This window comes from Streptomyces sp. MK7, assembly GCF_032658145.1.
GTDB lineage: Bacteria > Actinomycetota > Actinomycetes > Streptomycetales > Streptomycetaceae > Streptomyces > Streptomyces spiralis.
On sequence record NZ_JAVACL010000008.1, the window covers coordinates 1 to 115,343 of the forward strand.

At 70.7% G+C, this 115,343-nt stretch carries 87 protein-coding genes, 4 pseudogenes and 1 riboswitch; of the genes and pseudogenes, 60 read left to right on the top strand and 31 right to left on the bottom strand.

What is annotated here, in order from left to right; genetic code table 11:
• Nucleotides 1-507: 507 nt before the first annotated feature.
• Nucleotides 508-1,965 carry a cytosine permease gene (locus R2S09_RS12450; protein WP_316740951.1) on the bottom strand — a complete coding sequence of 486 codons (1,458 nt, stop codon included), beginning with the start codon at nt 1,963-1,965 and terminating at the stop codon, nt 508-510.
• 220 nt (nt 1,966-2,185) lie between these two features.
• Between R2S09_RS12450 and ftsY the strand changes: the two genes are divergently transcribed.
• Nucleotides 2,186-3,397 (top strand): signal recognition particle-docking protein FtsY, encoded by a 1,212-nt coding sequence (gene ftsY / locus R2S09_RS12455; RefSeq protein WP_306190355.1) that lies wholly within the window; start codon nt 2,186-2,188, stop codon nt 3,395-3,397.
• Nucleotides 3,398-3,497: 100 nt separating this feature from the next.
• Here ftsY and R2S09_RS12460 read toward each other — a convergent pair whose 3' ends face one another.
• Complete coding sequence (locus R2S09_RS12460) at nt 3,498-4,169, bottom strand: bifunctional DNA primase/polymerase (RefSeq protein ID WP_306190354.1); 672 nt, start codon at nt 4,167-4,169, stop codon at nt 3,498-3,500.
• 447 nt (nt 4,170-4,616) lie between these two features.
• On the opposite strand from R2S09_RS12460, the gene R2S09_RS12465 reads away from it, so the two are divergent.
• The 6 genes from R2S09_RS12465 to ftsH all read left to right on the top strand — a co-directional run bounded on the left by R2S09_RS12465 (nt 4,617) and on the right by ftsH (nt 14,434).
• On the top strand, nt 4,617-6,098 hold the full coding sequence (locus R2S09_RS12465) for a hypothetical protein (protein ID WP_306190353.1): 1,482 nt from the start codon (nt 4,617-4,619) through the stop codon (nt 6,096-6,098).
• A gap of 354 nt (nt 6,099-6,452) precedes the next feature.
• Nucleotides 6,453-7,805, top strand: a complete 1,353-nt coding sequence (locus R2S09_RS12470; RefSeq protein WP_316740956.1) for an ammonium transporter — start codon at nt 6,453-6,455, stop codon at nt 7,803-7,805.
• Complete coding sequence (locus tag R2S09_RS12475) at nt 7,802-8,140, top strand: P-II family nitrogen regulator (protein ID WP_030168294.1); 339 nt, start codon at nt 7,802-7,804, stop codon at nt 8,138-8,140. Before R2S09_RS12470 ends, R2S09_RS12475 begins: the two co-directional genes overlap by 4 nt.
• Nucleotides 8,141-8,185: 45 nt before the next feature.
• Nucleotides 8,186-10,651, top strand: a complete 2,466-nt coding sequence (locus R2S09_RS12480; RefSeq protein WP_306190351.1) for a [protein-PII] uridylyltransferase — start codon at nt 8,186-8,188, stop codon at nt 10,649-10,651.
• A 130-nt stretch (nt 10,652-10,781) separates the two neighbouring features.
• Entirely contained in the window at nt 10,782-12,332 is a 1,551-nt protein-coding gene (ffh, locus tag R2S09_RS12485) for a signal recognition particle protein (RefSeq protein WP_306190350.1), read from the top strand.
• Nucleotides 12,333-12,457: 125 nt separating this feature from the next.
• The gene (ftsH, locus tag R2S09_RS12490; protein ID WP_316740959.1) at nt 12,458-14,434 is read left to right on the top strand and encodes an ATP-dependent zinc metalloprotease FtsH; all 1,977 of its coding nucleotides are present in this window, start codon (nt 12,458-12,460) and stop codon (nt 14,432-14,434) included.
• A gap of 7 nt (nt 14,435-14,441) precedes the next feature.
• Here the strand turns inward: ftsH and R2S09_RS12495 are convergent, their stop codons facing one another.
• The gene (locus tag R2S09_RS12495; RefSeq protein WP_316740960.1) at nt 14,442-15,287 is read right to left on the bottom strand and encodes a methyltransferase domain-containing protein; all 846 of its coding nucleotides are present in this window, start codon (nt 15,285-15,287) and stop codon (nt 14,442-14,444) included.
• 530 nt (nt 15,288-15,817) lie between these two features.
• Here R2S09_RS12495 and R2S09_RS12500 point away from each other — a divergent pair.
• The 17 genes from R2S09_RS12500 (at nt 15,818) to R2S09_RS12580 (ending at nt 29,212) form a co-directional block, all read left to right on the top strand.
• A complete protein-coding gene (locus R2S09_RS12500; RefSeq protein ID WP_030168278.1) occupies nt 15,818-16,420 on the top strand; it encodes a hypothetical protein in 603 nt (200 codons plus the stop codon).
• Between the two features lie 267 nt (nt 16,421-16,687).
• A complete protein-coding gene (rpsP, locus tag R2S09_RS12505) occupies nt 16,688-17,107 on the top strand; it encodes a 30S ribosomal protein S16 (protein WP_306190346.1) in 420 nt (139 codons plus the stop codon).
• 5 nt (nt 17,108-17,112) lie between these two features.
• Nucleotides 17,113-17,352, top strand: a complete 240-nt coding sequence (locus tag R2S09_RS12510) for an RNA-binding protein (protein WP_003973401.1) — start codon at nt 17,113-17,115, stop codon at nt 17,350-17,352.
• A 79-nt stretch (nt 17,353-17,431) separates the two neighbouring features.
• Complete coding sequence (gene rimM / locus R2S09_RS12515; RefSeq protein ID WP_316740963.1) at nt 17,432-18,055, top strand: ribosome maturation factor RimM; 624 nt, start codon at nt 17,432-17,434, stop codon at nt 18,053-18,055.
• Nucleotides 18,055-18,888, top strand: a complete 834-nt coding sequence (gene trmD, locus R2S09_RS12520) for a tRNA (guanosine(37)-N1)-methyltransferase TrmD (protein ID WP_306190344.1) — start codon at nt 18,055-18,057, stop codon at nt 18,886-18,888. Before rimM ends, trmD begins: the two co-directional genes overlap by 1 nt.
• Nucleotides 18,889-19,026: 138 nt before the next feature.
• Nucleotides 19,027-19,377, top strand: coding sequence for a 50S ribosomal protein L19 (gene rplS / locus R2S09_RS12525; protein WP_030168262.1), 351 nt, complete (start codon nt 19,027-19,029; stop codon nt 19,375-19,377).
• Nucleotides 19,378-19,451: 74 nt separating this feature from the next.
• Nucleotides 19,452-20,183, top strand: a complete 732-nt coding sequence (gene lepB / locus R2S09_RS12530) for a signal peptidase I (protein WP_316740966.1) — start codon at nt 19,452-19,454, stop codon at nt 20,181-20,183.
• On the top strand, nt 20,176-21,267 hold the full coding sequence (lepB, locus tag R2S09_RS12535) for a signal peptidase I (RefSeq protein ID WP_306190342.1): 1,092 nt from the start codon (nt 20,176-20,178) through the stop codon (nt 21,265-21,267). The genes lepB (R2S09_RS12530) and lepB (R2S09_RS12535) overlap by 8 nt, the downstream gene beginning before the upstream one ends.
• Complete coding sequence (gene lepB / locus R2S09_RS12540) at nt 21,155-22,171, top strand: signal peptidase I (protein WP_316740968.1); 1,017 nt, start codon at nt 21,155-21,157, stop codon at nt 22,169-22,171. The genes lepB (R2S09_RS12535) and lepB (R2S09_RS12540) overlap by 113 nt, the downstream gene beginning before the upstream one ends.
• A gap of 168 nt (nt 22,172-22,339) precedes the next feature.
• The gene (gene lepB / locus R2S09_RS12545; RefSeq protein WP_316740970.1) at nt 22,340-23,110 is read left to right on the top strand and encodes a signal peptidase I; all 771 of its coding nucleotides are present in this window, start codon (nt 22,340-22,342) and stop codon (nt 23,108-23,110) included.
• Complete coding sequence (locus R2S09_RS12550) at nt 23,100-23,612, top strand: NUDIX hydrolase (RefSeq protein WP_306190339.1); 513 nt, start codon at nt 23,100-23,102, stop codon at nt 23,610-23,612. Before lepB (R2S09_RS12545) ends, R2S09_RS12550 begins: the two co-directional genes overlap by 11 nt.
• 56 nt (nt 23,613-23,668) lie before the next feature.
• Nucleotides 23,669-23,977 (top strand): DUF2469 domain-containing protein, encoded by a 309-nt coding sequence (locus R2S09_RS12555; RefSeq protein WP_018544766.1) that lies wholly within the window; start codon nt 23,669-23,671, stop codon nt 23,975-23,977.
• 110 nt (nt 23,978-24,087) lie between these two features.
• Entirely contained in the window at nt 24,088-24,483 is a 396-nt protein-coding gene (locus R2S09_RS12560) for a YraN family protein (protein WP_306190337.1), read from the top strand.
• On the top strand, nt 24,483-26,105 hold the full coding sequence (locus R2S09_RS12565; protein WP_306190335.1) for a YifB family Mg chelatase-like AAA ATPase: 1,623 nt from the start codon (nt 24,483-24,485) through the stop codon (nt 26,103-26,105). The genes R2S09_RS12560 and R2S09_RS12565 overlap by 1 nt, the downstream gene beginning before the upstream one ends.
• Entirely contained in the window at nt 26,102-27,400 is a 1,299-nt protein-coding gene (gene dprA / locus R2S09_RS12570) for a DNA-processing protein DprA (protein WP_372337765.1), read from the top strand. Before R2S09_RS12565 ends, dprA begins: the two co-directional genes overlap by 4 nt.
• A 268-nt stretch (nt 27,401-27,668) precedes the next feature.
• Nucleotides 27,669-28,511 carry an RNA polymerase sigma factor WhiG gene (whiG, locus tag R2S09_RS12575; protein WP_189900581.1) on the top strand — a complete coding sequence of 281 codons (843 nt, stop codon included), beginning with the start codon at nt 27,669-27,671 and terminating at the stop codon, nt 28,509-28,511.
• A 143-nt stretch (nt 28,512-28,654) separates the two neighbouring features.
• The gene (locus tag R2S09_RS12580; RefSeq protein ID WP_306190364.1) at nt 28,655-29,212 is read left to right on the top strand and encodes a TetR/AcrR family transcriptional regulator; all 558 of its coding nucleotides are present in this window, start codon (nt 28,655-28,657) and stop codon (nt 29,210-29,212) included.
• A 365-nt stretch (nt 29,213-29,577) separates the two neighbouring features.
• On the opposite strand, the pseudogene R2S09_RS12585 reads toward R2S09_RS12580, so the two are convergent.
• A pseudogene (locus R2S09_RS12585) lies at nt 29,578-30,087 on the bottom strand (murein hydrolase activator EnvC family protein); the annotation flags it as partial.
• Between the two features lie 291 nt (nt 30,088-30,378).
• Here R2S09_RS12585 and rpsB point away from each other — a divergent pair.
• From rpsB to R2S09_RS12610, 5 genes are all read left to right on the top strand, one after another.
• A complete protein-coding gene (rpsB, locus tag R2S09_RS12590; protein ID WP_316740975.1) occupies nt 30,379-31,320 on the top strand; it encodes a 30S ribosomal protein S2 in 942 nt (313 codons plus the stop codon).
• A gap of 179 nt (nt 31,321-31,499) precedes the next feature.
• On the top strand, nt 31,500-32,336 hold the full coding sequence (tsf, locus tag R2S09_RS12595) for a translation elongation factor Ts (protein WP_306190332.1): 837 nt from the start codon (nt 31,500-31,502) through the stop codon (nt 32,334-32,336).
• A 208-nt stretch (nt 32,337-32,544) separates the two neighbouring features.
• Complete coding sequence (gene pyrH, locus R2S09_RS12600; RefSeq protein ID WP_306190330.1) at nt 32,545-33,303, top strand: UMP kinase; 759 nt, start codon at nt 32,545-32,547, stop codon at nt 33,301-33,303.
• 144 nt (nt 33,304-33,447) lie between these two features.
• Nucleotides 33,448-34,005 carry a ribosome recycling factor gene (gene frr, locus R2S09_RS12605; RefSeq protein WP_030168208.1) on the top strand — a complete coding sequence of 186 codons (558 nt, stop codon included), beginning with the start codon at nt 33,448-33,450 and terminating at the stop codon, nt 34,003-34,005.
• Nucleotides 34,005-35,303 carry a phosphatidate cytidylyltransferase gene (locus R2S09_RS12610; protein WP_372337764.1) on the top strand — a complete coding sequence of 433 codons (1,299 nt, stop codon included), beginning with the start codon at nt 34,005-34,007 and terminating at the stop codon, nt 35,301-35,303. Before frr ends, R2S09_RS12610 begins: the two co-directional genes overlap by 1 nt.
• Before the next feature lie 261 nt (nt 35,304-35,564).
• Here the strand turns inward: R2S09_RS12610 and R2S09_RS12615 are convergent, their stop codons facing one another.
• Entirely contained in the window at nt 35,565-38,408 is a 2,844-nt protein-coding gene (locus R2S09_RS12615) for an N-acetylmuramoyl-L-alanine amidase (protein ID WP_316741100.1), read from the bottom strand.
• Nucleotides 38,409-38,967: 559 nt separating this feature from the next.
• Nucleotides 38,968-39,702: a DUF6928 family protein gene (locus R2S09_RS12620; protein WP_306190328.1), complete on the bottom strand. Its 735-nt coding sequence runs from the start codon at nt 39,700-39,702 to the stop codon at nt 38,968-38,970.
• Nucleotides 39,703-39,932: 230 nt separating this feature from the next.
• Here R2S09_RS12620 and rlmN point away from each other — a divergent pair, with 230 nt between their 5' ends.
• The 4 genes from rlmN (at nt 39,933) to R2S09_RS12640 (ending at nt 45,063) form a co-directional block, all read left to right on the top strand.
• Nucleotides 39,933-41,039, top strand: coding sequence for a 23S rRNA (adenine(2503)-C(2))-methyltransferase RlmN (rlmN, locus tag R2S09_RS12625; protein ID WP_316740980.1), 1,107 nt, complete (start codon nt 39,933-39,935; stop codon nt 41,037-41,039).
• Between the two features lie 76 nt (nt 41,040-41,115).
• Nucleotides 41,116-41,221, top strand: a riboswitch (TPP riboswitch).
• 81 nt (nt 41,222-41,302) lie between these two features.
• Nucleotides 41,303-42,385, top strand: coding sequence for a thiamine ABC transporter substrate-binding protein (locus R2S09_RS12630; protein ID WP_316740981.1), 1,083 nt, complete (start codon nt 41,303-41,305; stop codon nt 42,383-42,385).
• Nucleotides 42,386-42,441: 56 nt separating this feature from the next.
• Nucleotides 42,442-44,043 (top strand): iron ABC transporter permease, encoded by a 1,602-nt coding sequence (locus R2S09_RS12635; protein WP_316740983.1) that lies wholly within the window; start codon nt 42,442-42,444, stop codon nt 44,041-44,043.
• The gene (locus R2S09_RS12640) at nt 44,044-45,063 is read left to right on the top strand and encodes an ABC transporter ATP-binding protein (protein ID WP_306190323.1); all 1,020 of its coding nucleotides are present in this window, start codon (nt 44,044-44,046) and stop codon (nt 45,061-45,063) included.
• Nucleotides 45,064-45,170: 107 nt separating this feature from the next.
• Here the strand turns inward: R2S09_RS12640 and R2S09_RS12645 are convergent, their stop codons facing one another.
• From R2S09_RS12645 to R2S09_RS12670, 6 genes are all read right to left on the bottom strand, one after another.
• The gene (locus tag R2S09_RS12645; RefSeq protein WP_316741102.1) at nt 45,171-45,884 is read right to left on the bottom strand and encodes an LAETG motif-containing sortase-dependent surface protein; all 714 of its coding nucleotides are present in this window, start codon (nt 45,882-45,884) and stop codon (nt 45,171-45,173) included.
• 227 nt (nt 45,885-46,111) lie between these two features.
• On the bottom strand, nt 46,112-46,519 hold the full coding sequence (locus R2S09_RS12650; protein ID WP_316740985.1) for a VOC family protein: 408 nt from the start codon (nt 46,517-46,519) through the stop codon (nt 46,112-46,114).
• A gap of 150 nt (nt 46,520-46,669) precedes the next feature.
• Nucleotides 46,670-47,995, bottom strand: coding sequence for a hypothetical protein (locus R2S09_RS12655; protein ID WP_316740986.1), 1,326 nt, complete (start codon nt 47,993-47,995; stop codon nt 46,670-46,672).
• On the bottom strand, nt 47,977-48,720 hold the full coding sequence (locus tag R2S09_RS12660; RefSeq protein ID WP_306190320.1) for an ABC transporter ATP-binding protein: 744 nt from the start codon (nt 48,718-48,720) through the stop codon (nt 47,977-47,979). The genes R2S09_RS12655 and R2S09_RS12660 overlap by 19 nt, the downstream gene beginning before the upstream one ends.
• A gap of 414 nt (nt 48,721-49,134) precedes the next feature.
• Nucleotides 49,135-50,499 carry an aspartate aminotransferase family protein gene (locus R2S09_RS12665; protein ID WP_372337763.1) on the bottom strand — a complete coding sequence of 455 codons (1,365 nt, stop codon included), beginning with the start codon at nt 50,497-50,499 and terminating at the stop codon, nt 49,135-49,137.
• Between the two features lie 19 nt (nt 50,500-50,518).
• Nucleotides 50,519-51,043, bottom strand: a complete 525-nt coding sequence (locus R2S09_RS12670; protein ID WP_306190319.1) for an Lrp/AsnC family transcriptional regulator — start codon at nt 51,041-51,043, stop codon at nt 50,519-50,521.
• 171 nt (nt 51,044-51,214) lie between these two features.
• Between R2S09_RS12670 and R2S09_RS12675 the strand changes: the two genes are divergently transcribed.
• Nucleotides 51,215-52,654: a gamma-aminobutyraldehyde dehydrogenase gene (locus tag R2S09_RS12675; protein ID WP_316740988.1), complete on the top strand. Its 1,440-nt coding sequence runs from the start codon at nt 51,215-51,217 to the stop codon at nt 52,652-52,654.
• A gap of 460 nt (nt 52,655-53,114) precedes the next feature.
• Entirely contained in the window at nt 53,115-53,651 is a 537-nt protein-coding gene (locus tag R2S09_RS12680) for a hypothetical protein (protein ID WP_316740990.1), read from the top strand.
• On the opposite strand, the gene R2S09_RS12685 is transcribed toward R2S09_RS12680, so the two are convergent.
• The 3 genes from R2S09_RS12685 to R2S09_RS12695 form a co-directional block, all read right to left on the bottom strand.
• On the bottom strand, nt 53,641-54,810 hold the full coding sequence (locus tag R2S09_RS12685) for a serine hydrolase domain-containing protein (protein ID WP_316740992.1): 1,170 nt from the start codon (nt 54,808-54,810) through the stop codon (nt 53,641-53,643). The genes R2S09_RS12680 and R2S09_RS12685 overlap by 11 nt on opposite strands.
• A gap of 408 nt (nt 54,811-55,218) precedes the next feature.
• Nucleotides 55,219-55,902 (bottom strand): glycerophosphodiester phosphodiesterase, encoded by a 684-nt coding sequence (locus R2S09_RS12690; RefSeq protein ID WP_306190315.1) that lies wholly within the window; start codon nt 55,900-55,902, stop codon nt 55,219-55,221.
• 29 nt (nt 55,903-55,931) lie between these two features.
• Nucleotides 55,932-57,065, bottom strand: coding sequence for an adenosine deaminase (locus tag R2S09_RS12695; RefSeq protein WP_372337762.1), 1,134 nt, complete (start codon nt 57,063-57,065; stop codon nt 55,932-55,934).
• Between the two features lie 139 nt (nt 57,066-57,204).
• On the opposite strand from R2S09_RS12695, the gene R2S09_RS12700 reads away from it, so the two are divergent.
• Nucleotides 57,205-57,948, top strand: a complete 744-nt coding sequence (locus tag R2S09_RS12700) for a DUF4190 domain-containing protein (RefSeq protein WP_316740995.1) — start codon at nt 57,205-57,207, stop codon at nt 57,946-57,948.
• A 161-nt stretch (nt 57,949-58,109) separates the two neighbouring features.
• Complete coding sequence (locus R2S09_RS12705) at nt 58,110-58,568, top strand: DUF4190 domain-containing protein (protein WP_306190312.1); 459 nt, start codon at nt 58,110-58,112, stop codon at nt 58,566-58,568.
• 266 nt (nt 58,569-58,834) lie between these two features.
• Here the strand turns inward: R2S09_RS12705 and R2S09_RS12710 are convergent, their stop codons facing one another.
• Nucleotides 58,835-59,398, bottom strand: coding sequence for an NADAR family protein (locus tag R2S09_RS12710; RefSeq protein WP_306190311.1), 564 nt, complete (start codon nt 59,396-59,398; stop codon nt 58,835-58,837).
• 211 nt (nt 59,399-59,609) lie between these two features.
• On the opposite strand from R2S09_RS12710, the gene R2S09_RS12715 reads away from it, so the two are divergent.
• The 8 genes from R2S09_RS12715 (at nt 59,610) to R2S09_RS12750 (ending at nt 69,457) form a co-directional block, all read left to right on the top strand.
• A complete protein-coding gene (locus tag R2S09_RS12715) occupies nt 59,610-61,145 on the top strand; it encodes a gamma-aminobutyraldehyde dehydrogenase (protein WP_316740997.1) in 1,536 nt (511 codons plus the stop codon).
• A gap of 50 nt (nt 61,146-61,195) precedes the next feature.
• Nucleotides 61,196-62,443 (top strand): spermidine/putrescine ABC transporter substrate-binding protein, encoded by a 1,248-nt coding sequence (locus R2S09_RS12720; protein ID WP_316740998.1) that lies wholly within the window; start codon nt 61,196-61,198, stop codon nt 62,441-62,443.
• The gene (locus R2S09_RS12725; protein ID WP_316741000.1) at nt 62,440-63,621 is read left to right on the top strand and encodes an ABC transporter ATP-binding protein; all 1,182 of its coding nucleotides are present in this window, start codon (nt 62,440-62,442) and stop codon (nt 63,619-63,621) included. The genes R2S09_RS12720 and R2S09_RS12725 overlap by 4 nt, the downstream gene beginning before the upstream one ends.
• A gap of 2 nt (nt 63,622-63,623) precedes the next feature.
• On the top strand, nt 63,624-64,553 hold the full coding sequence (locus R2S09_RS12730) for an ABC transporter permease (RefSeq protein ID WP_306190307.1): 930 nt from the start codon (nt 63,624-63,626) through the stop codon (nt 64,551-64,553).
• Nucleotides 64,553-65,353, top strand: coding sequence for an ABC transporter permease (locus tag R2S09_RS12735; RefSeq protein ID WP_306190306.1), 801 nt, complete (start codon nt 64,553-64,555; stop codon nt 65,351-65,353). Before R2S09_RS12730 ends, R2S09_RS12735 begins: the two co-directional genes overlap by 1 nt.
• A gap of 29 nt (nt 65,354-65,382) precedes the next feature.
• On the top strand, nt 65,383-66,810 hold the full coding sequence (locus tag R2S09_RS12740; protein WP_316741001.1) for an FAD-dependent oxidoreductase: 1,428 nt from the start codon (nt 65,383-65,385) through the stop codon (nt 66,808-66,810).
• Between the two features lie 231 nt (nt 66,811-67,041).
• Nucleotides 67,042-67,491, top strand: a complete 450-nt coding sequence (locus tag R2S09_RS12745) for a hypothetical protein (protein WP_306190304.1) — start codon at nt 67,042-67,044, stop codon at nt 67,489-67,491.
• Between the two features lie 136 nt (nt 67,492-67,627).
• A complete protein-coding gene (locus tag R2S09_RS12750; protein WP_316741002.1) occupies nt 67,628-69,457 on the top strand; it encodes a glycoside hydrolase family 18 protein in 1,830 nt (609 codons plus the stop codon).
• On the opposite strand, the gene R2S09_RS12755 is transcribed toward R2S09_RS12750, so the two are convergent.
• Nucleotides 69,396-70,145, bottom strand: coding sequence for a phosphatase PAP2 family protein (locus R2S09_RS12755; RefSeq protein WP_399143945.1), 750 nt, complete (start codon nt 70,143-70,145; stop codon nt 69,396-69,398). The two genes, R2S09_RS12750 and R2S09_RS12755, sit on opposite strands and share 62 nt — an antisense overlap.
• Nucleotides 70,146-70,599: 454 nt before the next feature.
• Entirely contained in the window at nt 70,600-71,934 is a 1,335-nt protein-coding gene (gabT, locus tag R2S09_RS12760) for a 4-aminobutyrate--2-oxoglutarate transaminase (protein ID WP_316741003.1), read from the bottom strand.
• 335 nt (nt 71,935-72,269) lie between these two features.
• On the opposite strand from gabT, the gene R2S09_RS12765 reads away from it, so the two are divergent.
• The 3 genes from R2S09_RS12765 (at nt 72,270) to R2S09_RS12775 (ending at nt 78,075) form a co-directional block, all read left to right on the top strand.
• Nucleotides 72,270-74,693 (top strand): ATP/GTP-binding protein, encoded by a 2,424-nt coding sequence (locus R2S09_RS12765; protein WP_316741004.1) that lies wholly within the window; start codon nt 72,270-72,272, stop codon nt 74,691-74,693.
• A 128-nt stretch (nt 74,694-74,821) separates the two neighbouring features.
• Nucleotides 74,822-76,492: a PucR family transcriptional regulator gene (locus R2S09_RS12770; protein WP_306190300.1), complete on the top strand. Its 1,671-nt coding sequence runs from the start codon at nt 74,822-74,824 to the stop codon at nt 76,490-76,492.
• 137 nt (nt 76,493-76,629) lie between these two features.
• The gene (locus R2S09_RS12775) at nt 76,630-78,075 is read left to right on the top strand and encodes an aldehyde dehydrogenase family protein (RefSeq protein WP_316741006.1); all 1,446 of its coding nucleotides are present in this window, start codon (nt 76,630-76,632) and stop codon (nt 78,073-78,075) included.
• 414 nt (nt 78,076-78,489) lie between these two features.
• Here R2S09_RS12775 and R2S09_RS12780 read toward each other — a convergent pair whose 3' ends face one another.
• Nucleotides 78,490-78,879: a hypothetical protein gene (locus R2S09_RS12780; protein ID WP_316741007.1), complete on the bottom strand. Its 390-nt coding sequence runs from the start codon at nt 78,877-78,879 to the stop codon at nt 78,490-78,492.
• A 1,212-nt stretch (nt 78,880-80,091) separates the two neighbouring features.
• Between R2S09_RS12780 and R2S09_RS12785 the strand changes: the two genes are divergently transcribed.
• The 3 genes from R2S09_RS12785 to R2S09_RS12795 all read left to right on the top strand — a co-directional run bounded on the left by R2S09_RS12785 (nt 80,092) and on the right by R2S09_RS12795 (nt 91,046).
• Entirely contained in the window at nt 80,092-83,412 is a 3,321-nt protein-coding gene (locus R2S09_RS12785; RefSeq protein WP_316741106.1) for a LamG domain-containing protein, read from the top strand.
• A gap of 121 nt (nt 83,413-83,533) precedes the next feature.
• Nucleotides 83,534-90,589 (top strand): RHS repeat-associated core domain-containing protein, encoded by a 7,056-nt coding sequence (locus R2S09_RS12790; RefSeq protein ID WP_316741008.1) that lies wholly within the window; start codon nt 83,534-83,536, stop codon nt 90,587-90,589.
• Nucleotides 90,590-90,605: 16 nt separating this feature from the next.
• Nucleotides 90,606-91,046 (top strand): hypothetical protein, encoded by a 441-nt coding sequence (locus tag R2S09_RS12795; protein ID WP_316741009.1) that lies wholly within the window; start codon nt 90,606-90,608, stop codon nt 91,044-91,046.
• Between the two features lie 79 nt (nt 91,047-91,125).
• Here the strand turns inward: R2S09_RS12795 and R2S09_RS12800 are convergent, their stop codons facing one another.
• The 7 genes from R2S09_RS12800 to R2S09_RS12830 form a co-directional block, all read right to left on the bottom strand.
• Nucleotides 91,126-92,433, bottom strand: coding sequence for a site-specific integrase (locus R2S09_RS12800; protein WP_316741010.1), 1,308 nt, complete (start codon nt 92,431-92,433; stop codon nt 91,126-91,128).
• Nucleotides 92,433-92,636 (bottom strand): helix-turn-helix domain-containing protein, encoded by a 204-nt coding sequence (locus tag R2S09_RS12805; protein WP_316741011.1) that lies wholly within the window; start codon nt 92,634-92,636, stop codon nt 92,433-92,435. Before R2S09_RS12805 ends, R2S09_RS12800 begins: the two co-directional genes overlap by 1 nt.
• Nucleotides 92,636-94,081, bottom strand: coding sequence for a replication initiator (locus R2S09_RS12810; protein WP_316741012.1), 1,446 nt, complete (start codon nt 94,079-94,081; stop codon nt 92,636-92,638). The genes R2S09_RS12805 and R2S09_RS12810 overlap by 1 nt, the downstream gene beginning before the upstream one ends.
• Before the next feature lie 151 nt (nt 94,082-94,232).
• A complete protein-coding gene (locus tag R2S09_RS12815) occupies nt 94,233-95,000 on the bottom strand; it encodes a DUF2637 domain-containing protein (RefSeq protein ID WP_316741014.1) in 768 nt (255 codons plus the stop codon).
• Nucleotides 95,001-95,039: 39 nt separating this feature from the next.
• On the bottom strand, nt 95,040-96,458 hold the full coding sequence (locus tag R2S09_RS12820) for an FtsK/SpoIIIE domain-containing protein (RefSeq protein ID WP_316741015.1): 1,419 nt from the start codon (nt 96,456-96,458) through the stop codon (nt 95,040-95,042).
• 1 nt (nt 96,459) lies between these two features.
• Nucleotides 96,460-96,651, bottom strand: a complete 192-nt coding sequence (locus tag R2S09_RS12825; protein WP_316741016.1) for a hypothetical protein — start codon at nt 96,649-96,651, stop codon at nt 96,460-96,462.
• Entirely contained in the window at nt 96,648-96,863 is a 216-nt protein-coding gene (locus R2S09_RS12830) for a hypothetical protein (protein ID WP_316741018.1), read from the bottom strand. Before R2S09_RS12830 ends, R2S09_RS12825 begins: the two co-directional genes overlap by 4 nt.
• An 8-nt stretch (nt 96,864-96,871) precedes the next feature.
• On the opposite strand from R2S09_RS12830, the gene R2S09_RS12835 reads away from it, so the two are divergent.
• Nucleotides 96,872-97,696 carry a GntR family transcriptional regulator gene (locus R2S09_RS12835; protein WP_316741020.1) on the top strand — a complete coding sequence of 275 codons (825 nt, stop codon included), beginning with the start codon at nt 96,872-96,874 and terminating at the stop codon, nt 97,694-97,696.
• A 514-nt stretch (nt 97,697-98,210) separates the two neighbouring features.
• On the opposite strand, the gene R2S09_RS12840 is transcribed toward R2S09_RS12835, so the two are convergent.
• Nucleotides 98,211-99,608: a tol-pal system YbgF family protein gene (locus R2S09_RS12840; protein WP_399143946.1), complete on the bottom strand. Its 1,398-nt coding sequence runs from the start codon at nt 99,606-99,608 to the stop codon at nt 98,211-98,213.
• On the opposite strand from R2S09_RS12840, the gene R2S09_RS12845 reads away from it, so the two are divergent.
• Both R2S09_RS12845 and R2S09_RS12850 read left to right on the top strand, forming a co-directional pair.
• Nucleotides 99,516-100,610 carry a cupin gene (locus tag R2S09_RS12845; RefSeq protein WP_316741023.1) on the top strand — a complete coding sequence of 365 codons (1,095 nt, stop codon included), beginning with the start codon at nt 99,516-99,518 and terminating at the stop codon, nt 100,608-100,610. The genes R2S09_RS12840 and R2S09_RS12845 overlap by 93 nt on opposite strands.
• A 13-nt stretch (nt 100,611-100,623) precedes the next feature.
• Nucleotides 100,624-101,190 carry a hypothetical protein gene (locus tag R2S09_RS12850; RefSeq protein WP_316741025.1) on the top strand — a complete coding sequence of 189 codons (567 nt, stop codon included), beginning with the start codon at nt 100,624-100,626 and terminating at the stop codon, nt 101,188-101,190.
• A gap of 197 nt (nt 101,191-101,387) precedes the next feature.
• On the opposite strand, the pseudogene R2S09_RS12855 reads toward R2S09_RS12850, so the two are convergent.
• Nucleotides 101,388-102,065, bottom strand: a pseudogene (locus R2S09_RS12855) (HAD family hydrolase).
• Between the two features lie 694 nt (nt 102,066-102,759).
• On the opposite strand from R2S09_RS12855, the gene R2S09_RS12860 reads away from it, so the two are divergent.
• Nucleotides 102,760-103,104 carry a hypothetical protein gene (locus R2S09_RS12860; protein WP_316741027.1) on the top strand — a complete coding sequence of 115 codons (345 nt, stop codon included), beginning with the start codon at nt 102,760-102,762 and terminating at the stop codon, nt 103,102-103,104.
• Nucleotides 103,105-103,726: 622 nt separating this feature from the next.
• On the opposite strand, the gene R2S09_RS12865 is transcribed toward R2S09_RS12860, so the two are convergent.
• Nucleotides 103,727-106,594, bottom strand: coding sequence for a glycoside hydrolase family 3 C-terminal domain-containing protein (locus R2S09_RS12865; RefSeq protein ID WP_316741029.1), 2,868 nt, complete (start codon nt 106,592-106,594; stop codon nt 103,727-103,729).
• A 400-nt stretch (nt 106,595-106,994) separates the two neighbouring features.
• Here R2S09_RS12865 and R2S09_RS12870 point away from each other — a divergent pair, with 400 nt between their 5' ends.
• The 5 genes and pseudogenes from R2S09_RS12870 to R2S09_RS12890 form a co-directional block, all read left to right on the top strand.
• Complete coding sequence (locus R2S09_RS12870) at nt 106,995-108,686, top strand: extracellular solute-binding protein (RefSeq protein WP_306190296.1); 1,692 nt, start codon at nt 106,995-106,997, stop codon at nt 108,684-108,686.
• Nucleotides 108,687-108,713: 27 nt separating this feature from the next.
• A complete protein-coding gene (locus tag R2S09_RS12875) occupies nt 108,714-109,760 on the top strand; it encodes an ABC transporter permease subunit (protein WP_316741030.1) in 1,047 nt (348 codons plus the stop codon).
• Nucleotides 109,757-110,704 (top strand): carbohydrate ABC transporter permease, encoded by a 948-nt coding sequence (locus R2S09_RS12880; protein ID WP_316741031.1) that lies wholly within the window; start codon nt 109,757-109,759, stop codon nt 110,702-110,704. Before R2S09_RS12875 ends, R2S09_RS12880 begins: the two co-directional genes overlap by 4 nt.
• Nucleotides 110,705-110,835: 131 nt before the next feature.
• Nucleotides 110,836-111,437: pseudogene (locus R2S09_RS12885) on the top strand (beta-galactosidase); the annotation flags it as partial.
• A gap of 158 nt (nt 111,438-111,595) precedes the next feature.
• Nucleotides 111,596-111,838: pseudogene (locus R2S09_RS12890) on the top strand (glycoside hydrolase family 95-like protein); the annotation flags it as partial.
• Nucleotides 111,839-112,005: 167 nt separating this feature from the next.
• Here R2S09_RS12890 and R2S09_RS12895 read toward each other — a convergent pair.
• The gene (locus R2S09_RS12895) at nt 112,006-114,108 is read right to left on the bottom strand and encodes a glycoside hydrolase family 31 protein (RefSeq protein ID WP_316741032.1); all 2,103 of its coding nucleotides are present in this window, start codon (nt 114,106-114,108) and stop codon (nt 112,006-112,008) included.
• Nucleotides 114,109-114,302: 194 nt separating this feature from the next.
• On the bottom strand, nt 114,303-115,316 hold the full coding sequence (locus R2S09_RS12900) for a LacI family DNA-binding transcriptional regulator (RefSeq protein WP_316741034.1): 1,014 nt from the start codon (nt 115,314-115,316) through the stop codon (nt 114,303-114,305).
• Nucleotides 115,317-115,343 lie beyond the last annotated feature (27 nt).

The window sequence follows — 115,343 nt, forward strand, 5'->3', positions numbered from 1 at the left end:
GTAACCCCCGCGCGGGCAGCCCCCACAGTCCCGAGGAGACGGGCCAAGTCCCCGCTGCCCCTCTCCTCGCACCGTCCGCCGCCCCCCGGTCCGGCCACTGCCCGGACCGGGGGGCGGCGGCTTTTGCGTGCGTGCCGTGCCGGCGCCTCTTGGGTCGGGGTGGCTCTCCCACGGCGCGTTGCGCATCGTGCGTTCGGTTCGCGTGCGGTGCGTTGTCGGGTCGCGGGCCGTGGTGGTGCGTCCAGCCCGCCGCACACGGACATACGACCCGCAGGAGTCGGGCTGATGGGAGGAGGGACCGCAGTACGCGGCGGGCTTGTGGACGCACCCCCACGGCCCGCTTCCGTCGGCTCACGGCTTTTCCGTCGTCGGGGTGCTGCGCCGTCCGGTGGGCGGCCGGCCGGGGTGCGCCTCTTGCGGGGGCGCCGGGTGCCACGCGTACGGCCCCCGTGCACCCGAAAGTCCCCCTCGACCTCGATGCGGTGGAGGGGGACCGTGGCCCGAGTGTCAGACGGTGACGGTCTCCGGCTGCTCGACGGGGGTCGCGGTGGCCGCCGTGGGCGGCGTCGGCGCCGTCGGCTTCGGCAGCAGCAGGTACAGCGCGCCGGAGATCACGATGGTGGCGACCCAGCCGAGGCCGTACTCGCCGATGACGTTGTTGTGGGCGAGGGGGCCGGTGAACCAGTCGGACGTGGTGAAGAGCAGGCCCGCGCCGAGGCCGATGGCCCAGGCGGCCACGGCGGCCGGGGAGAAGCCGCCGCGGTACCAGTAGGCGCTGGTGCGGGTGGTGTCGGCCATGGCCGCGCCGTCGTACTCCGTACGCCGCAGCATGTCCGCGCCGAAGACGCCGACCCAGGCGGAGAAGGCGACCGCGAGCAGCGACAGGAAGGCGATGAAGGAGCCCATGAAGCTGGTCGCCACCAGCATCAGCACCCCGCCGAAGGCCAGCGAGATCACGGCGTTGACCGAGACCGCCCAGTGGCGCGGCACCTTGAAGCCGAGGGTCTGCGCGGTGAAGCCGGCCGAGTACATGGACATGGAGTTGATCAGCAGCGTGCCGATCAGCGCGATCAGCAGGTACGGCACCGCGATCCAGGTCGGCAGGATCTCGCCCAGGAAGGAGACCGGGTCGGAGGCCGAGGCCAGGTCCGGCGTGGCGACCGCCATCACCGCGCCCATGAGCACCATGGGCAGGACGACGATGCCGGCGCCGCCGACGGACGTGCCCACGATCGCCTTGGACGAGGCCGTGCGCGGCAGGTAGCGGGTGAAGTCCGGAGCGCTCGGGATCCAGCTGACGCCACCCGCCGCGATCATGCCGATACCGGTGATCACCGCGGCCGTCGAACCGGCGGAGTGGGCGAACACCTTCGACCAGTCGGTGTCCACGACCAGATAGCCCAGGACCAGCACCGAGAAGAGACCGAAGAGGTACGTCGCGTACTTGTTGCACTTCTGCACGGCGTTGATGCCGAGCCCGGAGATCGCGAAGGTCGCGACCACGAACGCCAGCAGCATCACCATGTCCAGCACGCTGTTCGCCTTCAGGCCGAACACGATGTCCAGGATGGTGAGCATGGCGTAGGCGCCGGTCACCGCGTTGATCGTCTCCCAGCCCCAGCGGGCGACCCAGATCAGCGAACCGGGCAGCAGGTTGCCGCGCTGTCCGAAGACCGCGCGGGACAGCGCCATGCCGGGCGCCCCGCCGCGCTTGCCCGCGATGCCGATCAGCCCGACCAGGCCGTACGACACGACGGGCGCGGCCACGGCGACGACGAGCGCCTGCCAGAGATCGAGGTGGTACGCCACGACGAGGCTCGCGCCCATCGTGAGCAGCAGCACGCTGATGTTGGCGCCGACCCACGTGGGAAACAGCTCGCGGGTCCGTGCGGTGCGTTCATGGTCGGGCACCTGTTCGATGCCACGGGTTTCCAGTGCGCCTTCGGTCTCGGCGGTCTTGCTCATGAAGAAGTGGTCCGTGCCTCGTTCGTGGGGGGCGCGAGATGCCGTCGTGGGGGAGTCGAGCGGGCCTCGCGGGGGGACGGTGACGTCGGGACTCTACGCGTACGGACGCGACCGGGACCATCGTACTTTGATCCGACTCATGGCTTTAAGTGGCGTTTGTCTCTCGGCGGAACACACAAACCGGTTTCCGCCGGGGCCCATGGCCGATACTGGACCCGTTATGGAAACCATCATCCTTGCTGTAGTCATCGCCGTGGTGGTGCTCGGCGCGCTCGGCGGGCTCGTCGTCGGCAGCCGGCGGAGGAAGCCGCTGCCGCCGCCACCGCCCAGTCCGCCCGACATCACCGCCCCTCCGGCCGAGCCGCATGTCGGCGAGGAGGCCGAGACGCCGCGCGAGGAGCCGCGGCGGACGATCGAGGAGGTGGATCTTCCGGACGGCGCACCTCCCGTCGCCGTGGAGGAGCCTCCTGTCGTCGAAGAGCTCCCGGTACCCGAGATCGAGGTCCCGGAGCCCGCCGCCGGCCGTCTGATCCGGCTGCGCGCCCGTCTCTCCCGGTCCCAGAACGCCCTGGGCAAGGGCCTGCTCACCCTGCTGTCCCGTGAGCACCTCGACGAGGACACCTGGGAGGAGATCGAGGACACCCTGCTGACCGCCGACGTCGGCGTGCAGCCCACCCAGGAGCTGGTCGAGCGGCTGCGCGAGCGGGTCCGGGTGCTCGGCACCCGCACTCCCGAGGAGCTGCGCGGGCTGCTGCGTGAGGAGCTGCTCACCCTGGTCGGCACCGACATGGACCGCGTCGTGAAGACGGAGCCCGCCACCAGCAAGCCGGGCATCGTGATGGTCGTCGGCGTCAACGGCACCGGCAAGACCACCACCACGGGCAAGCTCGCCCGGGTCCTGGTCGCCGACGGCCGCAGCGTCGTGCTCGGCGCCGCCGACACCTTCCGCGCCGCCGCCGCCGACCAGCTGCAGACCTGGGGCGAGCGGGTCGGCGCCTACACCGTGCGCGGCCCGGAGGGCGGCGACCCCGCCTCCGTCGCCTTCGACGCGGTGAAGGAGGGCAAGGAGATGGGCTCCGACGTGGTGCTCATCGACACCGCCGGCCGCCTGCACACCAAGACCGGCCTCATGGACGAGCTCGGCAAGGTCAAGCGCGTCGTCGAGAAGCACGCCCCGCTGGACGAGGTGCTGCTCGTGCTCGACGCCACCACGGGACAGAACGGCCTGGTGCAGGCCCGGGTCTTCGCCGAGGTCGTCGACATCACCGGCATCGTGCTCACCAAGCTCGACGGCACCGCCAAGGGCGGCATCGTGGTCGCGGTCCAGCGCGAGCTGGGCGTCCCGGTCAAGCTGGTCGGGCTCGGCGAGGGCGCGGACGACCTGGCCCCGTTCGAGCCGGAGGCGTTCGTCGACGCCCTCATCGGCGACTGACCGCCCTCCTCCGTACGGCAGCGCCCGCCCCCTGGTCCAGTGGGGGACGGGCGCTGCCGTCGTACGGGACGCGGTGCCGATGCGGACGACGGGCCCCGGTTCAGTTCTCCCGCGTCCTCGAGCGATGGGCCACGTACGCCAGGGTGCCCAGCAGCAGGCGCGCCTCCGGGGGGCCCGCGGTGTCCAGGGCGGGCGGGCGCAGCCAGCGGACCGGGCCCCGGCCGCCGAGATCGGAGGGCGGGGCCGTGAGGTACGTACCCGGGCCCAGGCCGCGCAGGTCGAGGGAGGCCGGGTCGTCCCAGCCCATGCGGTAGAGCAGACGGGGCAGCTGGGGCGCCGTCCCCGGGGCGACGAAGAAGTGGGCGCGGCCGTCCGGGGTCGCCGTCACCGGGCCGAGGGGGAGGCCCATGCGCTCCATGCGGGCCAGGGCGCGCCGCGCGGTGGGCTCGGCGACCTCGATCGCGTCGAACGCCCGCCCGACCACCAGCATCACCGCGGCGCCCGGCAGCTCGGCCCACGCCCGGGTCACCTCGTCGAGCGTGGCGCCTGCCGGGATCTCGGGGGCGAAGTCCAGCCGGTGGGCCCCCGGTGCCGGGCAGTCGGCGCGGCCACAGGAGCAGGCACCGCCGACGGCCCGCGCGCCCCGCACCACGTCCCAGCCCCACAGTCCCGTGTACTCGGCCACCGCCGTGCACTCCGAAGAGCGGTACGACCGGCCGCGCCGTCGCGCGCCGGAGCGGATCTCGCGAATGCCGCCGATCGTGAAGCCCATGCCCCCTCCAACGGGTCCGCCGCCTCGATGGTTACGACTCGGATGCGGATCGTGACTCTCTGTTCTCGGCCCTCCCCGGCCGCGCCGGCTCCAGGCGGCGTCCGGAAGCGCCTCAGGTGGTGCGCTCGTCAACGCGCGCCCCGGTGTGCACCGCTTCACCGGCCCGCGGTTGTCCTATGTCAAGTGAATCGCGCCAAGGCCACCGAGAGTTCATTCGAAGGGGTGGCGAATGGTGGCGTTTCAGGGATCCCCATGGCTGGAACGGTGATCGTAGGATTACTGTGAGTGTGCGAGTCCTGGGGGCACATGCACTCGTGGGTATGCCGGAGGCAAGTCGGCCCTCCGTTCGACGGGTGAGAACCGGCGGACGGGCGGCGGCGGTCACCGGCATTCTGATAGGGCTTGGCGCACTCGGCGACAAGTGGTCTCAGGAATGGGGGCGACCCAGTGAGCGGCAAAGGCGGTAGCGGGACGAACGCTGCGAGCGACAAGCGCCCGAACGAGCTGCTCGCCTCGTGGTTCGTGCGCAGCGGCTGGTCCAAGGGCGAGCTCGCCCGTCAGGTCAACCGACGGGCCCGCCAGCTGGGTGCCAACCACATCTCCACCGACACCTCGCGCGTACGACGCTGGCTGGACGGGGAGAACCCGCGCGAACCGATCCCCAGGATCCTCTCGGAGCTGTTCTCCGAGCGCTTCGGGTGCGTCGTCTCGATGGAGGACCTGGGGCTGCGCACCACCCGCCAGTCGCCGTCGGCGACCGGCGTGGACCTGCCCTGGACGGGCCCGCAGACGGTGGCCCTGCTCAGCGAGTTCTCGCGCAGCGACCTGATGCTGGCGCGGCGCGGCTTCCTCGGGACCTCGCTGGTGCTGTCGGCGGGCCCGTCCCTCATCGAGCCGCTGCAGCGCTGGCTCGTGCCCTCGCCCCCCGCCCCCCTGGGCGAGCCCGAGCCGTCCGCCGCGAACCGCCGCCCCGGCCGCCTCTCCCGCCCCGAGCTGGAGCTGCTGGAGACCACCACCAAGATGTTCCGGCAGTGGGACGCCCAGTGCGGTGGCGGCCTGCGCCGCAAGGCCGTCGTCGGCCAGCTGCACGAGGTGACGGACCTCCTCCAGGAGCCCCAGCCCGAGGCCACCACCAGGCGCCTGTTCAAGGTCGCCGCCGAGCTGTCCGAACTGGCCGGCTGGATGAGCTACGACGTCGGGTTGCAGCCCACCGCGCAGAAGTACTTCGTGCTCGCCCTGCACGCCGCCAAGGAGGCCGGTGACAAGCCGCTCGGCTCCTACGTCCTGTCCAGCATGAGCCGCCAGATGATCCACCTCGGCCGCCCCGACGACGCCCTGGAACTCATCCATCTCGCCCAGTACGGCAGCCGCGACTGCGCCAGTCCGCGCACCCAGTCCATGCTGTATGCGATGGAGGCCCGCGCTTACGCCAACATGGGCCAGCCCGGCAAGTGCAAGCGCGCGGTGCGGATGGCCGAGGACGCCTTCGCGGACGCCGAGGACTGGGACGAGCCGGACCCCGACTGGATCCGCTTCTTCTCCGAGGCCGAGCTGTACGGCGAGAACTCCCACTCCTTCCGCGACCTCGCCTATGTCGCCGGCCGCAGCCCCACCTACGCCTCGCTGGCCGAGCCCCTGATGGAGAAGGCCGTACGGCTCTTCGCCGAGGACCATGAGCACCAGCGGTCGTACGCGCTGAACCTCATCGGCATGGCCACGGTCCACCTGCTCCAGCGCGAGCCCGAGCAGAGCACCCGGTATGCCGCGCACGCCATGCAGGTGGCCAAGAGGGTCCGCTCCGAGCGCGTGAACACCCGCATCCGCAAGACCGTCGACAACGCCGTACGCGACTACGGCGACCTGGGCGAGGTCATCGACCTCACCGAGCAGCTCGCCGCCGAGCTGCCCGAAACCGCCGAGGCCGTCTGAGACCGCCCCCTGGCCCCGTCCCGGCCCCCGTCAGACCCCGAACCTCGTCACGACACCCTGAACCCCGGCCGCGGCCGGCCCTCCCGAACTGCCCGACTCGGCTCCCCCATGCCAGGTCATCGGAAGGCCGCCGCGGCCGGACTCGTGCCCGCGCGTAGTTCATCCACGCGTAACACGCACGGCGCCTTCGTCACCCCGGCGAAACAACGAGGGGCTTCCACTGAAACCGCGCTGCGCCAATCTCATGGCGCATAACCGGCCCACCTCTCATGGCCCGGACACTGCCCGGACCCGATGCCCGGACCGCTCAAGGCTTCGCCCGCACGGGGCCGTACAACCGACGAGGAGACGCCGATGGCACCAGCCATCATGCTTGCGGCGGACGCACCCAAGCTGTCGTCCGCCAACACAGGCTTCATGCTGATCTGTTCCGCCCTGGTCATGCTGATGACCCCGGGCCTGGCCTTCTTCTACGGAGGCATGGTCCGCGTCAAGAGCACGCTGAACATGCTGATGATGAGCTTCATCAGCCTCGGGATCGTCACCATTCTCTGGGTGCTCTACGGCTTCTCGATGGCCTTCGGCACCGACCACGGCTCGCTCGTCGGCTGGACCTCCGACTTCGTCGGTTTCGGCGGGATCGGCAAGGCGGACCTGTGGCCCGGCTACACCATCCCGGTGTTCGTCTTCGCCGTGTTCCAGCTGATGTTCGCGATCATCACTCCGGCCCTGATCAGCGGCGCCCTGGCCGACCGGGTGAAGTTCACCGCCTGGTCGCTGTTCGTGGTGCTGTGGGTGACGATCGTGTACTTCCCGGTCGCCCACTGGGTCTGGGGCACCGGCGGCTGGGCCTTCGACCTCGGCGTCATCGACTTCGCCGGCGGTACGGCCGTGCACATCAACGCCGGTGCGGCCGCGCTCGGCGTGATCCTCGTCATCGGCAAGCGGGTCGGCTTCAAGAAGGACCCCATGCGCCCGCACAGCCTTCCGCTGGTCATGCTCGGCGCGGGCCTGCTGTGGTTCGGCTGGTTCGGCTTCAACGCCGGCTCCTGGCTCGGCAACGACGACGGCGTCGGCCCGCTGATGTTCGTCAACACCCAGATCGCCACCGCCGCCGCCATGCTGGCCTGGCTCGGCTACGAGAAGGTCCGCCACGGCGCCTGCACCACGCTCGGTGCCGCCTCCGGCGCCGTCGCCGGCCTGGTCGCGATCACCCCGTCCGGCGGTGCCGTCTCCCCGCTCGGCGCGATCGCCGTCGGCGCCATCGCCGGTGTCCTGTGCGCCATGGCGGTCGGCCTGAAGTACCGGTTCGGCTACGACGACTCCCTCGACGTGGTCGGCGTCCACATGGTCGGCGGTGTCGTCGGCTCCCTGCTGATCGGCTTCTTCGCCAGCGGCAAGGGCCAGTCCGACGTCAAGGGCCTGTTCTACGGTGGGGGCCTGGACCAGTTCTGGAAGCAGTGCGCCGGAGTCTTCGCCGTCCTCGCCTACTCCCTGGTCGCCTCCGCCGTGCTGGCCTTCCTGATCGACAAGACCATCGGGATGCGGGTCACCGAGGACGAGGAGATCTCCGGCATCGACCAGGCCCAGCACGCCGAGACCGCATACGACTTCAGCGGCGCGGGCGGCGGAGTCGCCGGCGCCCTGACCGCCGGTGCCGCCCCGCAGAGCATCCAGAGCGCGCAGAGCAAGAAGGTGGACGCATGAAGCTCATCACCGCCGTCGTGAAGCCCCACCGGCTCGACGAGATCAAGGAGGCCCTGCAGGCCTTCGGCGTCCACGGCCTCACGGTCACCGAGGCCAGTGGATACGGCCGGCAGCGTGGTCACACCGAGGTCTACCGCGGCGCGGAGTACACGGTCGACCTGGTGCCCAAGATCCGTATCGAGGTCCTGGCCGAGGACGACGACGCCGAACAGCTCATCGAGGTCGTGGTCAAGGCGGCCCGCACGGGCAAGATCGGTGACGGCAAGGTCTGGTGCCTGCCGGTCGACACGGCCGTCCGGGTGCGGACCGGCGAGCGCGGCCCGGACGCGCTCTGAACGGCACGACAGACGCGCTCTGAGCACGAGAACAGGAGTCGCCGGGTGACGGGTACGGATGTGCGGGACGAAGCGGAGAACTCGGGAACCGGCGGCTACGCGGCGGCCCGGCTGCGCCTCCTCAGCGAGGGGGCGCGGTCCGGGCCGCCGCGCCGTGCCGCCCTCGCCGGACTGACCGACGACTGGCTCGCCGGCCTGTTCGACGCGGTCGCGGCCGAGACGGGCGCCGGACGGCCGCCGCGGGGCGTCTCCCTGGTCGCCGTCGGCGGCTACGGACGCGGCGAGCTCTCCCCGCGCAGCGACCTCGACCTGCTCCTGCTGCACGACGGCGGCGATCGCGGCACGATCGCCGCCCTCGCCGACCGCCTCTGGTATCCGGTGTGGGACCTCGGTCTCGCCCTCGACCACTCGGTCCGCACCCCGGCCGAGGCCCGCAGGACCGCCGGGGACGACCTCAAGGTGCAGCTCGGCCTGCTGGACGCCCGCCACCTCGCGGGCGACGCGACCCTGACCGCCCAGCTGCGGACGACCGTCCTCGCCGACTGGCGCAACCAGGCGGCCAGACGCCTCCCCGAGCTGAGGGAGCTGTGCGCCGAACGTGCCGCACGCCAGGGGGAGCTGCGCTACCTGCTGGAGCCGGACCTGAAGGAGGCGCGCGGCGGCCTCAGGGACGCCACCGCCCTGCGTGCCGTGGCCGCCTCCTGGCTGGCCGACGCCCCGCGCGAAGGCCTCGCCGACGCCCGCCGCCGGCTGCTCGACGTACGGGACGCCCTGCATCTGACCACCGGCCGCGCCACCGACCGGCTCGCCCTCCAGGAACAGGACCAGGTCGCCGCGGCGCTGGACCTGCTCGACGCCGACGCCCTGCTGCGCCAGGTGTACGAGGCGGCGCGCGTCATCTCGTACGCCAGCGACGTCACCTGGCGCGAAGTGGGGCGCGTGCTCAGGTCACGGGCCGTGCGGCCGAGGCTGCGCGCCATGCTGGGCGGCGGGAAACCGGCGGACAGGTCCCCGCTCGCCGAAGGGGTGGTGGAGCAGGACGGCGAGGTGGTGCTCGCCCGTACCGCGCGCCCTGAACGCGACCCCGTGCTCCCCTTGCGCGCCGCGGCCGCCGCCGCGCAGGCCGGCCTGCCGCTCTCCCTGCACGCCGTACGCCGCCTGGCCGCCACCGCACGCCCCCTGCCCACGCCCTGGCCCGCCGAGGCCCGCGAACAGCTGGTCACCCTGCTCGGCTCCGGCCGTCCCACGGTCGACGTCTGGGAGGCGCTGGAGGCCGAGGGCCTGATCAGCCGGCTGCTGCCCGACTGGGAGCGGGTGCGCTGCCGCCCGCAGCGCAACGCCGTCCACGTCTGGACCGTCGACCGCCATCTGATCGAGACGGCCGTGCGCGCCTCCGCGCTCACCCGCCGGGTCGGCCGCCCCGACCTCCTCCTGGTCGCCGCGCTGCTGCACGACATCGGCAAGGGCTGGCCCGGCGACCACTCCGAGACCGGGGAGACCATCGCCCGGGACGTGGCCGGACGGATCGGCTTCGACCGCGCCGACGCGGCCGTCCTCGCCGGCCTCGTACGCCACCACCTGCTGCTCGTCGATACCGCCACCCGGCGGGACCTGGACGACCCCGCCACCGTCCGCGCGGTCGCCGACGCCGTCGGCACCCAGAGCACGCTGGAACTGCTCCACGCCCTGACCGAGGCGGACGCGCTGGCCACCGGCCCGGCCGCCTGGTCGTCCTGGCGGGGATCCCTCGTCGCCGAACTGGTCCGGCGGGTCTCCGCGGTCCTCGCCGGGGACGTACCCGACGACCCCGAGACCGTCGCCGCGCCCACCGCCGAGCACGAGCGGCTCGCCGTGGAGGCCTGGCGCACCGGCGGCCCGGTCCTGGCACTGCGCCCGCAGCCCGAGGCGCCCCTCGGGGAGCCCTCCGGGGAATCCGAACCCCTCGGCGTCGAACTGCTGATCGCCGTCCCCGACCAGCCGGGCGTCCTGCCGTCGGTCGCCGGGCTGCTGGCCGTGCACCGGCTGACGGTCCGCACGGCCGAGCTGCGCGCCCTTGAGCTGCCCGACGGCGTCGACGACGGCAGCGTGCTGCTGCTGAACTGGCGGGTCGCCGCCGAGTACGGCTCGCTGCCGCAGGCCGCCCGGCTCCGCGCCGACCTCGTCCGGGCCCTGGACGGCTCCCTGGACATCGCGGGCCGGCTCGCCGAACGGGACGCCGCCTACCCGCGCCGCCGGGGCGTGGTGGCGCCCCCGCCGCGCGTGACGGTCGCCCCGGCCGCCTCCCGGCACGCCACCGTGATCGAGGTCCGCGCCCAGGACGCGCCGGGACTGCTGTTCCGCATCGGGCGGGCCCTGGAGGACGCGAAGGTACGGGTGCGCAGCGCGCACGTGAGCACGCTGGGCGCGAACGCCGTCGACGCGTTCTACGTCACCGGCCCCGCGGGCGACCCGCTGCCCGAGGAGGAGGCCGCGTCCGTGGCACGGCGGCTGGAGGAGGCGCTGCGGGCGTGACCTCGCGGTCCGCGCCGGGCGGGGTGTGTCCCTGCTCGCTGTCTTCAGCGGGTGGGGACGAATCGCTTGCAGGGCCGGATACCCTGGAGGGCAGCCCTAGACGACTCCTACTCCGAGGACCGACGCCGCTGTGTTCGATACTCTCTCCGACCGCCTCTCAGCGACTTTCAAGAACCTGCGTGGCAAGGGGCGGCTCTCCGAGGCGGACATCGACGCCACGGCGCGCGAAATCCGCATCGCCCTCCTGGAAGCCGACGTGGCGCTGCCCGTCGTCCGTACGTTCATCAAGAACGTCAAGGAGCGCGCCCTCGGGGCCGAGGTCTCCAGGGCGCTGAACCCGGCCCAGCAGGTCCTCAAGATCGTCAACGACGAGCTGGTCACCGTCCTCGGCGGCGAGACCCGCCGCCTGCGCTTCGCCAAGCAGCCGCCGACCGTGATCATGCTGGCCGGTCTGCAGGGTGCCGGTAAGACCACCCTCGCGGGCAAGCTCGGCAAGTGGCTCAAGGAGCAGGGCCACTCCCCGCTGCTGGTCGCCTGTGACCTTCAGCGCCCCAACGCCGTGAACCAGCTCAGCGTCGTCGCCGAGCGCGCCGGCGTCGCCGTCTACGCGCCCGAGCCGGGCAACGGCGTCGGTGACCCGGTCAAGGTCGCCAAGGACTCCATCGACTTCGCGCGGACCAAGGTCCACGACATCGTGATCGTGGACACCGCCGGCCGCCTCGGCATCGACACCGAGATGATGCAGCAGGCCGCGGACATCCGGGACGCGGTCGGCCCCGACGAGATCCTCTTCGTCGTCGACGCGATGATCGGTCAGGACGCCGTGAACACCGCGGAGGCCTTCCGCGACGGCGTCGGCTTCGACGGTGTGGTGCTCTCCAAGCTCGACGGTGACGCCCGCGGTGGTGCGGCCCTGTCGATCCGGCAGATCACCGGCAAGCCGATCATGTTCGCGTCCAACGGTGAGAAGCTCGACGACTTCGACGCCTTCCACCCGGACCGGATGGCCTCCCGCATCCTCGACATGGGTGACCTGCTCACCCTGATCGAGCAGGCGGAGAAGACGTTCAGCCAGGAAGAGGCCGAGAAGATGGCCTCCAAGCTGGCGTCGAAGAAGGGCCAGGACTTCACCCTGGACGACTTCCTGTCCCAGATGGAGCAGGTCAGGAAGATGGGGTCCATCTCCAAGCTCCTCGGCATGCTGCCGGGCATGGGGCAGATCAAGGACCAGATCAACAACATCGACGAGCGCGACGTCGACCGCACCGCCGCGATCATCAAGTCCATGACCCCGGGCGAGCGCCAGGACCCGACGATCATCAACGGCTCCCGTCGCGCCCGTATCGCCAGGGGCTCCGGTGTCGAGGTCAGCGCGGTGAAGAACCTCGTCGAGCGGTTCTTCGAGGCCCGCAAGATGATGTCCCGCATGGCCCAGGGCGGCGGGATGCCCGGCATGCCGGGCATCCCGGGCATGGGCGGCGGCCCCGGCCGACAGAAGAAGCAGCAGAAGAAGGCCAAGGGCAAGCAGCGCTCGGGCAACCCGATGAAGCGCAAGCAGCAGGAGCAGGAGGAGGCCGCGCGCCGCGCCGCCGCGGCCCAGAGCGGCAACGCGCTCGGGCTGCCGCAGCAGGAGGGCCAGAACTTCGAGCTCCCGGACGAGTTCAAGAAGTTCATGGGCTGACGCGCCCGGCCGGAAGCGCGCCCGGCCGTACGGCGCGTCCGGCCGTACGACGTCGAGGGCGTCCCCCACATGGGGGGGGGCCCTCAGCGCATGCCAGGGCCCGGCATCTGCCGTAACGTCCAGATATGAGCAATGCCGCGCCACCACGCAAGGCACCCGACCAGCCGTGGCGCACCGAAGGCACCCCGGAGGAGCCGCCGAGGCGGCCCGGCGGACGGAAGCCGCGCGGCAGATGGTGGGGGCTCCTCGTCACCGCGGTGATCGTCTTCCTGGTGGCCTACGGCGGGCTGAGCTACTACAACACGGGCAACGAGCCGACGATCTCGTACACGGAGTTCAGCCGACAGGTCGACGCCGGCAACGTCAGCACGATCTACTCCAAGGGCGACGCCATCCAGGGGCAGCTGAAGAGCGCCCGCGCCAAGCCCAGCGGCGGCGGCACCTACACCAAGTTCAAGACCCAGCGGCCGGCGTTCGCCGGAGACAACCTCTGGCAGAGCCTGAGCAGGAACCATGTGACGGTGACCGCGCAGCCGGTGGTGCAGGAGCGCGGCTTCGTCTCCAACCTGCTGCTGTCGCTGGCGCCGATCGCGGTCCTGGCGGTGCTGTGGATCTTCTTCGCACGGCGGATCGGAGCGGGGCTGGGCGGAGCCGGCGGCCTGTTCGGCCGCAGGACACCGCCCCGGCCGGTGGAGCTGCGGCCGGGCACCCAGCGCACGACCTTCGCCGACGTGGCCGGAATCGACGAGGTCAAGGGCGAGCTGGACGACGTCGTCGACTTCCTGAAGTATCCGGACGACTACCGCCGCATGGGCGCCAAGATGCCGCGCGGTGTGCTGCTCACGGGCCCGCCCGGCACCGGCAAGACGCTGCTCGCGCGGGCGGTGGCCGGTGAGGCGGGGGTGCCGTTCTTCTCGGCGTCCGCGTCCGAGTTCATCGAGATGATCGTCGGCGTCGGCGCCTCCCGGGTGCGCGAGTTGTTCGCGGAGGCCCGCAAGGTAGCCCCGTCGATCATCTTCATCGACGAGATCGACACCATCGGCCGGATGCGGGGCGGCGGCGCGTCGATGGGCGGCCACGACGAGCGCGAGCAGACGCTGAACCAGATCCTGACCGAGATGGACGGCTTCTCCGGCTCCGAGGGCGTGATCGTGCTGGCCGCGACCAACCGCGCCGACGTCCTGGACCCGGCCCTGACCCGCCCGGGCCGCTTCGACCGGCTGGTCACGGTCGCGCAGCCGGACCGGGGCGGCCGCGAGGCGATCCTGCGGATCCACACCCGGGACATCCCGCTCGCCCCGGACGTCGACCTCGCCCGGGTGGCCCGTACGACCCCGGGCATGACCGGTGCCGAACTGGCCAACCTGGCCAACGAGGCCGCCCTGCTCGCGGTCAAGCGGCGGCAGCGGGCGGTCACCCGGGCCGACTTCTCCGAGGCCCTGGAGAAGGTGCAGCTCGGCGCGGAACGCGCCCTGGTGATGCCCGAGGAGGAGCGCCGGCGCACCGCCTACCACGAGAGCGGGCACGCTTTGCTGGGCATGCTCCAGCCCGGCGCCGACCCGGTCCGCAAGATCACCATCGTGCCGCGCGGAAGGGCGCTCGGGGTGACCCTGTCGACGCCGGAGTCCGACAAGTACGCGTACACCGAGGAGTACCTGCGCGGCCGGATCATCGGCGCGCTCGGCGGCATGGCCGCGGAGCACGTGGTCTACAGGGTGATCACGACCGGCTCGGAGAACGACCTGGAACAGGTCACCAACATCGCGCGCGGGATGGTGGCCCGCTGGGGCATGAGCGAGCACCTGGGCCGCCTGTCGGCCCTGCCCAGCGACGCCCAGCAGGCCTACGGGCTGGCCGCCGCGCCGCAGACCCTCGACACCATCGACACCGAGATGCGGCGCATCGTCGACGAGTGCTACGAGGAGGCGTGCCGCAAGCTGGGCGACCACCGCGGGCAGCTGGACGCGCTGGCCGCGGCCCTGCTGGAGAACGAGACGCTGGAGGAGGCCGACGCCTACCGGGTCGCCGGCATACCGCGCCTGAAGAAGGACCCGGAGCCGGCCGCGGCGGACCCGGGACAGCCCCCTGGGCACACCCCCTGACAGGCGGCTAGGCGGTCCGCGCGATCAGGTAGCGGAACACGTTCGGCATCCACACGGTGCCGTCGGGCCGCTGGTGGGTGTGCAGGGCCTCCGTCAGCTCCTTGCCGACCTGGTTCTCGTCACTCGCCGCGATCGCCGTGTCGAACAGCCCCGTGGAGAGCATGCCGCGGACCGCGCTGTCCAGGCCGGCGTATCCGAAGGGGCAGGCCACCCGGCCGGAGCCGTCCGGGCGCAGACCGGCGCTGCGGGCCACCTCCTCCAAGCCGTCGCGCAGCGCGGCCGGAGGATCGGCCGGGCGGACCACCGCGCGCACCACCGAGGATGTGGCGCACCGCTCGGGCGGTCCCCAGCCCGCCAGCACCACCGGCGCCCCGCGTTCGGCGAGCGGCGCGGCCGCGATGAGCTGCCCGGCGAGAGCGGCCGAGTCGCCCGCGAGGCACCCGATGGGCTCGAAGGCGGTCACCAGGGTGTACGCGGGCGTGACCGTGCCGGAGGTGTCCGTGAGGTCGTCGACCGGTCCGTCGAGGACGCGGGCGTCCGCACGCGCGCGCGTGCCCCATGCCTCCGGCTGCAGCCGCTGCCGTGCGAGAGCGAGCCGTTCGGGTGAGGAGGGGTCGACGCCGGTGACCGCCGCTCCTCTGGAGGCGGCCATGAGCAGGGCGAGCCCGGAGCCGCAGCCGAGGGCGAGCACCCTGCTGCCGCGGCCCACCTCCAGTCGCTCGTGGACGGCCTCGTAGAGCGGCACCAGCATCCGCTCCTGGATCTCGGCCCAGTCACGCGCGCGGGCCCGCAGATCCACCCGGGGCGCCGGCCCGGCGAGTTCCGCATGCTGCCGCACGAGCGTAGGTGTCATGGATAAGCGCCCCAATCCGCCGAGAGGTTGCCGCTGCCCGATTCCGTCGCCCCCGTGCGCCGCACTTCCCGTATGCCAGGTAACTCCCCGCTCCGCACGGCGTCCAGGGGTCGTGAGGCCATGGTTGGTGCCTTCCGGGCACCTGGCGCGAGATTTCACAGTCCGGTAACCCGGGCCTCGCCGCGCCGTACGGTCGCCCCCCGGAGCGGGCCGGTGCGGGACGCCGGGGACGCGCCCGGTAACGTCACGGTCGTCGCGCACGCTGACCCAGGTACAGGCTTCCGCTTCGGAAGCGGCCGAAACGCCTCTTGCACATCGTCCGAGGACATGCGCACCGGTGTGCGAGCCGGTCCTACGCGCGGGTGCGTACGCGGGACTACGCACCACCTTGATACGAGCTGTGAGGCTTCTCCGCAGTTCAGCGCACCCGCCCTCGTCAGGACGCATCAGCGGCAACTGACGGGTACGTGCAAATTATTTGGGATGCCCCGGAATAGGAACACAGTGGGCCCCACGCTCGTTCTCATTACGTGAGCACGACACAGACACCACCTGTTCTCGCCGCGGAACTGGCGCAGGCGTGGGCCGACATTCAGCGGTACCACCCCGAGCTGCCGGATCTCGCCGCGCCGGAGTCCCTGATCGGGGAGTCGTCGTCCGCATGCGGACACGAACTCTCCTTCGAGCGACTGCTCCATGAGGCAGTCCACGGCATCGCCGCCGCGCGCGGAGTGCGCGACACCTCGCGCGCCGGCCGCTACCACAACCGCCGGTTCCTCGCCATCGCCGAGGAGCTGGGCCTGGACCACCCGGAGGAGCCGCACCCGAGCAGCGGCTTCTCGCTGGTCACGCTCAGCCCCGAGGCGAAGCGGCGCTACCGGCCGACGATCGAGCGCCTCCAGCGCGCGCTGAAGGCGCACACGGCCGCCACGTCCGCCGACACCAGCCGCACCTTCCGCGGCCCGGCGGCCCGGCACGGCTCCTCCGGTGGCGGGGTACGGGTCAAGGCGGTCTGTGACTGCGGCCGCAACGTCCGGGTCGTCCCCTCGGTCCTGGCCCAGGCCCCGATCATGTGCGGTGGCTGCGGCAAGCCGTTCAGGATCCCGGAGATCGTGGGCGCCGCGGCGAGCTGAGGTACGGCTGCTCGTGGCAGCCGTACCCCGGAGCCGCGCCTCGAGCACCCGGAACGCCGGGTGCCGGTCAGGTGTGCCCGCGCGTGGCAGGTCCACCCCGTGCCAGAGGCGACCCGCGGCGTATGGCACAATGACTAGCTGTACTCGACAGCCGCACAGGACCCCTCTCTCCTCCGGCTGACGCGTCCATCGGGCACTCGGGTACCGCAACCCCACGCGGCGTCTCCGCCGTGCCCAACCACGTCAAATCCAGGAGAACCCACTCCCGTGGCAGTCAAGATCAAGCTGAAGCGTCTGGGCAAGATCCGTTCGCCTCACTACCGCATCGTCGTCGCCGACTCCCGTACCCGCCGTGACGGCCGGGCCATCGAGGAGATCGGTCTATACCACCCGGTGCAGAACCCCTCGCGCATCGAGGTCAACGCCGAGCGTGTGGCGTACTGGCTCTCCGTCGGCGCCCAGCCCACCGAGCCCGTGCTCGCCATCCTGAAGAAGACCGGCGACTGGCAGAAGTTCAAGGGCGAGCCCGCCCCTGCGCCGCTGCTGCAGCCGCAGGAGAAGGCCACGCGTCCGTCGTTCGAGGCCCTTGGTGGCGAGGACGAGGGCAAGGGTGAGGCGATCACCCAGAAGAAGAAGGCTGAGAAGAAGGACGAGGCGGCCGCCGAGTCCGAGTCGACCGAGGCCTGAGCAGCATGCTCGAAGAGGCGCTTGAGCACCTCGTGAAGGGCATCGTCGACAACCCTGACGATGTGCAGGTCGCCTCGCGCAACCTGCGCCGCGGACGCGTGCTGGAGGTCCGGGTCCACCCCGACGACCTCGGCAAGGTGATCGGTCGCAACGGCCGCACCGCACGCGCCCTGCGCACCGTCGTGGGTGCCATCGGCGGTCGTGGCGTCCGTGTCGACCTCGTCGACGTGGACCACGTCCGCTGACGCATCGCAACCGGCTCGGGCCGGGGAGGGCCACTGGGCCGTCCCCGGCCCGCAGTCGTATGACAGGAGATTTGGACACGTGCAGCTGGTAGTCGCACGGATCGGCCGTGCCCATGGCATCAAGGGCGAGGTCACCGTGGAGGTCCGCACCGACGAGCCGGAACTCCGGCTCGCGCCCGGCGCCGTACTCGCCACCGAGCCCGCCTCCGCGGGACCGCTCACCATCGAGACCGGGCGCGTCCACAGCGGCCGTCTCCTGCTGCGCTTCGAGGGCGTCAGCGACCGCAGCGCCGCCGAAGCCCTCCGCAACACCCTGCTCATCGCCGAGGTGGACCCGGACGAGCTGCCCGAGGAGGAGGACGAGTACTACGACCATCAGCTGATCGACCTCGACGTGGTCACCGAGGACGGGGAGACGGTCGGCCGGATCAGCGAGATCTCGCACCTGCCCTCCCAGGACCTGTTCATCGTCGAGCGTCCGGACGGCACCGAGGTGATGATCCCGTTCGTCGCGGAGATCGTCACCGGGATCGACCTGGAGGAGCAGCGGGCCGTCATCGCACCGCCGCCGGGTCTGATCGACGACCGCGCCGAGATCGCTTCCTCACGGGACGCCGCCTCCTGGCGGGCCTCCGAGGCCGCCAAGGGCTCAGAGGCCCCCCAGACCGCCGAGGACTCCGAGGACTCCGGAGACGAGTCCTGATGCGCCTCGACGTCGTCACGATCTTCCCCGAGTACCTGGAGCCGCTGAACGTCTCCCTCGTCGGCAAGGCACGCGCGCGTGGGCAGTTGAACGTGCACGTGCACGATCTGCGCTCCTGGACGCACGACCGCCACAACACGGTCGACGACACGCCGTACGGCGGCGGTCCCGGCATGGTGATGATGACCGGGCCCTGGGGCGACGCCCTGGACTCCGTCCTCGCCGACGGCTACGAGACCGGCTCCCACGCGCCCGCGCTGATCGTCCCGACCCCCAGCGGACGCCCCTTCACCCAGGAACTCGCCGTCGAGCTCTCCGAACGCCCCTGGCTGATCTTCACCCCGGCCCGCTACGAGGGCATCGACCGCCGGGTCGTGGACGAGTACGCGACCCGCGTGCCCGTCTACGAGGTGTCCATCGGCGACTACGTGCTCGCCGGCGGAGAGGCGGCCGTCCTGGTCGTCACGGAGGCCGTGGCCCGGCTGCTGCCCGGTGTCCTCGGCAACGCCGAGTCCCACCGGGACGACTCCTTCGCCCCCGGCGCCATGGCGAGCCTGCTGGAGGGCCCCGTCTACACCAAGCCGCCCCGGTGGCGCGAGCGCGGCATCCCCGAGGTGCTGCTCAGCGGCCACCACGGGAAGATCGCCCGCTGGCGCCGCGACGAGGCCCTGCGGCGCACCACGGCCAACCGGCCCGACCTGATCGAACGCTGTGACCCCAAAGCCTTCGACAAGAAGGACCGCGAGATGCTGTCCATCCTGGGCTGGACGCCTGACCCCGCGGGCGAGCCGTACGGCCGATTTTGGCGCAGGACCGACGACGTGGAAGAATAGGCCGCTGCTGTGCGCCGTCCGGCGTGCGCCCCTGCCACAGGGGGACACGACGCCCGCCCCGACCGCACGGCTGTCCTTTTCGGAAAACCCCCTAGTTTCCGCTGATGACCTGTGGCATCGGCGAAGAAAGCAGACGAAATGTCTCACCTGCTCGACTCCGTCGACGCCGCGTCGCTGCGCAGCGACGTCCCGGCCTTCCGCCCGGGTGACACCGTCAACGTCCACGTGCGCGTCATCGAGGGCAACCGCTCCCGTGTGCAGCAGTTCAAGGGCGTGGTGATCCGCCGTCAGGGTTCCGGCGTGCGCGAGACCTTCACGGTCCGCAAGGTCTCCTTCTCCGTCGGCGTCGAGCGCACCTTCCCGGTGCACACCCCGATCGTGGAGAAGATCGAGCTCGTCACCAGGGGTGACGTGCGCCGCGCCAAGCTGTACTACCTCCGTGAGCTGCGCGGCAAGGCCGCGAAGATCAAGGAGAAGCGCGAGAGCTGAGCGCTTTTCGCGCACCGGACCGCACCACGGGTCCGGCGCGGGTTCTCAGCGGGGCGGGATAGCATTCCGCCCCGATGGACACCGAAGCACAGCCGACGGAGCGCGACCGCTCCTCCCGCCCCTCCGACACCGGAGCCGACCAGGCTCCCGGTGCGCGGGAGCCGGAGGACCGGTCGCGTTCGTCGTTGGTGGCAGAGATCACCGACTGGCTGCCCGGTGGGCGGATCACCCTGGCCGTACTGATGTGCCTGGTCCTCGTGCTGCTCCTCAACACGTTCGTGCTGCAACCGTTCCAGATCCCGAGCGGATCCATGGAGCGGGGATTGAGGATCGGGGACCGCGTTCTCGTAAACAAGTTGGCGTACCGTTTCGGAGCCGCGCCGCGGCGCGGCGATGTCGTCGTGTTCGACGGCACCGGCTACTTCGGGCACGCCGACTACATCAAACGCGTTGTGGGTGTGGGGGGTGACCATGTGGTCTGCTGTGACAAGGAGGGCAGGATCGAGGTGAACGGCCGGCCGGTCGACGAGTCGACCTTCCTGTACCCCGGCGACCGCCCCTCCACGGTGCCCTTCGACGTCGCCGTGCCCGACGGCACCCTGTTCGTCCTCGGTGACCACCGCAGTGACTCCAGCGACTCCCGCGACCATCTGGGCTCCCCGGGCGGCGGCATGATCCCCGTCGGTGACGTCGTCGGCCGGGCCGACTGGATCGTCTGGCCCTACGGCCACTGGACCCACCTCACCCGCCCCGGTGCCTACGCACGCGTGCCGGCCGCCGACCACGCGGACGGCGGCCATGGGTAACCGCGGCAAACCACGTGGCGCGCCGGTCAGCGCCGCCGACGAGCTGCTGCCCACCGGGGCCCGGCGCGCCGGCGGCTCGGCCGGCGGCCGCACCCGCGCGGAGCGGCGCAAGCTGCAGCGCAAGGTCAAGCGCAAGCGCAGGCGCTCCGCCGTCCGGGAGATCCCTCTCCTCGTCGGCGTCGCCGTGCTCATAGCCCTGGTCCTGAAGACCTTCCTCGTGCAGGCCTTCGTGATTCCGTCGGGCTCCATGGAGCAGACGATCCGCATCGGCGACCGGGTGCTGGTCGACAAGCTCACCCCGTGGTTCGGCTCCAAGCCGCAGCGTGGGGACGTGGTCGTCTTCCACGACCCGGGCGGCTGGCTGGCGGGCGAGCAGACCACGAAGAAGAACGACCCGGTCGGGGTCAAGCAGGTCAAGGAGGGCCTGACCTTCATCGGCCTGCTGCCCTCCGACAACGAGAAGGACCTCATCAAGCGGGTCATCGGCGTCGGCGGTGACCACGTCAAGTGCTGCGACGCGCAGGGGCGGGTCACCGTGAACGGCGTTCCCCTGAACGAGGGGGACTACATCTACCCGGGTGACACACCCTCCGAGCAGCCCTTCGACATCACGGTTCCGCCGGGACGGCTGTGGGTGATGGGCGACCACCGGGGCAACTCCGCCGACTCGCGCGCGCACCGCAACACGCCGTACGGCGGCACGGTCTCGGAGAAATCCGTCGTGGGCCGGGCCATGGTCATCGGCTGGCCGCTCGGCCACTGGAGCACACTGAAGGAACCGAAAACCTTCGCCGCCGTGTCCGACGCGGCGGCCGGGTCGACCGCCGCCGCCCGCCTGTCGCATAGGGTTGCCTTGGACGATCCCAACAGATCGGTTCAGCTCCCGACCCCTGCGGAACTCCCGCTCGTTATGGGAGTGGTGGGCCTGCGCCGGGCATGGCGCGGGCGGCGGCACGGAGTTAGGAGTTGGCGTGGGGGATGTGGCGGTTGGCGCACGGTCCGGCAGCGACGGCGAGGAGCACCGCGGACACCCCGTGGATGCGGCGGCCCGCCCCGCGCACCCCACCGTGGCCTCCGGGAGTGAGAGCGAAGCGGCCGAGGACAGCACGGTGACCGAGCACAACCAGACCGATGAACAAGGGACCGGCGAGACCACCTCGGAGGCGAGGAAACCCCGCTCCTTCTGGAAGGAACTGCCGATCCTGATCGGTATCGCGCTGGTGCTCGCGCTGCTGATCAAGACGTTCCTCGTACAGGCGTTCTCCATCCCCTCGGACTCGATGCAGGACACCCTGCAGCGCGGCGACCGGGTCCTGGTGGACAAGCTGACCCCCTGGTTCGGCTCCGAGCCCGACCGCGGCGAGGTCGTCGTCTTCCACGACCCGGACGACTGGCTGGCCGGTGAGCCGACGGCCAAGCCCAACGCCCTGCAGACGGTGCTCAGCTGGATCGGTCTGATGCCGTCCGCGGAGGAGAAGGACCTGATCAAGCGGGTCATCGGCGTCGGCGGCGACACCATCGAGTGCCACGGCACCGGTCCTGTGATCGTCAACGGCAAGGCGCTGGAGGAGTCGTCGTACGTCTACCCCGGCAACACGCCGTGCAGCCAGGACGACCAGGGCGGCCAGTTCAAGGTGACCGTGCCCGACGGCTACATCTGGGTCATGGGTGACCACCGGCAGAATTCCCGGGACTCGCGCTACAACCAGGCCGACAGGAACCACGGCATGGTCCCGGTCAAGGACGTCGTCGGACGCGCCATCGTGCGGGCCTGGCCGGTCAACCGCTGGGGCACCCTGCCCGTGCCCGACACCTTCGACCAGCCCGGCCTCGGCCAGCAGCAGCCCACGGCCGCGGGCGCTCTGACGGTGGCTCCGGGCGGCGCGGCGCTCAGCGCGGCCGTGCCGCTGGTGGTGTGGCGCCGCAGGCGGACCGCGAAGGCCGAGAGCGGCACCGGCGACAGGACGACAGCCGCCGGGAGCCGCTGAGGGCCCTTCGGCGGAGGCGCTCCGCCCGTACGGACCCCGCCCCGGGCGGAGGTGTTGCGGTGAAGCCGGTCGTGGCGTGCCGCCCCGTGTGAAGCCGCCGTGGAGCTCTTCCCCGCGGGCACGGCAGGGGCTGCCCCGCCTGGGTACCGCCCGGTAGGGTGCGGGTCCATGGGTGGCGAGAGCACGACGCGTACGGCCCCGCGCAGCGGCGGCACAGGCACGAGCCCGGCGGGCGGCAGGACGGGACAGAGGCTGTCCGGGCTGGCCGTGGCACTGGGTCTGGTGCTGTTCCTCGGCGGATTCGCGTGGGCGGCGGTGATCTACCGGCCGTACACCGTCCCCACCAGTTCCATGACGCCGACGATCGCCATGGGCGACCGGGTGCTCGCCCAGCGCGTCGACGGCGACGAGATCCGCCGCGGTGACGTCGTCGTCTTCTACGACAAGAGCTGGGTGTCGAACGCGCCCGTGGTCAAGCGCGTGGTGGCTGTCGGCGGCGACACGGTCTCCTGCTGCACGCAGGGCAAGCTGACCGTCAACGGCAAGCAGATCGACGAGCCGTACCTGAAGGGCGGCGTCGCCGAGGACAAGACCATCCCGACCGTGAAGGTCCCCGAGGGCCGCCTGTTCCTGCTCGGCGACGAACGCCAGGGCTCCCTCGACTCCACCGCCCACCTCGACGACGCGGCCAAGGGCACCGTGGCCCGCGCCGATGTGACGGCCCGCGTCGACGCCGTCGTCTGGCCCATGAAGGGCATGCTTCAGCGCCCCAGCGGCTTCGAGCAGCTGGGCGCCCTCTCCCGGCCGGGACCGCTGCGCACGATCGTCCTGCTGGTCGTCGCCGGCGCCGTCCTGGTCCTCGCCGGTGGCGCCTACGGTCCGATCGCCAAGCGGCTGGGCCGCTCCCGCGCCCGGACGGAGCCGGCCGGTGCTCGCTGAGTCCCAGGGGGTGGACGGCGACGGGCTGCGCAAGGTGGCCCGGGTGGTCCTGCTCGACCCCGCGGACCGCATCCTGCTCCTCCACGGCCACGAGCCGGGCGATCCGGCCGACGACTGGTGGTTCACGCCCGGCGGCGGCCTGGAGGGCGAGGAGAGCCGCGAGGAGGCCGCTTTGCGGGAACTCGCGGAGGAGACCGGCATCACCGAGGTCGAGCTCGGGCCGGTGCTGTGGCGGCGCAGGTGCTCCTTCCCGTTCGCGGGCCGCCGCTGGGACCAGGACGAGTGGTACTACCTGGCCCGTACGACCCAGACGGCGACCGCCGCGACGGCCCTGACGGAACTGGAGCGGCGCAGCGTCGCCGGAGCGCGCTGGTGGACGTGTGAGGAACTGGCCCGGGCACGTGAGACGGTGTATCCGACCAGACTCGCCGAGCTGCTGCGCACACTGCTCGACGAAGGTCCTCCGGCCGGGCCCGTGACTCTGGACACCGAAATCGTCTAGGGGCTCGCGGGACTGGCGCACAATGGGGGGACCGTACGGCTGAAGGGGAACATGCCATGAGCGCCGAGGACCTCGAGAAGTACGAGACCGAGATGGAGCTCAAGCTCTACCGGGAGTACCGCGATGTCGTCGGTCTGTTCAAATACGTGATCGAGACCGAGCGGCGCTTCTACCTCACCAACGACTACGAGATGCAGGTGCACTCGGTCCAGGGTGAGGTGTTTTTCGAGGTGACGATGGCCGATGCCTGGGTGTGGGACATGTACCGGCCGGCCCGGTTCGTCAAGCAGGTACGTGTCCTCACATTCAAGGACGTGAACATTGAGGAGCTGAACAAGAGCGACCTGGAGCTGCCCAGCGGATGAGGGCCGTCAGGCGCGGGTGGGGCGCGGCGAGGAGGACCACCCGTGTGAGTGACGGAGTTGTCCACAACCGGTGAGTAGCCCACCAAGATCCACTCCGCCGGGCCGGTTGCGTGACCGTTGGCGCCGGAGGTGGTGCCGACATGAGCAAGGCACGCAACGGACTCGGCAGGTACGGCGAGGACCTCGCCGCCCGCCGACTCGCCGGAACCGGTATGACGGTCCTGGAGCGCAACTGGCGCTGCGGCAGGACCGGTGAGATCGACATCGTGGCCCGGGACGGGGACGTCCTGGTCGTCTGCGAGGTGAAGACCCGCAGGGCGGGCACCTTCCAGCATCCGATGGCCGCGATCACACCGGAGAAGAGCCGGCGGCTGCGCGCCCTGGCGGAACGCTGGATCGCGGCCCACGGAGGAGCACCCCCGGGCGGCGTCCGCATCGACCTCGTCGGCGTCCTGCTGCCCCGGCGCGGTGCGCCCCGCGTCGAGCACGTACGGGGGGCGGCCTGATGGGATTCGCGCGTACGTGCTCCGTGGCCCTCGTCGGCGTCGAGGGCGTGGTCGTCGAGGTCCAGGCCGACCTCGAGCCGGGTGTCGCCGCCTTCACCCTGGTGGGGCTGCCGGACAAGAGCCTGACCGAGAGCCGGGACCGGGTGCGGGCGGCGGTGGTCAACTCCGGTGCCGAGTGGCCGCAGAAGAAGCTCACCGTCGGACTCAGCCCGGCCTCCGTGCCCAAGGCCGGCAGCGGCTTCGACCTGGCCGTGGCCTGCGCGGTGCTCGGTGCCGCCGAGCGGATCGACCCCCGGGTGCCGGCCGACGTCGTGATGATCGGGGAACTCGGCCTGGACGGCCGGGTGCGGCCCGTGCGGGGCATCCTCCCGGCGGTGCTGGCCGCCGCGGACGCCGGGTACGAACAGGTGGTCGTGCCGGAGTGCGCGGCCGCCGAGGCCTCGCTGGTGCCCGGGATCTCCGTGCTCGGCGTCCGCAGCCTGCGCCAGCTGATCGCCGTACTGACCGACGAGCCCGTGCCCGAGGAGGATCCGGACGAGCAGGGACGGCCCGACCCGCTCCTCGCCGGGCTGCGCGTGCCCGGCACCGGCGCGGCCACCGGCATGCACAGCGTGGGCGCCGCCCAGCACGACCACGGGCACGACCTCTCCGACGTCGTCGGCCAGATCTCCGCGCGCACGGCGGTGGAGGTCGCCGCGGCCGGCGGGCACCACCTGTTCCTGGAGGGACCGCCCGGCGCCGGCAAGACCATGCTCGCCGAGCGACTGCCCGGGATCCTGCCCCCGCTCGGCCGGCAGGAGTCCCTGGAGGTCACGGCGGTCCATTCGGTGGCCGGACTGCTGCCACCGGGCAAACCGCTCATCGACCTCGCCCCCTACTGCGCCCCGCACCACTCCGCGACGATGCAGGCCCTCGTCGGCGGCGGACCCGGCGTCGCCCGACCCGGCGCCGTCTCCCTCGCCCACCGCGGCGTGCTCTTCCTGGACGAGGCCCCGGAGTTCAGCAGCCACGCCCTCGACGCCCTGCGCCAGCCCCTGGAGGCCGGGCACGTGGTGATCGCCCGCAGCGCCGGGGTCGTGCGCTTCCCCGCGAGGTTCCTGATGGTGCTCGCGGCCAACCCGTGCCCCTGCGGCCGGTTCTCGCAGCGTGACAGCCTGTGCGAGTGCCCGCCCTCGGCCATCCGGCGCTACCAGGCCCGGCTCTCCGGACCGCTGCTCGACCGGGTGGACCTGCGGGTCGAGGTCGATCCGGTCACCCGGTCGGAGCTCACCCGCGACGCCCGGGGGGAGTCCACGGCGACCGTGGCCGACCGGGTGCGGGCGGCCCGGGAGCGCGCGACGGCGCGGCTGGCGGGCACGCCCTGGCGGTCCAACAGCGAGGTGCCGGGACGCGAGCTGCGCAGCCGCTGGCACGCGGCGGCCGGCGCGCTGGACGAGGCCGAGCGCAATCTGGAACGCGGTGTGCTCACGGCCCGCGGGCTCGACCGGGTCCTCCGGGTCGCCTGGACGGTGGCGGACCTCGCCGGCCACGACCGCCCGGACGCCTCCGACGTCGCCCTGGCACTGCAACTGCGCACCGGGGTCCCCCGCGGCGTACCCATGACCATCGGGACACCCGCATGAGCCCGCAGCGGAGCCCCGGCGGGAGCGATGAAGGCAGGCGGAACCCCGAGCGTGACGCGGACGGCGGGTGCGGCCCAGATGGCCAGGGTGGTGCTCATGGCGGGCGTGGCCCTGACGGCGCGCGTGACGCGGACGGCAGGCGTGGCGCCGGTGACGGGCCTGAGCTGCTTGCCCGGGTCTTTCTCAGCCGGGTCGTCGAGCCGGGGGACGAGACCGCGGGGCGGTGGGTGAGGGAGCTGGGGGTCGTGGCCGTGGCGCGGCGGTTGCGGGAGGGCGCGCCGCGGCTCGCCGGGGTCTCGGACAAACGGTGGGCCGGCCTGTGCGCACGGGCCGCGCGGGCCGATCCCGAACGGGACCTCGCCGTCGCGCGGGACGCGGGGGTGCGGTTCGTGCGTCCCGGCGACACCGAGTGGCCCGCCCAGCTCGACGACCTGGGCGACGCCCGCCCCACCGGACTGTGGGTGCGCGGCCGGGCCGGCCTGCGGATCTGGGCCCTGCGCTCGGTCGCCTTGGTCGGCGCCCGCGCCTGCACCGAGTACGGCGCCCACATGGCCGCCGGCCTCGCCGCCGGGCTCGCCGAACGCGGCTGGGTGGTGGTGTCCGGGGGCGCCTACGGAGTCGACGGCGCCGCGCACCGCGGCGCACTCGGCAGCGGCGGTGCCACCGTCGCCGTCCTGGCCTGCGGCGTCGACCGGCCCTATCCGCGCGGGCACACCGAGCTGATCAGCAGGATCGCCCAGCAAGGACTCGTGGTCGGGGAACTGCCTCCCGGCGACCACCCCACGCCGAGCAGGTTCATCGTCCGCAACAGAGTCATCGCGGCCCTCACTCGCGGCACCGTCGTGGTGGAGGCCGCCTACCGCAGCGGTTCGCTGGTCACCGCCCGGGCCGCACAACGGCTCGGCCGCCACACCATGGGGGTCCCCGGCCCGGCCACCAGCGCGCTCTCCGCCGGCGTCCACGAACTGCTGCGCGGCGGGGCGACGCTGGTCACCGACGCCGCGGAAGTCGTCGAGCTGATCGGCGACATGGGCGAGCTGGCCCCGGACCGGCGCGGCCCCGTTCTCCCGCGCGACCTGCTGGAACCGGAGGCCCGACAGGTCCTGGCCGCGCTCCCCGGACGCGGCGCGGCGGACGCGGCCGAGATCGCCCGCGGCGCCCGGACGACGCCGGACGACGCGATCGCGAGACTGTACGAACTCCGATCGCTTGGCTACGTCGAACGACATGGCGACGGATGGAAGTTGACACGCCAGGCGATGATCTCCGTCCGGGCAGGCCGGGAGGGGTGCTGACCGAGCGTGTTCGACCGTCCGGGGGAACGCCGACGGCTGCGTAAATTACCGCAGTTGGGCGTTTTGTTGGTTACCCAGGGTGACGCCGCTGACCTGGTGGAGCGCCGTGCGGAACGAATCTGCGCACGCCCCGGGCCCCGTCGTTCGCGCACCGCGACACTCCAGTCACGCTACGCTCACGTGGTTCCGATACAGAAACCCGATCCCCGACCCATACGACAACTCACCCAGGAAGCCGCACCCACGGCAGAACGGCACAAGGCGACGAATGCCCCAGCACACCTCCGGCTCCGACCGGGCGGAGATCCCCCCAGCCGCCCGCGACGGCGGCAGCGTGCGGCCGCCCGCTCCCTCGACGCTCGACGAGCTGTGGCGGTCGTACAAGGCGACGGGGGACGACCGGCTGCGTGAGCAGCTGATCCTGCACTACTCACCCTTGGTGAAGTATGTGGCGGGCCGGGTGAGCGTGGGCCTGCCGCCCAATGTGGAGCAGGCCGACTTCGTGTCCTCCGGGGTCTTCGGGCTGATCGACGCGATCGAGAAGTTCGACATCGACCGGGAGATCAAGTTCGAGACCTATGCGATCACCCGGATCCGGGGCGCCATGATCGACGAACTGCGCGCACTGGACTGGATCCCCCGCTCGGTGCGGCAGAAGGCACGGAACGTCGAGCGGGCGTACGCCACGCTGGAGGCCCGGCTGCGGCGCACCCCGTCGGAGAGCGAGGTGGCCGCCGAGATGGGCATCGCGGTCGACGAACTCCACGCCGTCTTCAGCCAGTTGTCGCTGGCCAACGTGGTGGCGCTGGAGGAGCTGCTGCACGTGGGCGGAGAGGGTGGCGACCGGCTCAGCCTCATGGACACGCTGGAGGACACCGCCGCCGACAACCCGGTGGAGGTGGCCGAGGACCGGGAGCTGCGCCGGTTCCTGGCCCGGGCGATCAACACCCTGCCCGAGCGGGAGAAGACCGTCGTCACGCTGTACTACTACGAGGGCCTCACACTCGCCGAGATCGGCAACGTGCTGGGAGTGACCGAGAGCCGGGTCAGCCAGATCCACACCAAGTCGGTGCTGCAACTGCGCGCCAAGCTGGCGAGCTTCGGCCGCTGACCCCCGGACCTGATCCGCCGCACCTGACCCGCAGGGCATGACCTGCCGGGACCCGGGCCGCCCCGACCCGGGTGGCGCCTCCGTACAGACCCGGGTAGCGCCTCCGTACAGTGGTCGACGTGCCAAGGATTCGAGCGGCCTCCGTGGCCGAGCACCGGTCGATGCAGCGAGCCGCCCTGCTGGACGCGGCGCGGACCCTGCTGTCCGAAGGCGGGACGGAGGCGCTGACCTTCCCCGCCCTGGCCGAGCGGACGGGGCTGGCGCGGTCGTCGGTCTACGAGTACTTCCGGTCGCGGGCCGCCGTGGTCGAGGAGCTGTGCGAGGTCGACTTCCCGGTGTGGGCCGCGGAGGTCTCGGCAGCGATGGCCACGGCCGACGGGCCGGAGGCCAAGGTCGAGGCTTACGTCCGCAAGCAGCTGGAACTCGTCGGGGACCGGCGGCACCGGGCCGTGGTGGCGATCTCGGCGAGCGAGCTGGACGCGGGGGCGCGCGAGAAGATCCGCGCCGCGCACGGCGAACTCGTCGCGATGATCGTCGAGGCGCTGGGGGAGCTGCGCCACGGGCAGCCCCGGCTGGCGGCGATGATGCTGCAAGGGGTGGTGGACGCGGCCGTGCGGAGGATCGAGCTGGGGGCCGCCGAGGAGCCTGCTGTTGTGGCGGAGGTGGCGGTCGGGGTGGCGTTGCGGGGGGTTCGCGGCTGAGGGTCGTCCGTGGCCGGCGGGGGACGACGGCTTGCCGCGCGTGCGGGTGCCGCCGCGCCCACTTGTGCCGCCCGATGCCGCACCTCACCGCGTTGTCGTCGGTCGCCGATGCTCCGCATCGGCTCCCTCCTCCGCCAGGCGACGCTCCCCCACTGGCTGAACGGCGCGGAGGGCACCCCCACCGCCGGCCACCCCTCCCTGATCCGGCCCGATCGACGAGACACCCCCTGGAGCGTCGGCACGCCCAGTACCGGCAGCAGCCTCGGCGGGGCCGGGTTCAGTAGCCGGGGCGGGAGGAGCAGGAGGGGGTTCAGATACGCCTCCCCTCTCAGCAGGCCCCAGTGCAGGCACCCCGTCGCGCAGTGCGAGGCGGCGCCCGGTGCCGTCTGCTCCACCGTGCCGAGCACCTCGCCCGCATCCACTTCGTCGCCCTTTCTCACCGCGGCGCGCACCGGCTCGTAGGTCGTCCGCAGCGGAGGGGTGCCCGTACCCGCCAGCTCGACGGACACCACACCCCGTCCCGCCACCGGGCCCGCGAAGGACACCCGGCCGGCCGCCACCGCCCGTACCGGAGCGCCCGGCGGCGCCGCCAGGTCCACGCCCCGGTGCCCGGGGCCGTACTCCGTCGGCGGCGGCTCCCAGCCGCGCAGCACCGGCGGACGTACCCCCACCGGCCAGAAGCGGCCCACCGTCGGCACCGCTCCGTCCTCCGCCACCGGCCTGGGAGCCCCCACTGCCACCCGCCCAGCAGCCCCCCGCGGAGCCGGAGCACCGCCCCCGCTCGCCCACGCCACCGACGCGAGCAGGGCCACCACCGTCCCCAGCGGCAGCCCGAGCCGCACGACCACCCGTCGTTTCCCGCCCATTGCGCACATGGCCCCACGGTCCCGCACCCCGCCGCACCCCGCCGGCGCCTGTGGACAACCCGGCACTTGTGGACAACTCACCGGTTGTGGGCAGCGGCGTCACCCGGCGCCTTCCGGGTCCCGTACACTTCTGATGGCGATCCGGGTCACCGGGTCGACTTCGCACGCCCCGACACTCTGGCCGGCAACGGCCGGTGTCAGCGCCCCTCGGTCCTTCGTGGCACGGCGCACCGCGGGCGTCAGGCGCGGAAGCCGTCCGGCATCCGCGGCACAACCGAGAAACTCAAGGAGAGTACGGCCATGGCCGTCGTCACGATGCGGGAGCTGCTGGAGAGCGGCGTCCACTTCGGTCACCAGACCCGCCGTTGGAACCCGAAGATGAAGCGCTTCATCTTCACCGAGCGCAACGGCATCTACATCATCGACCTGCTCCAGTCGCTGTCGTACATCGACCGCGCCTACGAGTTCGTCAAGGAGACCGTCGCCCACGGCGGCACGGTCATGTTCGTCGGTACGAAGAAGCAGGCGCAGGAGGCCATCGCCGAGCAGGCCACCCGCGTCGGCATGCCCTACGTCAACCAGCGCTGGCTGGGCGGCATGCTCACCAACTTCTCGACCGTCTACAAGCGCCTGCAGCGCCTGAAGGAACTCGAGCAGATCGACTTCGAGGACGTGGCCGCCTCCGGCCTCACCAAGAAGGAGCTGCTGGTCCTCTCCCGCGAGAAGGCCAAGCTGGAGAAGACCCTCGGCGGTATCCGCGAGATGCAGAAGGTGCCCAGCGCCGTCTGGATCGTGGACACCAAGAAGGAGCACATCGCGGTCGGCGAGGCCCGGAAGCTCAACATCCCGGTCGTGGCCATCCTCGACACCAACTGCGACCCCGACGAGGTCGACTACAAGATCCCGGGCAACGACGACGCGATCCGCTCCGTCACCCTGCTCACCCGCGTGATCGCCGACGCCGTCGCCGAGGGCCTCATCGCCCGCTCCGGCGTGGCCGCCGGTGAGAAGGGCGAGAAGGCCGCGGGCGAGCCGCTCGCCGAATGGGAGCGCGACCTGCTCGAGGGTGAGAAGAAGGCTGAAGAGGCTCCGGCCGCCGAGGCCGAGAAGCCGGCCGAGGCCGCCGCTGCAGAGGCTCCGGCTGCTGAGGCTCCGGCTGCTGAGGCTCCGGCTGCTGAGGCTCCGGCTGCTGAGGCCCCGGCTGCCGAGGCCCCGGCCGCCGAGGGCGAGCAGCAGGCCTGACCCGTCAGCGTCAGCGTTGACGGCGGGAGCGGTGCATGAAGTCCGCTCCCGCCGTTCACCCGTAGGTCAGCGGCGTGTCAGCGGGTCCCGCTCGACGAGCGAGAGGCTCCCTGAGGGGGCCCGGGCCCCGCGGACCCTGATCTTCGATCTTCCAGACTTCGAGAAAGATTCACAGACTCATGGCGAACTACACCGCCGCCGACGTCAAGCAGCTCCGTGAGCTCACCGGCGCCGGCATGATGGACTGCAAGAAGGCGCTGGACGAGGCCGAGGGCAACGTCGAGAAGGCCGTCGAGGCGCTGCGCATCAAGGGCCAGAAGGGCGTCGCCAAGCGCGAGGGCCGCTCCGCCGAGAACGGCGCCGTGGTCTCGATCATCGCCGACGACAACTCCTCGGGTGTCCTCGTCGAGCTGAAGTGCGAGACGGACTTCGTCGCCAAGGGCGACAAGTTCCAGGCCGTCGCCAAGGCCATCGCCGAGCACGTCGCCAAGACCTCCCCGGCCGACCTCGAGGCCCTGCTCGCCTCCGAGATCGAGGCCGGCAAGACGGTCCAGGCGTTCGTGGACGAGGCCAACGCCAACCTGGGCGAGAAGATCGTCCTGGACCGCTTCGCGCAGTTCTCGGACGGCTTCGTCACCGCCTACATGCACCGCACGATGCCCGACCTGCCTCCGCAGATCGGTGTCCTCGTCGAGCTCGACAAGCCGAACGCCGAGGTCGCCAAGGGCGTCGCCCAGCACATCGCCGCCTTCGCGCCGAAGTACCTCTCCAAGGACGAGGTCCCGGCCGACGTCGTCGAGTCCGAGCGTCGCATCGCCGAGGAGACCACCCGCGCCGAGGGCAAGCCCGAGGCCGCGATCGCCAAGATCGTCGAGGGTCGTCTGAACGGCTTCTTCAAGGACGCCACCCTGCTCGGCCAGCCCTACGCGCTGGACAACAAGAAGTCGGTCCAGAAGGTTCTGGACGAGGCCGGTGTCACCCTGAAGCGCTTCACGCGCATCAAGGTCGGCATCTGAGTCCGAAGTCCGTACCGCGACGGACGCCCGGCCCGATAGGGTCGACAGCAGTCGTCCACGTCGCCCGCGGGTGCCAACCACGCACCCGCGCGTGACACACGACAGCAGATCTGACGAGGAGGCCATTGCCGCTGCATGGGATGCGAAACACGCCCCACCGGCAATGGCCTTCTTCGCATGTGCACCACGTAACAGAGGCGGGATCTCCATGACCACCAAGGCCCAGAAGAGCGACGACGGCAAAGTGACCGGCCGGTTTCTGCTGAAGCTGTCCGGAGAGGCATTCTCCGGCGGCGGGGGCCTGGGCGTCGACCCGGACGTGGTGCACGCCATCGCCCGCGAGATCGCGGCCGTCGTACGGGACGGTGCGCAGATCGCGGTCGTGATCGGCGGCGGCAACTTCTTCCGCGGCGCCGAACTCCAGCAGCGCGGCATGGACCGCGCCCGCTCGGACTACATGGGCATGCTCGGCACCGTGATGAACTGCCTCGCCCTCCAGGACTTCCTGGAGAAGGAGGGCATCGACAGCCGGGTCCAGACCGCCATCACCATGGGCCAGGTCGCCGAGCCGTACATCCCGCTGCGCGCCGTGCGCCACCTGGAGAAGGGCCGTGTGGTCATCTTCGGCGCCGGTATGGGCATGCCGTACTTCTCCACCGACACCACCGCCGCCCAGCGCGCCCTGGAGATCGACGCCGAGGCGCTGCTCATGGGCAAGAACGGCGTGGACGGGGTGTACGACTCCGACCCGAAGACCAACCCGGACGCCGTGAAGTTCGACTCCCTCGGCTACGGCGAGGTCATCACGCGCGACCTGAAGGTCGCCGACGCCACGGCGATCACGCTGTGCCGTGACAACAAGCTCCCGATCCTCGTCTTCGAGCTTCTCGCGGAGGGCAATATCGCCCGTGCCGTCAAGGGTGAGAAGATCGGCACACTTGTGGGTGACCACGGCAGCCGGGACTGACCGGCAACACCGACGGACCCTGACCGGGGGATGGACAATGTCCTGCCGGTCGGGAACCGTGCAGGAAGAAGACGCGACGCAGCCGGCCGCCGGCCCCGACAAGGAACCGCAGCCGGTTCCACTCAAGACACGCAGGAGCAAGTGGTGATCGAAGAGACCCTCCTCGAGGCCGAGGAGAAGATGGAGAAGGCCGTCGTGGTCGCCAAGGAGGACTTCGCCGCGATCCGCACCGGCCGTGCGCACCCGGCGATGTTCAACAAGATCGTGGCCGACTACTACGGTGCGCCGACGCCGATCAACCAGCTGGCTTCGTTCTCCGTGCCGGAGCCGCGGATGGCGGTCGTGACCCCGTTCGACAAGAGCGCGCTGCGCAACATCGAGCAGGCGATCCGGGACTCCGACCTGGGCGTCAACCCGAGCAACGACGGCAACATCATCCGGGTGGTGTTCCCCGAGCTCACCGAGGAGCGCCGCCGCGAGTACATCAAGGTCGCCAAGGGCAAGGGCGAGGACGCCAAGGTGTCCATCCGCTCCGTGCGCCGCAAGGCCAAGGACGCCATCGACAAGCTGATCAAGGATGGCGAGGTCGGCGAGGACGAGGGCCGCCGTGCGGAGAAGGAGCTCGACGACACCACCGCGAAGTACGTCGCGCAGGTGGACGAGCTCCTCAAGCACAAGGAGTCGGAGCTGCTCGAGGTCTGATGAACGACTCTTCCTGGGGAGCGCCGCCGCAAGCCGGGTACTGGGGGCCGACGGACCGGTCACCCGCCCAGGGACCCGTCCCGGGGGCCGCCCCGGCGGACCCCGCGTACGGTGCGCAGGGCGCCCAGCAGACTCGCCCCATGCCCATCGTGCCCGAAGTGCCCGCACACGGCGGAAACCAGGAGGACGACCGGGGGGCCGCACGGACGGGCGGCCCCTTGTTCCGCGACGAGACGCCGCGGCCACAGCCGCAGCAGTACGGCACGCCGCAGCACGCACAGCCGTACCCACAGTCCTACGACGCGCAGCCGCACCCGCGGCAGCCTCATGACCCGCAGCCGGGGACCTACGACCCGCAGCCGTACCAGGCGGCCCCGCCCCGGCCCCACGACACGCCGCAGACGCCGCCCGCCCCCGGGACGGCACAGCAGAATCCGGAGCCCATGCCCGACGCCCCGCAGCCGGCGCCCGCCCCGCAGAAGAAGAGCGCGGGCCGTGACCTGGGCGCTGCCATAGGAGTCGGCCTCGGGCTCGGCGTGGTGATCATCGCCTCGCTGTTCATCGTCAAGGCCGTGTTCGTGGGCGTGATCGCGGTCGCGGTCGTGGTCGGCCTGTGGGAGCTCACCAAGCGGCTGGAGGAGCGCAAGGGCATCAGGGCTCCGCTGGTGCCGCTGGCGGTCGGGGGTGCCGCGATGGTGGTCGCCGGATACGTCCGCGACGCCGAGGGCGCCTGGGTGGCGATGGCACTGACCGCGCTGGCGGTCCTGGTCTGGCGGATGACACAGCCGCCGGAGGGCTACCTCAGGGACGTCACCGCGGGTGTCTTCGCGGCGTTCTACGTGCCGTTCCTGGCCACGTTCGTGGCGATGATGCTCACCGCGGACGACGGCCCGTTCCGCGTGCTGACCTTCCTGATCCTCACGGTGGTCAGCGACACGGGCGCGTACGCCGTCGGCTGGCGCTTCGGCAAGCACAAACTCGCACCGCGCATCAGCCCCGGCAAGACCCGTGAGGGCCTGTTCGGCGCGGTCGCCTTCGCGATGGTGGCGGGGGCGCTGTGCACGCAGTTCCTGATCGACGGCGGCGCCTGGTGGCAGGGCCTCGTCCTCGGCCTCGCCGTCGCCGCCAGCGCCACCCTCGGCGACCTCGGCGAGTCCATGATCAAACGCGATCTGGGCATCAAGGACATGGGCACCCTGCTCCCGGGCCACGGCGGCATCATGGACCGCTTGGACTCCCTCCTGCCGACGGCCCCGGTGGTGTGGCTGCTGCTGGTGATCTTCGTCGGCTCCGCCTGAACCGCCTTCACCGAGGCCCCTTCCCGCGCGCGGGAAGGGGCCTCGGCTTGTGCGGGTGGGCCCGGATCGCCACGGAGACTCGTCGCCCGGCGTTCGGAGGTCACGCGGCCCGGCCGCAAGCGCCCTGGAGGCAGGCGGACGAGACCATGCCCGCGTACCTGCGCCTGCGCGAACGCCCGCGGCGCCGCGGCCCTCCCGGAGTGCGGGACGGACGCGGCGCCGCAGGCAGCGGGTGTCGCGGCGCGGTTCGGAACGACCGCGTCAGACGATCATGCTGTACATGTTCCAGCCGGGACCGATCCTGGTCCGCGACGCGAACGGGGCCGTGGCGGTGCCGGTGCCGCGGTAGAACCACAGCACGCCGTCCTTGTCACGGGCGATCAGATCGGGCAGGCCGTCGCGGTTGAGGTCGCTCGGGCCGCGCAGCACGTCGTAGACGTTCCAGCCGGGGCCGATCCTGGTGCGCGCCGCGTACGGCGCGGTGGCGTTGCCGGTGCCCTTGTAGAGCCAGAGCACGCCGCTGGTGTCGCGGGCGACCAGGTCCGCCCTGCCGTCCTTGGTGAGGTCGCCGGTGTCGGCCAGAGCGTTGTACATGTTCCAGCCGGGGCCGATCCTGGTGCGGGTCGCGAAGGGCGCGGCGGTGTTGCCGGTGCCCTTGTAGAGCCAGAGCACGCCGCTGGTGTCGCGGGCGACCAGGTCCGCCCTGCCGTCCCCGGTGAGGTCCCGGGCCCCGGTGATGACCGTGTAGATGTTCCAGCCGGGACCGATCCTGGTGCGCGAGAGGAAGGGGGCGGACGGCTTGCCACTGCCCTTGTAGTACCAGAGCACGCCGGTCCTGTCCCGGGCCACCATGTCACCGGTGCCGTCCGCGCGCAGCGCCGTCAGCGACGTCACCGTGTCGTAGGTGTTCCAGCCGGGACCGACCCGGTAGCGGGTCAGGAACGGCGCGGTGGCGCTGCCGCTGCCCTGGTACTGCCACAGCGTGCCCGACGAGTCCCGGCCGAGGATGTTGTAGCGGTCGGTGCCCGGGTCGGGCGCGGCGCTGTTGACCACGTCGACGTCGGACGTGCGCACCCACGCGATCCGGTGGTTGTAGCGGATCGGGTAGAAGGTGTCGCTCCCCACGACCACCGTGCGGGAACCCGTTCCGGAGCCATCGAAGGTGCCGCTGTTGTAGTACGAGCCGGTCACGGAGGACCCGGCGAGCGTGTACTTCTGTCCGGCGAGGAAGCCGTACTTGGTCAGCGACGCGGTGTTCGAGGCCTGGACCGGCACCCCGGTGCCCGCGTAGGCGGCGTCCTCGGGGTAGGTGCGGCCGTACACCGGGACCGAGCTGAGGCCCGCCTTGGGCGTGATCACGCTCCGGGTGCCGACGGCGGCGGCGAACTGGCCGCCCGGGTTGTAGAACCAGGCCTTCTGACCGCCGTACCAGATGGCGGTCCAGTCCCCGCTCGTCCCGGCGACGACGTACTCCCCGCCGGCGACGACCTTGTCGCCCCAGTTCCAGCCCTCGGTCGCACTCGCACTGCCCAGGTACGGGTCGGTAAGGGGAGCGGAGCCGGTGGACGGCGACGTGTACAGGTAGGTGAAGTTGGCCGGCTGGGGGGTGACCGCCGCGCCGTTGTCGGTGAGCTTGGGCTGGTTGGCCGTGGTGAACGGCGGTACCACACGGATCAGCTGTCCGGCCGTGTAGACGCCGCCGGACCCGCCGGCCCCGGTCGGAGCGCCCAGCAGCTGCATGTAGTGGTTCCAGTCCCAGAAGGGCCCCGGGTCCCAGTGCTGGGACCGGACGTTGGCATCCAGGACGCCCGGCACCTCGTCGTGGCCGATGATGTGCTCACGGTCCAGCGGGATGTCGTACTTGGTCGCCAGGTACTTCACCAGCGCGGCGGAGGACTCGTACTCCGGTTCGGTGTACCAGCTGCCGTCCTTGATCGCGTAGCCCTCGTGCTCGATGCCGATCGAGTGCATGTTCATGCTCTTGTTGCCGGCATGCCACGCCTCGTCCTTGTTCTCGACCATCTGGGTGACCAGGCCGTCGGAGGCGCGGATCAGGTAGTGGGCACTGGCGTAGGTGTTGGAGTTCTGGAAGGACGCCAGCGAACCGTCGTAGGTGCCCTCGGTGTCGTGCAGCAGGATGTACCGGATCTCGTGGCCGGTCGTGGGGCGGCTCGCGACGCCGTAGTTGCCCCAGTCGGTGTTGTCGGTGGCGCTGTTCTGCTTGTACGCGGCGGGGCGGAAGTCGCAGTTCAGTCCGGACGGGCAGTCGGGGGCCGGGGCGGCGGCCGCGGTGGCCGCGGCCAGGTCGAGGTCCGAGGACATCTTCGGCCGCACCGACGGGTCGGCCGGCAGGCTGACGTTCTGGCCGTCCGTGGTGACCCGCTGCTCACCGGTCTTGATCGACTCGTACACGCGCTTGGCGAAGAGCTCCGCGCCCTTGTGGTCCGGGGCCTGGCCGGCGCGGGCGACGGCCGGGTACCAGGCGCCCGGGTCGGCCGACAGCGAGCCGGTGGCGTCCTTCTGGTACCGGGCGAGGAGTGCGGCGCCCGCCCGGATGCTCTGCCCCGTGTCGCTCTGCACCTTCTCCGGCGAGACGTCGATGAGGCCGGCCGCCCTGTCCAGGGTGTGCAGCCGCGGGTCACTGGTGTCGACCGGCTTCTCGTGCAGGCTCTTGAGCGCCCGCTGGGCGTTGAAGTGCTTCTCGATGGCCGGGTCGCCGCTGAGGTTCATGTGGTCGAGCAGGCGCTCGCGCTCGTCGGCGTCGCCGCCGTGGCCGTTCCCGAGGTCCTCGGAGTCGACGTCCGTGAGGCCCATGACGTTGTAGGCGCCGGTGGTGCTGGGCAGCCCGCCGTGGTCCTCCCAGAGCGTCTGCCGGTACGAGACCGCCATGAGCACGCTCTGCGGGACGTGGAATTCCGCGGCGGCGTGCTCGAACTCGCTCTGCAGTCGGGCTCCCGGGACAGCGGCCTGTGCGCCGTTCGAGCCGAGGAGGCCGGGCGCCGCCAGGGCCAGCGTTCCCGCGGTCGTGGCGACGGCCGCGACCGCGGCCGCACCGTAGACGAGCAGTCTTCTCTTCCTGCGGTCTCTGCGATGGCCGGCGTTCAAGTCCCCACCCCTTGTGGTCATGACGTTCAGGTCGGTGCGCAGCCCGGAGCGCGGGCTCACAGCCATGCCCTTCAGCGTTGAAGGAGTGCTTGGCGTCACCAGTGGGATCGGTGGGACGATCACCGAACCGGCTGGTGCGTGGCCGTCCGGGGGCGGCACCTTTCAGCGGAGTGGAAATGCGAAAAACAGGGCGGGAAGCCGCGGGGGACACCGGATGAACGCCCCCCGCAAATGCCTCAGTTCAGAGGTCAGGAGGGCGGCTGCGGTGATGCTGATCACAGTCCAGTCGCGAACGACGGTCGGGTGTGGGTCACTGCGCCGACTCCGGGTCGTCAGGTTCGCGCGGAGCGGGAAGCAGCACCCGATGATGAAGTACGGGGATTGATCTGGAACCGCACTCATCACGGCCGGCCCGCAATAGCCGGCGCAGGTCCCGCGCAACACTCCTGCGGAGCTCCTACGGGCACGGCGACGCGCTGGCTGATGCCCTCGGCTCGCTCCAGCTGCTCGGAGTGCCCGGGAGGCTCAGCAAGTTGCTTCGGGACGAAGAAGCCGGGAGTCAGAGGCCGTCGCGCTCGATCAGCGAGCCATCGGGGCCCAGTGTGTACAAGCGCGGCGGATCCATGGTTTCCACGGCTCTGCGCAACTCCGCCTCCTGCTCTGCTCGGTCAGGCTCGCGCGGGTCCCGCACGTGGAATCCGTGGAGTCGGATGTTGTCTGCGTCGACGTCGTCCGGCTCGGGAAATCCCTCCTGGATGAAGCCGCAGAGCGCTCGCAGTGCGTCTTCGCCCAGCTCCAGGGGGTGAAACGGCAGGGAGTACGGCTCTTCCTCCTCGCCGGGCCACGGGGCGATTTCAGCCGGGCGGTCACCGGCCCAATAGGGCAGTTCGAAGGGGAGCGGTTCGCCGATGTTCTCGATGATGCCGCTGTCCGGCGACAGGCTCAGGGAGCGGACCAGGCGCCCGTCCTCCCACACGGCGAACGCCAGCCAGTCGACGACACTGTGCATGGCGTGCAAGACGAGCCGTCGGCCGGCACTTGCCGCCACGAGGTGCTCCGGAAGCTGCGAAGGGGCGTCGATCATCACCCTCTGATCACCTATGACCTCTGCGCCCGGCCAGCTGGCTGCGTACACCGTTCCTTTCGGCGGGTACACGCCGTCGTAGAGATTCGAGCCCTCGCACTCCTCGATCTCCCCGCCCGGATACAGCCGCCGCACCATGGTGGCCGTCCGATCACGGTCTGCCGCCCCCACGCGTCGCAGCAAGCCCGGCACGTGGCCGTCGGCGTACACCAGCAGTCCTGTCCTGGCTCCCAAAGCCCCTCCCCGGAGCGTTGCCCTTGATGGCGGACGCACCATAGCCGGGCGCACTGACAACGAGGCGCCTCAGCCTGCCTGCCTGGCTGTGCCGTCTCTGGGCCGTCCGAGACCCCCCGGGGGCCGACCAGCGACTACCGCCAGCGACAGGTGCCCCGACCGGCAGCCCCAGGTCACCCGAGTGGATCTGCGACACTGGTACCACCATGCCCAAGCCCGGAGAACTCACTTTCGTCGCCCCGCGCGGAGCCAAGAAGCCGCCGCGGCACCTTGCCGATCTGTCGCCCGCCGAGCGCAAGGAGGCCGTGGCCGCGATCGGTGAGAAGCCGTTTCGTGCCAAGCAGCTCTCGCAGCACTACTTCGCGCGGTACGCGCACGACCCGGAGCAGTGGACCGACATCCCGGCCGGCTCCCGGGCAAAGCTGCGCGAGGAGCTGCTTCCCGAGCTGATGACGGTCGTACGGCATCTGTCGACCGACCAGGGGACCACCCGCAAGACGCTGTGGCGGCTGTTCGACGGCACGCTCGTGGAGTCGGTGCTGATGCGTTACCCGGACCGGGTGACCATGTGCATCAGCTCGCAGGCCGGGTGCGGGATGAACTGCCCGTTCTGTGCCACCGGGCAGGCCGGGCTCGACCGGAACCTGTCGACCGCCGAGATCGTGCATCAGATCGTGGACGGCATGCGGGCTCTGCGGGACGGCGAGGTGCCCGGTGGTCCGGCGCGGCTGTCCAACATCGTCTTCATGGGCATGGGCGAGCCGCTCGCCAACTACAACCGGGTGATCCGTGCCATCCGCGCGCTGACCGACCCCGAGCCGGACGGGCTGGGGCTCTCCCAGCGCGGGATCACCGTCTCCACGGTGGGCCTGGTCCCGGCGATCCACCGGTTCGCCGACGAGGGCCTCAAGTGCCGGCTCGCCATCTCCCTGCACGCCCCCGACGACGAGCTGCGCGACACCCTCGTCCCCGTGAACACGCGGTGGAAGGTGCGGGAGGTGCTGGACGCCGGCTTCGAGTACAGCGCGAAGTCCGGGCGCCGGCTGTCCATCGAGTACGCGCTGATCCGGGACATCAACGACCAGGCCTGGCGCGGCGACCGGCTCGGCCGCCTTCTCAAGGGCAAGCCGGTGCACGTCAATCTGATCCCGCTCAACCCGACCCCCGGCTCGAAGTGGACCGCTTCACGCCCCGAGGACGAGAAGGCGTTCGTCGAGGCGATCGCGGCGCACGGGGTGCCGGTGACCGTCCGGGACACCCGCGGGCAGGAGATCGACGGGGCCTGCGGTCAGCTGGCGGCCACCGAGAGGTAGCCGGACGGTGGCCGGTCGACGCCCGGGTGGTGGCCTGGTGACGCCCGGGCGGTAGTCTGTGGCCGTCCATATCTTCATATTCCGACAGGGGAGCGCCACAGCGCTGAGAGTGCGGCACCGGCCGCAGACCCTCTGAACCTCGCCCAGGTCATTCTGGGTAGGAAGTTCGGTCATCACTCGAGCTGTTGCGCCCTGCCCGGGCATCCTCGCGGGTCCCGGGCGGGGCCGCGTCTCTTCCTGGCCAACCCCCAGGAGGAAATCCAGTGCACAACAAGACGTTCGTCGCCGTGGCGGTCGGACTCGGCCTCGTCACGCTGTCCGCGTGCGGGTCGACCGACGGCAAGGGGACGGCCAAGGCCGCCGACTCCAAGACCGTGACCCTCGTGAGCCACGACTCGTGGGCCGCCTCCAAGAGCGTCGTCGCCGCCTTCGAGAAGACCTCCGGCTACACCGTCAAGGTCCTCAAGGACGGCGACGCCGGCCAGGCCGTCAACAAGGCAGTCCTCACCAAGGACCACCCGCAGGGCGATGTCTTCTTCGGCGTCGACAACACCCTGCTCTCCCGCGCCCTCGACAACGGTCTGTTCCAGCCGTACCAGCCCAAGGGCTCCGACCTGGTGCTGCCCGAGTACCGGGTCGACGAGGCCAAGCACCGGGTCACGCCGATCGACTCCGGCGACATCTGCGTCAACTACGACAAGAAGTACTTCGCCGACCACAAGCTGACCCCGCCGGCCTCCTTCGACGACCTCGTCAAGCCGCAGTACAAGAACCTGCTCGTCACCGAGAACGCCGCCACCTCCTCGCCCGGCCTCGGCTTCCTGCTCGGCAGCGCCGCCACGTACGGTGACGACGGCTGGCAGGGCTACTGGAAGAAGCTCAAGGCCAACGGCGTCAAGGTCGTCGACAGCTGGGAGCAGGCCTACAACCAGGAGTTCTCCGGATCCGCCGGCGGCAAGAAGGCCAAGGGCGACCGGCCGCTCGTCGTCTCCTACGCCTCCTCGCCGCCCGCCGAAGTCGTCTACGCCGACCCGAAGCCGAAGACCGCGCCGACCGGGGTGGCGTACGGCACCTGCTTCCGGCAGATCGAGTACGCGGGACTGCTCGACAACGCCCGCAACACCAAGGGCGGCAAGGCGTTCCTCGACTTCCTGCTCACCAAGCGGTTCCAGGAGGACATGCCGCTGAACATGTTCGTCTACCCGGTGACCAAGGGCGCCCAGGTGCCTTCGGAGTTCACCGAGTACGGCCCCCAGGCCGAGCACCCCGAGACCATGGCGCCCGACAAGATCGCCGCCAACCGTGACCAGTGGGTCAAGTCGTGGACCTCGCTCGTCCTGAAGTAGCCGACGGCACGGACCGTACGGGCAGCCGTAAGGGGAACGCGGCGCGGCTCGGCCTGATGGCCGTGCCCGTCGCGTTCTTCGCGGTGTTCTTCGCCTGTCCCGTCGCCGCGATCGTCCGGCGCGGTCTGAAGGACGACGGGTCCTGGCACGTCGGGCGGATCGTGGACGTGCTCGGACAGTCCGACATCCGGCACGTGCTGTGGTTCACCACCTGGCAGGCGCTCGCCTCCACCGCGCTCACCCTGCTGGTCGCGCTGCCCGGCGCGTATGTCCTCGCCCGCCTCGACTTCCCCGGCCGCCAGGTCCTGCGGGCCGTGGTCACCGTCCCGTTCGTGCTGCCCACCGTCGTCGTCGGCACCGCCTTCCTCGCCCTGGTCGGGCGCGGGGGGCTGCTCGACGAACTGTGGGGCCTGCGGCTGGACACCACGGTCTGGGCGATCCTGCTGGCCCACGTCTTCTTCAACTACGCGGTCGTCGTACGGACGGTGGGCGGGCTGTGGTCCCAGCTCGACCCGCGGCAGGAGGAGGCCGCCCGGATGCTGGGCGCCTCGCCGCTGACGGCCTGGCGCAAGGTCACCCTGCCCGCCCTGGCCCCGGCCCTCGCCGCCGCCGCGCTCATGGTCTTCCTGTTCACCTTCACCTCCTTCGGCGTGGTGCAGATCCTGGGCGGCCCCACCTTCTCCACCCTCGAGGTGGAGATCTACCGGCAGACCTCCGAGATCTTCGACCTGTCCACCGCGGCCGTGCTGACGATCGTCCAGTTCCTGGCGGTGGGCGCGATCCTCGCCGTGCACGCGTGGACCGTACGGCGCCGGGAGACCGCGCTGAAGCTGGTGGACGCCTCCCGCACCGCCCGCCGCCCGCGCGGCGCGGGTCAGTGGACACTGCTGGCCGCCGTCCTCGCCACCATCGCCCTGCTCCTGCTGCTGCCGCTCGCCGTGCTGGTGCAGCGCTCGCTCACCGCGCCCGGCTTCGGCTACTACCGGGCGCTGACCGACTCCGACGGCGGGACCTTCCTGGTCGCGCCGATCCACGCCATCGGCGCCTCCTTCTCCTACGCCGCCGCCGCGACCGCCGTCGCCGTGGTCGTGGGCGGCCTCGCCGCCGCCGCGCTCGCCCGCCGCGACTCCGGCCGGATCGTGCGCGGCTTCGACGCGCTGCTGATGCTGCCGCTCGGGGTGTCCGCCGTGACGGTCGGCTTCGGCTTCCTGATCGCGCTGGACGAGCCGCCGCTCGACCTCAGGCAGTCCTGGATCCTGGTCCCGCTCGCACAGGCCCTGGTCGGCGTGCCGTTCGTGGTGCGGATCATGCTGCCCGTGCTGCGCGCGGTGGACGTACGGCTGCGAGAGGCGGCGGCCGTGCTCGGGGCGTCGCCGTGGCGGGTGTGGCGGGAGGTCGACCTGCCGATGGTGCGGCGGGCGCTGCTGGTCGCCGCCGGGTTCGCCTTCGCCGTGTCACTGGGGGAGTTCGGGGCGACCGTGTTCATCGCCCGGCCCGACAACCCGACCCTGCCGGTCGCCGTGGCCCGGCTGCTGTCACGGCCCGGCGACCTCAACTACGGGCAGGCCATGGCCCTGTCGACGATTCTCATGGTGGTGTGCGCGGTGGCGCTGCTCGTCCTCGAACGGCTGCGCACCGACCGGAGCGGGGAGTTCTAGATGCTGCTGGGCCTTCAGGCCGCGACCGTGCGCTTCGGCGGGCGGGCCGCGCTCGACGCCGTCGATCTCACGGTCGCCGAACACGAGATCGTATGTGTGCTCGGACCCAGCGGCAGCGGCAAGTCGACGCTGCTGCGGGCGGTGGCCGGACTCCAGCCGCTGCACTCCGGGCGGGTACTGCTCGACGGACGGGACCAGACGGGGGTGCCGGCGCACCGGCGCGAGGTCGGCCTGATGTTCCAGGACCACCAGCTCTTCCCGCAGCGGGACGTGGCCGGGAACGTCGGCTTCGGACTGCGGATGCGCGGCGCGACCAGGGGCGAACGGGCGGCCAGGGTGGGGGAGTTGCTCGGTCTGGTCGGGCTGCCGGGGGCCGGCGCCCGAGCCGTGGCCGCGCTCTCCGGCGGTGAGCAGCAGCGGGTGGCCCTCGCCCGCGCTCTCGCGCCCCGGCCCCGGCTGCTGATGCTCGACGAACCCCTCGGCCAGCTCGACCGTTCGCTGCGCGAACGCCTCGTCGTCGAACTGCGGGAGCTGTTCGGGCGGTTGGGCACCACCGTGCTGGCCGTCACCCACGACCAGGGCGAGGCGTTCGCGCTCGCCGACCGGGTGGTGGTGATGCGGGAGGGCCGGATCGCCCAGTCCGGTACGCCCCTTGAGGTGTGGCAGCGGCCGGCGGATGCCTTCGTGGCCCGCTTCCTCGGCTTCGAGAACGTCGTCGAGGCGAGGGTCGAGGGGGAGGCGGCGGTCACCCCGTGGGGCAAGGTACCGGTGCCCGAGGACGCCCCGCAGGGCGCCCGCACCCTCGTCGTACGGCCCGCCGGTGTCCGTCTCGTCCCCACCGACGAGGGCCTGCGCTGCCGGGTCGCCGCCCGCACCTTCAAGGGCACCCACGTCGCCGTCCGCCTCCAGCCGCAGGACGCGCCACGCCTGGAGGCCGCCTGCCCGCTGCGGTCGGCCCCGGATGTCGGGGACGAGGTCGGGGTCGCCTTCGACGCGGCCGAGACGGTCGTACTCGGCTGATCACCGCGCCCCTGGAGAGAGGTCCGCGTCAGGATGAGACGGGAAAGGCCGTGGCCGGCCCCCTCGGACACGGGGACCGGCCACGGCCGACGGCTTGAACGGTGGCGTCAGCGCCCGCCGTTCGCTCCACGGCGGCGCAGGCCGAGGAAGACCGCGCCTCCGCCGACGACGACCAGGGCGGCCGCGATGCCGGCGATCAGACCGGTATTGGAGCTCGCACCGGTCTCGGCGAGGTTGGAGTCACCGACGGCGGGCGAGGGAGCGTTGCTCACGGTGCCCGCGGGAGCGGTGCTGCTCTGCGACTCGGACGGAGCCGGAGTCGCCGTGCCGGGCTTCGACGGCGTCGCCGACGACGCCGATGCCGACGGGGTCGGGGGGGCCGGCTTCGACGGGGTGGCCGGTGCGCTCGGCGTGGCCGGCGTACAGGCCGTGGACGGGGTGGTCAGGTTGGGGCTGATGTCCTCGTCGACCAGTTTGCCTCCGGCCTTGACGTGGATGCGGTAGACGGCGTCCGGCTGCCAGTCCTCGGCGAAGGTGACGGTGTTGCCCTCGGCGGAGCCCTTGACCTCCTGGGGGGTGCCGATCCTCTTCGCGTCGGCGCCGTTGTTCTCGAGGAACACGGAGACGACCGCCGGGGTGCCGGACGCGTCCTTGTCGGTGACGACGATGACGCCCTTGCCGCCGGCGCACGTGGCTTCGGCGGAGAACTCGCTGATGTTGCACGCGAGCGCGTTGCCTGCGGCGCCGAGCGCGAGCGCGGCGGCTGAGGCGGCGACGCCCAGGACGCGCACGGAACGTGCGGTACGGCGGGACAGTGATATGGACAAGATGGCCTTGGCCCTTCACGGATGCGCAATTGCGGGGGGTGAAGGGGGCGTTGGGGCGACCACGGAGGACGCGGCTGCCCCGGCACCCCCAGGAGGCTCAGGTCTATAAGCGTTCCGTCAGAACTGTCAACGCATAGGCCCCGAAAGGGCGTTGGCTTTGCCCTTTTATTAACCGCGCAGACGTTTGAACGTCTTGGGTGGCCCGTGTCCCGCCGCCTCGCTCAGCCCTGTACCGCCGCCGGGTCCATCCACATGACCTCCCAGGTGTGCCCGTCGAGGTCGTCGAAGGCGCGGCCGTACATGTAGCCGTGGTCCTGGGTCCCGCCGCTCACGGTGCCACCGGCGGCGACGGCCTTGTCGACCAGCTCGTCGACCTTCTCGCGGCTCTCGGCGCTCAGACAGATCAGCACCTCGCTGGTCTTCGTGGCGTCCGCGATCTCCTTCTTGGTGAAGTCGGCGTAGCGCTGCTTGCTGAGCAGCATCGCGATGATCGTGTCGCTGATGACGACGCAGGAGCAGTCGTCGGTGGAGAACTGCGGGTTGATCGTGTAGCCGAGCTCGGTGAAGAACTTCCGGGACGCGGCCACGTCGTCGGTCGCCAGGTTCACGAAGATCATCTGCTGGTACATGGTGGGTCTCTCCCGTCGGTGCGCACGTGCACGTCGTCCGTGCCGTTCGAGGGGGTAGACCGGGCCTCGGCGCGGAACTCATCGCCGGCGCGGAACCTTTTTCGCCCGCGTTCCCCGCGTTCCCCGCGTTCGCGCGCGTTCCCGCGTTCGTCAGCGGGTCAGCGGCAGCGCGGCGAGGTCGGCGATCAGGAAGGTCAGCGGGGCGAAGACGGCCAGCAGCACGCCGGCGCGCAGGGCCGCGGCGGAGCGCAGCGTCGTGGCGGGCGCGCCGAGCCGCAGCAGGGCGGCGGTGACGTCGGCGCGGGCCTGCCGCGCCTCCACGGCCGCGGTGAGCAGGGTGGCCACGGTGCAGCCGGCCACGAGCAGCGCGCCCAGGGCGGTCAGCGGACCGAGGACGGGCGTACTGCCCTCGTAGAGGACGCCCATGGCGTACGTCCCCGACGCCACCGCGCACACCACGCCCAGCGGGCGGCCGATGCGGCCCGCCTCCTCCATCAGGATCCGGCCGGCCAGGAGGCGCACGGCCCCGGGCCCGGCCGCCTGGAGCAGCCGGCCGCACAGGTGGGTGAGGCCGGGGCCGGCGAGGGCGAGACCGAGAGCGGTCAGCAGCCAGCCGACGAGCACCGGCGTGGAGTCGGCGGCGAGGCCGCCGGGGAGCGCGGGGGCGGAGGCGCCGGAGGAGTCCGGGGTGCGGCCGGCGTAGGCCTCGACGGCGAGGCCGGCGGCCAGCACGGCGATGCCCCAGGGCAGGCCGGTGGGCGGCCGGCGGGGCGGCAGGGGACGCTGGGGGTCGGCCTCGCCGGGTTCGGGGTCGTCCTCCGGCGCGGGGCCGTCCTGGAGGAGGACCCCGGACGGGGCGCCGGTCCGCTCGGCCGGAGAGCCACCCGCGTCCGCCTGCACCTGGGCGCTCCGGGCAGGCTCCGTGGCGCCCCCCTTCGCCTGGCGGGCCCGGGCCGGGGGCTTCGTCTCCCGGGGCCGCAGGGCCAGCGCCACCGCCGTGGACGCGAGCGCCGGGACGACCGCGAGCAGGATCAGGGTCCCCGGCACGGGCAGGGGTTCTCCCGCGGCGAGGAAGTGCGAGGCGGCGCCGTCGAAGGGCAGGTCCGGGAGGCCCCCGCGCAGTTGGAGGAAGGCCAGCAGCGCGAGCAGGGTGCCGAACGAGCAGGCCAGTGCGGTCGTGGCCGCCGAGACGGCCATCAGGCGGCCGGGTCCGAGACCGAGGGCCGACAGGGCACTGCGGGGCCGGGTGCCGGGGTCGGTGCGGGCCACCGCGACCGCCAGGTACGTCGTGGCGGCCAGAGGCACCGCGCACCAGGACAGGCGCAGCAGTGCGGCGGACGGGTCGTCGGGGTGGCGGAGGGCGTAGGCGAGACTGCTCAGCAGCAGGAAGCCGGTGCCGGCCGAGGCCGCCGCGAGGGTCAGGCGGCGGAACTGGACGGCCGGGTGGGCGACGCGGGTCAGACGGAGAGCGAGCACGCGGCCCGGCCTTCCGTCGTGTCGCCGGCGGGGGGCAGGTGCACGGTGTTCACGCACCGTCCGTCCAGCAGTGCCACCGTGCGGTCGGCGAGGGCCGCGGTCTCCGGGTCGTGCGTGGCCAGGACGACCGTGATGCCGTGCGAGCGGGATGCCGTGGTGAGCGTGCGCAGCACATGGGCGCGGTCGGCCCGGTGCAGCGGGGCCGTGGGCTCGTCGGCGAAGAGCACCGTCGGCGCGGGGGCGAGGGCGCGGGCGAGGCAGACCCGCTGCCGCTCGGCCTGGCGCAGCTGGTGCGGCCGTCTGTGGGCCAGCTCGCCGACGTCCAGGCGTTCCAGCCACTCCAGGGCGGCCACCTTGGCCCGGCGCCGGCTGGTGCCGCGCAGCATCAGCGGCAGGGCGGTGTTCTCCCAGACGTTGAGCTCGGGTACGAGCACGGGGGCGGGGTCGATCCAGCCGAACCGGTCCCGGCGCAGCCGTTCCCGGGCCAGCGGGCCGAGGGTGTGCATGGGGGCGCTGTTGAACCACACCTCGCCCTTGCGGACGCGCACCATGCCGGACAGGCAGCGCAGCAGGGTCGTCTTGCCGCTGCCGCTCGGTCCGGCGACGGCGAGGATCTCGCCCTGCCGGACGCCGAGCGAGACGCCGCCGAGCGCGGGTGAGCCGTCGTTGTGGGTGTAGTGCAGGGCGCGTGCCCAGAGAACGTCGTTGTCCGGCGGGGCGTCCATGGGCGTACACCTCGGTTCTGATCGGGATTGCCGTGCCTTGTCCCGCGTATGGGGGAACGAGCGCAGAGATTCAAGGTCACGGTGCCGGTTCGGCGTACTGCGATCGATGGACAGCGCGTTGCGAGAACCCGGCACGCGTTGCCTCCTAGGCGTTTTTGCCATCCGGGCTGGTCTCAACCCGGCTGGTGCTGATCGCGTCAGACTCGGTCGTTCGCCGAACGACTGGGCAGCGTGAGCCAGGGATCCCTGTCGTCCTGCGAGGGGGGAGTCAAGACGCTAGGCAGCCGGTGCCGGGTGCCGGGACAGCACACGGCCCCGGGCCGCCGTTTCCCACTCGAACGGACGGCTCCGGGGCCGGTGATGATCATCTGATCGGAGGTGCGGGCCTCACCGCGCTCGCGCGCGGCGCGGCGGTCACAGCTTGGTCCACGCCTCCGTCAGCGTCGCGCGCAGGATCTGCTCGATCTCGTCGAAGGTCTCCTGGTCGGAGATCAGCGGCGGGGCGAGCTGGACGACCGGGTCGCCGCGGTCGTCGGCACGGCAGTACAGGCCGTTGTCGTACAGCGCCTTGGAGAGGAAGCCGTACAGGACGCGCTCGGTCTCCTCCTCGTTGAACGACTCCTTGGTGCTCTTGTCCTTGACCAGCTCGATGCCGTAGAAGAAGCCGTTGCCGCGGACGTCGCCGACGATCGGCAGGTCGTGCAGCTTCTGGAGGGTGGACAGGAACGCCGGCTCGTTGTCGAGCACGTGCTGGTTCAGGCCCTCGCGCTCGAACAGGTCGAGGTTGGCCAGGCCCACGGCAGCGGAGACCGGGTGGCCGCCGAAGGTGTAGCCGTGCAGGAAGGTGTTGTCGCCCTTGTAGAACGGCTCGGCCAGGCGGTCGGAGATGATGCAGGCGCCGATCGGGGAGTAGCCCGAGGTCATGCCCTTGGCGCAGGTGATCATGTCCGGGACGTAGCCGAACTTGTCGCAGGCGAACATCGTGCCGAGCCGGCCGAAGGCGCAGATGACCTCGTCGGAGACGAGCAGCACGTCGTACTGGTCGCAGATCTCGCGCACCCGCTGGAAGTAGCCGGGCGGCGGCGGGAAGCAGCCGCCGGCGTTCTGCACCGGCTCCAGGAAGACGGCCGCGACCGTGTCCGGGCCCTCGAAGAGGATCTGCTGCTCGATCTGGTCGGCGGCCCAGCGGCCGAAGGCCTCGGGGTCGTCGCCGAAGATCGGGGCGCGGTAGATGTTGGTGTTGGGGACCTTGTGCGCGCCGGGGACCAGCGGCTCGAAGGGGGCCTTCAGGCCCGGCAGGCCGGTGATCGACAGGGCGCCCTGCGGGGTGCCGTGGTAGGCGACCGCGCGGGAGATGACCTTGTGCTTGGTGGGCTTGCCGGTCAGCTTGAAGTACTGCTTGGCGAGCTTCCAGGCGGTCTCGACCGCCTCTCCGCCGCCGGTGGTGAAGAAGACCTTGTTGAGGTCGCCCGGGGCGTAGTCGGCGAGGCGCTCGGCCAGCTCCACGGCCTTGGGGTGGGCGTAGGACCACACGGGGAAGAAGGCCAGCTCCTGAGCCTGCTTGAAGGCCGTCTCCGCGAGTTCGGTGCGGCCGTGTCCGGCCTGGACCACGAACAGGCCCGCCAGACCGTCCAGGTAGCGCTTGCCCTTGTCGTCGTAGATGTAGGTGCCCTCACCGCGCACGATGGTCGGCACGGGGGAGTTCTCGTACGAGGACATGCGGGTGAAGTGCATCCACAGGTGGTCGTACGCGGTGCGGCTGAGGTCCTTGGTGCTCACGGTTATCGGGTCCTCACGGTTATCGGGTTCCCCACATGTAGGTCTGCTTCTTGAGCTTGAGGTAGACGAAGCTCTCGGTGGAGCGCACCGAGGGCAGGGCCCGGATGCGCTTGTTGATGACGTCCAGCAGGTGGTCGTCGTCCTCGCAGACGATCTCGGCGAGGACGTCGAACGAGCCCGCGGTCATCACCACGTACTCGACCTCCGACATGGCGGTCAGCGCGTCCGCGACGGCCTCGACATCGCCCTCGACGTTGATGCCGACCATCGCCTGCCGGCGGAAGCCCACGGTGAGCGGGTCCGTGACGGCGACGATCTGCATGACGCCCTGGTCCAGCAGCTTCTGCACGCGCTGGCGCACGGCCGCCTCGGACAGGCCGACGGCCTTGCCGATCGCGGCGTACGGCCGGCGGCCGTCCTCCTGGAGCTGCTCGATGATGGCGAGGGAGACGGCGTCCAGCTGGGGGGTGCCGTTCCCGTTGCGGGACTCGCGGGGCGAGTCCTTCTGGTCTGCGCTTCGACTGGCCACGTGCTCACTGTGCACGACGTCTCGACAGTTCCGCAAGCCTGGAGCGATGAAATTCGTTGTTTGAAGGACTTAGACGTGCGGATTTCGCAGAAGTGATGGCGATAGGGGTGTTGAAAACGTCGGAGTCCGGACTAGGGTGGGTGTCTCAGAGATCGGACACCATGAACCAACCCAGGAGGGCCGGCAGTGAGCACCGAGCTGCGTCGTCTGCGCAACTTCATCGACGGTGAGTTCCGGGACGCCGCCGACGGACGGACCACCGAGGTGGTCAACCCCGCGACCGGAGAGGCGTACGCGACCGCGCCGCTGTCCGGCCAGGCGGACGTCGACGCCGCGATGGCGGCCGCCGCCGCGGCCTTTCCGGGCTGGCGCGACACCACCCCCGCCGAGCGGCAGAAGGCCCTGCTGAAGGTCGCGGACGCCTTCGAGGAGCGGGCCGAGGAACTGATCGCGGCCGAGGTGGAGAACACGGGCAAGCCGATCGGGCTGACCCGCTCCGAGGAGATCCCGCCGATGGTCGACCAGATCCGCTTCTTCGCGGGCGCGGCGCGGATGCTGGAGGGCCGGTCGGCCGGCGAGTACATGGAGGGGATGACGTCGATCATCCGCCGTGAGCCGGTCGGCGTCTGTGCGCAGGTCGCGCCGTGGAATTACCCGATGATGATGGCCGTGTGGAAGTTCGCCCCGGCGATCGCGGCCGGCAACACGGTCGTCCTGAAGCCGTCGGACACCACCCCGGCCTCCACGGTCCTGATCGCGGAGATCCTCGGCTCGATCCTGCCCAAGGGCGTCTTCAACGTCATCTGCGGCGACCGCGAGACCGGCCGCATGATGGTCGAGCACGACACCCCGGCGATGGCCTCCATCACCGGCTCGGTACGCGCCGGCATCCAGGTCGCCGAGTCCGCCTCCAAGGACGTCAAGCGCGTCCACCTGGAGCTGGGCGGCAAGGCCCCGGTCGTGGTCTTCGAGGACACCGACATCGCCAAGGCCGTCGAGGACATCTCCGTCGCGGGCTTCTTCAACGCCGGCCAGGACTGTACGGCCGCCTGCCGCGTCCTGGTCCACGAGTCGATCCACGACGAGTTCGTGACCGCGCTGGCGAAGGCGGCGGAGGACACGAAGACCGGCCGGCCGGACGACGAGGACGTCCTCTTCGGCCCGCTCAACAACCCCAGCCAGCTCCAGCAGGTCGAGGGCTTCATCGAGCGGCTGCCCGCCCAGGCGCGCGTGGAGGCCGGCGGCAAGCGCGTCGGCGACACGGGCTACTTCTTCGCGCCGACCGTCGTCTCCGGCGTCAAGCAGGACGACGAGATCATCCAGAAGGAGGTCTTCGGGCCGGTCATCACCGTCCAGTCCTTCTCGGACGAGGACCAGGCCGTCGAGTGGGCCAACGGCGTCGAGTACGCGCTGGCCTCCTCCGTGTGGACCAAGGACCACGCCCGCGCCATGCGGATGTCCAAGAAGCTCGACTTCGGCTGCGTGTGGATCAACACCCACATCCCGCTGGTCGCCGAGATGCCCCACGGCGGCTTCAAGAAGTCCGGCTACGGCAAGGACCTGTCGGCCTACGGCTTCGAGGACTACACGCGCATCAAGCACGTGATGACGTCCCTGGACGGCTGAGCATCGCGACGGCTCGGACGTGACCGAACTCGCGGCCCCGGGTGGAGGGACGGACCACCCGGGGCCGCGGCGTGCCCCCTCCCGGCGGACAAGGCCGAGGCCGTGGGGGCGTAGCGGCGGCAGACTCGCGGTCGTGACGAACCCGTCGGAGGCGAACGCTCGACAGGCCGGCCTCGCCGTCATGTTCGGGCTGCCGGCGGCCTGGGCGCCGCACGACGCGAATTCACCATGGCCGCCGGGCTGGTGGGGGCGACCGTCGCCGCCGCCTCCGCCGCGGCAGAGGGCAGGGGGCAGGGGGCAGAGGACAGGGGGCAGGGGCAGAGGGCAGAGGCAGAGGCAGAGGCAGGGGCAGGGGCAGGGGCAAGGAGAGGGGGAGGGGCGAGCCGGGGCGGCCTGGGGTGACCCGGGGATGACTCACCCCTCTTTTTGAACACGTTCAATACGGGCGTACGCTCTTGCCATGAGCGACAGAGCCGCCCTGCTCAAGGGCATTCGTGTCTGGCTGGTTGTCTTCGTCGTCTGTCTGGTGCTCAGCGGGGCCACCGCCTTCCCGCTGGTGCACGAACTGCGGTGGTCCGAGAGCGCGTTGCGGTTCCTGGGGGTGCCCGATCACCTGCCCGGGCTCATGGACTGGATCGAGCGGGTACGGCACGGGCTCGACACCGCCGACGCCGACTACCCGTTCCTGCTGTACGGCACGGACTGGCTGGCGTTCGCGCATCTCGTCATCGCGGTCGCCTTCTACGGCCCCTACCGTGACCCGGTCCGCAACATCTGGGTCGTGGAGTTCGGGATGATCGCCTGCGTGGGCATCGTCCCGCTTGCGCTGATCTGCGGGCCGATCCGGGGCATCCCCTTCTGGTGGTCGCTGATCGACATGTCCTTCGGGGTGTTCGGGATCGCCCCGCTCCATGTCGTACGCAAGAAGATCAAGCGGCTGGAGGCACTGACCGGGCCGTCCGCGCCCCCGGCCGCCGCCGCTGCCGTCAGCGGTTGAACGCCGGGTACCCGAAGCGCTCGGCGGTGCCCGCGCCGTCGCCCTTGGCGTCGGTGGCGGTGACGTCGTAGACCAGGGTCCTGGACAGGTCGCGCGTCGCGGCGATGGCCGTGGCGTAGCCGGGGCGCGAGCCGGTCTTGCCCCAGATCACCTTGCCGTTCAGCTCGATCCGCTCCAGGCCCGCGCCGTACCTGGCCCCCGGCAGACCGGGAACGGTGAACATCTCCCGCAGCTGAGGCTCGGGCACCACCCGGCCGCGGAACAGCGCCACCAGCAGTCGTTGCAGGTCGGCGGTCGTCGAGATCATGTCGCCGGCCGCCCACCGGTCGGACATGTTCCAGTCGGTGACGTCGACCAGCTTCCCGTCGATCCAGTCGTAACCCCGGTTGTGCGCGCCGTGGACCCGGGGGTCGGCTCCCGCCGGGAACGAGGTGTGGCGCATGCCCAGCGGCCCGAAGATCCGCACCTGGGCCTGGTGGGCGTAGGAGTCGCCGGTCACCTTCTCGATCAGCATGCCGAGCACGGTGTAGTGGATGTTGCCGTAGGTCTGCCGCGTGCCCGGCCGGTACGCGGGTCCCTGAGTGGCCGAGCCCGCCACGACCTGACGTGGTGTCAGTGTCTCGAAGCGGTGCGGGTATCCCTCCTCGACCGTCTCGCCGAGGGACGGGCCGGGCTTCAGGCCGCTGGTGTAGTTCAGCAACTGCCGTACGGTGATCGGCTCGAAGTCCTCGGTGAGCAGGCCCGGGAGGTAGTGCTGCACGGTGCCGTCCAGGCTGATCCGCCCCTCGGCGGCCAGTTGCAGCACGATGGACGCGGTCACCACCTTCGTCACCGAACCGGCCCGGAACCGCCCGTCCCGCAGCGCGGGCGCCCCCGTGCGGATGTCCCGTACCCCGGCCGTGCCGCGCCATGTGCCGTCGCCGCCGACACGGACGTCCGCCGCGGTGACGTCCCTGTCCGGCAGCCCGGCGATCGCGGCGGACAGGGCCTCCACGTCCGGTCCGGTCGCGTCATGGGCCGTGGGTGCCCCCGGCGCGGCGGCCGGACCCGCGGCGGAGGCGGTCGCGGGGGCGGCGGACGCCCCTGCGGCGGCCAACGGCCCGGCGGCCAGGGCGAGGGCGAGACAGGCGGCGGTCAGGGCGGTGGTACGGGCTCGCATCGGCTGCTCCTGTGAGGTCCGAGGGGATTCGAGACGGGCTCACGGCCGATGTGCACGGCCGTCGCCGATCATCCTCGGGGCCCCGGCGGGCCGGCGGATCGTCGCCGAGGAGGGCATGCGCCCCCGACGCGGCCCGGAGCAACGGTCGTACGGGGCAAGGGGGTTACCGGGGAGACCCCCTAGGGGCCCAGGGGGTGTCTCGCCGATCATGCCGGGCTCGCGGCGCCTGGCACCGCACCTCGCCGCGTTGTCGTCGGTCGCCGATGCTCCGCATCGACTCCCTCCTCCGCCTTGCGGTGCTCCCCCACTGCCTGAACGGCGTGGGAGGTACCCCCACCGCCGGCCACCGCTCCCCGATCCGGCCCGATCGGCGAGACACCCCCTGGGGGAGCGCACGGAGTGCCCCGCTCACCGCCCGCGCAGCGCGCACAGGACGTCGATGCGGTTGGTCGTGATCGAGTCCACGCCGAGGGCGACCAGGCGGCGCAGCGAGCGGCGGGTGTCCGGGGTCCAGACGGACAGCAGGAGCCCCTCGCGGTGGACACGCGCGGCGAGCTCCCGGTCCACCAGGCCGAAACGGTAGTTCAGCCACCTGGGCCGCACCGCGTCCAGCAGACCGGGCCGCGGTGGTGCGAGCGTCGTCCAGGTCAGGGCGATCTCGGCGGAGGGGTCGGCCGCGCGCACCGCCAGCATCGTCCCCGCGCCCGCGCAGTAGTAGACACGGTCCTGCGCACCGCACTCGTGGACCACCCCGACGATCTCCCGCACCGTCCGAGGATCGGCCGCGCCCGGCAGGTCGAGCATGACCCGGCCGCCGTCCGTCGCGGCCAGCGCGTCCGCGAGCGTGGGCACCCGGCCCGCCGTCAGAGCGCGCACCTCCTCGGCGGACAGCGAGCGCAACGGCCGGTCGTGCCCCCACAGCCGCTTCAGCGACTCGTCGTGCAGCAGCACGGGCACGCCGTCCCGGGTCAGGCGCACATCGATCTCGACCGCGTCCGCGCCCTGGCCGAGCGCGGAGCGCAGCGAGTCGATCGTGTTCTCGGGGAAGCGGTAGGGGTCGCCGCGGTGCGCGACGGCGGTCACGGTCTGCATGCGACCCATTGTGTCCCGGGCCCGACGGCTCAGGGCGCGAGCCACCGCGCGGTGTAGGCGTCGATCTCGCCGGCGATGCGCGCCTTGCCCGCCTCGTCGAGGAAGGAGGCGTGCACCGCGTTCTTGGCCAGCTCGGCGATGCCCCGCTCGTCCAGGTCGAGGAGGCGGGCGGCCACGGCGTACTCGGCGTTGAGGTCGGTGCCGAACATGGGCGGGTCGTCGGAGTTGATCGTGACGACGACTCCGGCCTTGACGAACTCCCTTACGGGGTGTTCCTCCAGGGTGCGGACCGCTCGGGTGGCGATGTTGGAGGTGGGGCAGACCTCCAGCGGGATGCGGTGCTCGGCCAGGTGCGCGAGCAGCTTCTCGTCCTGGGCGGAGCTGGTGCCGTGGCCGATGCGCTCGGCGCGCAGTTCGGTCAGCGCGTCCCACACCGTCTGCGGGCCGGTGGTCTCACCGGCGTGCGGGACGGAGTGCAGCCCGGCGGCGATCGCACGGTCGAAGTACGGCTTGAACTGGGGCCGCGGCACGCCGATCTCGGGCCCGCCCAGCCCGAACGACACCAGCCCCTCGGGGCGCAGCCGGTCGTCGGTGGCCAGCCGCATCGTCTCCTCGGCCGATTCCAGGCCGGCCTCGCCGGGGATGTCGAAGCACCAGCGCAGCACGGTCCCGAACTCGGCCTCGGCCGCCTTGCGGGCGTCCTCGATCGCGTCCATGAAGGCACGCTCGTCGATGCCGCGGCGGGTGGAGGAGAACGGGGTGATGGTCAGCTCGGCGTAGCGCACCTGCTGGCGGGCCATGTCGCGGGCCACCTCGTACGTCAGCAGGCGGACGTCCTCCGGGGTGCGGATCAGGTCCACGACGGACAGGTACACCTCGATGAAGTGGGCGAAGTCCGTGAAGGTGAAGTAGTCGACCAGGGCCTCGGGGTCGGTGGGCACCTTGGAGTCGGGGTGCCGGGCGGCCAGTTCGGAGACGATCCGGGGCGAGGCGGAGCCGACGTGGTGCACGTGCAGTTCGGCCTTGGGCAGCCCGGCGATGAAGGCGTGCGGATCGCGAGGAGCGCGCTGGTCGGTCAAGGGGTTCCTCCCCGGGAACGGCACCGTGCGTCCCGAGCGGGCGGGCGCGGTGCGGGTGATCGGCTGATCGATGAGCACGGCCATGGTAGGCGCACGCACGGCACGCGTGGCCGGGGCGGTGGCCCGCCGGCCCGCAGCTCGCGGCCCTGCCCGACCGCCTGGCACGGCGCCGGCGACCAGGCCGTAGCATGGCGGGACGATCGACCGAGGGGGACGCGAGGACATGACGGACGGAACACGGGCGGGCTCAGGCGCCGGAGCCGAGGACAACCCGTGGGCGCCGCCCGAGAGCCGGCCTTCCCTGGAGAAGAACCCGCCGCAGGTGCCCCAGCAGCCCCCGGTGCGGGACCTGCCGCCCGTGCCGCCGCAGGCCCCGGGCGCCTCGCCGTCCGTGCACGACCAGTTCACCATCGCCTCGATGCCGTCCGGCGGCTTCCCGCCGCCGGACGCGTTCGCCGCCCCCGCCGACGCACCGCCCGTCGCCCCGGCAGGCGAGTCCGCCGTGCCCCCGCCGCCGATCGCCCCCACGGGCCCCGGCGGTCCCGCCGGCCCGGGCGGATACGGCTATCCCGGCCACCCCGGCTATCCGGGCTACCCGGGTCAGCCGGGCTACGGGGCCTACGGCTGGCCCGGCATGCCGCAGCCCCGGGAGAACGGCCTGGGCATCGCGGCCATGGTGCTCGGCATCCTGTCCTGCTGTCTGTTCTGCCTGTACGGCGTGGTCTCGGTCGTCCTCGGCATCCTCGCCGTGGTCTTCGGCATCAAGGGCCGCCGCAAGGCCGAGCGGGGCGAGGCCGACAACCACGGCCAGGCCCAGGCCGGCTTCATCACGGGCATCATCGGCATCGTCCTCGGCATCGCGGTGATCGTCCTGGTCGCCATCGGGATCACGGCCGCCATCAACGCGGACGACAACGGGTACGACGAGGTCCTCCGCGTGTCCGCCGCGGTCGTCACCGACCGCTGAACCTCCGCCGCCGAACCGGCCGGTGCGGTCCCTCGACCCGGCCGTGCGGCTCTCGGCACTCCCGCCCGTGTCCGTTCCGCAACAGCCTGCGCACAGGCCGTACACCGCCTGGATCACGGGCATTACGATGCCTTGACTGTCAACGGAGGGGAGCTCCAGCCATGTCCGACACCAATCCCGCACCCGGCGGCTTCGGGCCGCCGTCCCAGCCCCCGCAGCAGCCGGCGCCGGGATACGGATACCCGCAGTCCGGCCCGGGCTACGGCTACCCGCAGTCGGGCCCCGGCTACCCGACCGCGCCGCCCGTGGGCTACCCCCAGGCCCCCGGCTACGCCATGCCCATGCAGCCGAGCAACGGCATGGGCACCACGGGCATGGTGCTGGGCATCATCGGCGTCGTGTGCAGCCTGACCTTCTTCCTGTGGTTCTTCGGGGTCATCCTGGGCATCCTCGGGATCATTTTCGGCGCCATCGGACGGGGGAAGGCCAACAGGGGCGAGGCCACGAACAAGGGCGCGGCGACCGCCGGTCTCGTCTGCGGCATCATCGCCACGGTGGTGCTGCCGCTGCTCGGCATCCTGGTGTTCGCCAGCCTCATGAGCTCGGCAAGCACGTTCTGACGTCTTCCGTCGTGCCCCAGGGGCCGGCCCACCAGCCGGCCCCTGTGCCATGCGACACCCCCTGGCGCCCGTACATCGCCCGCGGCCCCTGCGGCCGACGTCAAGCGGTGAGCTCTTGCACGGGCGTTGAGCCCGCGACCGAGCGCACGCGCCACGCCACACCACGCCGAGGCCACCGGGGTCTGACGCACAGCCCCTCGAGGCTGCTCGCGCGCACGCGCTCCCGCCGAGGCCGCCGTTCCGGACACGCGCCTCCGCCGCCGCCCCTACACCGCCCCAGCGCGCAGCCGCTCCCGGGCCTCCATCAGGGCGAAGCCCAGCAGGTTCGGTCCCCGCCAGCGCTCCGGGTCCGCCGCCGCCTCGTCGTCCGCGGCCAGCCCGATGCCCCAGACGCGGTCCACCGGACTCGCCTCCACCAGCACGCGGTCGGCCGTGCCCAGCAGAAACTCCTTCAGTTCGGGGTGGGCGGCGAACTTGTGGACGCTGCCCGCCACCACGATCCGGAACCGCTCCCGCGCCCATATGTCCTCGTCGAAGCCGCGCACCAGCCGGCCCGCCTTCTTCGCCTGGGAGGGATGGCCCGCGGCCAGCGCCCGCCGCTCCGCCTCCGCGTCCCCGAACAGCCGCGCCTTGCCCGCCATCATCCAGTGCTCGGCGGTCGCGTACGTCACCCCGTCCACCGTGAAGGGCGACGGCCACCACTGGCTCAGGCAGTTCGCGCCCACCCGGCCGTCCGGCCGCGGCCGATGCCCCCAGAAACGCAGGTACTTGATCCTCGCCCCCGCGTGGACCTCCCTGATCAGGGCTTCCCAAGAATCGATCTTCCCCATGCATGCGAGTGTGGCACGCACCACTGACACTCCGTCCTGGCTTTTCCGTGCCGACTCGACACCCGGTCGACAGATTCCGTCGCGTAACCAAAAGGCAACAACGGAATCACTTGTTGGACCCCCTGTCCTCTGTCAGGATCGGCACTCAAATCGAGCTGGAGCTACGCCAGCCGACCCCGTGCGAAGCGGGGCGACGGCGGAGGAGAGCGACATGCACAAACCGGGCACCGCCACCCCGGAACGATTCCCCGCGCACGACCGCCTCGCGGACGGCGCGCAGTACATCGCAGGACGCCCGGCGAAGGGCACGTCCGGTCGCACCCACGCCGTGGTCGACCCGGCCACGGGCGAGGACGTGTACACCTATGAACTGGCCGGCGCCGAGGACGTGGACGCCGCGGTCGCCGCCGCTCGGGAGGCGTTCCCCGGCTGGGCGGGCGCCACGCCCGGCGAGCGCTCCGACGCGCTGCACCGCTTCGCCGCCGTACTCGCCGAGCGCGCCGAGGACTTCGCCCGCGCCGAGTCCCTGCAGTGCGGTAAGCCGCTGAAGCTGACCCGTGAGTTCGACGTGCCGGGCACCGTCGACAACACCGCCTTCTTCGCGGGCGCCGCCCGGCATCTGCAGGGCCAGTCCGCCGGTGAGTACTCCGGCGACCACACCTCCTACGTCCGCCGTGAGCCCATCGGCGTCATCGGCTCCATCGCCCCCTGGAACTACCCGCTCCAGATGGCCGCCTGGAAGATCCTCCCGGCGATCGCGGCGGGCAACACCATCGTGCTGAAGCCGGCCGAGCTGACCCCGCTGACCTCGCTGATGTTCGCCCGGGCCGCCACGGACGCGGGCATCCCGGACGGTGTCGTCAACATCGTGACCGGCACCGGCCGGGAGGCCGGCGAGCACCTGGTCGGCCACCCCGGCGTGGCCATGACCTCCTTCACCGGCTCCACCGCCGTCGGCCGGCGCGTCGCCGAGATCGCCACCGCCACCGTCAAGCGGCTGCACCTGGAGCTCGGCGGCAAGGCCCCCTTCGTCGTCTTCGACGACGCCGACCTGGACGCGGCGGTCAACGGCGCGGTCGCGGGCGCGCTCATCAACACCGGGCAGGACTGCACGGCCGCCACCCGCGCGTACGTGCAGCGCCCGCTGTACGAGGAGTTCGTGCGGCGGACCGCCGCTCTGATGGAGACCGTCCGGCTCGGCGACCCCTTCGCCCCCGGCACCGATCTGGGCCCGCTGATCTCGCACGCGCAGCGGGACCGCGTCGCCGGGTTCGTGGACCGGGCACGTGCCTACGCGCGCGTGGTCACCGGCGGCGAGGCCCCGCAGGGGGAGCTGAAGGACGGCGCGTACTACCTCCCCACGCTGGTGGCGGACGCCGCGCAGGACAGCGAGATCGTCCAGTCGGAGATCTTCGGCCCGGTGCTGGTCGTCCTGCCGTTCGACACCGATGACGAAGGGATCCGGCTGGCCAACGACACCCCGTACGGTCTGGCCGCCTCCGCCTGGAGCCGGGACGTCTACCGGGCGAACCGCGCCACCCGGGAGATCAGGGCGGGCTGTGTGTGGATCAACGACCACATCCCGATCATCAGCGAGATGCCGCACGGCGGCTACAAGTCCTCCGGCTTCGGCAAGGACATGTCCACGTACTCGTTCGAGGAGTACACGCAGATCAAGCACGTCATGTTCGACAACACGGCGGTGGTCCGCAAGGACTGGCACCGCACGATCTTCGGGGACCGATAGTCACTCTCAGGCCGTGACCAGGCCGAACCCTCCGAAAGGGCACCACGCGCATGGAGCAGTACGAGCCCGACCGCCCGTCCCCGGCCCTCGAGGCCGCCGTACGGCGCAGCTTCCGGGGCGGACGGGCCGCCCTCACCCGGCGTTCCCTGCTGCGCGCCTCGGCGGGCGGGGCGCTCGCCGTCGGCGGACTCGGCGCGCTGAGCGCCTGCGGCATCCCGGCGGCGACCAAGACGCAGGGCGGCGTCTCCGCCGACGACCACTCGGCCAAGGAGAAGGTCGTCAACTTCTCCAACTGGCCCGAGTACATCGACGTGGACGACAAGACCAAGCGTCATCCCACGCTGGACGCGTTCGCCAAACGCACCGGCATCCAGGTCAAGTACACCGAGGACATCAACGACAACGACGAGTTCTTCGGCAAGATCCAGCCGGAGCTCGCCGCCGGCCACGACACCGGCCGTGACCTGATCATCCTCACCGACTGGCTGGCCGCCCGCATGATCCGCCTCGGATACGTGCAGAAACTGGACCCGTCCAACCTGCCGCACGCCTTCGCGAACCTGTCGGACCAGTTCCGCGCCCCCGACTGGGACCCGGGCCGGGCGTACTCGTATCCGTGGCAGGGCATCTCGACCGTCATCGCCTACAACAAGAAGGCGCTGGACGGCGTCGAGGTGAAGTCGGTCTCCGACCTGCTGGACAACCCCAAGCTCAAGGGCCGCGTCGGCTTCCTGACCGAGATGCGCGACAGCATCGGCATGACGATGCTCGACATGGGCAAGGACCCGGCGAAGTTCACCGACGACGACTTCGACGCGGTGGTCGCGCGCATCCAGAAGGCCGTCGACAAGGGCCAGATACGCCGCTTCACCGGCAACGACTACACGTCCGACCTCACCAAGGGCGACTTCGCCGCGTGCATCGCCTGGGGCGGTGACATCGTCCAGCTCCAGGCGGACAACCCGGACGTCGGCTACCTCATCCCCGACAGCGGCTACATGACGTCGACCGACAACATGCTCGTCCCCAACAAGGCGCGCCACAAGACGAACGCCGAGCGGCTCATCGACTACTTCTACGAGCCCGAACCGGCCGCCGAACTCGCCGCCTACATCAACTACGTCAGCCCGGTCGCGGGAGTGAAGTCGTATCTCGCCAAGATCGACAAGGACGCGGCGAACAACCCGCTGATCCTCCCCGACAAGGCCATGGCGGCCAGGTCCCACGCCTTCCGCTCGCTGACGCAGGCGGAAGAGACGGCCTACCAGCAGAAGTTCTCCAAGCTCACAGGGGCGTGACGACGATGACGACGACAGACAACAGCGGCGACGTCCGCCTCTCCGGCATCGGCAAGACCTACGGCTCCTTCACCGCCGTGCACCCGCTCGACCTGACCGTGCCCCAGGGCTCCTTCTTCGCCCTGCTCGGCGCCTCAGGCTGCGGCAAGACCACCACCCTGCGCATGATCGCCGGTCTGGAGGAGCCCACGCAGGGCACCGTCCACCTCGGCGACCAGGACGTGACCGCTCTGCCGCCCTACAAACGCCCGGTCAACACGGTCTTCCAGTCCTACGCCCTCTTCCCGCACCTCGACATCTTCGAGAACGTCGCCTTCGGCCTGCGCCGGCGCGGCATCAAGAGCGTGAAGAAGCAGGTGGAGGAGATGCTGGAGCTCGTCCAGCTGGGAGAGCAGGCGCGCAAGAAGCCGCACCAGCTCTCCGGCGGCCAGCAGCAGCGCGTCGCCGTGGCCCGCGCGCTGATCAACCACCCCAAGGTGCTCCTCCTCGACGAGCCGCTGGGCGCCCTGGACCTGAAGCTGCGCCGTCAGATGCAGCTGGAGCTCAAGCGCATCCAGACCGAGGTCGGCATCACCTTCATCCATGTCACGCACGACCAGGAGGAGGCCATGACCATGGCCGACACGGTCGCCGTGATGAACGCGGGCCGCGTCGAGCAGCTCGGCTCGCCGACCGACCTGTACGAGAACCCGGGGACGACCTTCGTCGCGAACTTCCTCGGCACCTCCAACCTCATCGAGGCCGAGGTCGACAGCACCAGCGGCGACGACCTGGTGCTGAAGGCGGGCGGCGGCAAGCTGGTGCTGCCCCGGGCGCGCTGCTCCGCGCCTGCGGCGGCCGGCGGCAAGGTGCTGGTGGGCGTCCGCCCGGAGAAGATCTCCCTCACCCACGCCGACGACGCCGGGGAGATACCGGAGGGCCGCAACCGCCTCACCGGCAAGATCGCCGACGCGAGTTTCATCGGCGTCTCCACGCAGTACGTCGTCGACAGCCCCGTCTGCGACGAACTCGCGGTGTACGTCCAGAACGTCGAGCGCGACGGCCGGCTCGTGCCCGGCGCCGACGTCGTCCTGCACTGGAGCCCCGCGCACACCTTCGGCCTGGACGCGGCCCAGTCCCTGCTTGCCGGGACAGTGGGCTCCGCCGGCGTGGAGACCGTCGAGGAAGAGGCCGCGTAGACATGTCGACCCTCACCGAGGCGCCCCCGCCTCTCGCCTCCGCCGCACCCGCGAAGAAGCCCCCACGCAGGCGCGGCCGGCTCACCCCGTACTGGCTGCTGCTCCCCGGCATCCTCTGGCTGATCGTCTTCTTCGCGCTGCCGATGATCTACCAGGCCTCCACGTCCGTGCAGACGGGCTCCCTGGAGGAGGGCTACAAGGTCGCCTGGCACTTCGCCACCTACTGGGACGCACTGTCCGAGTACTGGCCGCAGTTCCTGCGCTCGGTCGCGTACGCGGCCGCCGCGACCGTCCTGTGCCTGCTCCTCGGCTACCCGCTGGCCTATCTGATCGCCTTCCGCGCGGGCCGCTGGCGGAACCTGATCATGATCCTGGTGATCGCGCCGTTCTTCACCAGCTTCCTGATCCGCACCCTGGCCTGGAAGACGATCCTCGCGGACAACAGCCCGGTCGTGCACACCCTGAACACGCTGCACATCCTGGACCTCACCAGCGCGCTCGGCTGGACGGCCGGCGACCGGGTGCTGGCCACCCCGCTGGCGGTGGTGTGCGGACTGACGTACAACTTCCTGCCGTTCATGATCCTGCCGCTGTACACCTCGCTGGAGCGGATCGACGGGCGGCTGCACGAGGCGGCCGGCGACCTGTACGCCAGGCCCTGGACCACCTTCCGCAAGGTGACCTTCCCGCTGTCGATGCCGGGCGTGGTCTCCGGCACGCTGCTGACCTTCATCCCGGCGGCCGGCGACTACGTCAACGCCGAACTCCTCGGCTCCACCGACACCCGGATGATCGGAAACGTGATCCAGACGCAGTTCCTGCGGATCCTGGACTATCCGACGGCCGCGGCCCTGTCCTTCATCCTCATGGCCGCGATCCTGGCCATGGTCACGCTCTACATCCGCCGCTCCGGGACGGAGGATCTGGTCTGATGCCCTTCGTCACCTGGCTCAAGCGCCATCTCGTCGTCATCGCGGGACTGCTGACGCTCGCCTACCTGCTGCTGCCGAACGTCATCGTCACGGTGTTCTCCTTCAACAAGCCGAAGGGGCGCTTCAACTACGAGTGGCAGCAGTTCTCCACGGCCGCCTGGAAGGACCCGTGCGGTGTCGCCGGCCTGTGCGGCTCGCTGTCCATCAGCCTCCAGATCGCCGTATGGGCGACGATCGGCGCCACGATCCTCGGCACGATGATCGCCTTCGCGCTGGTCCGCTACCGCTTCCGGGCCCGCGGCGCCGTCAGCTCGCTGATCTTCCTGCCGATGGCGATGCCCGAGGTCGTCATGGCCGCCTCGCTGCTCACCCTGTTCCTCAACATGGGGGCGCAGCTGGGGTTCTGGACGATCCTCATCGCGCACATCATGTTCTGTCTCAGCTTCGTGGTCACCGCCGTCAAGGCGCGCGTGATGTCGATGGACCCGCGGCTGGAGGAGGCCGCCCGGGACCTGTACGCGGGTCCCGCGCAGACCTTCCTGCGGGTCACCCTGCCGATCGCGGCACCCGGGATCGCCGCGGGCGCGCTGCTGTCCTTCGCGCTCTCCTTCGACGATTTCATCATCACCAACTTCAACGCCGGCTCGACGGTCACCTTCCCCATGTTCGTGTGGGGTTCGGCGCAGCGCGGAACACCCGTTCAGATCAATGTGATCGGCACGGCCATGTTCCTCGTCGCCGTACTGTTCGTCCTGGCCTCCATGCTGATCGGCAATCGCCGCAACAGGCAGAAGGCATAACCGGAAGCATCCTGTGGGGAGTTGAAATCATGGCCCCGAGCGCCATGAGCCGTCACGACAACTGGACGAAATCCCTGTCCGAGGCACAGCCGGTCCCGTACTGGCTGGAGGACCCCGGCAAGCCCCACCCCGAGCCCGCCCTCACCGGCACCGAGACCTGCGATCTGCTGGTGGTCGGCGGCGGCTACAGCGGACTGTGGACCGCGCTGAACGCCAAGGAGCGCGATCCGCAGCGGGACGTGGTGCTGCTGGAGGGCCGCGAGGTGGGCTGGGCCGCCTCGGGCCGCAACGGCGGGTTCTGCGCCGCCTCCCTCACCCACGGACTGCCCAACGGCCTCACCCGCTGGCCTGACGAGATCCACAAGCTGGAGGAGCTGGGCGCCCGCAATCTCGACGAGATCGAGAAGGCGGTCGCCCGCTACTCCCTCGACTGCGACTTCGAGCGCACCGGTGAGATCGACGTGGCCACTGAGACCTACCAGGCCCGGGAGCTGCGCGACTGGCACAAGGAGCTGGAGGACAAGGGCCTCGCGGACGGCGTCGAGTTCCTGGACGCCGAAGCGGTCAGGGAACAAGTCGACTCACCGACTTTCGAGGCGGGTCTGTGGGACCGCAGGGGGGTGGCCATGGTCCACCCGGCCAAGCTCGCCTGGGGCCTCAAGCGCGCCTGCCTCCGGCTCGGCGTCCGGATCCACGAGCACACCCCGGCCCTGACCCTGAAGCCGTACGGCGCCGGCATGGCCGTACGCACACCGTACGGCGCCGTCCGGGCCCGCCAGGTCGCGCTCGGCACGAACATCTTCCCGAACCTGCTCAGACGGGTTCGTGCCTACACCGTCCCGGTCTACGACTACGCCCTGATGACCGAGCCGCTCACCGCCGACCAGATGGCGTCCATCGGCTGGAAGAACCGTCAGGGCCTCGGCGACTCGGCCAACCAGTTCCACTACTTCCGGCTCTCCGCCGACAACCGGATCCTGTGGGGCGGCTACGACGCGATCTACCCCTACGGCGGCCGGGTGCGCGCCGAGTACGACGACCGCCCGGAGACGTACGCCAAGCTCGCCGGGCACTTCTTCACCTGCTTCCCGCAGTTGGAGGGCGTCCGCTTCACGCACGCGTGGGGCGGGGCGATCGACACCTGCTCGCGGTTCTCGGCGTTCTTCGGCACCGCCCACCGGGGCCGGGTGGCGTACGCGGCCGGATACACCGGCCTGGGTGTGGGCGCGACCCGCTTCGGTGCGGAGGTGATGCTGGACCTGCTGGCCGGTGAGCGCACCGAGCGGACCGGGCTGGAGATGGTCCGCACCAAGCCGCTGCCCTTCCCGCCGGAGCCGATCGCCTGGACCGGCATCGCGCTCACCAAGTGGTCGCTGGCACGGGCGGACGCGCACGGCGGCCGGCGCAATCTGTGGCTGCGCACGATGGACCGGCTGGGCCTGGGCTTCGACAGCTGAGGCGCACGGGGCGCACTGCGGGTGGTGAGCCGTGCGGCACCTGGGCCGGCGGTGAGCCGTCAGGCCGTACGGCGGCCGTGCGCCCGGTGCGCGCCCCGGTCGCGAGCCGGTTCACTCCCTTTCACCCCTTCACCCCGACGAGAGCCCCGAACCCGCGTAATGCCTGCCGGGAGACCTCCCTCTCTCCCGTGGACGCGACCGGCGTCCACGACGAGACAGGGAGGTCTCCCCATGACTGGCGCGAAGACGGCGGTCGAGTGGCTGGCATCCGTCGCACCGGACCCCCGGGCCTGCCGCCGCGCGTGGCAGGGCGACCCCCGCGGGGTCGCCCTGCTGCCCGCGGGCAGGGCCTGGGACGTACTCGTCCTGCCGGCCGAACTCGGTTACCCCACGCTCGACGTCCTCACCCGCGTCCTGGATCAGGTCGGCCCGGTCCTGGCCGGTTTCGGCGATGGACGGCTGGGCTTCCTGGTCCCGCCGGGCACGGCGGCGCGCTGGCTCGGCACCGGGGTCCTCGCCGCCGGGGCCGGCACCTGGATCGTCGTGCCGTACCCGGGGCACGGGTCCGGCACCGTGCGCTGGCTGATCCCGCCGGACGGCTCGGGCACCCTCACCGACCCGGCGCTGCTGGAACTGGCGATGCACGAGGCGGCGGCCCTGGCGGCGGAGGAGGACGGCTGACTCCACGGCCCGTACGGCGCCGTAGGTCTTGACAACCCAATTGGTCTGGACCAAATTGGGCGCGCTCCTCCCTCCGCTCCCGCTTGCAGTCCCCCTTGCGGTTCCTCTCGCAATTCCCCCTCGTCCGGAGGCACTTGTGGATCGCGGCAGACACAGACCAACGACACGCCGACTGCTCGCCGTGCTCACGGCGGGCCTGCTGGCCGTGCCCGGCATCACCGCGCTGTCGTCGGCCGCCCGCGCGGCCGACGCGGACCTCGCACGCAACGGCGGCTTCGAATCCGGCCTGGACGGCTGGACCTGCACGGCCGGCTCCGGCAAGACGGTCACCAGCCCCGTACACGGCGGCACGTCCGCGCTGCAGGCCACCCCGGCCGGCAGCGACAACGCCCAGTGCGCGCAGACGGTGTCCGTCCAGCCGAACTCCCAGTACACGCTGTCGGGTTACCTCCGCGGCTCCTACGTCTACCTGGGCGCGAGCGGCACCGGCACCACCGACGTCTACAACTGGACCCAGTCCGCGGCCGACTGGCAGCAACTGACCACCACCTTCCGCACCGGCGCGCAGACCACCGAGGTCACCATCTACACGCACGGCTGGTACGGCACCGGCGCCTACTACGCCGACGACATCTCGCTCGTCGGCCCCGGTGGCGGCACCACCCAGCAGCCGCCCGCGGCGCCCACCGGCCTGAAGACCGGCACGGTCACCTCCACCAGTGTGGCCCTGTCCTGGTCACCGGTGGCGGACGCGACGAGCTACGCGGTCTACCGCAACGGAACGAAGGTCCAGACGACCGCCGGCGCGTCGGCGACGGTCACGGGTCTGTCCCCGTCCACCGCGTACAGCTTCCAGGTCACGGCGGTGAACGACGCCGGCGAGTCCGCGAAGTCGTCGACGGTGACGGCGACCACGGCCGCGGACCCGGGCGGCCCCGGAGGCACCTCGGACCTTCCGCCGCACGCCCTGGTCGGCTATCTGCACGCCGGCTTCGCCAACGGCTCCGGCTACACCCGCATGGCCGACGTCCCCGACAGCTGGGACGTGATCGACCTGGCCTTCGGCGAGCCGACCTCGGTCACCTCCGGCGACATCCGCTTCAACCGCTGCCCGGTCACCGAGTGCCCGAACGTGGAGAGCGACGCCGACTTCAAGGCGGCCATCAAGGCCAAGCAGGCGGCGGGCAAGAAGGTCCTGATCTCGATCGGCGGCCAGAACGGCCAGGTCCAGCTGACCACGACGGCGGCCAGGGACACCTTCGTCTCGTCGGTCTCGAAGATCATCGACGAGTACGGCCTCGACGGCCTGGACATCGACTTCGAGGGCCACTCGCTCTCCCTGAACACCAACGACACGGACTTCAGGAACCCGACCACCCCGGTGATCGTCAACCTGATCTCGGCCCTGAGGACCCTGAAGGCCAAGTACGGCGCCACGTTCGTGCTGACGATGGCCCCGGAGACCTTCTTCGTGCAGATGGGCTACCAGTACTACGGCACGGGCAAGTGGGGCGGGCAGGACCCGCGCTGCGGCGCCTACCTCCCCGTGATCCACGCCCTCCGCAACGACCTGACCCTGCTCCACGTCCAGGACTACAACTCCGGCCCGATCATGGGCCTGGACAACCAGTACCACTCCATGGGCGGCGCCGACTTCCACATCGCGATGACCGACATGCTCCTGACGGGCTTCCCGGTGGCGGGCGACGCGGGCAGCCTGTTCCCGCCCCTGCGCCCCGACCAGGTCGCGATCGGCATGCCGGCCTCCACCCAGGCGGGCAACGGCTACGTGGCCCCGGCGGAGGTCACCAAGACCCTGGACTGCCTGACGAAGAAGACCAACTGCGGCTCGTACACCACCCACGGCACCTGGTCGGCCCTGCGCGGCCTGATGACCTGGTCGATCAACTGGGACCGGTTCGGGAGCCGGCAGTTCCAGAACACCTTCGACGGCTACTTCGGCTGAACCCGCCGATCACCAGCCACAGCACCGAGAGCAGCACGGCACACAGACACCAACTGGCCACCACATCCAGTGGCCAGTGGTAGCCGCGCCGCACCAGCCCGTACGAGACACCGAGCACGAGCACGGCACACAGCACCACGACCGCCGCACGGGCCAGGGCCGCACGCAGCCACGGAAGGAGCACCAGGGCCGCGGCCCCGTAGCCCGTCGCGGCGGTCGCGGTGTGCCCGGACGGGTAGTACCCCACCCCGGGCGGCATGACATCGGTCCCGTGCCGGGCGGTCCACTCCTTGAGCGGCACGAGAAGCACGGGAAGCAGCGCCATCAGCAGACCGGCGGCAAGAGGCGGCAGCCACCAGCGTGCCGCACCGGCACTCCGCCCCCGCCAGGCGACGTGGACGAGCACCACCACCAGCACGGGCACGGCAACCTGCACACTCCCGAGATCGGAGAGCACCTCGGAGGCCCGGTCCGGACGCACCAGCGCGTCACTGACCCGCTGGTCCACGCGCAGCAGCGGCCCGTGGGTGACGACCTGCCAGGTGATCACGGAGAAGAGCCCCGCCGGCACCATCACGAGCAGGACCAGGAAGGAAAGCAGGGCACCCCGCCCGACCGCAGGGTGCCCCTGAGTTCCGCGCCGCCCGCCGGGCGCGCGCTCGAGTTCCGTTTCTCGCGAGGTCGACACAGTGCCCAGCTTCGCAGGTCCCCCGCGGGCACGCTCGCCGGCTGTGGGCCGCGGCGGGTGCGGCCGGGCCCGTGCATGCCGAAGGGCCGGCGCAAGGGGGGGATTCGCGTCGGCCCTCCGGGCGGGACGGCCGTTGCGTATGTCTGCGGCCGTCCTGATCGGAACGTCGCGCGCCCCGGGGGGTTTGGGGCGGGCGACCGTCCGATCGGTGAGGAGACCCGGAGCCCGGAGGCTCCGGTTGTGTGCGCGAGGCACGAAACCAGGTCGAAGCTGGGGAGGCGACGGCCTGATGTCGCCCGCAGTCGCCCGCGGGCGGGTGTATCTCTCATCTGGAAGTAGACGCTACGGCAGGTGGGGGGCGGAGGACAGCGTCAACGGCGTCCTGCCATCCACCCCGCACACGTTCTTCACACGGTCTGCCGTCCGTGCCACGCCACCTGTGCGAATGCTCCGCTCAGATGCGCGCGAACGCCTGCTCGATGATGTCCAGGCCCTCGTTCAGCAGGTCCTCGCCGATCACCAGCGGCGGCAGGAAGCGGAGGACGTTGCCGTAGGTGCCACAGGTCAGGACCAGCAGGCCCTCGGCGTGGCAGGCTTTGGCGAGGGCCGCCGTGGCCTGAGGGTCCGGCTCCTTGGTGTCGCGGTCCTTGACCAGCTCGATGGCGATCATCGCGCCGCGGCCACGGACGTCGCCGATGACGTCGAACTTGTCCTGCATCGCGGACAGGCGGCCCTTCATGACCTCCTCGATCCGCTGCGCCTTCGCGTTGAGGTCGAGCTCCTTCATCGTCTCGATCGCGCCGAGCGCGCCCGCGCAGGCCACCGGGTTGCCGCCGTAGGTGCCGCCCAGGCCGCCCGCGTGCGCGGCGTCCATGATCTCGGCGCGGCCGGTGACGGCGGCCAGCGGAAGGCCGCCGGCGATGCCCTTCGCCGTCGTGATCAGGTCGGGGACGATGCCCTCGTCCTCGCAGGCGAACCACTGGCCCGTGCGGCAGAAGCCGGACTGGATCTCGTCGGCCACGAAGACGATGCCGTTGTCGGCGGCGAACTGGCGGATCGCCGGGAGGAAGCCCTTGGCCGGCTCGATGAAGCCGCCCTCGCCCAGCACCGGCTCGATGATGATCGCGGCCACGTTGTCCGCGCCGACCTGCTTGCTGATCTGGTCGATGGCCTGCCCGGCGGCCTCGGGGCCGCAGTTGTCCGGGCCGGTCGGCCAGCGGTAGGCGTAGGCGACCGGAACCCGGTACACCTCGGGGGCGAACGGGCCGAAGCCGTGCTTGTACGGCATGTTCTTCGCCGTCAGCGCCATGGTGAGGTTCGTACGGCCGTGGTAGCCGTGGTCGAAGACCACGACCGCCTGGCGCTTGGTGTACGCGCGGGCGATCTTCACCGCGTTCTCGACGGCCTCGGCGCCGCTGTTGAACAGCGCGGACTTCTTCGCGTGGTCGCCCGGTGTGAGCTCGGCCAGCGCCTCGGCGACGGCCACGTAGCCCTCGTACGGCGTGACCATGAAGCAGGTGTGGGTGAAGTCGGCGAGCTGAGCGGAGGCACGGCGTACGACGGCCTCGGCGGAGGCGCCGACCGAGGTCACCGCGATGCCGGAGCCGAAGTCGATGAGGCGGTTGCCGTCGACGTCCTCGATGATGCCGCCGTCGGCGCGGGTGACGAAGACCGGGAGCGTGGAGCCCACACCCTGCGCGACCGCGGCGGTACGGCGGGCCTGCAGCTCCTGCGACTTCGGGCCGGGAATGGCGGTGACGACGCGGCGCTCCTGCTCAAGTGCGGTCATGGGGGCTCCCTGGTGAGATCTTGCGGGTCCGGCGTACGGCTGCGTACGGCGGTGGCGTACGGGGGCGTTTTTCGGACGCTTTTCCTTCTTTTCTCGCAGGCTAGGGCGGCAGGCGGAGGGTGGGCATGCTCCATGTGGGCGTTGTCGGCGGTCGCGGTTGTCCGCCGTGGATATAGAAGGGGAGAGAGAAGGGGAGAGAGAAGGGACGCCGGTGTCCGCGCCGGGTGCGTGCGGATTGCCGCGCGCCGTACCGCGCAATCGGTGAACTCCCCTTGCCCGGGCATTAGATTGACTCGCTGATGGTGGACGGAGCGGCTGGTCAGGGGGCAAGGCAGATGGACGACGGCGGGACGCAGGACGCCCGGGGCACGCATCCGCGGCATGCGCATCCCGTGCCGCGCCCGGCGGGGCCGCGGGACGCACCGCCCGCGATGCCGCCCCGGCCGACCCGGCCTCCGGGCGCGCCGGGGGCGCGGCCGGGCATGGAGCAGGGGTCACCGCGGCGGGCCGCCGTCGCCGAGTGGCTCGACACTCCCCGGCCGGAGGCCGCGCCCGGCATCTGGCGCTTCGGTCACCGCCCGCCCAAGGGCGGCGAGCCCCGGGACCGGCTGCCCTCCATCACCGTTGTCGGGCTGCTGATCCCCCTGGTCGTGGCCCTGCTCGTGTGGTCCCTGTGGCGTCAGGGCGCCCTGCCCTACCAGGGGGCGCCGCTGAAGCTGTTCACGCCGGGCGACTGGTGGTGGGGCGGCACCGTCTCCCCCAAGGGGATGCAGGGCAGCGAGGCCCGGGTCGTCTACGACGGCGTGTTCTTCGCCGTGCTCGTCTACGCCGTCGCGCGCCTGGGCAGCTGGCCCGAGGTCGTACGGCACTTCGTGGGCCGCCGCCCGCAGCCTGCCCGCGCCCTGTACGCCGCCCTCGGCGCCCTCGGCGCGCTCAGCCTCGTCTTCCCCGGTGCCTTCCCGGGCGTCGACTGGGACCCGCTGCCGGTCGTCGACCCGGTGTTCTCCCTGATCGTCCTGATCTCGGGCGGCTACGACCTGTTCGCCTCCCAGCTGTTCACCGACACGCTGTACGCGGTCATCACCGCACTGGTCGTGTGGCCGTTCGCCCGGCTCGGCGGCTGGTGGGCCTACGCCCGGCAGCTCGCCGCGCGCCGCCGGGCGAACGCCGGCCCCGCCGCCCCGACGGCCGTCGAACTGCCCCGCTCGCAGTGGCCCGAGCTGCGGGACGCCGGCCAGTACCAGGCGGCCGACCTGCTCACCGCCGAGGTGGCCGGCGGCCGGATGAACGACGTGGACTGCGCCCGGATCGAGCGGGCCTGGAGCGAGGCCCGGCGCGAGGCGCGGCTCGCCACCTTCACCGACACCGTGCTGCGTCAGGGCGCCGCCGCGTGGACCCACCCGTCCGGTGCCCGCGACCTGCCCGGCCGCACCGCCCGGCACGACCTGCTCCAGGGGCAGGTGCGCATCGGGCGCTGGGTGCCGGGGGAGCGGGCCCCGCGCGCCTACCACGGCGCCGGGGCGGCCGTGGGCCCGGAGACCCTCGGCACCTCGCTGCTGGTGGTCGGGCCACCCGGCTCGGGCAAGACCCGGCACGTCCTCGAGCCGGTCACCGAGACGCTCGCACTGCAGGCGCTCACCGGCCGGTGCGCGGTCGTCGCCGTCTGCGCCGCCGGTGCGCCGCTCGGCGCGGACACGGCGTACGACGTGGTGGTGCGGATCGGAGACTCCGCCTCCGTGCACGACCTCGATCCCTATGCCGGGTCCGACGACCCCGACGAGGCCGCCGCGCTGCTCGCCGAGGCGCTGGCCGGCGACCTCGACACGGTGGGCGGCCAGAGCGCCGCCACCGCGCTCGCCCAACTGCTCGGCCCCTACCGGTCGGTGCACGGCCACTTCCCGTCGCTGCCGGTGCTGCGCGAACTCCTGGAGGGCGATCCCGGCGCGCTGGCGTCCCTGCGGGCGGGACTCGCCGCCGACGAGCACGCGGTGATGCGCCGCGAACTCGACGCTCGGATGCGCCAGGCGGGCAGCGCCGCCGACGCCGGCCCCGCCCTCGCCGACCGGCTCGCGCTCCTGGACCGGCCGGTCTTCGCCGAGTTCTTCGGCGCCGGCCCCGGCAGCCGGCCGTTCTCGCTGCGCGCCGTCGCCCACCATCCGCTGCGGGTCCGCATCGACCTGCCCGAACGCGGGCACGAGGAGGCGTCCCGGGTGATCGCCCGGCTCGTCCTCGCCCAGTTCCACACCGTCGTACGGGACACCCGGCGCCCCCACTTCGCCTGCCTGGTCCTGGACGACGCCACCGGGACCGTCACCGCCGAGTCGGTGCGCCGCGTCCAGCGGCTGCGCGCGCAGAACGCCGGAGTCGTCCTCGCGCTGCGCACCGTCGCCGACGTCCCCGAGGCGCTGCACGGGCCGCTGCTCGGCGCCGTCGGCTGCCGTATGGCGCTGTCCGGGGTCACCACCTGGGACGGCAGCCGGTTCGCGCACGCCTGGGGCACCGAGTGGGTGGAGACGACCGAGGTCGCCAAGCACACCGTCTTCGCCGACCAGCCGATGACCCGGGCCCTCCACGCCCTGCGCAAGCTGGTCACCGGGAAGGCCGTGACCACCGACGCCGTGACCACCAAGCAGGTCGAGCGGGAGCGCTGGTCCGCCTCCCAGCTGGCCCACGAGGTCCCGCCGGGACACGCGGTGCTGTCGCTGACCAGTGTGGCGGGCGAGCACGCGCCGCCGCTGCTGGTGGACCTGCGCGGCTGAACCCGTCCCGCGACCGGAGGGCAGGGCTCGCGGTCACCGTACAGTGAGGCAGAATCGACACAGGCCGTTCATACGATGCGGCCAAATGATCACAAGGATCACCTCACCTCCGCAGACCTGAAGGCCCCATGCCCCCCACGCTCGCCTCGCTCGTCCACCACTCCGCGCTCAAACTGACCGTGCGCGCGGGCGAGGACCGCCTGGACGTGCCCGTCCGCTGGGCGCACGTCAGCGAGCTCGCCGACCCCGTGCCGTACATGGAGGGCGGGGAGCTGTTGCTGATCACCGCGCTCAAGCTGGACGCGGAGGACCCCGAGGCCATGCGCCGCTATGTGAAGCGGCTGGCCGGCGCCGGGGTGGTCGGGCTCGGTTTCGCCGTGGGCGTCAACTACGACGAGATCCCCAAGGCGCTGGTCGACGCGGCCGAGGAGGAGGGCCTGCCGCTGCTGGAGGTGCCCCGGCGCACCCCCTTCCTCGCGATCAGCAAGGCCGTCTCGGCCGCCATAGCCGCCGAGCAGTACCGGGCGGTCACGGCGGGCTTCGCCGCCCAGCGGGAGCTGACCAAGCAGGCGCTGAGCGCGGGCCCCGAGGGGCTGCTGGCCGCGCTCGCGGCCCAGGTCGACGGCTGGGCGGCCCTCTACGACGCCTCGGGCGCCGTCGTCGCCACCGCACCCGAGTGGGCGGGCCGCAGGGCAGGCCGGCTCACGGCGGACGTCGAACGGCTGCGGGACCGGCCCGCGCCCGCGAGCGCGGTCGTCGGCGGACCGGAGACCGAGGACCGGGTGGAGCTGCACTCCATCGGCACCTCACGCCGCCCGCGCGCCGCGCTCGCCGTCGGCACCGCCGCACCCCTGGGCACCGCCGAACGCTACGCCGTGCACTCCGCGATCGCCCTGCTGACCCTCACCACCGAACGCTCCCGCTCGCTGCACGCCGCCGAGCAGCGGATCGGCGCGGCCGTGCTGCGCATGCTGCTCGCCGGTCAGCCCGACCACGCCCGGGCCGTCGCCGGCGACCTGTACGGGGGCCTGCTGGACGCGCCCTTCCGCATGATCGTCGCCGAGTCGGCCTCGGCGTCCGCGGCGCGGGCCCACGCCGACGGGCACGCGCGCGTGCAGCCGGCCAAGCCCGCCTCCGCCGCCGCGGCGACCGCCGCCGGCGGCAACGGCGGCGACCCGCTCGCGGCCCTCGCCGAGACCGTGGAGGCGGCTGCCGCACGCTCCGGGGAGGCGGTCCTCGTCGTGCCCGAGGGGGAGCGGCTGGTGGTGCTGGCCGGGGACGGCAGCGCGGCCGTCGCCGCGTGCGGCGAGTACGCCGCCGGCCTGGAGGCCGGTCGGGCGGCGGCGGTGCCGGAGCAGCCGGCCGGTGACCAGGACGAGCTGGTCGTGGGGCTGTCCGCGCCGGCCGGGCCGATCGCGGCGGCCGCCGCCTACAAGCAGGCCGAGCAGGCGCTGTCGGTGGCGCGGCGGCGCGGCCGGGTGCTCGTCGAGCACGAGCAGTTGGCCTCCGGCTCCGTGCTGCCGCTGCTGGCGGACGACGCCGTACGGGCGTTCGCGGACGGGCTGCTGCGGGCGCTGTACGAGCACGACGCGACCGGGCGCGGCGACCTGGTGGCCTCGCTTCGCGCCTGGCTGTCGCGCCACGGCCAGTGGGACGCCGCCGCCGCCGACCTCGGCGTGCACCGGCACACCCTGCGCTACCGGATGCGGCGGGTGGAGGAGATCCTCGGACGCTCGCTGGACGATCCGGACGTGCGGATGGAGCTGTGGCTGGCGCTGAAGGCGACCTCCACGGAGTGACCCGGAGCAGTCCTGTGCCAAACCGGCGCGCCCGTGCCGCGTACTGCTCCACCTCGGACAAGCGTCCAGCCGGTGCTCCCGCCCTACCGTTGACGGCGCAAGCACACACTCCGACGCGGAAGGGCCGGGACTCCTCTATGACTTCCACCCACGCCTTCTGGCTCGCCGGCCGCCAGGCCACCGGCGAGGACACCTACGACGTCACCTCCCCGTGGGACGGCCGGCCGGTCGGCAAGGTCAGCGTGCCGACCGACGCCCAGGTCGAGGAGGCCGTGGCCGCCGCGCACGCCGTGCTGGACGAGTTCGCCGCCACCCCGGCCCATGTGCGCGCCGCCGCCCTGGACCACGTCAGCAAGCGGCTGGCCGAGCGCACCGAGGAGATCGCGCAGCTGATCTCCGCCGAGAACGGCAAGCCGATCAAGTGGGCGCGCGGTGAGGTCGGGCGCGCGGTGTCCGTGTTCCGCCTCGCGGCGGAGGAGGCCCGCCGGTTCAACGGCGGCGACGCCCAGCGCCTGGACACCGACGCGGGCGGCCAGGGCCGCCTCGCCGTCACCCGCCGCTTCCCGAAGGGTGTCGTCCTCGGCATCGCGCCGTTCAACTTCCCGCTGAACCTGTGCGCGCACAAGGTGGCCCCGGCCATCGCCGCCGGCGCCCCGATCATCCTCAAGCCGGCCCCGGCCACCCCGCTGTCCGGCCTGATCCTCGGTGAACTGCTGGCCGAGACCGACCTGCCGGCCGGATCCTGGTCCGTGCTGACCGTCACCAACGACAAGATGCCCGCCCTGGTGCGGGACGAGCGGCTGCCCGTCATCTCCTTCACCGGCTCCGACAAGGTCGGCTACGCCATCGAGGCGTCGGTGCCGCACAAGCACTGCACCCTGGAACTGGGCGGCAACGCCGCCGCGGTCGTCCTCGCCGACTACTCCTCCGACGCCGACCTCGACTGGGCCGCGAGCCGCATCGCGACCTTCTCGAACTACCAGGCCGGCCAGTCCTGCATCTCGGTGCAGCGTGTGATCGCCGACGCCTCCGTCTACGACCGCCTGCTGCCGCGCATCGTCGCCGCCGTCGAGGCGCAGGGCACCGGCGACCCGTCCGACGACGCCACCGACGTCGGCCCGCTGGTCAGCGAGGACGCCGCCGAGCGCGTCGAGTCCTGGGTCGACGAGGCCGTGAACGCGGGCGCGAAGCTGCTCACCGGCGGCAAGCGTGACGGCGCCTCCTACGCCCCGACCGTCCTCGCCGACGTCCCGGCCGGCGTCACCCTCGCCACGGAGGAGGTCTTCGGCCCGGTCCTCACCGTGCAGAAGGTCGACGGCGAGGCCGAGGCGTTCGCCGCGGTCAACGACTCCAAGTACGGCCTCCAAGCGGGCGTGTTCACCCGCGACCTGCAGACGGCGTTCCGCGCCCACCGCGCCCTGGAGGTCGGCGGCGTCGTCATCGGCGACGCCCCGTCCTACCGCGCCGACCAGATGCCGTACGGCGGTGTCAAGCAGTCCGGCGTGGGCCGCGAGGGTGTGCGCTCGGCCATGGACGACTACACCTACGAGCGTGTCCTGGTCCTGACCGGCCTGGCCCTGTAGGGCCCGGCGACCGGTCACCGACGACGGCCGCAGCCCGCTGTGCGGGGGCTGCGGCCGTTCTTGCTTTTACCTGCCTCGAACTGCAGAGACGGCCGAATTATGGCCGGTATCCACAGGCTTGAGGGAACACCAAGAACCGCACCACCCGCGCTGTCGGCCAGGACGGGCCCAAGCCGGAGCCGTACGAAGTCGTCGCCGCGACCGGCAAGTTCGTCTTCAAGCACACCAACGTGGAGACCGCCATGGTCATCGCCAACCGCTACGCGGACAGCAAGGTTCGCGAGCAGTCCACCGACCGCATCGTCCACGAGTCCACGAACAAGTCCGCCGCGGCCAAGTAGAGAGAGGCGGCCGCGAGCTGTCGGCCACCGGAACCAGCGGGCACCAGGCAGCCGGGGCCGGTGGCTGAAGCGGTCAGTACGAGGCCGCCGCCTTCACCCGCGCGGCGGTTCGAACAGCTTCGGCGTACCACTTCAAGATCAAGCCGAGGGCTTGGATCTTGGCATCGGTCACCGGCTCGCCAGCGCCCTGCTCGGCGGAGAGCTCTCTCGTGATGTGCAGGACGGCGCCGAGGTCAGGGAGCGTCTTGTTGTAGAGCAAGACTCGGCGATTCCGGTCGCGTGGAAGCTGCTGTGGGAAGTGGGCAATGTTGCGCTCCTCCAACTCCCGCTGGATGTCTTCCATGACACGGGCGCCGGCTTTTTGAGAGTGCGCGACAATGAGCAGGAACTCTACGGTGGTTTCCTCGAACCCGCCTCCGGCCTCGATCATCTGCGGCAGCTTGTCCCATGGGCTTTCGGGCATTTCCCCCCACTTTCCGGACGCCAGTTGGTAGCAGCCCTGTCGACAGAGACCTTGACGTTACTGTCTGCTGTCCTCCGAGCGGGGCGCACTTGACAAGGAACAGTCCGCCGACCTGGCCAAGCTCCGTGAGCTGGCCACCGCGGTCGACAGCATCCGCACGGAGAAGGCGGAGCGCATCGCGGCCGCCGAGCAGGCCGCCGCCGAGATCGAGCAGCTTGCCGCCCAGGTCTGCGGCGACGACCCGGAGGGAGCCACCGCCTCCGCCGAGGAGACCGGGGAGCTGACCGAGCCCGAGTCGGTCGTCGAACCCGAGCCCTCACCGGTCACCGCTATGTCTTCGCGTAGGCATGTGGCGAAGGTGAGAAGACCCCCATCGGCGCCTTACTTGAGACTGTGGGGCTGTTTCTGGAAATTCAGCAACCAGCGGGTCGAGGGCTGATCCGTCCCGCTGGTCGTCGTGACCCTAAGTCGTACGAGGGTTGGCTGAAATTTACTGTTCGGCTGCAGTGCCGACTGTAGCGGAGTGAGTGGATTTGTGCATGATTAGCGCATTGTTGGATGCCTTGTCTCGGTGTGGTCGGGCCTCCTTCAAGGAACTCCGACTGTTGGGTGTGGCCTGTTTCTGCTGTTACAGAGACAGGCTTTGGCTTCCATGTAGGACACAACTTGTGATGTTGGCGTTTTCGGAGTGCGTTGAGAGGCTTGGGCTGAAGAGGTGTCATTTGCGCTCCGTGGTCTTTCCTTGACAGCAGGTGAGACGAGGGTTTGAATCAGGTTCACATTTGAAGATCCTGTGTTTGTAAGGGGAGGGCTGTGCGGGTGGGGTGGGGCGGTCGTAGTGCCGCAGTAGGCCGTGGGCCCAGGCGGCGCCGGTCGGCCGGCACGGCTGCGGCCGCTCTTGTCACATGCGTTGCGGCTCTGGCGCTGCCGGGCCAAGAATTCGCTGCGGCAGCGGAGGCCGATGCGCCGACTCTGTCTGAGGGGCAGCAGGCTCTGGCGCAGGCCCAGGATTCTGGTGAGCGTGTGGAGGTATTGGGGGAGCGGACCGAGCGGACCACGGTCTACGCCAATCCCGACGGCTACACCTTCACGCTGGAGGAGTCGGCGGTTCCGGTGCGGGCGCGGACGTCTGACGGTGGTTGGCAGAGGCCGGATGCCACGCTGGAGAAGCTCTCCGACGGGTCCGTGGCTCCGAAGGCCGCGGCGGTCGGCATGGCGTTCTCCGGAGGCGGCGATACGGCGCCGCTGGCCCGGATCTCCGATGAGGGCAAGTCTCTGGAGCTGGGCTGGCCGGGGAAGCTGCCGGAGCCACTACTGGACGGCCCGAGTGCCCTGTATGCCGACGTGCTGCCGGGCGTCGACCTGAAGCTGACGGCGACGCCGGAGAGTTTCCAGCCGGTGTTCGTCGTCAAGACGCCCGAGGCCGCCGCGAGTGACGATCTGAAGAAGCTCACATTCTCCCTGAAGTCCGAGGGGCTGAGCGTGCGTGAGGGGGCGGCCGGCAACCTGGCGGCGCTCGACGCGGACGGCCGTACGGTGTTCAAGGCCCCGCCGGCCCGGATGTGGGACTCGGCGGGGGATGCCGGAGACACGGGGACGCAGACGCAGCTGATGGTGACGAAGGCCGCCACGTCGTCGGAGACCGTGCCCACCGATCCCGCCGAGGCCGCGCCGTCGGGTTCCGGTCTGGAGCCCGGTCAGGGTGACACGGTGACGCACATGGATGTGGACGTCACGGCCGACTCTGTGACCGTCGTGCCGGATGCCGACATGCTCACCCAGACCGAGGCCTCGGCGTTCCCGCTGTTCATCGACCCGAAGGTGACGTGGGGCGAGTCGGAGCGCACCCTTCTGCGCAGTGACGGCTACGAGTCCTACGGGTGGGGCAACGGCGACGACGAGCAGGGCAAGGGCGCGGGCAAGTGCGGTACCTGGAGCGGGTACTACTGCGGGCCGGGCTATGTGCAGAAGCTGTACTTCGAGTTCTCCCCGGCCAGCCTGAAGGGCAAGAAGGTTCTGGACGCGACGTTCCGGGTGACCGAGCCGTGGGCGTTCCAGTGCGATCCGCGCTGGGTGGACCTGGTGCGGACGAACAACATCTCCTCTTCGACCACCTGGTCCACGCGGCCCAAGGAACTGGACTGGATGGTCGACCGGTACGTCTCCGCCGGGCGGGGATCGCTGTGTGACCCGGACTCGCCGACGGCGCCGATCGAGTTCCACGACAACCCGGACGAGTCGAACGAGAACCTCACCCCGACGGTGAGGGACTTCGCGGCCGGCAAGTTCTCGAGGCTGACCCTGGAGGTCCGGGCGCACGACGAGTCGGACACCTCGGCCTGGAAGCGGTTCAGAAACGACGCGGTGCTGTCGGTGGTCTTCATCGGCCTGCCGGCCAAGCCGACCGATCTGGGCCTGAAGGGCGGAGGAACGAGCACCACGCCGGTGTGCGAGCGCAGCGCGAGCGATCCCGCCATCGTGTCCAACCCCCAGCCCACACTCGTGGCCAGGGCCCAGACGGCGTCGGGCGGCGAGTCGGGCGCACAACTGCGGGTCTACTTCGACCTCGACATCCAGAACAGCGACGGATCCTGGTCGGACGCGCCGGCGGGCAACGGCTCGCTGAGTCCCTCGACGAGCTACGTCGGCGACAATTCCGTCGTGTCGTTGGTGTGGTCGAAGCTGACCGACACCAAGCTGTACCGCTACCACGCCTGGACCTGGTCCTACAACGACGACCGATCCAGCTACCTCAGCAGCACGGCTTCGGACGGCTACTGCTACTTCCGCGTCGACTCCAGCGCACCCAAGGCACCGAAGGTCACCATCGGCACGCCGTACAGCGAGTGCACGCCCAACGCCTGCGCACCGGGGGGTGGGCCGGGTGTGATGGCGGCGTTCACCTTCACGCCGAACGCCGCCGACACCAACGTCGTCTCCTACGACTACAAGCTGTCCACCGCGAGCACGTGGTCGTCGACGTCGGGTCGCACGGCAACGGTCGTGCCGCAGCGTTCCGGCACGTACACCCTTCAGGTCCGGGGACGGGACAACGTCGGCAGCGGTCGGGCCGGAGACGTGGCCCAGATCGACTTCGTCGTCGCGGCCGGTGAGGGGCCAGTGGGGCGCTGGCACTTCGACGAGTCCAGTGGTGCCGCCGTGGATTCCGGCACGGCCACCGGTTCCTCACGTCACAGTGCCACGCTGACCGGTGGCGCGGTGCGCGACGGTCACGGTCGGCGAGGGCTGATGACCCATGACGCCAACGGCGCGCCGCTCGCGGAGCCGGTCACGGACAAGGGCCTGAGCCTGAACGGCACGACCGCGTACGCCGCCACGAGCACGAACGTGATCGACACCCGAGCCTCCTACACAGTGTCCGCCTGGGTGCGCCTGAACACTGCCGGCTCGTCGAACCAGACGATTCTGGGCCAGGACGGGACGTTCTACAGCGGCTTCTACCTCTCCTACCAGGGCCAGTACAAGACGTGGACGCTGCGGACGTCTCCCACGGACGCCTCCGACGGCAACATCAGCGAGCAGATCGTGGTGGCCAAGCAGCCGGCGTCAGCCGGAGTGTGGACGCATCTGGCCGCGGTGTACTACGCGCCGAAGAAGCAGATCAAGCTGTACGTCAACGGACTCCTGCAAGGGACCGACACCGTCGCACCGTCCTGGGAGGCCGGCGGGCCGTTGCAGATCGGCCGGGTGCTGTGGCGCGGCAACTACACCGACTTCCTTGCCGGGAGCATCGACGAGGTCACGGCCTGGCAGCAGGCGCTCACCGACGCACAGATCTCGGACGAGGCCAGAGCGCTGACCTCCGAGAACTATGCGGGCGTGGAACTGGTTGCCAACTGGTCGGCGGACCAGGGCAGCGGCACCACCGTTCCCGACACCACCTCCGGCTACGGCCGATCCCTCACCCTGGCCGGTGGTGCGTCCCTGGACGGCGAATCCATCGTGCTGGACGGCACGAGCGGCGCGGCGACCACGACTGGTCCGGTCGTGGACGACACCGGCTCCTTCACGGTCACCACACTGGCGTCCATCGATGGAGACAAGCTCGCCGGCAAGAACATCGGCTACACCGGCCAGGTCCTCGGGCAGCGCACCGCGGACGGGTCGTCGTGGGGGCTGTGGTACGAGCTGACGGACAAGCAGACGGTGTGGGACGACATCGCGATGAAGGAGAGGACCGTACCGGTCGGCTTCTGGCGCTTCGGTCGGCTCAACGCCGACGGCACGTTCAGCGCGGTGGCCTCCGACGAGAGCGCGATGGTGGACGGCCTGGTCCGCTTGACGGGGATGTACGACGCGCAGGCGGGAACGATCAGCCTCTATCTGGGACATGACCAGAACGGTGACCCACTCGGCTTCACTGCCAAGGCCGGCTCCGGTGACTTCGCGGTCGGCAAGGGATTCACCGGCGGAGCATGGCAGCACTACCTGCCGGGCCGCGTGGCCGAGGTGCGCCTGTGGGCAGGCGCAATGGCCAGCAACGAGCAGATCGAGGAAGCCGTGGGCGACTGATGAGCAGAAGGGGGAGGGCGGCGTTCCATGCCGCCCTCCCCTTCGCGGAGTGATTGCGGACGCGCTGCGGTCTGCGGACAACGTGCTGAACCTCTCAATGCAACTGGGTGGGCGGATTTCCATGAGTTTTGGCATAGACACCTCAAGATGGCGGCGTGCCGTCGGACGACGCCGTACGGGCCGGCTTCTGGGCCAGTCGCTGGCGCTGGCGCTGATCGTGCCGACGGGATTGGCGCAGGTGGCGCAGGCCGCCGAGTCAGGCGGCCTGGGGCGGCCTGATGTGCCCGATGCGAGGGTCAGCAAGGTCAAGGAGTTCGAGGGGCCTGGTGCGAAGAAGGCCCGTCAGAAGGTCGCCCGCGACAAGAAGGCCAACGCGGCCCAGGCGGAACAGGCGAACAGGGATCGCAAGACCACCTGGCCCAAGCAGAGCAAGGCAGCGCTCACGCTCACTCGCGGCCATGTGAGCAAGGCCGATCCCGGCGGAGTCCCGCTCACCTTGATTCCGCAGCCCGGCAACCCGACCGCCAAGCGAGCGAGTGGGGCGAAGAAGCAGGCCGTGGCGGGCGGCACGGCACGGATCAGCGTGCTGGACCAGAAGGCCGCCCGGAAGGCCGGGGTCACCGGTGTCCTGCTGACCGCCGATGCGGACACCGCGGGCACCGCCGAGGTCGGCATCGACTACAGCAGCTTCGCCTCCGCGATCGGCGGCGGCTGGTCCCAGCGGCTGCGCCTGGTGGAGCTTCCGGCCTGTGCGCTGACCACTCCTGGGCGGCCTGAGTGCCGCACGCAGCAGCCGCTGACGTCGGACAACGACACCGCCCGCCAGACTGTCTCGGCCACCGTCGATCTGGCAGCCGCATCCAGTGGCCCGTCCGAGCAGCTTCTGCGGTCCGCCGACGGCACCGCACCGGCCACGACGGTCCTCGCGGTCACGGCCGCCGCCTCTGGATCCGGTCAGTCGCCCTCGGGCACGGGCAGCTACTCGGCCACCCCGCTGTCACCGTCCTCCTCCTGGCAGGCGGGCGGCAACTCGGGCTCCTTCACCTGGTCCTACGACTTCACCCTGCCGCCCGCGGCAGCGGGACCGGTGCCTCCGCTGTCCCTGTCCTACGACTCCGGCAGCATCGACGGCCGCACCGCGACCACCAACAACCAGGGCACGCCGGTCGGTGAAGGCTTCACCCTCACCGAGTCCTACATCGAGCGCAGCTACAACTCCTGCGACGACGACGGCCACGATGGCGTCTTCGACCAGTGCTGGAAGTACGACAACGCACGCTTGGTACTCAACGGCAAGTCCACCAGACTGATCAAGGACAAGGACAGCGGCGAGTGGCACCTGGAGGACGACGACGCCTCCAAGGTGACGCGGTCCACTGGCGCGGACAACGGTGACAACGACGGTGAGTACTGGACCGTCATCACCGGGGACGGCACCAAGTACGTCTTCGGCCTGAACAAGCTGGACGGCGCGACCACCCAGCGCACCAACTCCACCTGGACGGTCCCCGTCTTCGGTGACGATTCCGGAGAGCCCGGATACACCGCCGGGGACACGTTCGGCGACCGTGCCCTCACCCAGGCGTGGCGATGGAACCTCGACTACGTCGAGGACACCCACGGCAACGCCGCCACCTACTGGTACACGGCGGAGTCGAACTACTACAAGAAGAACAAGTCGGCGACCGCCGACGCTTCCTACACCCGGGGCGGTTACCTGGGCCGGATCGAGTACGGCCTGCGCAAGGGCGCGCTGTTCACGGACAAGGCGGACGCCAAGGTCATCTTCACGTACTCCGAGCGCTGTACCGCCGCCGACTGCTCCAGCCTGACCAAGGACACCGCGGACAACTGGCCGGACGTGCCGTTCGACGCGATCTGTTCCAAGGACGACAGCGACTGCAACGCGGCCGGCCCCTCCTTCTTCACCCGCAAGCGCCTGATCGCGATCTCCACTTTCTCCTACAACGCCACCTCCAACGCCTATGACACAGTCGACGCCTGGGTTCTGACGCAGGCGTACCTCGACGGCGGTGACATCGGCGACAGCAGCGACCAGGTCCTCACCCTCAGCTCCATCACCCGCTGGGGCAAGACGGCCGACCCGTACATCCACCTCAACCCGGTCTCCTTCACCTACCAGGAGCGGCCCAACCGGGTGGATGCCACGGACGACATCCTGCCGCTGACCAGGCCCCGCATCTCCACGATCACCTCGGAGACCGGGGCGATCACCACCGTCACCCTGTCCGCGCCGGAGTGCAAGCGCAGCGAGGTGCTGGACGCCCCGCAGGACACCAACACCCGCTCCTGCTACCCCCAGTACTGGCACATCAACGGCGCCGCAACCGCCTCGGTCGACTGGTTCCACAAGTACCGCGTCCTCGCCGTGCTCGTCTCCGACCCGGCAGCGAACAACCAAGCGGTCGAGTACGCCTACGACTACAGCGGCGCCGCCTGGCACTACAACGACGACCCGTTCACACCGAAGGACGAACGCACCTGGTCGGACTGGCGCGGCTACCGCCAGGTCACCGCATGGACCGGAGCCACGGCCGTCACCCGTTCCAAGACGGTCTCGCTCTACATGCAGGGCATGCACGGGGACAAGAACAAGGACGGAACCACCAAGTCCGTCTCCATCGAGCCGCTGCTCGACACGGACGTGGACTTCGGCCCCGCCTACGACAGCGACCGCTACAAGGGCGTGCTGCGCCAGCAGGTCACCTACAACGGCAGCCAGCCCATCAGCAGCGTCTTCAAGAGCTACGTCTACAAGCAGACGGCCACGCAGACCGTCCCGGACGCCGACCCGCAAATAGCACTGTGGGTCCACAACTCCACGACCTACACCAGCACCTACCTCACCGCCTCGAAGAGCTGGCGCAGCCGCGGCACGATAGCCCGCTACGACGACCTGGGCATGGTCACCGCGCTCGACGACTACGGCCAGGTCGGCAAGGGAGGCGACGAGACCTGCACCCGCACCTGGTACGCGCGCAACGCCGACCTCGGCATCACCGGCCTGGTCTCCCGGACCCGCACCGTCGCCAAGCAGTGCTCCACGGTCGACACCTCACTCAGCCTGCCGGCCACCACCTCCACACGGGGTGACGTCCTCGCGGACGCCGCCACCGTCTACGACACCCCGACCGCCACCGCCTGGTCGGCAACCCAGAAGCCCACCAAGGGCGAAGTGTCCTGGACGGGCCGGGCCACCGGCTACGCGACCACCGCCGACCTGAACGGCGACCGCATGCCGACCGGCTGGCAGACCGTGGCGACCAGCACGTACGACGCTCTCGGCCGTCCACTGAGCACCACTGATGCCGCAGGCCACACCGCCTCGACCGTATACACACCGACCGACTCCGGCCCGCTGACGCAGACCATCGCATCCGACCCGAAGCAGTACCACACGGTCACCTTCCTGGACCCCAGACGCGGTCTGGCCCTGCGCACCTACGACGCCAACTCCAAGAAGACGGAGCTGAACTACGACGCACTCGGCCGTCTGACCGAGGTATGGCTTCCGAACCGGATCCGCGGCAGCCAAGCCCCCAACACCACCTTCGCCTACCACCTGGACAAGACCAACCCGTCATGGGTGTCGACCTCGACGCTGAAGAAGGACGGAGACACCTACAACACCAGCTATGCCCTCTACGACGCTCTCCTGCGCCCCCTGCAGACGCAGACACCGACGCCACAGGGCGGCCGCCTGCTGACCGACACCCGCTACGACACCCGGGGGCTGGCGTACCAGACGTACGCCGACATCTTCGACAACACCAGCACACCCAACGGCACCTACACCCGCGCCGAGTACGGCGAGGCCCCCACCCAGACGGAGACCGTCTTCGACGGAGCCGGCCGTCCGACCACCAGCACCCTGTACGTCTTCGGCGTCAAGAAGTGGTCCACGAGCACCAGCTACACCGGTGACTCCGTGGCAACGACCGCTCTCGAGGGCGGCTCGGCCCAGCGCACCATCACCGATATCCGAGACCAGACGACGGAGTCACGCCAGTACGCGAGCGCGAGCCCGGCCGACAGCGACTTCGGCACCGGCCCCGGCGCCTCCTACACCTCCACGACGTTCAGCTACGCCCTGGACGGCCAGCAGAACCAGATCACCGGCTCCGACGGCGCCAAGTGGACGTACGGCTATGACCTGTTCGGCCGCCAGACCAGCACCACCGACCCTGACCGCGGAACGACGACAACCGCCTACAACACCCTCGACCAGGTCATCAAGTCCACGGACTCCCGCAGCACCTCGATCCTGACCGACTACGACGAACTGGGACGGCCCACCGGCACCTGGAACGGCTCCAAGACGGACGCCAACCAGCTCACCGGCTACACCTACGACACGCTCCTCAAGGGCCTGCCCACGTCCTCCACCCGCTACGTCGGCGGCAAGACCGGCGCGGCCTACACCACAACCGTCGCCGCCTACGACAGCCTGAACCGGGCCACCGGCACACAACTCCAGCTCCCCGACAGTGACCCGTTCGTCAAGGCAGGCCAGCCCTCCACACTGCCGTTCGAGACGTACTACAACATCGACGGCACCCAGCAGTACACCAAGGAGCCCGCGCTGGGTGGCCTGGAGTCGGAGATCGTCGGGTTCAAGTACGACGACTTGGGCGACCTGATTAACTTCGGTGGGAGCACGGGCTACCTCCTCGATGTGTCCTACTCGGCCCTGGGCCAGCCAGAGCAGCTGACCCTGGGCGTAGGCGGCCCCGACAACAAGAGCGCCTACATCACCAACCGCTACGAGGCCGGCACCGGACGCCTACTCCGCAGCCATGTCACGGACCAGACCCATCCGTACATGCTGCAGGACCTCAACTACATCTACGACCAGGCCGGCAACGTCACCGCGATCAGCGACCCCACAACGCTCGGCGGAACCAGCTCGGCCGAAACCCAGTGCTTGGCCTACGACGGCCACCAGAGACTGACCGAGGCCTGGACACCCGCGTCGCAGAAGTGCACGGACACCCGCAGCGCCACCAGCCTCTCCGGCCCGGGCCCGTATTGGACCAGCTACACCTACAACACCGCCGGCCAGCGCCTCACCGAAACACAACACAAGAGCACCGGCGACACCAAGACCACCTACTGCTACACCAAGCCCACCCAGCCGCACACCCTGACAGGGGCCACCACCAAGACCGACTGCACCACCCCCGAACGCGTCTACGCCTACGACACGACCGGCAACACCACGACACGCCCCGGCACCTCCGGCGGACAGAACCTCACGTGGTCACCGGAAGGCAAGCTGTCCAAGCTCACCGAGGCAGGCACCTCCACCAACTACATCTACGACGCCGACGGCTCACTCCTGATCCGCGCCACCGACAACGGCGAGCGCATCCTCTACGCCGGCGCCACCGAACTCCACCTCCGCGCAAACGGCACCACCTGGGCCCAGCGCTACTACGCCGCAGGCGGCATCACGGCCGCCTTCCGCTCCAACGAGTCGGGAACCAACAAGCTCACCTACCTGACAGGCGACCACCACGGCACGTCCACCCTCGCCCTCACCTGGGACACCCAGGCCTACACCAAGCGCTACACCACCCCGTTCGGCGAGGAACGCGGCAAACCGCAATACGGCCCCTGGCCCGACGACAAGGGCTTCCTCGGCAAAACCCGCGACGCCAACACAGGCCTGACCCACATCGGCGCCCGCGAATACGACCCCGTCATCGGCCAGTTCCTCAGCGTTGATCCACTCCTCACGGTGGACGATGCGCAGTCCCTGAACGGATACAGCTACGCCGACAACAACCCGGCCACCCTCAGCGACCCGAGCGGGCTGATGGGCTGTGCCACTCCCATCGAATGCGGCGGCGGAACCCAGCTCGGCAACAACACACCGACGAGGAACAGCGGGGGCAAGGCGCTCAACGACCCGTCCTGGGGTTGCAACGGCTGCGACGGAAACAGCTATGACGATAACTGGTGGACCACCAGTGGATGGAGTTCAGCAGCTAGCGGTCCGGAATTGAGTCCTGGCAAGACGACGGTCTTTCCTGGCGTCGCAGTCCCCAGTGATTGGGACGGCATCAAGGAGTTTAAGCAAAATCTGCAAAGTGACCTGGGTACCGCATATTGTGGGCTGCAATGCGTTGCCAGTTGGATCACCAACCCCGATGATTCTGAGCAACTGCAAGGGGGCCAGCAGTCCCTCGCTCTTGCAAAATGGCGTGCCTGTGGGCTGATGCAGCAACATCATTGCCCGAAGGGTGTCGGTTCCTTCAAGGACGCCCTGTCGGCAATGGGCCTCATTGCCTTGGAAACCGGTGGGGGTGGGGGCCGAGGAATCAGCGGCAACTCGGGTGGGCTTCGCGGCAGGGCTGGCGGCTCGTGTCTTCACAGCTTCGTTGCCGGCACCGAGGTGCTGCTGGCAGACGGCACCACCAAGGGGATCGAAGACGTCAGGGCTGGGGATGAGGTAACCGCCACAGATCCGGCGACCGGCAAGACCACGACCCGCAAGGTCATCGACACCATCGTCACCAGGGACGACAAAGAATTTGTCGACCTGACGGTCTCCTCATCGGACCCCAGCAAGGCAGAAGGGTCCGTGATCGCTACGACCACCCATCCCTTCTGGTCACCCTCCGAAGCCGCATGGGTTGATGCCGGCAGCCTGCGCGTGGGCATGACCTTGCGTACGGCCAACGGCCACACTGTTCAGGTCTCGTCCGCCCGCCACTTCACCAGGCAACAGACCACCCACGATCTCACCATCGAGGGTATCCACACGTACTATGTACTCGCTGGTCAGACGCCGGTTCTGGTTCATAACAGTGGAGGATGCCTTCCTGCTCTCCGGAACTGGAGCAGTCAGCGGTTCCAGTTCGGGAATCAGTCCTTCTTGCTCGATAAGAAGGGAATGGAGCACATCCTCACTCGTCATCACCCGAATTATTGGGACGGCTCGGTGAAGAAAACGCAGTCCTTCTTCGATTCGAGCATGAGCGTTGATGATGTCCAAGACGCTATCGGTCAAGTCATGCGACAGAACCGCGATACGCTGGTTCAGCGAGGCAGTCAGGGCATGTATCAGATTCGCGGGAACGTCAACGGCGTCGATTACGTACTCGGCATGAATAGAGGTCGAGTGGGCCAGTTCTATCCGGAATCTCCATAACCGAAGGGCCTGTGGCGTGGTTGAGATCGAGACGTTCCTGAAGGTTGCGGGCGATGGGTTCGTGCAGGTAGAAGCCTGCCGCACCCCGCCGCCCGACCTTGACTACATTGAAGGTGCCATTCGACTGTCCGTTGATGGAATGGAAATCATCGGTACTGAAGAATGGGACTACGTTGACCAGCTCTGGTGTTATGTTGCCGAGATGGTGACGAAAATGCAGTCGTCGGGTTACGCGGAGACATATTTCCCAGATCAACCGATCAAGCTATCTTTTCGGGTCGCAGGGTCTCGCGTCTTGGTGACCGCCAAGATTGGCGAAGAAATTAAGACGGGAAATGCTTCATCTGTGGATTTCCTGAAGGCTGTCAAAGCGGCTGGGATGATCTTCTTCAGGAAGATGTCCGAGCTTGCCCCGGCTAATTCGTATGCCGAGGCGCAGCGGGAACTGTCAGTTTGACCAAGCCAGAGGCCCCGCCGGGAATTCTTGAATCCGGCGGGGCCTCTGGGCCTCTTGACGGCAGTAGTTGACGGCAACGTCAGCGGACGGCCGCGGCGCAAATAGGTGGTTCGTCGCCGTCGTCGGGCTCGCCGGTGTTCTCGGTGGGGCTGCGGAGGGCGCGGCCGAGGAGATCGATGGCGTCGCGCTGGAGGCGGAGTCGGACGTGGGCGTAGACGGTGGCAGTGACGCCGATGTGGGCATGCCCGAGGAGTTCCTTGATCACTACGAGTTCGACGCCCTGCTCCAGGAGGAGGGTGGCCGCCGAATGCCGAAGATCACGGAACCGGATGCGGCGGAGCCTGGCACGGTGGAGCAGGGTGTTGAAGTGCCGGGTGAGAGTGGCCCCTTCGATCGGGTCACCGTTGGGCCGGGTGAAGACGTAGCCGCTGTCCTTCCAGCCTCCGCCCGCCGCGTCGCGTTCGTGACGCTGGCGGATGCGGTGCTGTTCGAGGGAGCGCAGGCATGGCGTCGGCAGGGCGATACGCCGTTCTGAGCTCTGGGTCTTGGTCGGGAGGGCGGTCAGGCCGCCGGAGTTGGTGCGCTGGAGCGTGCGTCGGATGCTGGCGGTTCCGCCGGCGAGGTCGAGGTCTTCCCAGCGCAGTCCGAGGAGTTCGCCCTTCCGGAGGCCAGTGTGCAGAGCGAGTTCGAACAGCGCCTGCAGCCGGTGCCCGTTGGTGACGGCCAGGAACTTGCGCGCTTCGTCGACGGTGAGGGGTTCGAAGCGTCGGGGCCGGGGCGTGCCGGTGCGGACGTTGCGGGCGACGTTGCGCGGGATCTCCTCCTCGCGGACGGCGTGCTCCAGGGCGGACTTGAGCACGGAGTGGACGTAGGCCAGAGTCAGCGGAGAGAGCCGCTTGGAACAGCACGCTCCGATGGCGCAGCAACGGGGCTCATCACGCCGGGCATCGATGCTGCGCGAGCAGCACTGGCAGGTGGTGCGGAGCTGGTTGAGCCAGGTACGGACGTCCTTGGCGGTGAGCTTGGTGAGCTTCTTCTTGCCGAGGCCGGGGATGAGGTAGTGGCGGACGCAGGCGGTGTAGCGGGTGTGGGTGTTCTCGCGGAGGTGGTGGACGGCGACGTTCTCCAGCCAGTACGTCAGGTACGCGGCCACGCTGCCCTGAGCGGATGGGACGGGGAGGCCGCGGTTGCTGGCGGCGATCTTCTCGGTGAGCTTGGCCAGGGCTTCCTTGCGGGTGGTGCCGTAGACGCGGACGCGTTTTTGGGTGTTGCCGGGGGCGAGGACGTATCCGGCGGCTTCCCAGCGGCCGTCCTTGCGCTGGTAGACGGTTCCGTCGCCGTTGGCGCGCACGCGGCGGGAGGCGGGGGTGTCTCGGGGCGTGGTCATCAGGCGGCTTCCTGGTCGAGGCGGGTGCGGATGAAGTCGGTAAGGGCGTGGGCCGGGATGCGGCGGGCGCGGCCGAGGGTGATCGAGGCGAGCTGTCGAGTGCGGAGCAGGTCGTAGACGGCGGAGCGGCCGAGCTGGAGGCAGGCCATGACCTGGGGCGCGGTCAGCAGTTCCTCCGGAGCCCCCTCGGAGGCCGTGGTCATCAGCAGCCCCTTTCTGCCGCGAACTGCCGTTCCAGTTCTCTGCGGTGCCAGACGGCGGCGGCGAGGAGGGCACCGCCGGGGCTGTAGCCCGAGCCCTGGTAGGCCCAGTGGCCGACGACGAGCGTGGTCGTCGGGTTGAGTTCGGGGAGGCCGGCGTGGGTGCGGGTCTGTTCGGTGCGCCAGGCGCGGCGGGCGGCGCGCAGCGCGCCGAGGGTGGTGGAGTAGCGGCGGGACTTGGTGGAGAAGTGGCCCCAGAAGCCGAGCATGTGCGCCCACTTCCAGAGCTTCAGCTGGGCGAACTCCGGGAGCTTGCCCAGCTCCCAGCAGGTGCGGATCATCTGCCGCACATGGGGTGCGACGGCGAGCCGGGGCAGCGGGCGGGCCTGGCCGGTGCCGTCGCAGGCGGTGCAGGGGAGCGGGGTTCCGTGGGGCAGGAGGGTGGCGCCACGCCCGTGACAGGGGCGGCAGAACAGGGCGCGGTCGAGGGTGCCGGAGGAGTCGGCGGACTTGGTGGCGTACTTGGCCACATAGGCGGCGACAGCTTGATCGGTGAGTTCGGTGTCGGTGCCGAAGGCGGCGATCTCGCGTACGTCGAGCTGTTCGCCCCAAGCGAGTTCGCGTTCCCCGACCGCATCCGACGTGACCCTGACGCGGACCCGTGCGGCGGCGGCTCGTTCGGCGTCGGAGAGCACGGCGACGGTGGCGAACGGCGGCGGGGCCTGACTGGTGCCGTCCGGGCCGTCGAGGCGGATCACGGCGTGGAAGTGGACCAGGCCGCGCTGCTGGTACTCGGCGACCTTGGCGAAGGAGACCCGCAGGACCTCGCGGGCGGCCTTCTGCGTCATGCCGAGCCCGGCGGCGAGTTCCCGGCGCAGATAGGTGGTGAAGCGCGCCCACAGCGCGGAGGCATGGGCGTTGAACAGGACCGCGCCCGCGTAGTCGTACGTTGCCGGGTTCAGCGGCGTGCCGAGCAGTGGATCCGTCGGTTCGTGGAGCTTGCGGCAGCGGCAGGGCCGGACATCGCCGCCCGGGGTAGTGGGGCGGTTGTGGACGGGGCCGAAGGACGGTGGGGTGAGGGTGACGAAGACGCGCGGGTGGGTGCGGACGGTGTCGGGGACGTTCTTGCCGCCGGAGAGGCCGGCGCGGATGAGGTGGTAGGTGTCGGCGGCGTAGAGGCGGGAGCAGGCCGGGCAGCGGGAGGCGCGGCGGTTCCCGCACGCGGTGAGCAGGCTGCCCGTGGGCTCCTCCGTCGTCGTGTAGGAGCGCAGGACCTCACCGGTCGCGGTGTCGACGGTGGTGCTCCGCCCCGTCAGGCGGACGGGTTCGGTGCAGCCCCCGAGGCGTTCGATCTGCTGCTGGGCGCGGTCGAAGTCGGGCTGGTTGACGAGGTGGAGCAGGTCCCGCACGGCGGGGCTTGCCACGTGGCGCAGGTCCAGGGTGACCATTCGGGGCGTGTCCCTTCTGTCGGGTGGGTGCCCCCGAGCAGCAACCAACCAGGCGAGGAGGCGTGTTGGTGCTGCTTGGGGCATGACGAACCAGGCCCATGGGGTGGGCGTGGATTTCAGGGAGGGGTGATCCGGCCGGTGGCCCGGTGGCTCAGGGTTGAGCGAGGGCGACGGTGGCCACCGGCAGGGCGATGCCCATGCGGGTAGCGAGCTGGGCGGCGGTGACCGGTGTTCCGTGCTCGGCGTGGTGGGTGTCCGCGATGCGCCGGGCCGCACTCAGCAGTGCGGCGGGCAGGGCCGGGCGAGGGCCGGTGGCAGGGGCCTTGGCGACGGCCGGGGCGGAGCCGGGCGCCTCCATCACGGCGGGTGCTTCGGCCAGGGTCGGCGCAGGTGTCGCGGTGGGGACCGGTTCAGGGGCCGGGACCGGGGGCGCGGTCTCGGGAGCGGGCGCGGTAGTGGGCACCGGCTCGGCGATGGGCGCGGGGCCTGGGGTGGTTGTGGTGGCGTCCTCCTGGTGTGCGGCGGTGTGGAAGTAGGCGAGGAAGGCGGGGCCGACGTGGCCCCAGCCCAGGAGTAGGAGCGGGGCGACGGTGTCCAGGCAGGCCCGGCCGTAGCGTCCGGTCAGCAGCGGCTCGGCGGTGTTCAGCGCGAGAGTGAGCAGCCCGCACAGGTGCAGCAGCCGGGTGCCGGCCTTCAGCTCCGCCTTGGACACGCCGCGCAGGGCGAGGAACCGCAGGGCGACCAGGAGTCCGATGACGGACAGGTCCACCATGGGCGCGATCAGAGGCGCGATTGGGCGGGGGACGCCGAGCCGCAGGGCCAGCGCCCAGATGTTGCCGAAGGAGAAGACGAAGGCCAGGACCGCGATCACAGCCATCACCACGGTCACAGTGCGCCGGGTGAACCGTTCTTCCGCCATGCGCGGGGCCTCCTCTCGGGGCATGGGGATTGGGGGCGTTCAGGGCTTGGCCAGGGGGACGGCCGGGCCGTCCGGCCCGTCGTCGTCGCCGGGGCCCGTGTGGCCGGTGGTGTCGAGGAGTGCGTCCAGGCACAGGGCAGGGTCGGCGGTCAGGTGGGAGGTGGCTTCCGCGATACGGACGGCGTCGGCGTCGGAGACGTAGGGGGTGCGGATGCGGGTGAAGCCGGGACGGCCCTGCATCGCCATCACCGCGACCCCGACATAGGCGGGGTCCTGCAAGGTGACCGGGCTGGCGTCCGGCCAGTTGCGGATGTCGTCACCGAGTGCGGCCACCGCGGCTTCCACCGTCTTCTGTGCGAACGACAGCCCGACCGGGCACACGTCGCGGATGAACGTCGGGATGGCATCCCCGGTGGTCTTCTGGCTGATCAGGATGGTCAGGATGCCGACGCTGCGGCCCTTCTTGACCAGGTCCTCCACCAGCCGGGCGTTCTCCGCCGTCAGCGCGGCCAAACGTTTCGTCTCAGCGTCGCTGCCCTTGTGCTCGCGGAAGAACGTGTGCGCCTCATCGATAAGGACCACGGTGAGCGGCCACAGCCGCGAGGGGCCGACGTGCCACATGTTCTTCACGCCCAGCACGTCACGGATCACCGACGACCGCCGACGACGCAGCTGAACCAGGCGCTTGAACAGCGTGTTGGCCTCGTCCAGGTCGTCACCGCAGAACGCGAACATCCGCTTGGCCAGGTCCGCGTAGTCGCCCTCCGAGGCCCGCGATACCTTCCCGTCGAAGCCCACGATCTGCACGGCCGCCGACGGCGCGAGGTCACAGACGAACTTGTTGATCCCCGAGGTCTTGCCCGCGCCGGGTGTGCCGGCCACCGTCACCCCGGGCACGTTCGCCAGAGACACGCACACCGGCGCCGCGTACTCGTCCACCCCCAACTCCCAGCGCGCCACGTCCTCTGGCGGTCCGCCGGTGGGCCGGTGCCTGGTCGGCGTGGTCAACGGGTCGGAGCGCACGCCACGGATCACCACCCGACCAGGCCCGTCCGGCAGGACGGAGACCCGCGTGCACCGCCAGGCATCCGCCAGAAAGCGTGCCGCCTTCTGGTACTCCTCCAATCCGACCCGCGGCAGCGTCCTGGCCCGCACGATCACCCCGAACCGGTCCGGCTTCACCTTGATCCTGGGAGTCAGCACCCGGGGTGCGGGGGCAGGGCCGTCCTTGGGCGCGGTGAGCTGGGCGAGCAGGCCCGGGGTCTTGTCGGTGACCGTCAGCCCGGCCATCCGCGCGAGGCGCACCCAGCCCCAGCGCACCCGGACGGCCTGCCGCATACTGACCCGCGTGCCCCGGTCGGCACGGATATAGCGCACCATCGTCCACAGCAGCCACGCCCCCGCCAGCACGGCCACGATCAGCAGCACCTGCGGCGCGCGGTCGGTCAGGTCCTCCACGTCAGTCCCCCTCGGTCTCGGATATCAGGCGGAGCATGTCGGCCAGGTCCAGCCCGGCCGCTTCCGCTGGGGTCAGGCCGAGCAGGGCGAGCACCGCGCCGGAGGCGGCGAACGCCGCCTTGCCCTCGGTGCCCGGCAAGGGGCGCAGCGTGTGCGGACTCCGCTGCGGCCCCTGGCTGTCGGGGCCGGTCACTGCGCTGCCTCCGCCGCGACCAGCTCCAGGCGGGCGGCGCGGTAGGCGACGCCGTCGGAGAGCCGACCGTTGAAGATCCGCGCCCACGGGGTGGCGAACAGCTCCACCGGCCGGACCATCACGCCCGGCTTCAGCCCGGCCGCCAGGCCCGTCTCCGGGACCGTGATCTTCAGGGCCTCGGCCCGGCCGTCCTCCATGAGCATCACGGTCACGGTGTACAGTGCAGGCCGCCGACGTCCTACGCGCCGCCATCCGTGACGGCGAGCTGCGTCCGGGCGAGCGACTGCCCTCCGCGCGCGAGCTGCAACGGCGCTTCGGGATCGCGAGCTCGACGGTCCAGAACGCCCTGCGCCTGCTCAAAGAGGAAGGGCTGATCTACTCCGTCCTCGGCCGGGGCAGCTACGTGCGCGCTCAGGACGCGGAGGCCGAGCACGAAGAAGAGGCCGCCGCCAGCGAGTCGGACCCCGCATACGTCGGACTCGGTGACCTTCAGCGGGGATGGCAGGTCGCACCGGCCGACGACCCCCGACCGCCGTACGTGCAGACCGCGGACGCGCTCCGCAAGCAGATCCAGGACGGCCAGCTCGCACCGGGGACCAAGCTCCCCTCCGCCCGCGACCTGCAAGCTCAGTTCGGCATCGCCAACTCCACCGCGCAGAACGCCCTGCGGGTCCTCAAGGAGGAAGGGCTGATCTACTCCGTACAGGGCCGGGGCGTCTTCGTCCGCCAGCTCGGCCCGCGTGATCAGTTCCTCAAGCGCTACAACGAATCGCTGGAACAGGCGACAGCTCAGCGCCGCGCGGACGAAGAGGCCGTAAGACTCAGCGGCAAGACCGACGACGAGGTCGCCGCCGAACTGGAGGCCGCCGAAGAACGCTTCGCGAAGGCCGGCGCCGAGTTTGAAGCCGCCACCGCCCACCGGGACGCCATGCGCGCCGTCATGGAGCAACGCAAGCGCCTCAGCGGCAACTACACACCAGAGGAGAACGCCGCCAAGGCCCAACTCCTACGCGACAGGCTCGCCGAAGGCCGACGTCGACGCTGACCCCGGACCACGCCACGGTGCGGCAACACGGGGATGGCCTTCGGAGAGCTGTTCAGAGTTTCTTTACTTGATCAAGAAGGGCGTCCCGCTTGCGCGGGCCGCCGCGCGTCGGCGGCCGGTGGCCGCCGCCCGCTCCTGTCTGCCGCCCCGCTGGCGACGGCCACCGGCCACTCGGCGCGCAGTGGCAGACAAGTGAGCCGACTCCGATCCCGGAAGCAACCGCAGCGGCGCCGCCAGGCCGACTCCGCCGAACGCCGCACAGCACCACGTCAGGCTGCAGCACCGAAGGCCGCGATCGATCGTCGTCGGCGTGGGTCACAGGCGAAGCCAGAGATCGAGTAGCCCATCCCGCTGCTGAGCGGCCAGGCCGGAGCGGGGCGGATGCTGTGACGGAAGGAAGAGGCGTGGTTGAGGCCGGTGCGGGGTTGCTGGAAGCACACGTGGCGGGTGATCTGTCGGCGCACCCGCCGTCGTGGCTGACTTTCTGTGGCTGAGCTTGAAGGAGCGACGGGGATCAGGTGACCAGCGACGGTGGTGCGATCGTCCGTGCTCGGTCGTACAGGTCGAGCGCCGTCGCGTTCTTCAGATGAGGGCGCAAGAGACCGAACATCGCCTTCACGCGGTCGTCGGCGCGGCCGGACTGCACCTTGGGGTAGTCGTCGAGGGCCTGGTGCCAGGTGGCGCAGGCTGCTTCGAGGTGGCCGAGTTCCAACTGCCGCTCTGCCAACAGGCCGCGACGGTGTACGCGTGTGCGCTGGTACGCGCTGGGGCGGAGCCGGTCCGCTTGTTGCATGGCTTCGACGGCTCCGGCCTTGTCACCAAGTTCGTAACGCACCTGACTCACATGGTAGTTGAGTGAAGAGGGGTCATACGAGCCGAACGCCTTGCCGCGTGACTCGGCACGGTCCATGGCCGCCTCGGCCTCCCGGATGTAGCGCAGCGCGCCCGCACGGTCGCCGGTCTGCGCGGCAGCGTGCGCCTGCTGGCCGAAGAGGAAGGCCAGCATCCGAGGGCCGGCTTTCGGGGAAGCCGCGGCGGCGGCATCGGCCAACTCCATAGCCTTCACCCCGTGGCGGAGGTCGACCGCCTGGACGCTCATGCCCCGCAGGGTGGTGCAGTACGTCAGGTGGTCCTCGGCAGCGCCTGCCAGCTCCAGGGCCTTGACGTAGTAGCGCTGCGCGAGACCGTGCAGACCTTCGTCCACGGCCATGTAGCCGGTCAAGTAGAGCAGGTCCGAGGCGGCGGACAGCATCGCCTTGCGTACGTCCTCGGGTGCGTCGGCACGCAGGTAGGAGGCCACGGTGTTGACCATGAACGAGGCCGCCATGGGGCGTGCGTGACGGCCGCCGAACTCGTCGTCCAGTTCCGAGACGCGCTCGGTCATGGCGACGACCATGTCCACTTCGTTCATGCCGATGCGGGTCGTGCGGCCGGACCGAATGGCATCGGCACGCCCGACTACATCAGGCCAGCCGGGAATGGTGACGGCCACGGAGAACAGGCCGGCACCCAGGACACTGCGGCGGGACGGGTCCATATCCAGCCTCCCCAGGTCGATCACCCCTTCCACGGTATCCGCAGCCGCGGAGGAGCGATCGCGTGGAACTGGCAGCCCGGCCTCGGCATGGGTGAGATGGGCGTTGGGACAGCAGCGAGGGGTGCCGTAAGGTCGGCCGTCAAGGCCGTACTCCTTCTTGCCAAGGGGTCGGTTTGGGTCGGCGGCGTGTGGAGCGCCGTCGGCCCTCTCCTCAGGTACAACGACCGTCGTCGGCGCGTCGGTTGCTCCCCGTGGGGGTGATCTGACGTGCCACCTGCAGGTATGAGACGACGCGTAGAGACAATTCCTGGGCGTCCGCTCCCGTACGGGATCCTCGGCGGCTGCACGAACGTCATCGACGTCACCGACGAGCACGAGCTGCTCGGTGTCGAGTGGATGGCACTGGGCTGCTCCCCAGTCCGTGACACCGACTGGTGCCCGCCCGACGAGTCGTTGGGCGACGAAAGCCCCGGAAGCCCGCCGACGCAGAAGGAGTTCTTCCCGCCGATCCACGAAGAGGCCGACCCGGTCACGATCTACGCCGGTGTGCGGTGCTCCACGATCGGCTGGTCGTACCAGGAGGCCATCGACCACGTGCGGGCCTCGCTGGAGCTGGGGGAGCAGCAGGCCGTCGAGTCCGCGTTCTGGCGGTACACGCTTGCCCCGCGCGCGATCGACCTGACCCCCGCGGCGGGGCCGGTGTCGATCGCGCAGGGCGTGGCCGCGCTGGAGGGCTGCTTGGCCGAGTCGTACGGCGGCGTCGGCACCCTGCACGTGCCCACCGGCGCCGCCGCGCTCCTCGGCTGCTGCAACATCGCCTACGTCGACGGGAACCGGCTGCCGACGCTCGCCGGGAACTGTGTGATCGTCGGCTCCGGGTACTCCGCGGCCAACAGCGGCCCGGACGGCATGCCGGCCCCGCCCGGCACCGCGTGGCTGTACATCTCCGGGCCGGTCGTCGTCCGCCGCAGCCCGATCGACGTCATCCCCGACAGCGCGGGCGCCTCCATCGACCGGCGGGTCAACACCCGGCGCGTGCTTGCCGAGCGCACCTACATACCCGCGACCACCTGCACCGTCGCGGGAGCCGGCCGCCCACGCCTCAAGGGCAAGTTGGTACGCGGCGGTGCGCTCCGGGCTCGGCTTCTGGTCCATGAGACGGCGGATCTGCTCGTTGACCTGATCCCGCGCAGGGGTGACCTGGCCCGAAGGCCGGGGGGAAGAGGACATACGCATACGGTACGAGACGTCACTGACAGTGGACACCGCCGGTCGCGTTCTATTCTGTTCGAAGACTGCGGAGCAAGTAGAACGGACGCCATCCGCTCACGACGACGAACCACTGTTGACCTTGAGTTTCCGCGCCCTCGCGGCTGAGAGGCTGTCCCTCATGATGGACAAAAGAGGTGGGGTTGAAGGCCAAGCGGTTCACCCTGGCAAGTACGCACGCGTCGAGCGGGAGAGGCGGTTCCTGCTGGCTGAGCCGCCAGCGCAGTCGGCGGTTACCGTCAGTCGCGTAATCAACGACCGGTATGTGGCAGGAACGCGCTTGCGGTTGCGTCGGGCCGACTTCTCGGATGGCCGCTGTGAGCTCAAGCTCTCCCAGAAGGTCCCGATCTCTCAGCCTGGCGCCATCCAGGGGCTGATCACGAATACGTACCTGGCGCCGGCCGAGTACGACGTGCTTGCCTCACTGCCAGCCGCCCTGCTGTCGAAGACCCGTTTCAGCGTTCCGCCCTTGGGCGTTGACGTCTTCGACGGTCACTTGCAGGGCTTGGTACTCGCAGAGGCCGAGTTCACTACAGATGAGGAAGCACGGAACTTTGTCCCCCCTGCCGAGTGCATCGCAGAGGTCACCGACGACACTCGCTTCACGGGAGGGCGCCTTATCCAGGCATCCCGTCACGAGCTGCTCGGGTGGCTGGCCGAATACGGACTCCACCCGGAAGCCTCTTAGCAGGGCTCCTTGCCACCATGAAATCTCCTCGCCGCCCGTTCGGGTGAAGTGCAGAGAAGCTCGGAGAAGTGCAAGAGATACGGCTTGGGCGGGAGCCCGTTGTGCCGGGGCTGCTTCGCCGTCGTTGCCGCGAAGTGGGGGCCGGTCGTGCGGCAGAAGGGGTACGACGCCTGATCCCCGTCGCCCGGCTGCTGCGCTTACAGCGTGCCAGCGGTGACGAGCTTGAGGAGCGCGGCGGTGTCGGGGAGGTCGTGGATCACGGCCTGGGCGCCTGCGGCGTGCAGCTCGTCTGCGGAGGAGCGGCCTGTTGCGACGCCGATGACTCGGACTCCGGTTTCACGGCCGCCCTCGACATCGGCGGGTGTGTCGCCGATGAGCGCAGCGTCCGAGGCGGCAGCAGATGAGCGGGCGAGGGCCAGCTTGACGAGACCTGGCCGGAGATCGGCGTCTTCGCCGTAGGCGCCGCCGTCCCACTGGATGTGTGTGTCCAGGCCGAACACGCTGAGCTTGATCTCGGCAACGGCTCGCACGTTGCCGCTGACGACCGTCTAACGCATTCCGGCGGCAGCAAGGGCCTCGAGCGCCGCGGCAGCGCCCGGGAGCGCGTGGCCTCGCTCCCGCAGCTCGCTGGCGTGCTCGATGTGCTGTGCGGTGAGAGCAGCCGCGAAGCGTTCGAAGTCTGCCCGATCGGTGGTGAGGCCGTGAAGCGCGGCGGTCTCGCGGAAGATCACTGCTTCGGTAATCCCGTCGATCTTCGCTTGCTGGAGCATCGGTTGGCCTGTGACCTCTTCGAATGCCGCGGCCGACAGCTCGCGGCCGACGCCTCGGGTGTCGATGAGCGTGTGGTCGATGTCCCACAGAACGAGTTGCGGCACGCGTTCCCCTCCGATGTTGAACGGTTGGCCGGGTAGCTGTGTGTCCCCCGATCGTTGCGGAAGGTACCCGCGACGTCGGCGACCGCCCTACTCTGACGGGACACGGGAGGGCGCATGGTCGATTCACCGAAGCTGCCCATCGGGGCACGAGTCAGGTACTACCGGCGAAAGAACGGTAACCGATCTCAGGCCGGTGCCTTCAGAGGCGCGTGAGGCGGTGGAGGAGGCGTGCGGGGGGCCGGTGCGGTACCGCCCGATCACGGACCGGCGCGGCTGTGCCGTGTGGCAGGTCACAGGGCCGGCCGGGCCGGTTGCGGTGAAGACGGGCTCAGGAGAAGGGGCGAGCGTCGTCAGCCGGGAGGCGGACGTCTTGGCCGCCGTAGGGCAGCCACGCGCCTTGCGCGCGTCCGGAAGATCTCAGAGCACGTCATGGCTGGTGACGCCTTGGTATGAGGGACCGTCGACGTGGGAGGCGCTGCGTGGCCTCCGCGAGGGGGGCGGCGACGAGCGCCGGGCAGCCCGGTATGTGGTGGAGCTGTGCGAGGCGGTCGGGCGTCTGCACCGGACCGGGTGGGTGCACTCAGACCTACAGCCTGGCCATGCCATTCACACGGCGCGCGGTGTCGCGTTGATCGACTGGTCATGGGCGTGGCACCCGGCCCGGATGCAGGCGTCGAGTCTCTTCCGGGGAGGCATGCCGCATCTGCTGGCCCCGGAGCTGGCGGCGGCCGTCGAGGACGGAATGCGCCCCGTGGCGCCGAGCCAGCCGGCGGAGGTCTACACGCTGGCTGCGTCCCTGTGGTGGGCGATCACCGGTGACTGGCCGCTCGACTACGAGGGCGCCGGCGCGGACCCGGCGCAGCTGACCGCCTCCGAGCTGCGCCGCGCGATCGGCAAAGGCGCGTTCCAGGTCCGGTCTCCGTCGATGTGGCCGGGCGTGCAGCGAGTCCTGTCGACCACCGTGCTGGCGCAGCCCCCGGAGTTGCGGCCGACTGCGGTGGAGCTGGCCGCGGCCGTGCGCGCCGCAGTGCTGCGCTGAACCGTTGCGCTGAGTGGCGAGGAGTAGCGGGAGGCCGCCCGCCGTGGGCGCCTGGGGTTCAGTCGGTCCTCGGCCGGAGGCAGCGGTTGACCGCCTCCCTGGTGGTGCTCCCGAGCGTGCTCTCGTTGCTCCCGAAGTGGCCTCCCTGAGGCGTGTGAGTCGGGCCGAGACGGGTTGAGACGGGCTCAGGCGGGGTGCTGAGCTGGGGGGATGGAAAAGCCGCAGGTCGGAGGGGGGGGTCGTACCGCTTCGTACTCCGCGACTTGGTCGGGACTATCAAGGTGGGCTGCCTGCAGAGCGCCGGGCCCACCCCCTATTTGTGGAACGGGTGCGGCGAGGCAGCGATGCGCTCCAGCCGACTTGGCGCCGGCGTGGGCGGATGGGACCTCTGAGGCAAGAAGACGCGGGTCGTGACGGCATCGCGCTACGGTTTCCGTTGCCGTGTTCCCGCGGGAACACGGCACGGGGCTAAGAAGTCTTCAGCCGGGCCGAGATGGGTTGAGGCGGCCCGAAACGGCTCGCGTCTGCCCAGGCCGGAGAGAAACACCAGGTCAGGCCATATGCGAAGAACCCACTGTGCGGGGGCTGCGGCCGTCGTCCTGTGCCGGCTCCTTCCGGACCCTCAACCGGAGAAGCCGACGCGCGCGAGCCGCAGCGGGCCGCGCAGCTCGAGACGGACGTCGTGCACGCCCTCGGCGGTGAACTCGGCGCGGACGGTGGTGTACCCGTAGGGATCCGGCCTGGGCGTGGCCGGGGCCGGGGTGAGGACGGCGAGGACCGGGCCGCCGTCCAGGGAGATCTCGGCGACGCCCGCACCGGACAGCTCGGCGGCTACCTCCCGGACGCCCTCCCGGAAGTCGCAGCTGCGGTAGACCAGTTCGCCCGTCCGTCCGGTCGCCGCCGTCACCGCGTCACCCGACGTCCTCGTCCGGTCGACGATCTCGATGCCGGACTGCTCGTCGAAGTCGGCGGCCTCCAGGCCGCGTTCGCGCACCGGGCGGGGTGCACCGGGTTCACCGTCGAGCGTGAGGGTGGTGCGCAGGCGGATGTCCTCGCTGGAGGCGCCGACGAGCAGTTCGTAGGGGCCCGGCTCCAGACGCCGGCGGCCCTGGGCGACGTCCCAGAATTCGAAGGCGGACAGCGGGACTTCGAAGACGGGCTCCAGTGAGCCGCCCGGGGCGAGCGTGATGCGGCGGTGGGCGGCCAGTTCGCGGCGCGGGCGGGGGACCGAGGGGTTCACCGCCCGCAGGTAGAGCTGGACGACCTCGTCGGCGGTGACGTCCCCGGTGTTGGTGACGGTGCAGGAGACGCGGACCGTCTCGCCGTCGGCGCGGGCGGTCAGGCCGTCGTAGGCGAACGACGCGTACGACAGCCCGTGCCCGAACGGGAACAGCGGGGTGCCCTCGAAGTAGAGGTAGGTCTGGCGGCTGCCGATGATGTCGTAGTCGAGCAGGCCGGGCAGGTCGGAGTCGTTCGCGTACCAGGTCTGCGGGAGCCGGCCGGCGGGGGAGACGTCGCCGGCGAGCACCCGGGCCAGCGCGGTGCCGGCCGCCTGCCCGCCGTGCGCGGTCCACAGCATCGCACGCAGCGGCTCGGGGTCGACGGCGTACGGGTACGCCGAGACCAGCACCAGCGCCGTGTTCGGGTTGGCGGCGCGGGCGGCGCTCAGCAGCCGTTCCTGGTGGCCGGGCAGGCGCAGGGTCGTACGGTCCTCCGTCTCGCGGCCGCCGATGTGCGGGTCGTTGCCCGCGACCACCAGCACCACGTCGGCCCCGGCGGCGGCCCGGGCCACCGCCTCCTCGCCGCGCTCGGCCACGACCAGCTCGAAGACCTCCGGGTCCGGTCCGTCCTCCCCGGCAACCTTCACGCCGTCGGCGGCGACACACACGTGGCGACCAGTGCCGATGTGCCGCAGGAGGTGACGGTTCTCGTGGGGTTGCCCGTGGGGTTCGAGGCGGAACGTCTCCTGCACCACCCAGCCGCCGGGCTGGTCGGCCGAGGCGCGGACGTAGCCGTCGTCGGCCACCGAGAGATACCGGCCGTCCGGCGCGCGCAGGGTCAGCACGCCGTCGCCCCAGTCGGTCAGGGCGAGTTCGGTGCCGGTGGGGTCGGTGGTGAGCGGGGGCAGGTCGGTGCGGCCGGCCAGCAGGGCCGGGTCGAGGGCGCCCTCCGCGCCGCGCACCGGCTCGTCCGCCTCCCCGGCGGGCGGAACGTGCAGCCAGGCGCCGCTGCCGGTGCGCAGCCGGACCCGGTCCACGCCCTCGGCGAAGTCGACGCGTTCGGCGCCGAACCGCTCGTACAGGCCCTCCAGCGGGGTGCAGCGGTGCAGCAGCGTGCCGCTGTACCAGTCGAGTTTGCACTCGTCGGCGAGCAGCCCGACCACGGCGATCCGGGTGCCGGGGGCGAGGGGCAGCAGGCCGTCGTTCTTCAGCAGCACCACCGCCTGCTCGGCTGCCTCCTGGGCGAGGGCGCGGTGCTCCGGGGTGTCGAACTCGCCGGTGGTGGCGGCGTACGGATCGTGCTCGGGGTCGAACTCGCCGAGCCGGAAACGCACCGAGACCTGGCGGCGCACGGCCGTGTCGACGTCCGCCTCCGTCAACAGGCCCTGGTCGAGCGCGGCTCTCAGGCGTGCCACGGTCTTCGCCGGGTCGGTGCCGTGGTCGGTGAAGCTGTCCACACCGGCGAGCAGCGCGGCGGCGGTGGCCTCCTCATGGGTGGCGAAGTAGTGCTCGGAGTCGACCAGGTTGGAGGGTGCGCCGGCGTCCGAGCAGACGAGCAGGTCCTGGTCGGTCCAGGTGCGCAGGTGCTCGCCCAGGTGGGGGGAGACGTGGTTGGGGCGGCCGTTGACCAGGTTGTAGGCGGGCATCACCCCGGCCACCGCGCCCGCCCGTACGGCGTCGCGGAAGGCCCTCAGGTCGTACTCGTGCAGTACGCGCGGGCGCACGGAGGACGACGTGGTGTCCCGGTGGGTCTCGTTGTTGTGCGCCAGCCAGTGCTTGAGGACGGGCGCGGTGCGCCAGTACGTCGGGTGGTCCCCGCGCAGCCCCCGGGTGTAGGCGGTGGCGATCGCCGACGTCAGCCCGGGGTCCTCCGAGTAGCCCTCCTCGTTGCGGCCCCAGAGGGGGTGGCGCAGCAGGTTGACGGTCGGCGCCCAGACGTTGAGGCCGACGCGCTCGTCACGGGCGCGCATGGCCCGGACCTCCTTGGAGACCGCCTCGCCGATCCGGCGCACCAGTTCGTCGTTCCAGGTCGCACCGAGCCCGACGGCCTGCGGGAACACCGTCGCCGGGCCCATCCAGGCCACCCCGTGGAGGGCCTCCTGGCCGGTGCGGAAGGCGTCGATGCCGAGCCGCTCGACGGCGGGCGCGAACTGGTGCAGGAAGGAGACCTTCTCGTCGAGGGTCAGCCGTGCCAGCAGATCGTCGACGCGCTTCGCGAACGGCAGTCGCGGATCGCGGAAGGGTGGTGTGGGAGGCGTGCGTACGGTCACGTTGGGGGTCCCCTTGGGCTGGAGCGGCGGGCCTCTTTCGAAGCGCTTCGATGCTCAGTCGGCTCCGGGGTGGGTGTCAAGACACCTCGAGGCAGGAAGTCCGCCAATCCACTGTCGTTTCACGACGTGTTGGAGCACGAGGCACCCTCGGCGGCATCGAGGAAACTTCGATCCGACTCTTGTGCACCCCTAGGGCTTCACTTAACCTCGCAGCAACATCGAAGCGCTTCGACGCAGTGAGCCGCCCCTCGGGGACGACGGAACATCCTCCGAGGACCGCTTCAGCTCAGCCAGCTCCACTCGAGACAGCCAGCTCCACTCGGGACATCGAGACATCGGGACACCGCAGCCGACTGCGCCACCGCCAGGGTGCCCCGGTGCGCCACGAAGGGTTGACGCAATGACGAACGCCGCCCCCGCCTCCGCCGGCCCCAGCCGGAGAAGCTTCCTCGCCTCCACGGCGGTCGCCACCGCAGCCGTGGCCGGAGGAATGCCGCTGCTCGCCGCCTGCGGCGGCTCGGACAGCGGCTCGGGCGGGGGCACCTCGTCGGGCAAGGACGCGAAGAAGCTGTTGCCGGCCTACGTGGCCGGCAACGTGGTGACGCCGGACATCCCGTCCAAGAACGGCTCGGCGATGGGCTTCACCGGCAAGCTCGACATCGCCGGCCTGAAGACCTCGGTGCCGAAGAAGCTCGGCAAGGGCGGCAAGGTCACCGTCATGTCGCCGTTCTGGGGGTCCCCGCCGAAGCAGACCTGCGCCTACTACACCGCGGCGAACGACATGATCGGCGTCGACGTCCAGTGGCAGAACCAGGACGGCAACACCTACGACCAGAAGCTCGGCGCGGTCCTCGCCTCCAGCGACATCCCGGACGTGGTGGTCATCCCGGGCTGGAACATGACCGGCAAGATCCCCAGCGCCATCATCGGCAAGTTCGCCGACCTCGGTCCCTACCTGTCCGGCGACAAGGTCAAGGAGTACCCGAACCTGGCGGCGATCCCCGGTGACGCCTGGCAGCGCTCCATCTTCGGCGGCAGGCTGATGGGCCTGCCGATGCCCGCCTCGTACGTGCAGAACATCGTGCCCCTCTACCGCCAGGACATCTTCGACAAGCAGGGCTACGAAGTCCCGAAGTCCGCCGACGAGTTCATGGACCTGTGCAAGGAGATCAGCAGCCCCAAGGCCAAGCGGTGGGCCTGCGGCGACATGAAGTGGACCGCGTTCAACACCTTCGGCGTGATCAGCGGCGGGGAGAAGTCCCTCAGCTGGACCATGGTCGACGGCAGGATGACCCACCGCATGGAGACCCCGGAGTACCTGGAGGCGCTGGAGTGGACGCGCAAGCTGTTCGCCGCCGGCTACGTCCACCCCGACTTCAGGCTGGGCAAGAGCCAGGCCACCGACCCCAGCTCCAAGTTCGCCGCCGGCGAGTTCCTGATCTGGAACAACGACATCTCCAACTGGTACGGGCAGCAGGCGATCCAGGCCGCCCAGAACCCGGACTTCAAGGTCTGGGGCATGGACCTGTGGGGCCATGACGGCGGCAACCCCGTCCTGTGGGCCGCGAACCCGGCCTCCATCTTCGCCTTCGTCAACAAGAAGGCCTCCGAGTCCGTCATCCACGACGCGCTGGCCGTCGCCAACGTCACCGCGGCGCCGTACGGCACCAAGGAGTGGATGATGACCAACTACGGTATCGAGGGCACCCACTACACGCTGAAGAACGGCGTGCCCGTCAAGACCGACAAGGGCAACCTCGAGGTCGCCAACGCCTACGTCATGGTCGCCAGCCCCGCCGCGACCATCGCCCACCCCGACTTCCCGGACTACACCAAGGGCATGGTCGAGTGGCAGCAGCGGATGGGCTCCTTCACCAGGAAGTCGTCCTTCTGGGGCCTGCAGGTCGTCGAGCCCAACCGCTACGCCGGCCTCACCAATGACATGGAGCAGCTCGAGGACGACATCGCCCGCGGCCACAAGAAGATCAGCGACATGCAGCAGTTCATCTCCGACTGGAAGAGCAAGGGCGGGGACAAGCTGCGCGACTGGTACAAGAAGCTCCTCGACGACAACGGCTCCGCGGCGAGCTGACCCGGCACTGAGGCAAGGAGATCGGCCGTGTCCCACAGCACGGTGCCTCGGAGCGATGCCGAGGCCAGTACGCCGGTGAAGACCCCGGTGGCGTCCGGCGACGCCACCGTTTCCCGGGAGAAGCGGGAGAAGAAGAAGGAGCCGGGCCGACCGGGCTTCCGCCTCAGGTTCCGACGCGACCGGGTCCTGCTCCTGATGACGCTGCCGGCCGTCGTCCTGGTCCTGGTCTTCAACTACCTGCCCATCCTCGGCAACGTCGTCGCCTTCCAGGACTACGACCCGTACATCAGCGACAACGGCGTCGTCTCGATCCTGCACAGCCCCTGGGTGGGGCTGGAGAACTTCCAGCGGATCTTCGAGGACTCGGCCTTCTGGAACGCCGTCCAGAACACCCTGGTGCTGTTCTTCCTCCAGCTCGTCCTGTACTTCCCGGTCCCGATCATGCTCGCCCTGCTCATCAACAGCGTGGCCAGGCCCCGGGTCCGGGCGATCTCGCAGGCGGTCCTCTACCTGCCGCACTTCTTCTCCTGGGTGCTGGTCATCGCCGTCTTCCAGCAACTCTTCGGCGGCGCCGGGCTGTTGTCGCAGCTGCTGCGGCAGCACGGCTTCGACGGACTGGACATCATGTCCGACCCGTCGACCTTCAAGTTCCTCGTCACCGCGCAGACCGTGTGGAAGGACGCCGGGTGGGGGATCATCGTCTTCCTCGCCGCGCTGGCCTCCGTCCCGCCGGACCTGTACGAGGCCGCAGCGATGGACGGCGCCGGGCGCCGGCGGCGGATGTGGCACGTCACCCTGCCCGCGCTGCGGCCGGTGATCGCCCTGCTGCTGGTGCTGCGCGTCGGTGACGCGCTGACGGTCGGCTTCGAGCAGATCCTGCTCCAGCGCGACGCCGTCGGACCCGGAGCGGGGGAGGTCCTCGACACCTTCGTGTGGTGGAACGGCGTGCGCAACCAGGACTTCGGCTACGCGGCCGCCGCCGGCCTCGTCAAGGGCGTCGTCAGCATCGGACTGGTGCTCGCCGCGAACAAGGTGGCCCATCTCATGGGCGAGCAGGGGGTGTACAAGAAGTGACCGCCGTCATCGACAAGCCCGTGCGTGAGCCCGCCGCCCGGCGGGGCCGGTGGGCCGCCCCGCCCCGGCCCGTGTGGGAGGAGGAACCCGGCAGGGCCGGCCTGGCGGGCAAGGGGCTCGTCCTCGCCCTCGCCTGTCTGGGGATCCTTTTTCCGCTGTGGATCGTCGTGGTCACCAGCCTGTCCTCCCGCAGGACCATCGACGAGGCCGGCGGGCTGGTGATGGTGCCCAAGGGGATCACCTTCATCGCCTACAAGGAACTCCTCAGCGGGGGGCAGGTCACCCGGGCCGCGGTCATCAGCGTGCTGATCACGCTGGTCGGCACGCTGTTCTCGATGACGGTGTCCGTCCTGTGCGCGTACGGGCTCTCGCGGACCGGTTCGCTGGGACATCGATGGGTCCTGATGATCCTGCTGGCGACCATGTTCTTCAGCGCCGGCCTGATTCCGACGTATCTGCTCGTGCAGTCCCTCGGGCTGACGGACACCTATCCGGCGCTGATCCTGCCCAGCGCGATCAGCGTGTTCAACATCCTCGTCCTGCGCGGATTCTTCATGGGGATCTCCCAGGAGCTCATCGACAGCGCCCGGATCGACGGGGCCGGGGACTTCCGGATCCTGTGGCGGATCGTGATGCCCCTGTCGCGGGCGGTGCTGGCGGTCATCACGCTGTTCTACGCCGTCGGGTACTGGAGTGCCTGGTTCAACGCGTCGCTGTACCTCAACAGCCAGGGCATGATGCCGTTGCAGAACGTCATGATCCAGTTGGTGCAGAAGCAGCAGGCCCCGGTGGGGCTGGGGCAGGCCATCAGGACCGGGCAGCTGTCGGGGCTGGCCGTGCAGATGGCGGTCATGGTCATGGCGCTGCTGCCGGTGGCCGTACTGTCGCCGTTCGTCCAGAAGCACTTCAGGAAGGGCATGCTGACGGGGGCGGTGAAGGGGTGAACTCCTCCTCGCCGTACGGTCCTCACAGGCGGCCGACCCTCGCCGCCGCCACCCGGGGCCGCATCCTCTTCGGCGGCGACTACAACCCCGAGCAGTGGCCCGAGGAGACCTGGCAGGAGGACGTCCGGCTGATGAAGGACGCCGGCGTCAACTCCGTCACCCTCGGTGTCTTCTCCTGGGCTAAGCTCGAACCACGCTGGGGAGCACGGGAGTTCGGCTGACTCGACCGGCTCATGGACCTGATGGACCTGAGCGGCATCGGCGTCGTCGTCGCCACCCCCACCTCCTCGCCCCCGCCCTGGATGGGCCGCCTGCACCCCGAGACCCTGCCGCGCGACGAGGACGGCCGCACCGAGTGGTGGGGCGGCCGTCAGCACTTCTCGCACTCCAGGCGACCTACCGCCGCTACGCCGCCGCCATCACCGAGGACCTGGCCGCACGGTACGCCGGCCACCCCGCCCTGACCCTGTGGCACATCAACAACGAGTACTGCACCTACGACTACGGCGACGAGGCCGCCGCCGCGTTCCGCCGCTGGCTGCGCGCGAAGTACGTGACCCTCGACGCCCTCAACGCCGCCTGGGGGCACCGCCTTCCGGAGCGCGTCGAAGACGTACCGGCCCCGTACACCAGTCTGCGATGCAGTGCGTGCGGATGGATCGACAAGAACTCGCGCAGGAGCCAAGCCGGGTTCTGCTGCTCCTCCTGCGGCTTCACCTGCAACGCCGACAACAACGCTGCAACCGACGTCGCGGCAGGACAGGGCGGGATCCCCCGCCCCAGGCGCCAAGCCTGTGCCGGAGGGACGACACCGCCCGCACAGCGATCGAGCGTCCGTGAACCTCAACCCAGCTGGGTTGGAATCCCCCTCTTTCAAGAGGGGGAGGATGTCAATCCACCCCGGACCGGCTCGTCCTGCTCCCCGCGCTCCCGGCCGGCTGCCCCGAGGGCGAACTGCGGGGCGTGCGCACCCGGTTCGGCGCCGAGCTGGACCTCACCCGGGCCCGCGGAAGGGCGACCGCCGTCCTGCGCCCGGCCCGTACCCACCGCATCGAACTCAGGACTCCCTCCGGGGTCCGACCGCTCGACCTGGTCGCCGGAGAGGACCACGTCCTCGACCTGGGGACGTCGTGACACCGCAGTTCCCCCGCGACCCCCCATACGCCCCACCTCGTCGTCCGGCGGGCCGAACTTCACCACCGACAGCCTGAGCGTCAGCAGCAGCTGACCTACCCGCCCGCATGGGTGCGCGGCCGGTCCCTCCCCTGTGGGACCGGCCGCACGTCCGTGCCGGGGCCGTGCTACTCGGTGATCGGCAGCCGAGCCCCGTCCCGCAGGAACAGCGGGATCCGGTCCAACGGCGCGTCGACGGTGACGGTCCGACCGCCCTCGTACGTCGCACCCGTCCACGCGTCCGTCCACCGCGCGCCCGCCGGGAGATATGCCGTACGGGCCGTGGCGCCGGCCGTCAGCACCGGGGCCACCAGCAGATCGCGGCCGAAGAGGTAGGCGTCGTCCACGGTCCAGGCCGCCCGGTCCCCGGGGAACTCCAGGAACAGCGGCCGCATCACGGGCAGCCCCTCCTCGTGGGCCTCCCGCATCACCGAGAGCACGTACGGCCTGAGCCGCTCGCGCAGCCGCAGGTACTTCACCAGGACCGGGTAGGCCTTCTCGCCGTAGGACCAGACCTCGTTGGGGCCGCCGGTCATCTCCGGGCCCAGCGGCATGCCCGGGTCGCGGAAGCCGTGCAGGCGCATCAACGGCGACAGCGCGCCGAACTGGAACCAGCGGACCAGCACCTCCCGGTAGGCCGGGTCGTCCGGGTCGCCGCCGTGGAAGCCGCCGATGTCGGTGTTCCACCACGGGATGCCGGACAGAGCGGTGTTGAGCCCGGCCGCGATCTGGCGGCGCAGGGTGGCGAAGTCGGTGCCGATGTCACCCGACCACAGGGCCGCGCCGTGGCGCTGACTGCCCGCCCACGCCGAGCGGTTGAGGGTGACGACCTCCTCGCGGCCCGAGGCCAGCATGCCCTCGTGGAACGCGCGGGCGTTCTCCAGCGGATAGAGGTTGCCGACCTCCGGTCCCGGACCCGCCCAGTAGCGCAGGTTCTCCTGGAACCCCGGCTTCAGCTCCGGCTCGCAGGCGTCCAGCCAGAAGGACTCGATGCCGTAGGCGTCCAGGTAGTTCTCCTTCACCTTCGACCACACGAACTCCCGCGCCTCGGGGTTGGTGGCGTCGTAGAAGGCGACCTGGACGGTGGAGGCGACCTCCTTGTCCGGCCAGTCGGCGTGTGCCGGCGGGCCGTACTGGGTGCCGATGAAGTAGCCGCGCTGCTCCATCACGGGGTGGTTCTCGCTCAGCGGAGACACCGACGGCCAGACGCTGACCACCAGCTTGATGCCCAGCTCGTCCAGCTCGCGGACCATCGCGGCCGGGTCCGGCCACTCCTTCGGGTCGAACTTCCACTCGCCGAGGTGGGTCCAGTGGAAGAAGTCGCAGACGATGGCGCTGATCGGCAGCCCGCGCCGCTTGTACTCGCGGGCCACGGCGAGGAGTTCGTCCTGGGTGCGGTAGCGCAGCTTGCACTGCCAGAAGCCCGCCGCCCACTCCGGCAGCATCGGGGTGCGGCCGGTCACCGCGCTGTAGCGGCGCTGGGTGTCGGCGGGGGTGCCGGTGGTGATCCAGTAGTCGATCTGCCGGGCCGAGTCGGCCACCCAGCGGGTGCCGTTCGCGGCCAGCTCGACGCGGCCGATCGCCGGGTTGTTCCACAGCAGGGTGTAGCCGCGGCTGGAGGTGAGCACCGGCACGGAGACCTCGGCGTTGCGCTGGACCAGGTCCTGCACGGTGCCCTTCTGGTCCAGCAGACCGTGCTGGTGCTGGCCGAGGCCGTACAGCTTCTCGTCGTCGTACGCGGCGAAGCGCTGCTCCAGGCGGTGGTGGCCGCCTCCGACGGCGGTGTAGAGGCGGGGGCCGGGCCACCAGAAGTGCGCCCGCTCCTCGGACAGCAGTTCGCCGTCGTCCTCGGTGCGCAGGAAGCGGATCATGCCCTCGGCGTCCATGTCGACGGTGAGCGCGCCGACGGTCAGGCGCCCCCGGCCGTCCTCGACCCTGACGGTGGCGCCGGTGGCCGGGGCGTCGGGCAGGAGCGCGCCGGGCAGGCCCTTGAGGACCGGGCCGCCGAGCCGGGCACGGACCCGGACCGCGTCCGGCCCCCACGGCTCGATGCGCACGGTCTCCTGGCGGCCGCTCCACTCCAGCGCACCGTCCCGCTCGCGGAACGTGCCGACGGTGGGTGAGGACTGGGCGAGGCCGGCCTTGGGCCGGAGCGCGGCGGGCGCCTCGGCGGGCGTTTCCGCGGGTGCCTCGGGGAGCGTTTCGGGCGGTGCTGCGGCGGGCTGATTCACGGGCGTGCTCCTGAAGGGTGCGGGCAGGGCTGTGCCCCCGGCGGAGAGAGCTCCGCATACGGAGGGAGGATCAGGGCGCGTACGGCGTGGGGCGGGGTGGGGCGCGGAGCGTGTGTGGGCGGTGTGTTCGGATCGGGGTGCGGAGGGCGTGCGGGCGGCTCGGTACGCGGAGGGCGTGGGGCGGTGCGCGTGGGTCAGGGTGCGGACGGGGCCGGTCCCGAGCTGGCCCGGACGGTGAGTTCGGGGGCGAGGAGCGTCACCTCGTCCCGGCCGCGCCCGTCGAGCTTGGCCACCAGGTGCTCGACCGCGCGGCGGCCCATCTCCTGGGCGGGGACCGCGACGGAGGTCAGCCGCACCGAGGCCTGGACGGCGACCTGCTCCGGGCAGATCGCGACCACCGACACGTCCTCGGGCACGGCCCGGCCCTGCTGGCGCAGCAGGGCGAGCAGCGGTTCCACCGCGGACTCGTTCTGCACGACGAAGCCGGTGGTGCCCGGACGCTCGTCGAAGATGCGGGCGAGGGTCGCCGCCATCGCGTCGTACCCGCCCTCGCAGGGGCGGTGCAGCACCTTCAGGCCCAGCTCCCGGGCGCGGGAGCGCAGCCCGTCCAGGGTGCGTTCGGCGAAACCGGTGTGCCGCTCGTAGACGGCGGGCGCCTCGCCGATGACAGCGATGTCGCGGTGGCCCAGCACCGCCAGGTGTTCCAGGCACAGCGCACCCGTCGCGCCCCAGTCCAGGTCGACGCAGGTCAGACCGGTGGTGTCGGCGGGCAGGCCGATCAGGACCGAGGGCTGGCCGGTCCCGCGCAGCAGCGGCAGCCGCTCGTCCTGGAGTTCGACGTCCATGACGATCATCGCGTCGGCCAGTCCGCTGCCGGTCACCCGGCGCACGGCGTCGGGGCCCTCCTCGCCGGTGAGCAGCAGGACGTCGTAGCCGTGGGTGCGGGCGGTGGTGGCCACCGCGATGGCGATCTCCATCATCACCGGCACGTACATGTCCGTGCGCAGTGGGATCATCAGAGCGATGATGTTCGACCGGCTGCTGGCCAGGGCGCGGGCGCCGGCGTTCGGGTGGTAGCCGAGCTCCCGGATGCTCTGCTCGACCCGCTGCCGGGTGCCCGCGGAGATGGACCGCTTGCCGCTGAGGACATAGCTCACCGTGCTCGCCGAGACTCCGGCGTGCTGGGCGACCTCGGCGAGGGTGACCATCCAGCTCTCCAAGATCTGTGAAGCGCT

Bases quoted from the DNA above. Each gene is read 5' to 3' on its own strand.
- R2S09_RS12450 (WP_316740951.1), bottom strand. From the start codon at position 1,965: ATGAGCAAGACCGCCGAGACCGAAGGCGCACTGGAAACCCGTGGCATC.
- ftsY (WP_306190355.1), top strand. From the start codon at position 2,186: ATGGAAACCATCATCCTTGCTGTAGTCATCGCCGTGGTGGTGCTCGGC.
- R2S09_RS12460 (WP_306190354.1), bottom strand. From the start codon at position 4,169: ATGGGCTTCACGATCGGCGGCATTCGCGAGATCCGCTCCGGCGCGCGA.
- R2S09_RS12470 (WP_316740956.1), top strand. From the start codon at position 6,453: ATGGCACCAGCCATCATGCTTGCGGCGGACGCACCCAAGCTGTCGTCC.
- R2S09_RS12475 (WP_030168294.1), top strand. From the start codon at position 7,802: ATGAAGCTCATCACCGCCGTCGTGAAGCCCCACCGGCTCGACGAGATC.
- ftsH (WP_316740959.1), top strand. From the start codon at position 12,458: ATGAGCAATGCCGCGCCACCACGCAAGGCACCCGACCAGCCGTGGCGC.
- R2S09_RS12495 (WP_316740960.1), bottom strand. From the start codon at position 15,287: ATGACACCTACGCTCGTGCGGCAGCATGCGGAACTCGCCGGGCCGGCG.
- R2S09_RS12510 (WP_003973401.1), top strand. From the start codon at position 17,113: ATGCTCGAAGAGGCGCTTGAGCACCTCGTGAAGGGCATCGTCGACAAC.
- trmD (WP_306190344.1), top strand. From the start codon at position 18,055: ATGCGCCTCGACGTCGTCACGATCTTCCCCGAGTACCTGGAGCCGCTG.
- rplS (WP_030168262.1), top strand. From the start codon at position 19,027: ATGTCTCACCTGCTCGACTCCGTCGACGCCGCGTCGCTGCGCAGCGAC.
- lepB (WP_316740966.1), top strand. From the start codon at position 19,452: ATGGACACCGAAGCACAGCCGACGGAGCGCGACCGCTCCTCCCGCCCC.
- lepB (WP_306190342.1), top strand. From the start codon at position 20,176: ATGGGTAACCGCGGCAAACCACGTGGCGCGCCGGTCAGCGCCGCCGAC.
- lepB (WP_316740970.1), top strand. From the start codon at position 22,340: ATGGGTGGCGAGAGCACGACGCGTACGGCCCCGCGCAGCGGCGGCACA.
- R2S09_RS12555 (WP_018544766.1), top strand. From the start codon at position 23,669: ATGAGCGCCGAGGACCTCGAGAAGTACGAGACCGAGATGGAGCTCAAG.
- R2S09_RS12565 (WP_306190335.1), top strand. From the start codon at position 24,483: ATGGGATTCGCGCGTACGTGCTCCGTGGCCCTCGTCGGCGTCGAGGGC.
- dprA (WP_372337765.1), top strand. From the start codon at position 26,102: ATGAGCCCGCAGCGGAGCCCCGGCGGGAGCGATGAAGGCAGGCGGAAC.
- whiG (WP_189900581.1), top strand. From the start codon at position 27,669: ATGCCCCAGCACACCTCCGGCTCCGACCGGGCGGAGATCCCCCCAGCC.
- rpsB (WP_316740975.1), top strand. From the start codon at position 30,379: ATGGCCGTCGTCACGATGCGGGAGCTGCTGGAGAGCGGCGTCCACTTC.
- tsf (WP_306190332.1), top strand. From the start codon at position 31,500: ATGGCGAACTACACCGCCGCCGACGTCAAGCAGCTCCGTGAGCTCACC.
- pyrH (WP_306190330.1), top strand. From the start codon at position 32,545: ATGACCACCAAGGCCCAGAAGAGCGACGACGGCAAAGTGACCGGCCGG.
- R2S09_RS12610 (WP_372337764.1), top strand. From the start codon at position 34,005: ATGAACGACTCTTCCTGGGGAGCGCCGCCGCAAGCCGGGTACTGGGGG.
- rlmN (WP_316740980.1), top strand. From the start codon at position 39,933: ATGCCCAAGCCCGGAGAACTCACTTTCGTCGCCCCGCGCGGAGCCAAG.
- R2S09_RS12635 (WP_316740983.1), top strand. From the start codon at position 42,442: ATGGCCGTGCCCGTCGCGTTCTTCGCGGTGTTCTTCGCCTGTCCCGTC.
- R2S09_RS12640 (WP_306190323.1), top strand. From the start codon at position 44,044: ATGCTGCTGGGCCTTCAGGCCGCGACCGTGCGCTTCGGCGGGCGGGCC.
- R2S09_RS12650 (WP_316740985.1), bottom strand. From the start codon at position 46,519: ATGTACCAGCAGATGATCTTCGTGAACCTGGCGACCGACGACGTGGCC.
- R2S09_RS12660 (WP_306190320.1), bottom strand. From the start codon at position 48,720: ATGGACGCCCCGCCGGACAACGACGTTCTCTGGGCACGCGCCCTGCAC.
- R2S09_RS12680 (WP_316740990.1), top strand. From the start codon at position 53,115: ATGAGCGACAGAGCCGCCCTGCTCAAGGGCATTCGTGTCTGGCTGGTT.
- R2S09_RS12685 (WP_316740992.1), bottom strand. From the start codon at position 54,810: ATGCGAGCCCGTACCACCGCCCTGACCGCCGCCTGTCTCGCCCTCGCC.
- R2S09_RS12690 (WP_306190315.1), bottom strand. From the start codon at position 55,902: ATGCAGACCGTGACCGCCGTCGCGCACCGCGGCGACCCCTACCGCTTC.
- R2S09_RS12695 (WP_372337762.1), bottom strand. From the start codon at position 57,065: ATGGCCGTGCTCATCGATCAGCCGATCACCCGCACCGCGCCCGCCCGC.
- R2S09_RS12700 (WP_316740995.1), top strand. From the start codon at position 57,205: ATGACGGACGGAACACGGGCGGGCTCAGGCGCCGGAGCCGAGGACAAC.
- R2S09_RS12705 (WP_306190312.1), top strand. From the start codon at position 58,110: ATGTCCGACACCAATCCCGCACCCGGCGGCTTCGGGCCGCCGTCCCAG.
- R2S09_RS12710 (WP_306190311.1), bottom strand. From the start codon at position 59,398: ATGGGGAAGATCGATTCTTGGGAAGCCCTGATCAGGGAGGTCCACGCG.
- R2S09_RS12715 (WP_316740997.1), top strand. From the start codon at position 59,610: ATGCACAAACCGGGCACCGCCACCCCGGAACGATTCCCCGCGCACGAC.
- R2S09_RS12720 (WP_316740998.1), top strand. From the start codon at position 61,196: ATGGAGCAGTACGAGCCCGACCGCCCGTCCCCGGCCCTCGAGGCCGCC.
- R2S09_RS12730 (WP_306190307.1), top strand. From the start codon at position 63,624: ATGTCGACCCTCACCGAGGCGCCCCCGCCTCTCGCCTCCGCCGCACCC.
- R2S09_RS12735 (WP_306190306.1), top strand. From the start codon at position 64,553: ATGCCCTTCGTCACCTGGCTCAAGCGCCATCTCGTCGTCATCGCGGGA.
- R2S09_RS12740 (WP_316741001.1), top strand. From the start codon at position 65,383: ATGGCCCCGAGCGCCATGAGCCGTCACGACAACTGGACGAAATCCCTG.
- R2S09_RS12745 (WP_306190304.1), top strand. From the start codon at position 67,042: ATGACTGGCGCGAAGACGGCGGTCGAGTGGCTGGCATCCGTCGCACCG.
- gabT (WP_316741003.1), bottom strand. From the start codon at position 71,934: ATGACCGCACTTGAGCAGGAGCGCCGCGTCGTCACCGCCATTCCCGGC.
- R2S09_RS12765 (WP_316741004.1), top strand. From the start codon at position 72,270: ATGGACGACGGCGGGACGCAGGACGCCCGGGGCACGCATCCGCGGCAT.
- R2S09_RS12770 (WP_306190300.1), top strand. From the start codon at position 74,822: ATGCCCCCCACGCTCGCCTCGCTCGTCCACCACTCCGCGCTCAAACTG.
- R2S09_RS12775 (WP_316741006.1), top strand. From the start codon at position 76,630: ATGACTTCCACCCACGCCTTCTGGCTCGCCGGCCGCCAGGCCACCGGC.
- R2S09_RS12780 (WP_316741007.1), bottom strand. From the start codon at position 78,879: ATGCCCGAAAGCCCATGGGACAAGCTGCCGCAGATGATCGAGGCCGGA.
- R2S09_RS12785 (WP_316741106.1), top strand. From the start codon at position 80,092: ATGGCGTTCTCCGGAGGCGGCGATACGGCGCCGCTGGCCCGGATCTCC.
- R2S09_RS12790 (WP_316741008.1), top strand. From the start codon at position 83,534: ATGAGTTTTGGCATAGACACCTCAAGATGGCGGCGTGCCGTCGGACGA.
- R2S09_RS12800 (WP_316741010.1), bottom strand. From the start codon at position 92,433: ATGACCACGCCCCGAGACACCCCCGCCTCCCGCCGCGTGCGCGCCAAC.
- R2S09_RS12805 (WP_316741011.1), bottom strand. From the start codon at position 92,636: ATGACCACGGCCTCCGAGGGGGCTCCGGAGGAACTGCTGACCGCGCCC.
- R2S09_RS12810 (WP_316741012.1), bottom strand. From the start codon at position 94,081: ATGGTCACCCTGGACCTGCGCCACGTGGCAAGCCCCGCCGTGCGGGAC.
- R2S09_RS12815 (WP_316741014.1), bottom strand. From the start codon at position 95,000: ATGGCGGAAGAACGGTTCACCCGGCGCACTGTGACCGTGGTGATGGCT.
- R2S09_RS12845 (WP_316741023.1), top strand. From the start codon at position 99,516: ATGAGACGACGCGTAGAGACAATTCCTGGGCGTCCGCTCCCGTACGGG.
- R2S09_RS12850 (WP_316741025.1), top strand. From the start codon at position 100,624: ATGATGGACAAAAGAGGTGGGGTTGAAGGCCAAGCGGTTCACCCTGGC.
- R2S09_RS12860 (WP_316741027.1), top strand. From the start codon at position 102,760: ATGCCGCATCTGCTGGCCCCGGAGCTGGCGGCGGCCGTCGAGGACGGA.
- R2S09_RS12870 (WP_306190296.1), top strand. From the start codon at position 106,995: ATGACGAACGCCGCCCCCGCCTCCGCCGGCCCCAGCCGGAGAAGCTTC.
- R2S09_RS12900 (WP_316741034.1), bottom strand. From the start codon at position 115,316: ATGGTCACCCTCGCCGAGGTCGCCCAGCACGCCGGAGTCTCGGCGAGC.